The following is a 115,343-nucleotide window of genomic DNA, read 5'->3' as shown; positions in this document are numbered from 1 at the left end:
CTGCGGAGGCAGGAATCCAGCTGCGATGTTTGTCAGCGCCGCAATACTTGAATCTTTGTTGGCGCCTGCGGCGCGGTGTTTTAGATGTCGGGGGTTGCCCGACAGCAAGCGACGTAGGGTGGATTCGGAGCGAGAGCGACAATCCACCTGCTGCTGTCTTTAAAGCCTTGAACTGCTGTTAGCGCCTTGCGGCGCGGTGTTTTGATACCGGCGGTGGCCGGAGCACGGTACTTTTCTTTGGATCGCCAAAGAAAAGTACCCAAAAGAAAGGCGACCCCTGCGACGGCGCCCTTCGGGTTCCCTGCGCTTCTCGCGAAGTCCGGCTGGCTACGGGAACTCGCTTCGCTCAAACACCCCTCCGCCGAAACCCCGGACTTCGCTGCGATGCTCGGCGCAGTCAAGGGGCCCAACGTCAAAGGCAACGGCAACCCCGAAAATCAACGGCAACGGCAACGGCAACGGCAACGGCAACGGCAACGGCAACGGCAACGGCAACGGCAATGGCAATGGCAATGGCAACGGGTGTAGCTGCTGCCGCCACATCAAATCCAGCAAGCATCCCACCACCTCGTCATTCCGGCCTTGAGCCGGAATCCAGCTGCAATGCGGGCACGCTCTGCGGGATAAGCCCCGGGCAGCGCCTCGCGCTCTTCACATCGTCGCCAGCGCGTTGTCTCCCAGCATTTCTTCTACAGTCCCCCAGAACGCGGCAACCAGCGCGCTCGCCTTGCCCGGTGGCCGCATCAGCCCGATCAGCCAGCTTGCGGCGGGGTCGGTCAGTGGCATGATGCGCACGCCAGGGTCGTCGATGGAGGTGGATGAGGGCACGATGCCCCAGGCGATACCGGCGGCGGCCAGGGCGACGACGGAGACGAAATCCTGCACGGGCTGGATCTGGGCGACGCGCAGGTCTTGTCCGGCCAGGTAGTTCATCAGGTGCGCGTGAAAGGCGGGGGCGCGGTGGTGGTCGATGATGGAGACGGGCTGGCTGGCCAGTTCTGCCAGGGTGAGCGCGGGGGACCAGCTGGCGGGGATGATTGCGATGAAACGGGCGACGACGACGGGGATGTGTGGCCAGCCGGTCGGGGCGGGAAGGCGGCAGAAGGCGAGGTCCAGCCGGCCTTCGATCAAGGCCTGGATTTGATGCTGGCTGGAAAGATCATTCAGCTCAATCTGCACTTCTGGTCGGGCGGCCCGAAAGCGTGAAATCGCCGCGGGCACGAAGACTTTGGTGCCCACGCCAAAACCGATCCGCAATGTTCCGGCGTTGCCGCCCAGTGAGGCGCGCGCTTTCCAGGCCAGTGCGTCAGCGCCGTTGACGAGTTTATGCGCGTCGGTCAGCAGGTCGCGACCGAGCGGGGTCAGTTGCGTGCCGGCGTTACTGCGGCTGAACAACGCACCGCCCAGATCGCTCTCCAGCCGTTTGATCTGTTTGGATAGCGCCGATTGCGTGACATGCAGGCGGTCGGCTGCTTCGGTGAAGTGCAGCAAATCGGCTAGCGTGACAAAAGCGCGCAGGTCTCTGAGTTCCATGATTCCATTGTGGAATGAAGTTGCTGAAAATATATCATTGGCCGGAATCAAGTGGCAGCGCGCATGCTGTTCGGTAACTCGCAAACCGGAGGTCACCATGCATCACGCCAGACTCACACCATTCCCGCAGGGCTTTCTTTGGGGCGCAGCCTCGGCCGCTTACCAGGTCGAAGGCGCGCATGATGCAGACGGCAAAGGGCCATCGGTGTGGGATGTGTTCACCCATCTGCCGGGCAAGACGTTTCAGGGCAGCAATGGCGATGTCGCGGTCGATCACTATCACCGCATGGCAGAAGACGTGGCGCTGATGAAAGAAGCGGGGCTGACGGCGTACCGGTTTTCGGTGAGCTGGCCGCGTATTTTCCCGACCGGCCGGGGTGCGGTGAATGAGGCCGGCATGGCGTTTTACGAGCGGCTGATTGATACGCTGATTGCCGCTGGCATAGAGCCCGTGCTCACGCTGTATCACTGGGATTTGCCGCAAGCCTTGCAGGATGAATACGGTGGCTGGGAAGACCGTCGCATCATTGCAGACTTTGAACACTACTGCGTGGCGCTGTTCCAGCGTTTTGCCGGCAAGGTGAAATACTGGGTGTCGCTCAACGAGCAGAACTACAACACCACCAATGCCTACCAGTTGGGCACGCACCCGCCCGCCGTGCAGGATCGCAAGCGCTTTTTTGCCGCCAACCACCACGCCTTTCTGGCCAATGCCACGGTGATTGCGGCTTTTCGCCAGCATGTGCCCAATGGTTTGATCGGGCCGAGTTTTGCGTATTCGCCGGGCTACCCGGCTTCCAGCGCGCCGGCCGATATGCTGGCGTTTGAAAACGCCGAGGAATTCACCAACTGGTGGTGGCTGGATACCTACTGCTTTGGCCGCTACCCGCAAGCGGCGCTGGCGTGGCTGCAAAAAACCGGGGAGGCGCCGGATGTCCAGCCGGGCGATGCGGCCATTTTGCAGGCCGGCCTGCCAGACTTTGTCGGCGTGAATTACTACTACACCACCACGTTTACCGATAACCCGCGTGACGGCGTGACCATGCAGCGCATCAACACCACGGGCCAGAAGGGCACCACGCCCTCCAGCGGTGTGCCGGGTTTGTATCGCACCACGCCCAACCCGCATCTGCCGACCAGCAACTGGGACTGGGCGATCGACCCCACCGGCTTGCGCATTGCGCTGCGGCGGCTGGCGTCACGTTATGACTTGCCACTGATGGTGACCGAAAACGGTCTGGGCGAGTTCGACCAGTTGCAAGCCGGTGACGCGATCCACGACGATTACCGCATCGACTACCTGCGTGCCCATCTGCAAGCTTGCCAGGAGGCCATGAGCGATGGTGTGCAACTGCTGGGCTACTGCCCCTGGTCGTTCACCGATATTCTTAGCTGGCTTAACGGTTATCAGAAGCGCTACGGCTTTGTGTACGTCAACCGCGACGAGACCGATGCCAAAGACCTGCGCCGCATCCGCAAGGACAGTTTCTTCTGGTACCAGAAGGTGATTGCCAGCGGCGGCGAGACGCTGTGACCACTGCAGCAATAAAAAAAGCGCGACAGCCGTCGCGCTTTTTTTGTGGGTTGCTGATCGCGGCTTAACCCGTGATCTGGATCTGCATGCCGGTGCTGGTGTACACCGGTGTCGCCTTGAAGCCGGCAACGTTCACGGTGCTGAACTTGCCCTGCAGCTTGCCCGCTGTGATCACGGTCAGCGTGCTGCCCACGGTCGGGGTAAAGCCGCTGGCGAACTTCACGTTGAGCGTGCCGCCGACAATGCTCACCGTGCCGCTGGCCTTCAGCTGACCCTGGCCGTTGTTGCCCAGGTTGGCTTGCGTGGTGCCCGCTGCCAGTTGCGTGTAGTTAACCGTGGTGACCGGGCTGGTGGCGTTGAACACGGCGGTGCCGCCGGCCACGTAGATATCGCCATTGCCAAAACCGGTGGCCGAATCAGCCTGCAGCGTGCCGCTGTCAATCTCGGTGCCGCCGGTGTAACTGTTATTGCCGTTGAAAACCAGCGTGCCGCTGCCAGAGAGGCTGAACTTGCCCTTGCCGGCAATATCGTTCTGCCAGTAATCCTGCGCGTTAAAGCCGCCTTGCGTGGCATCCATGGCGACGCTCACGTCGCCGTTGAACGCGCCGTAACCATCGGCCGCAGCAAACAGGTTCAGGCGGCCCCAGCCCTCGGCGTCATCCATGACCGGATAACCGGAGGCCACGGCGGTGGTCTTGAGCACAATGCGGCGCTGATCGGCGGTCAGATACGGCAGGCGGGTTTCCAGCAGGATTTCCGCATCCTTGGGCACCTGCGCGGTTTTGGTGGTGTCGGCAATCTGCGGGAAACCATAGGTCAGGCGGCGCAGGTAGTTGGCCTTGTTGGCCGCGTGATCGGCAAAGCGGTCGGTGCTGGTGGTGCCCGAATGCGCGTACTGGTTGAACGCGGCCAGTGTGCTGGTGCCGGTGGCGGCCATCAACGCGGTATGCGCTTGCGTGACGGCGGCCTGGCGGGTGGCGGCGGTATTGGCGACCAGGTTGGCGGCGACGAGCGCCTCAGACTGGATACGCCCACCCATGACATCCAGCGGCGAGTGCATGCCGGCCAGAATACGGTTCTCGCCCAGTTCCAGCGCGCGGGTGGCCATTTCCTGGAAGCGTTCCGGCACCAGATATGCCATTGCCAGACCATCGCGGCCGGCCTCGGCGGCGTGGCCGCTGGGGAAGCCGCCATCCACGTTCGGCGTGCTGCTTTCTGCCGGCACCAGCGCCGGAACGACAATCACGCTGCTGCTCCAGCGCCACGGCCGCGCGTATTTGTAAAAGCGCTTGGCCGGTTCGGTCGAGGCATTGGTGCCCATGCTGCTGATCAGATCTACCGCCGCGCCAAAGGTGGTGTTGCCCGACGATGTACCCACGCCGATATTGTTGCCGGTGTCGTTGTACAGCACGGTGGTGGCGTCAGAAGCCACGCTGGTAATCGTCGTGGTTTGCTGGGCAGCCGTGCGCCAGGCGCCGGTCAGTGGGCCCATGCCATCGGTCACGCTGTAGCCTTTCTGGCGGCGGTCATCCAGATAGGCGGCGGTGGCCTGGTCGGCGGTACGGCTGGTGGTAGCGCTGATCACGTAATTGATATTGGCGTTCAGAATGGCGGCGTTGACGATGGTGCCGTCGGTCGAGTCGCCCGGGATACCGGTCCAGCTGGACGCGACCACTGCCGGGTAGCTGCCATTGGCAGCGGCAGTGACGCCGGCATCCACAATCAGCGTGCTCGGTGTCCACAGCGCCAGATAACCATCCAGCACGCGTACGCCAGCGTTGGTGGCATCGGTGGCGTAACGGGCATCGCCACGCTGGTTGGTATAGGCGTAGTCCACAAACGGCAGGATGCTGGCTTCGTCCTGCACGGGTGCGGTGTCTACCGTGCCCAGACCGGCGGGCGCGGCCGGCACGGAGAAGTTGTCCGGGCTGGAGGTACTGGTGGTGTCATCGCTCCCGCCGCAGGCCGCCAGGGCCAGGGTAACAGCAAGGGCAATGGGCAAAAGGGCGGCGGGCGGTGCGTATCGGCAGTTGTTCATGTTGTATACCAGGCGTGTGAGAAGAAAGGCCCGCGTCATGGCGCCGGCCGTAATAAAAACGCCTGATATATTAGAAAACCAATGTGATACATCAGTGACGGGAACTTGAAGATCAAATTGCAGGAATGTGGCGCGTTGTCACATTGTGCAAGCCGCATGAATACTGAAGGCAAACCGGTTTGAACGTGGCGGTCTGTCCTGTTTTGGCCACAGCGTAAGCCAGGGTATCCAGCTGTGATCGGGTCAGATCAAAGACAGTCATTATCCGGATTGAATGTAGGTCCATGCCTACGTCTGGCGGCCAGGCGGATTGTATCGGCTTGCAGTTATTGCAAGCTTGCTATAGTTGCCAGAGACAAATATCCGGGGTAGTGACGTGACGCCACTACAGCAGAGCTACTTTCGCAAGGCAGTCGAACATTTGTATGCCTGGCCGGAGGATTTTGACCGGCTTAATCCGGCCATGGTGGCGATTGCGCAGCTAAGCGGCTCGGGCGTGGGGCATTACGTGGCGATTGACCTTTTATCCCGCCAGGTGACCGAGTCGTGCATCACCATTGCTGCGCTGGTAAAGGCCGACACGGAATACCGTGAATACTTCGGCACCATCGATCCACGTGTGGCCTGGTATTTGACGGGTGAGCCTGCCCAATGGCGCTGCGATCAGGATCGCTATGGGTTGTCGTTTGTGCGCCAGAACGAGTTTTACAACGACTTCATGATGCGCCACGGTTTTTGCCGTACCACGGCGACGGTGATGCGGCGTACCGAAAAACTGGCGGAATGCATGGTGCTGGTCCGGGCCATGGATGCGCCGGACTATAACGCCACCAGTTTGCAGCTGCTTGGCTGTATTTCTTCCCACATGGTCCGCGCGGCCCATTTGCGGGCGCGCCTGCACGAGCTACACGCACAGCAGGCGGCCGCAGCGCAGACGATGGCCATCCTGCCCTTTGGTGCCCTCTGGCTGGATGAGCGCGGGCTGGTCTGCTGGATGAACGCCGCGGCGCGCTGTTGCCTGGCGCTGGCCGATGGCGTTGCGATCCGGCAGGACAAACTCTACGCGGTGAACCACAACGCAGACCGGCAACTGCAACTGGTGTTGCGCCGCAGCCTGTGGGCGACGCCGCGGACCGGGCAGGCGCTGCGCGTACCGCGCCAGCAGGGTCAGGGTACGTTGCTGCTGTCGGTTCTGCCCATGACGCGGCCGGCCGACGAGGCCCTGGGCGCTGTCGGTACTGGTCCCTGTGCGCTGGTCATCATTCAGGACACCGCCATGCGGGCGCAGCCCCAGCCGCAGATGCTGGGGCAGATGTTCGGGCTCACCCCGGCCGAGGCCCGACTGGCGCAAGCCTTGCTCGATAACACCACGGTCGAAGAGTTTGCCTCAGCGCATGAGGTGAGCCGCACCACCGTGCGCACGCATCTGGCGCACCTGTTTGCCAAAACCGGCACCTCACGCCAGGCCGAACTGGTACGCATGCTGGGTCTGGTCAGCAGCATTCTGCCGGCGGGGGAGAGCATGTCGCGCTGGTTGTCCTGAGGGGTGTGGCGTCTGCGCTGTTTACAACTATCCAGACAAAACGGGCCGCAGATGCGGCCCGTTGTGCAAGGCGTGCCTGACGGGTTATTGCACCGGGTTGGCCAGACTGCCCCAGAGCAGACCGTTGGCTACTTTGCCGGTCAGCGTTCTGGTCTTGGCATTGGCCCAGGTCACGTAGCCTGGATTGGCCGTGTCGGTCTTGTCGGTCTCATCCATGGTGGCGTAAACCACGCCCAGTTGCGGCACGCGGTGTTCCACATCGACTTCAGTCACGTTGTAGCTGTTGCCGGACTGTGTCTGCGTGAAGGTGGCGGCCAGCCGGCAGGTGGCAAATGTCCCCAGCGGTGTGGTGATGCTGCTGCGGCCGCTATAGGTGTACTGGCCGGTCAGGCTGGTCGTGCTGACCGAGCCGGGCGTGGTCCAGCTGTTCTGCTCGTACTGGTTGATGGTGGCAGAGACGGTTTCGCCCTTGCGCAAACCGTCGACCCACACCAGCGGCATGGTGGTCGGTTTGTCGTAGAACACGCGCTGATAGTATCCCGGTGCGGCTGGCGATGAGCCTGAATTGCTTGCGTCGGCATCTTGTTCCCAGCCTGCCGGCGCACCCCAGGCATCCTGCCAGGTATGCCCGTTCAGTATCCAGGCCACGCCATCGTTGCTGCCGCCAGGCCGTGTTGTCGGTGCCGGGCTGCTGCCATTCCAGCTGCCGTTCACGTAGTAGCGGTTGGTCACATCCCCACCGCCAGAGACCGTCGTGGCCGTGCCGGAGACATAGGCGTAGTAACTCTGGCCGGTTACCGGTGTGTCTTGCGTAACAAGGCCGCTGTTACGCCAGGACCAGCCCGTCGCGACCCCGGCGTTGTAGGTGGTGACCAGATCCTTGTCTTGCCGATACACGCTTTGCGCGGCATGGGTGGTGTCGGCCGAGCTTGCCAGGCTGGCCGGGAGCGTGGTGCTCTTGAGGCAACTGCCCAGCGTACTGTCATCAGGCAGCAGCGACTGGCCGTAACCGGTCTGGCCCACTACCGCACCGACCAGATCACGGTTGTTGACGGCTTTCCATGTGACAACGCCGTTGGCATTGGTGTCGGTCTCGCTGTACTCGCGGCGGACCACACCCAGCACAGGCACGGTATACATGGTCTGCTGGTACTCCGTTTTGGTGACATTGTCGGCGGCAAGGATCGTGCCGTTGGTGGTATAGCGGCACACATTGAGCGAGCCCAGCGGCGTAGAGATGGTCTGCTTGCCGGTGTAGGTAAGCGTGTAATGCTCTTGCGAGGGTGAATTGCTGGTATCGCCGACCATATAGCGGGTGCGCTCATAGTTCGCGCCGCTGCCCGTCAGTGCATCTAGCGGCTGCTCTGCGGCAACGTTTGCCGCGTAGTAAAAGCCGAAGCGGTAAGCGCCGCTGGCAAAGGCCGTTGCCGGGTTATCCGGGTTGCCCTGTTCCTGGTAGCCAAGGTAGGCGCCGCCCGTGGAGGCGGAGTAGTCGGTGGAGTCCAGATACCACGCCAGGGGCGTCTGGTTTGTACTGCGCACGATCATCCGGGTGGGGCTGGCAACCGCCGTGATGCCGCCGCCGCTGTTTTGCCAGTCCACGTTGAGCTGGCGGGGTTTAGTCTCCCAGAGGGTAGCGTTGTCGGTGCCCTCGGTGTCCACCCCGCGCGAGTTGCTCCGGGTCAGCGTGCCAGAGGCATTGAAGCTTTGCTGCAAATAGCTGGTGGAGATCCAGCGACCATTGATATCCGGCACGCTGCTCAGCGTGCTTTGCGTCACGCTGGCGGGCAACGGGCTATTGAGCGTCAGATCCGTCAGGCAGCCGCCATAAGTGGAGGTATCAATGTTGGCAGATGGCGGCGTCCCCCCCGAGGGCGGCGTGCCACCGTTATTTTGTGTGGTGGTTTGCGCCAGTTGGGCCATGAACGCCGTCAGGCTGGGAAGCGTGGCAGAGGTGGTTTCCAGCACCTGATCCGCCGCATTGCCCGCCACAATGGGGGTACTGAAGAAGTCCCCGATATTGGTCGGGTCGATACCGGCCGCCGTCAGCGCCGTTTGTACCTGCTGGCGGGCGCTGGCAATGCTGGTGGCATTGATCAGCGATGAAGCCTGACTGCTGGTGCCCACCAGGGCAAAGAAATCCGCAGGCATTTGCCCAGATAGCGCCGCCACCACCATGCTGGTCAGTGGTGTGACATTGGCGGTGCCCCCGCTGGCAGAAACGGAATACAGATCGCCACCCGGCTGCCCGTTGCTGGCCTTGATGATCAAAGGTGCAACGAGACCGGCCAGCGTGGATTGCGACAAGGTGTAATTGCCATTGGCATCGGCCGTGGTGGTCACGGTTTTGCCCGTGCTGTCCTTGACCAGCACCGTGGCGCCGGCCATGACCTGGCCGGTGGCCACGGTCCCGCTCATGGCCGAGGCCGAGGTGCCGGTGCTGCTTGTGCTATCACCACCGCCGCCACCGCAGCCCGTCACAAGGGCTGCGGCAATCAGACAGGACAGCAGCGAGGGTAGCGCCCGGCCGGTGGCGGGGCGTGTGCGCTTCAGTGTCATGGCTCATCTTCCCGATTCTGGAGTGTTATTGATTGATCAGCGGTGCCTCGCCCGCCTCCGGCCCGCGCCAGATTCATGTTGCGATGCACTGTGCGGCGATTTTAGGAGGCCACCTGGCCGCTCAGCCTCATCTGTATGAATGAGATCAACTGCGCGTTGGTCGGCCAGTGTCCGCAAGGGTTTGCCGGGCCAGGGCAGGCCGACCGGCGGCGGCGTTTCATCATGCAAATGAACGAGGCCGGCCCATGTTGGCGCTTTGCATACTTGCCAAAGACACACGTCGGTCACGGGCACACGCGGAGGGCATGATGACGAAGTGGCTGTTTTGCAGCGGCTTTTCTGCCACCTTGCTGCTGTTGGGATTGTCTTTGGGCCAGCACAGCACGGCTGGCGATGAGCCGGTTGTGTTTGAAGACAGTTTTGCCAACCCGCTTGATGCACGCTGGACCGGCAACAAGGCCGCATCACACGGTGGCAAGGTCGTGGCTGACCCGCTGGGCGCGGGCAAGGTGCTCACCTTCAAAAAACCGGTCTTTGGCGGAGACATGTTCAGCGCGCGCGCCATCGCGGCCGGGCACTATCACCTGAGCGTGGACTATCTGGTCACCCATTGCCCGGATGTGCGTTGTGGCGGCGTGGTTGGCCTTGTGGGTGACGATGGCAAAGAACTGATGTGGTTGTTCGGGCCCTTCAATGTCCAGAAGACAGACGACTATCCCGGTGTCACCTTCGGGCAGGAAGTGCCCGCACCGGCGCAGTGGACTGCGCTGGACGCAGACTTCACCTCGCCGCAACCCTTTCACCTGGTACTGGAGCACTGGAATGCAGACGGCGCGCGCGAAGGTCAGGTGTATTACCGCAACCTGAAGCTGGTGCAACGGTTGTAGCGCCCGCCCCAGGTGGTGCATTGCTACAAACAAAACGGGCCGCAAATGCGGCCCGTTGTTGATGGCTGGGAAAGATCAGCTTACTGCAATTGATTCAGCAGCTGGCTCCACAGCGTACCGCCTGCCAGCGACTCACCATAGTTGGTGTGGCCAATGATCACACCGGTCAGATCACGGTTGTTGGTCATGCTGAAGATCATGTGGCCGTTGGCATCAAGATCCGTTTCGCTATAGGTACGGCGCACGGCACCCAGGGTTGGCGTGACGTAGAGCATCGTCGAGTAGACGACAGAGGCGCGCGTGCCGATCGTAATGGTGCCATTTGCGGTGTAGCTGCACACATTGAGCGAACCCAGCGGGGTGGTGATGGTTTGCATGCCGTAGAAGGCGACCCTGTAGCTGTCTGTTGTCGCGGTTTTGGTCGCATCATCCAGTGTGTAGCGGGTACGGCTGTACCACTGACCCGAACTGGTCGCGGCATCCAGCGGCTGTTCTGCGGTCTGGCCGGCGGCAAAATAGAAGCCCCTCCGGTAATCTGCGCCCTCCTCAACACTTGCCGGATTGTCGGCGTTGCCGTTTTCCTGGTAACCCAGATACGCACCACCAATGGTGGCAAAGTAATCATTCAGGTTCAGATGGAACGCCAGGTGGTCGCCGTTGGTGCTGCGTACGATCAGCTGAGTGGGCTGAGCCTGTGCGGTGATCGGGCCATTGTTGTCCTGGAATGCCACGCCGGATTGTCGCGGCTGCATTTCCCAAACGGCGGCGTTGGCGCCTTCAGTATCCGCACCGCGCGTGACGCTCCAGGTGGGGTTCCCGTAGGCATCCACGTCGGCCATCTTGTAGCTGGTGGCAATCCAGCGTGCATTGATCGCCGGCAGCGTGGTCAGCGTGGTCCGGGCGATGCCGGACGGCAGCGTGTCGCTCAGTGCAAGGCTGGTCATGCAACCACCGAAGGTGGATGTGTCTGCATTGGCGGACGGCGCCGTGCCACCAGACGGTGGTGTGCCGCCGTTGTTTTGCGTGGTGGCCTGGGCCAGTTGCGCGGTAAACGCGGTGACGCTGGGCAGGGTGGCGGAGGTGCTTTCCAGGACCTTGTCGGCTGCGTTGCCGGCCACGATGGTGGCGCTGAAAAAGTCGCCGATATTGGCCGGATCAATACCGGCTGTGGTCAGCGCGGTTTGTACTTGCTGGCGGGCCGCGGCCACGTTGGCGGCGGTGATCAGCGCAGATGCCTTGCTGCTGGTGCCAAACAGGTTGAAGAAGTCGGCCGGCAACTGGCCGGACAGCGCCGCGACCACCATGCTGGTCAGCGGGGTCACGTTGGCGGCACCGGCAGTCCAGGAGACCGAATACAGATCGCCACCGGGCTGGCCGTTGCTGGCCTTGATCAGCAGCGGCGCGGTCAGGCCGGCATACACGGCTTGCGACACGCTGTAGTTGCCGTTGGCATCCGCGGTCGCCGTGACGGTTTTGCCGCTGCTGTCCTTGATGGTGATGGCCGCACCCGCCATCACCTGGCCCGTTGCGACGGTGCCGGTGACGGCCGCAGGCTGGCTGGTGGAGGGCGAACTGGTGCTGGCAGAACCTCCGTCACCGCCGCCACACGCGGACAGCACCGCAGCGGCCATGACGCAAGACAAAAGGGGAGGGAGTGCCCGGCGCAATGCGGGGCGTGCGCGTTGAGATTTCATGACTCATCTTCCTGGGTCTGAGGTTGTTATTTGTATGCGCGCGTATCGGGCCGGCCAGCGCCATGCCCAAGCCGATTGCCATGCCAGCAGGCGGTGATGGCAGTCTTTGATTGCAAGGTGGCGTGATGCAGCAGAAGGGGCGGCGGGATCGCGGGTCGCTTATGTAGGTTTATGTATCGAAAAACCGTTTTTTTGCGACCAGGTGACACTGTGTCATGTGCAGATTTTGGGTCAAGTCTGATTGACCTGGAATTGGCGGGTCGTCGTATTCCTGCAACATGGATGGTTACTCAACGCAAACTGGCGACGCGATGACGCCAATGGACTCAATCCGTATTGATGTGCAGGCGTAAATGCAGGCTGCGATACGCGCGTGGCGAGGTGCCGGTGGCGCGCTTGAACACCCGGCGAAAATATCCCGGATCATCAAACCCGCACTGCAGGGCGATCTCATCAATGGTGTGTTTGCCATCGGTGAGCAAATTGGTGGCGTGGCGCACGCGCCGGGTGTGGATGGCTTCGGTCAGCGTGCACTGGTAATGCTTGCGGAACACCCGGCCCAGATAGTCCGGGTTGCAGGCCAGTTGGGCCGCCAGGCTGGATGCGGTAATCGGCAGGTGAAAACTGGTGCGGATCAGTGCTTCAGCCCGGCCGGCCAGCACGGCAGACTGGCTGTCGAGCACACCGCCGACAGCGCGTGACGAGGTGACTTCCCACAGCATCTGCATGGCCATCAGGTTCATGGGCACGGCGCGTTCGCCCAGCAGGGCCTGTTCGTTGAGCAGCCGCCGGAACAGGCCGGTCATGTGTTCCGGCCGGCTGACATAGGCGTGCTGGGGTACTTGCAACTGGGTGGCATCGTCGCACTGTAGCGGCGCGGGCAGCGTGAAATGCACCCAGAAGAACTGCAAATCCGGCGGATAAGCCGCAGTGCCGCCGTGCTCCCGGTCTGGCCAGAGCAGCAGCGTTTCTTCTTCGCCCACCTCAAAACGGCGGCCATCTTCTTCAATACCCAGGATGCCGCGCTTGACGTAAATCAGCTCAAACGAGTCGATCACCCGGCGCGGATGCGTGCCTACCCCGCGGGAGATAAACAGCCCGCCGTTGGAGACATGCACTGGCATATGGACATTCAGGCTAAGTTGCGTATCCATGGTCGAAAAGTCGGAATTGTCCTATTGCGCAAGGTTTTCGTCATCTTGTCGGCCATTACAGCGGGCGTCAACATGCTCACACATCGCCGCCCCGGTTTGGGGCAGTCGGAATGGCAACAGACCATTCCCTGCGGTGTCCTGGTCGATAACATGGAGGAGACAGAAAATGACAATTTCTGCTTTTGTAAAACGACTTGCAGGTGTACTGGGCACTTCTGCCCTGGTGGTCAGCGCGAACGCGCACGCGGAAGAAATCAGCTTCTGGGTCCGCGCTGCCGATCAAGCTTTTGTAGAACCCATGGTCAAGGCGTGGAACGACAAACACCCCACGAAAGTGGCCCTGACCGTGATCCCCAGTGACGATTTTGTCACCAAGTTCGGCACTGCTGTTGCCGGTGGCGGCGCGCCGGATGTGGTCGCCATTGACCTCATTTTTGTGCCGGCATTTGCCCAGGCCGGCCAGTTGAGTGACCTCTCGGCAGAAGTCAAAACGCTGCCCTACGCCAAAGCGCTGTCGCCGTCCCATATGCGCCTTGGCGCCTATAACGGCAAGCAGTATTCCGTGCCCTTCAGCGCGGAAAGCTCCATCCTGTTGTACAACAAGCAACTGTTCAAACGCGCCGGCCTGAACCCGGATGCCCCGCCGAAAACCATGGCGGAAATCCAGGCTGCGGCCAAGAAGATCACCGCGCTGGGCGGCGGCGTGAAAGGGTTTTATTTCTCTGGCGCGTGCGGCGGTTGCAACGTGTTTACGCTAACGCCGTATGTATGGGCGTCAGGCGGGGATGTGCTCTCGGCCGATGGCAAGAAAGAAACGCTGGATAACCCCGCGCTGCGCAACACGCTGACCATGTACCGCCAGATGTGGACGGACGGAATGATCCCGGGCGGGGCCAAAACGGATAACGGCAGCAACTTCATCAATCCGTTCTTCACCGGCAAGATCGGCATGATGGGCTCGGGCGCGTTCTCTATCGGGCTGTTGAAAAAGGAACACCCGGAGATCGAGTTTGGCGTGGCGCCGTTGCCAGGCGCCAAGGGTGGTTCGGCCAGCTTTGCCGGTGGCGATTCCATTGCCATTCCGGCGACCTCAAAGAACAAGAAAGCGGCCTGGGAGTTCATCACCTGGTGTCTGTCGTCTGACGTGCAGATCGACCAGTTTGCCAAGGGCGGCAGTATTCCGGTGCGCGCCGACTTTGCCGACAACACCTACGCCAGACAAGACCCGCGTGTGGGTGTCGTGTCTGCCGCCATGCAATCGGGCAGAACGCCGTATTCGCCTTACTTCAACCAGCTCTTCAACGACCCCAATGGCCCCTGGCTGGCCATGATCCAGGAAGCCGTGTTCGGCAAGGGGGTTGATCCGGCGATCAAGGATGCGCAAGGGCGCTTCCAGCAGATCCTCGGTCACTGAGCGCACGTTGAACCCAAGTGCCTGGCGGTGGCTGGCTGGTGCCGCTGCCAGGCTGGAGGCGAGAACACATGACTGCGCTCATCCGCCGTGTGCCGGCAAGGCAGCTTGCCGGGTACTGGTTCATCCTGCCCTGTCTGACGGTGACCACGCTGTTTTTCATCGTGCCGCTGTTCATGACGATCTGGATGTCGTTCAACCAGTGGCCGCTGCTGGGCCACCCGACATTCAGTGGTTTTTCCAACTATGTTGATCTGCTCCAGGATTCCTCGTTCTGGGCCAGTTTGTGGTTCACGGTCAAGTACACGCTGGTGGTCACGCCGGCCATTTTCATCCTGGCGTTTGCGCTGGCCTTGCTGGTCCACCGCAGTGTCGGTTTTGTCGGGTTTTTCCGCACTGCGTATTTCTTGCCGGTGGTGATCGGCATGACCGCCGCCAGCCTGTTGTGGACCTGGATGTTCAACGATCAGGTGGGCATTTTCAGCGCCATCCTGATGGACCTGCATCTGATCGACGAACCCGTGCAGTGGCTGGCAGAAACCAACTCTGCACTTGGCTCCATCGTGGTCATGGTGCTGTGGAAAGCCGCCGGTTTCACCATGGTGATCCTGCTGGTGGGTATGCAGGCCATTCCGGAAGACCTCTATGAAGCCGCCAGGCTGGATGGCGCCGGGCGGGTGCAGCAGATCCGCTATATCACCATCCCGATGATGCGCCGCACCTTTGCGCTGGCGCTGGTCATGTCGGTGATCGGTTCTTTCCTGGCGTTCGAGCAGTTTTACGTGATGACCCGGGGTGGCCCGTTCAACAGCACCATCACCGTGGTGCACTGGATTTACCGCGCCTCGTTCACGTATTTCAAGCTCGGTTATGGCGCGGCCATGTCGGTCGTCCTGTTGTTGATCCTGCTGGCGCTGTCGGTGCTGCAGTTGTACTTGCTGAGAGACGACAATGACTAACTCCGTCCATATCGCGCTGGAGGCGCCGGCCTTGCCGGTCGACGTTGCACCCGCCAGCAAGCTCTTCAAGGAACGGCTGGTCAACACGGCGTATTACCTCATCGCCACCGTGCTGGCACTGATGTTCCTGTTCCCCATCTTCTGGTCGTGCATGACGGCGCTGGAGACCTCGTCAGAAGCCATGGCTTCGCCGCCGCATTACTGGCCCAGCCGGTTCTCGCTGGAGAACTTCATCAATCTGGCGCATTACGGCCAGGGCATTGGCCAGTATCTGTGGAACAGCACGTCCGTGGCGCTGATCACGGTAAGCGCCACGGCGGTGCTCTCTACGCTGGGCGGTTACGGGTTTTCCAGATTCCGTTTTCCAGGTCGCAATGTGTTTTTCATGCTGATCCTGGCCACGCTGATGATCCCGTTCCAGTCCATCCTCAACCCGCTGTTTATCTTGCTGCGCACCCTGCACTTGCAGGACACCCGGCTGGGGCTGGCGCTGGTGTACACCACGTTCCAGCTGCCGTTCTCGGTGTTCATGATGCGCAACGCCTTCGATGCCGTCCCGCGGGAGATCGAAGAAGCGGCGGTGCTGGATGGCTGCCGCCCGCTGACCATGCTGCGCCTTGTCATGTTGCCGCTGGTGGGGCCGGGCCTGGTGACGGTTTGCCTGTTTGCCTTTTTTGGTTCCTGGAACGAGCTGCTGGCCGCGCTGATCCTGATCTCTGACGCGCGCCAGTTCACCTTGCCGGTGATGCTGCTCAACGCCCAAAGCGGCCAGTTGGGCGCCGTGAACTGGGGCCTGATGCAGGCCGGGATCACGCTTTCCATCCTGCCGTGTGCCGCGCTCTTTTTGTTGCTGCAACGCTATTACATCCACGGTCTTGTGGCCGGTGCTGTCAAGTAATGATTGAAAAACAAGGGGTTGTGTATGAATTCGCCTGATCGGATCAGCAAATATGCCGTTGATTTCAGCCGTTCCTGCCATGTGCAACTGCGCCCGGTGCCCGTTGGCGCAGTCACGCTGGGCGGAGACTTCTGGCAGCCGCGCATGGCGCGCAATGTCGCCGTCACGCTGCCCTCGCAATATGCCCTGCTGGAGAGCACGGGCCGGCTGAATAATTTTCGCCGGCTGACGGGGGAGTGCACCGACCCGTACGCCGGTATTTTTTTTAACGATTCAGACGTCTACAAGTGGCTGGAAGCGGCCGCCTGGGCGCAGGTTCATGGCCCGGTGCCGGAACTGGAAAAACACGTTGATGAAGCCATCACGCTGATCGAAAACGCCCAGGAAGCGGATGGTTATATCAACACGTATTTCAGCCTGGAACGCAAACACCTGCGCTGGACTGATCTCAGAGACCTGCATGAAATGTACTGCGGCGGGCATTTGATCCAGGCGGCCGTGGCGCATCACCGCGTTACCGGCAGCGACCGGCTCTTGAATGTGGCCACCCGCTTTGCTGATCTCTTGTGCGAGTTGTTCGGCCCGGTTGAACAAGGCAAGCGCGTGGCGGTAGATGGCCATGAAGAAATCGAAATGGCGCTGATTGAACTGGCGCGGGAAACCGGTAACTCGCGCTATCTGCAGCAGGCCAGGTTCTTTATCGAGGCGCGCGGCCAGCGCACGCTCACGGGTGGGCGCTGGGGCGTGGACTACTTTCAGGATCACGTGCCCATCCGCGAAATGACCACGCTGTGCGGCCACGCGGTGCGCGCGCTGTACATGGCGTGCGGCGTGACTGATCTGGCACTGGAAACCGGCGACACCAGCTTGCTGGACGTGCTGGAAAAACAATGGACCAACCTTGTCACCCGCCGCATGTATATCTCTGGCGGGCTGGGTTCGCGCCATGATGGTGAAGCGCTGGGCAAGGATTTTGAACTGCCCAACGAGCGCGCCTACACCGAAACCTGCGCCGCCATCGGCAGCATGATGTGGAACCACCGCCTGCTGGCCGCCACCGGGCACGCCCGCTATGCCGATCTGATTGAATGGACGCTCTACAACGGCATGCTGCCAGGCTGGGGGCTGGACGGGAAACACTATTTCTACGTGAACCCGCTGGCCGACGATGGCGAACATCACCGTCAGCCGTGGTACGACGTGGCCTGCTGCCCGCCCAACGTCGCCCGCACCCTGGCCGAGCTGCCCGGTTACGTCTACAGCACCAGCGAAGACGAAATCTGGGTGAACCTGTACATGCACAGCGAAGCGCAGATCCCGCTGGGCGACCGCGTGGTGGCGCTGTCCCTGCGTTGCAACTATCCGTGGGATGGCCACATTGATCTGACCGTGGGCACGGCCGGCAGCTTTGCCATCAATGTGCGTATTCCCGGCTGGTGCCAGCAAGGCGCGACGGTGCGGGTCAACGGTGACGCCGTGGCCGGCCGCGTGGTGCCGGGCGAGTACCTGACCATTGAGCGGCTATGGAAACCGGGCGACGTGATCGCGCTGGATTTCCCCATGACCATCCAGATCTGGCAAAGCCATCCGCACCTGCACGACAACGCCGGACGCGTGGCGTTGTCACGCGGGCCGGTGCTGTATTGCCTGGAAGGCGTTGATCACCCGGGCGGCGATCTGCAAGACCTGGTGCTCAAGGGCGATGTGCCGCTTGAGGCGGTGTTTGAACCTGGCCTGCTGGGCGGGGTGATGGTGCTCAACGGCGCCGCCCACCGCCAGACGCCCGACGATGCCTGGCGCAATGCCCTGTACCGGCCGGTGACCACCGCCAGCCAGAGCGCCGGGCCCAGCCAGCCGCTGCGCGCCATCCCGTATTTTGTCTGGCAAAACCGCGGCGCTTCCAGAATGGCGGTCTGGCTGGCGCATGACGGCCAGTGCGGCTGCGGCGCCTGAGGAGCGGATCATGGCCAGCTTGCAACTCAGACACATCGTCAAACAGTACGACCCGGCCGGGCCGCAGATCATCAAGGATTTGTCGATGGACATCCACGACGGCGAGTTTGTCGTGTTTGTCGGCCCGTCCGGCTGCGGTAAATCGACCATGCTGCGCATGATTGCCGGGCTGGAAGACATCAGCAGCGGCAGCCTGATGATTGATGGCGTGCGCGCCAACGATATCGCCCCGTCCGAGCGCGGTGTGGCCATGGTGTTCCAGAGCTACGCGCTGTACCCGCACATGACGGTGGGCGAGAACATGGGCTTTGCGCTCAAGCTGGCCGGCCATGACCCGCGTGCAGTGCGCGAGACGGTCGGCAAGGCGGCAGAGATTTTGCAATTGTCGCACTTGCTGGAGCGCAAGCCGCGCGCCTTGTCGGGCGGGCAGCGGCAACGGGTGGCCATTGGCCGCGCCATTGTGCGCAAGCCCAAGGTGTTTTTGTTTGACGAGCCGCTCTCCAACCTGGATGCCGCCTTGCGCGTGAACATGCGGATCGAACTGGCCCGGCTGCATAAAGAACTGGGCACCACCATGATCTACGTGACGCACGACCAGGTGGAAGCCATGACGCTGGGCACGCGCATTGCGGTGTTCAACCAGGGCACGGTGGCGCAAATGGGGCCACCCGTGGCGCTGTACGAGCGCCCGGCCAACCAGTTTGTCGCCGGCTTTCTGGGCTCGCCCACCATGAACTTCATTGCGTGCGCGCCGGCCTCGGCCAGCCGCAGTGATGGCGTGGGGGTAGAGATCGGCGGCGGGCATCGCATTACCGTGCCCAATGTAACCATGGATCAACAGGGTCTGCCCGCCACGCTGGGTATCCGGCCGGAGCATGTGCACATTACGGCCGGGGGCGAGGGTCTGGCGGCACGCGTTGATTTTGTGGAACACCTTGGCGACCACCAGGTGGTGCATAGCAAGCTCTTGCACAGTGATCAGCGCGTGGTGGCCAAGGTGCCCATGAATATCCAGCTGGATGGCGACAACCCGCTGATCGGCCTGAGCTTTAACCCCGCCGCCTGCCGTTTGTTTGATCAGCAAGGCGTGGCGGTCAACTGATCTGCAACGGCCGGTTCTGTCAGACCGGCCGTTGTGGTGCCGCCGTTTTGCCGTTCTTCAATTTCGCAATTGCGGCTAAGTGCGCGGGCCATTCATGCGCAATACTGCGCAGCATGAACCCGCGACAATCCCAGGCGCTTTACCGTGAGCGCATCGCTCTGGCTGTGGCCGCCATCGTGCGTGAGCCGCTGGCCGATCACACGCTGCACAGTCTGGCAGCGCTGGCGCATTTTTCGCCGTTTCATTTTCACCGGGTTTATCTCAGCGTCACGGGTGAGACCGTGGCCGCCACCATCCGCCGGGTGCGGCTGGCACAGGCCACGCGGCAACTGGTCCGCACCGAACCCAGCGTTACCCGGATCGGCCAGGATGCCGGCTACGATAGCCCGCAAGCGTTTTCCCGCGCGTTCCGCCAGTTTGCGGGCGCCTCGCCGCTGGCATTTCGCCAGCGCTTGCAGGCCGGCCCGGTGGTCTCGCTGGAAACCCTGCCGGCGCTGCATATCCACGCCCTGCGCCACGTGGGCCCGCCGGCCACCATTGCGCATACCCAGCGCCGGCTGCGTCTGCTGCTGGGGCAAACGCCGGTGCGCGCCCGGCTGGGGCTGGCCTGGGGCGATCCGGAGCAAGGTGAAGACTTTGTCTATTACGCTGGCGCAGAACTGGCTACCCCGCTGCCGCCCACGCCAGACGTGCAGACCCTCAGTATTTTGCCTGGCCTGTACGCCGTGCATACGCTGACCGGCCCGTATACGCAGATCGGCGCGGCCATCAGTGCGCTGTATGCCACGTGGTTGCCCCAGAGCGGTTATGAGCCAGAGAACCGCCCTGTGCTGGAACACTATCTGAACTCGCCCAGAGACACCGCGCTTGCCGCGCTGCAAACCCGGTTGATGATTCCCGTGCGCGCGCTGGGCGCCCTTGAAGGAGCTGGTGCATGAAATCGGTTCGCCATGGGTTACTTGCCGGTCTGTTGGTCATCAGCAGCCTGTGTGCGCACGCTGCCGGTTTTGCCTGGATCAGCGTGCCGGCCGATGCCGAGGGCCCGGCGCTCAAGGGCGCGGTCTGGTATCCGAGCGCCACCGCGCCCACGGCGCTGGCACTGGGCCCGTTCACCCTGAATGTGGCCAAAGATGCGCCGGTGCAAGGCGATCAGCTGCCGCTGGTGGTGATGTCGCACGGCACTGGCGGCAGCGCCCTGGGACATCTGGATACCGCCATGACGCTGGCGGAGGCCGGCTTTGTGGTGGCCGCCATCAATCATCCCGGCGACAACTTTGAAGACCTGAGCCAGCAGATGCATGTCGCGCCGTTTTACGCGCGCCCTCGGGATATCTCGCGCCTGATTTCCTGGATGACCCGCAACTGGCCGCAGGCCAGCCATATCAACCCGCAAGCCATCGGTTTTTTCGGGTTTTCCCGCGGCGGGTATACCGGCCTTGTCAGTATTGGCGCGGTGCCGGATCTCAAACAGGGCGCAGCCTTTTGCGTGCATCAGCCTGACTTGCCGTTCTGCACGGAAATCAAAGGCCCGCTGCCGCCCTGGCCGCCAGCCGATACCCGGATCAAGGCCGCCGTGATTGTGGACCCGCTGTCCGTGTTTAACGCCGCCGGGCTGGCGCAGATCACGGTGCCGGTGCAGTTGTGGGCCTCCGCCTATGGTGGCGATGGCGTGACGCCAGAGAGTGTCGCCGCCATTCGCGCCGCGCTGCCCCATGCGCCGGAGTTCTACAGCGTGGCAGGGGCGGGCCACTTCAGTTTCCTGGCGCCATGCCCGGCGCAAATGGCCGCAGCCCGGCCCGGCCTGTGTAACGATCGGCCGGGGTTTGACCGCGTGGCGTTTCATCAGCACTTCAATGCGCAAGTGACGACGTTTTTCCAGTCACATCTGGCCGCGCCAGCAGCACATTAAGGTCAACCGCATCGGCCATGGCCTGGTTGCCGGCATCGCCCGGGTGCAGATGATCGCCCGAGTCATACGCGGCATTGAGCCGCAGCGGGTTGGCCGGGTCGCGCAGCTGCGCGTCAAAATCAATCACCCCGTCAAACGCCTGGCTGGTTCTGATCCACTGGTTAACCTGCTGGCGCAGCGTATCTTTGTCTGGCTGGTAGTAGTTATCCAGCGGTGTGCCCGGCAAGGCCCCCTGAAAAGGCGTGAGCGTGCCCCCGATCACCCGCAGGCCGTGCGCGTGGGCCTGGGCGATCAGCCTGGTGTAGCCCGCGGTCAGCATGGCCAGTGTCGGCCGCGCGGCGTGCGGGGCAAACGCGGTGCCGGGCCAGCTGATGTCGTTGATCCCCAGCAGCACAATCAGCGTATCGACGCCGGGCTGCGCCAGTACATCCCGCATCAGCCGCGCGCTGGCGTTCTCGCCCATGCCATCAGACAACAAACGCCCGCCGGAAATACCAGCATTGATGACCGCCACGCCCTGCGGCGCCAGCCGTTGCGCCAGCAGATCAGGCCAGCGCGTGTCGGCGTTGAGGCTGGCGGTGGCGCCATCGGTGATCGAATCACCCAGCACGGCCACCGTGCGTGTCTGTGCCGGGGCATCGACCAGAACGCCGCTGAGCAAAATGCGGGCGCTGGTGGTCTGCACCCCGGCCGCAGCGATGGCGACGGGCGCGGCGCTGCTCGTCTGGTCGCCCGGCATGATCCACGCGGTTTCCCGGCCGTCCCAGTGAAAGGTGGTCAGCGGCGTGGCCTGGGGCAGATACAGATTGACCACCAGCCGGGCCCGCGCGGGTAATGGCAGCGCCAACGGGTCGCTGATCAAGGTTGCGCCCGGGGCGATGCTGGCCGCGCGCTGGCCGGCAAACAGCAAGGCGCGCGGTGCGGCACCCGGCACCGCAATGCTGGCGCGGCCCAGCTGGACGGGCTGTGTGCCATAGGTATTGGACAGCACCACACGCAGTTGCGAGCCGCCAAGGCTGACGCGCAATGACTGGCGGACGGTCTGATCCGCCAGCGCATCGGGCACGCGGCTGGGCAGCACAAACCCGGCATCCCACACGCGCTGCGGGCTGGCGGTCCAGGTGGCAATCCAGTGCGCTTGTGTTGCATCGGCCCGGGCCAGCGTCATGACCATCATCAAGGCCAGTGCCAGCCAGCGCAGCGGGGCAGGGCGGATAAACAAATGGGTTTGCATCGTCTGTGACTTCATCGTTAAGTGGTGAGTCAATGATGAAATCAACGACATGAATGAACTAGACTGCAGCCAGGAACAACATTTGTGACCTCAATTCATGGCCAGACTGGATATCAACCGCGCCGGCGAGCTGGAAGTCTTTGTCCGCGTGATCGAACTGGGCGGGTTTTCTGCCGCTGCCCGCGCCTGCAACATGACGCCTTCTGCCGTCAGCAAACTGGTGTCGCGGCTGGAACAACGGCTGGGCGCGCGGCTGATCAACCGCTCTACCCGCCAGTTGAAACTGACGCCGGAAGGCTGCGTGTTTTACGAGCGCGGTATCCGCGTGCTGGCTGATCTGGATGAAGCCGAGCGCTGCGCCAGCATTCACAGCACGCCGCGCGGCCGGGTGCGCATCAACGCCAACGTGCCCTTTGGCCATCACTTTCTGTTGCCGCTGACGCCGCAGTTTCTGACGCAGTATCCGGATGTCACGCTGGATATCGTGCTGACGGATGAAGTGGTGGATATCCTGGAACAGCGCACCGATGTCGCCGTGCGCGCCGGGCCGCTCAAGTCATCCAGCCTGACCGCCCGCAAACTGGGCCAGACCCGCATGATAATCGTCGCCGCCCCCGCTTGCCTGGCGCGCCACGGCACGCCCGTAACGCCGGATGACCTGCTGGCGCACAACCGGCTGGGGGCAAACTATGCGCGCTCACAATCCGGCTGGCCGCTGCGCCACGAAGGCCAGGACATCACCGTGCCGGTGAGCGGCAACGCCCAAGCCAGCGATGGCGAAGCGCTGCGCCACCTGGCGCTGGCCGGGCTGGGGCTGGCACGGCTGGCCGCATTCCAGGTCAAGGACGACATCGCCGCCGGGCGCCTGGTGCCCGTGCTGGAACACGCCAACCCGGGCGACGAAGAAGAAGTGCACGCCGTGTTTGTCGGCCAGGGCAGTTACCTGCCGCTACGGGTGCGGGCGCTGCTGGATTTTCTGGTGGAGAGGGTGCGGATGTGAATCACCTGCCAGGCCATCCGGCCCGGCAGGCTTGCCCGGATCAGTTCGTCAGAAGGTCGTCGTCACGCTGCCGTACACGCTTCTGCGTGCGCCGTATTGCGGGGCGCCGACGCCTACGCCGGTGCCGTCGCGCAGCAGGTAAACGTGATCGAACACGTTAAGCAACGCCAGGCGGCCTTCAATCTGCAGGTTGCTGGCGGTTTTCCAGGTGTGCGTATACGCGGTGTTGAACACGGTGTACGACGGCAGCGAGGCGCTGTTGGGCGCGCCGCCGTCCGGGGTGCGTCTGAGGCCGCTGCCAAATAGCATGTCGCCGCTGACCAGATTCTGGCCGAAACGGTAGCTCACGCCTGACGACGCGGTCCAGGTCTGGTCGTGGTCCAGATAGATATCGTGGTTGGCGATATACGCCAGTTCATCCGGATCAAACAAAGACTGGCCAGAGACAATGTGCTTGCCTTGCGCCTTCTGGTACGCCACGTTCAGGTAGCCGTTCCACGGGCCGCTGCCCCAGGTGGCAGAAAACTCGACGCCGCGGGCGTAGCCTTGTTCGTAGTTGAAGGGCGAGAGGATCAGTGCCTGGCCAAACTGGCCTTCGTCCAGCAGGTTGCGGATGCGTTTGTAATAGGCGTCCAGGGCCAGTGTCAGCGCCGGGGTCAGTTTGTGGCTGGCGCCGATATCAAAGTAATGCGTGCGCTCGGCCTTGACGCTGTCAGAGGTCGATACCGCCGGCTGGTTGGTGGTGCCGCTGTACAGATCAATGCTCGATTGCGAGGCCAGTTCTTGCGGCGGCGGCGTGAAATAACGCGAATAGCCGGCGTGGATCAGCGTGTTGTCACTGGCTTGCCAGGCCAGGTTGATGCGCGGGCTGAACTGGTGTTCCTGGGTGAAGGCAGAGACCTCATCAAAACGCAGGCCGTAATTGAGGGTCAGTACCGGGCTGAGGCGCCATTCATCTTGCGCGTACACGCTGACGAGGGTGCCGGTTTTGCTGCTGTTATCAACGATGGTGAATGGCACATTGCTGGTCTGGGCGCCGGTGTCATCCACCGCAAATACCGACACCGCGTTGTTGCTGGCCGTGCCCTGGCGCTGCAACTGGCCGCCGGCCCGCAAGGTGTGCGCGGGGCTGACCCGCCAGGCGGCATCCAGCTGCAGGCCGTTGGCCGAGTTGGAACGGAAAGTGTCTGAAGCCACGCCGTTGTAGACCAGATCCCCCACCTGGTCGGGATAAAAATGCAGGTCTGAATACTGATGGAACACCGAGAGCTGGTAATCCACGGTATCCAGATTTTGCTGGAACGACACCGCGACAAAGCGATTGACCTCACGCTGGCGTTCATCCACCTGGCTGGACGGGTAGTTGTTCAGGCCGGTGGCCGGATCGCTCACGCCGGCCAGGGCATATGCCGGGGCCTGATCCGGATTGGCGGGGATTTCATAACGCCCGTTGTAGGTGCCAAACAAAAGGCCGACGCGGGTTTGTTCATCCACAAAGTATTGCAGGTTGCCAAAACTGCGCGATTGCCAGGTGTCGTCGTGCAGCGGGTTGCGCGTGGGTTGCGGGTTTTCCAGCCCGGCTGCGCTGCTGAGATAACTGCCGGACAAGTAATAGTTCAGCCGCCCGGCGCTGCCAAACAAGGCCGCACTGGGGGCAACGGTATCGTGGCTGCCGACTTCCACGCCCACGCGCCCGCCCGGTGCAACCGGGCCGGAACGCGTCTGGATATCCACCACGCCCGCCGTGCGCAGGCCGTACTGCGCAGGCAGCGCGCCGGTCAGGAAATCCAGGCTGTCCACATAGCGCGTATCAAACGCTGAGCCAAAGCCGGAGATCGCCTCGGGCAACTGCACGCCATCAACCCGGTATTGCACATTGCCGTGATCATCGCGCACGTGCAGCGAGCCAGAGCCTTTAGAGTCTGCATCCACGCCCGGCAGGCGCAGCAACACCTGGTCAAACGCGGCCGCATCGCCGCGGCCGAAGCTGTCTATGGTGCTGCGATCAATGTGATAGACCGTGGTGCCGACATCCGGCGACAGCTCAATGCGCGCATTTTTCAGGCGCTCTGCCGTGACGGTGATGACGGGAATTTCAGCCGCAGTGGCCGGGTTATCGGCCAGGGCAAGCTGGGGCAGTGAGCAGCCGGCCAGCAACAGGGCCAGGGGGCGCAAGGGGAAGGGGAACATGGATTTGCTCTCTCTTTGTGAATGCCGGGGATGGCGAAACGGGAATTTGCAACAATGTTGCATTTGTCGCGCATGCTACCGGAATAAACACAAAATGCAACATTGTTGCAAAATGAGAGGCAAAAAAAAACAGCCTTCAAACGAAGGCTGCCAAGTGCTCGGAGGCTGTTGTCATCAAACGCTATTTATATCGTGTCCACATCACGGTCGTGGTCGTCACCCCGGCCCCGCCGCTGCCGCTGTTGCAACCGGCCTGGGCTACGCAAGGGTTGAACGTGGGCGGGTAATTGGTCAGGTCGATGGTGGTCGAAGCCGCAAAACTTGAAGCATTACTCTGGCTTTGCTGAAAGGCATTCACATAACCGGCCACATAGGTGCTGCCACCAAAAGAGACAGTATCTGCACTGATGACATTACCGAAAATGGTCGTGCTGGCGCCCAGGGTGACCGTGCCACCGCTGAACGTGGTGCCGGGTGGCATGTAGCCGCCGGCGTACAGCGCGATATTGGCCATCGGGTTGGCAGCGCCCTTGTAGCCGCAATAATTGTTGCCCGCTGAGGGCACGCAGTTGGGCGCCGGTGGCGTGGGGCACAGGTTGGTGGGGTACAGATTCTGCGAAGGGTAATTGCTGGTCATGGCGGTGGCACTGTTGAACGGGTTGTTCACACAGATGCCGGCCGTGCCAATTTTGGCGTTCGGGTTGGGGTTGGCAACATTGCCATAACCAACGTAATTAGGGGCGTAGGTGACGTTGTTGGCGCTGGTGGTGATGTTGCCGGTTGCCATCACGGTATTGAACCAGGTGCCCAGACCCAGATTGACATTCCCGTTGAACCAGACAATGCCAGGTGGCAGCGGCTCGCTGCTGCCGACGCCATTGACGCTCCAGGTCGGGACGGCGCCGCTGACTGAAGGCGTACCAAAACAACTGTTGTACTGCGAGCCGGAATAGCACACGCGAATGGTGCAACTGCCGGCGCTGTAAGTACTGGTCGGGCACAGCATGTCCTGGTTGGCGCCGCTGCCCAGCACATACCAGGCCCCGGCCGGAATGGCGGTGCCGCTGACCGAGGTGGTCGCCGCCGCGCCCGAATTCACCGATACGCCGTTGACGTCGGCAATGTTGACGCGGATGAAGTTGTTGCTGTCGACATCAAACGCATAGTTGGCCAGATTGCGGTTGGCCCAGGCATCAATGGTGGGCGGCGGGGGCACGGTTACGCCTGGCACCGGTACGGTGTTGGCGGCATACGTGGGCATGAACCCCTGCAGGAAGGTCACATTGCTGCTGTTGGTTGTTCCCGTCTTGCCCGTGGGCAAAAAGCCGGTGCCAACAGTTCCCGCCTTGACGGCAGAGTAGTTGTCCTGGAAGTTGAGACTGCCCGCCGCAGCCAGGTTTTTTACCGTGGCGTTGTTCAGGTTCAGCGTGCCATTGGTGTTCACATTGGTAATGGTTTGCGCGCCGGCCGTGGTAACACCGCCGCTGCCCACGGTGGTGGTGGAGGGCTGGCCGTTGGCCGTGGCGCCGGCCAGCGCGTTGACGGTGCCGACCGTGGAGGAGTTCCTGAACGTGACCGAACCATTGGCGTTGATGGTGGTAATGGTCGCGTTGTTGGTGATGGTGACATTGCCTTGCGAGCTGACCGACTGGAAGCTGGCCGAGTTGCCAATGGTGACATCGCCCTGCGCCAGGATGTTCTGCACCGTGCCGGTGGAACTCAGATTGACCGAACCCGTGGTGTAAAGATTGTTGACGCCATCAAGCGTGCCGCTGTCGGTCAGGTTGCCGACCACGGTCATGTTGGCGCTGGCATCGCCGGCAAACTTGATATTGCCGGAGGTATTGAGGTTGCCGTAGATCACCATGCCGCCGCTGACGTTGCCGGGCGGGGTGGTGGTGCCGCTGCCGCTGGTGGTGACGCAATACACGGCCTCGACCGTGGCGGCGGCCTTGATATCGCTTGCGGCGGCGTTGTTGCCGGTAAAACTGGCCGTCACTTGTGTGCCGCTGCTGCAACTGGCTGCACCGGTGTTTACCGCCGTGACCACGCCACTGATCCCGCTGGCCACACTGCCGCCAGAAATACTCACTACATTGCCCGGCGCGCTGGTGGGCAGGGCTGCGGCCTGGGTTTGCCCCAGCGCGTTCAGATATTGGCGGAACGCCTCCACTCCATCCCAGGCTTTCATCTGCGCGGTGGTGACGGCGTGCGTGGTCAGCGCGCTGTCTTGTTCTGCGCGCACATAGTGCATGGTGCCCAGCACGGTGACGGTCAGCGACAAACCCACCAGCATGACCAGCAATATGGCGGCAAGACCACGCTGGCGTGATGGCAGGAACGGTTGGGTGGCGTGATGAATCATCATGAGAATGCCGCTTAACTGATGTTGGGCAGACAGCTCGACCAGGATTTGGCCGCGCTGGACAAGGCGCTGGTGCTGTTGGTGCTCCAGCTCAATTGCACATAAAGCCCGCTGGGCGCATTGGCGCCAACCAGCGTGCTGAAGGGCCAGCAGGTGGTTTCCTGGGCGGCAAACGTAACCGGGCTGAGCATCAGTCCGCTGCTGATCAGGGGCGTGACCGTCCAGTTGATGTTGTTCCAGTTGGCATTGACCGGTGAACAGCTACCGTTGGCCTGCAGCAGATACAAGGCGTTGGCGGCGTTGCCATTACTCAGGCTGCTGGTGTCAGACAACAGGCCGTAGCACTGGGCGCTGCTGGCGCTGGCCGGTACGGTGCTGCCGGCGGTTTCCCAGAACAGGGCGTTGACGGCATTGGCCAGCGGCGGCGTGACCGTGCCCGAAGCAATGCTTTGCACGGTGCCGCTGACGGTGATGGTCGAGGTCGCGGCCAGGGTGTTGCCGGTCAGCCCGGCCACCGGCGCACTCACCAGGGTTTTGCTGGCACCACTGACCAGCATGACGTTCACGTTGTGCGCGGCCTGCGGGTAATAGCCATAACCAGCGTTCTGCAACAACGTCTGCACAGACAACAGCGCCGTGGCAATCTGCCGGTCTTGCGATGCGGTCGGCTGCATGCCGGTCGTCGGGTGCACGACATTGGTCGAGACCACCCGGAACAGCGACAGCATCGACAAGATGACCAGCATCGATACCAGCATGCCCACCATCAGGCTGATGATGCTCCAGCCGGCTTGCCGGCGCGTCTGATTGCCAGGGGCGCGCATGTCAGTTGTTCACCGTCAACGTGCCGCCCAGCTTGCTGTCGTTCACGGCGTTGGAGATCTGCGGCAAGCGGCCGCTGCCGGTAACGCTGCCCCCCCCGATGGAGATACTCACGGTGTTCAGCGTGCAACTGGTCTGGTTGGTGACCGACGCCTGCGCGCCCAGCAGCATGGTGCTGGCCATGTTGATATTGCAGGTGGTCGATGCCGCCGTGGCCGAGGCAAAACTGTTGCTCACGCTGATACTTTGCAGGCCGGATCGCAATTGCGAGATCACGCTGTTCTGCGCATTGAGCGTGGTCTGCGCCAGCGCCACGCGAGACAGCGTAAAGGTGATGCCCATGCCGACAATCGCCAGCAACAGCACGGCAATGATGCCTTCCAGCAGTGTGGAGCCCGCTTGCTGACGGGCTGTCCGGAATAATCTAGTTGAGCGCACTGGGGCCTCCGCTGACGCCTTGAATGGTGGAAATGGCGTAGACGCCGGTGGCGCCGCAGGTGGTGCTGCCCAGCGTTGCCGAAGTGATCAGCCCGCCGGGTGTGAGCGCCAGACACTGCGCGTTGGCGCCATTGAAGGTGGCAGAGGTGCCATTGGGCAGCCGCGCCATCCAGACCGCGTTATCGCAATTGAGGCCGCCGACGGTGGTGGCGTCCTGCACGCACACCGTGCCGCCCGCCGTGGCGGTGGCGTTGCCATTGATCAGGATCAGATAGGCCGAGGGCGCGCTGAGGGCGACGCCGCCCGTATTGCGCAGCGCGCGCGAACGCACCATGGCCGCGCCCTGGGTGAAGCTCACCGTGGCGGAGTTGACGTTGGCGCTGCCGACCCAGCGGGCCGTAAGCGGCACCCCCAGCAGCAGGAACAAGGCCACGATGAGCACCACAATCATCATCTCGACCAGCGTGAACCCGCGCTGCAACCGGTCCGTTGCCCTTACCACGATGTCTGGTACCCGCACGCCCGCGTGCCGCTGCCGCTGGCAAACGTGCGGCTGCCGTTGCTGTCCAGGGTCAGCTTGCAGTTGGCCACCATGGTGCTGTTGTTGCCGGTTGCGGCCAGTTGGTAGGCCGGCGTGGCAGAGCCGTTGTTGGTCAGCGAATACGTAAACAGATTGCCCACCGTGGGGCCGAATGCGCCAAAACCGCTGGTGGCACTGGTGATGCCATTGGTGCTGGAGGCATAGCTGAAGGTCAGCTGATGGGCGTTTTCCACCACCAGTGCCAGCGCGACCAGATCGGCCCCGGCCGACTTGATATTGCTGCGGATGATGTAGTTCTGGTACGCCGGCAAGGCAACGGCAGTCAGGATGGCAATGATCGCCATGGTCACGATCAGTTCAATGAGCGTAAACCCGGCAGACGGTTTGCCCGCGCAGGGGCAGACCGCTCTGTGGTGATGAGCAGGCATGGTTTCGTTTTTCTGGTGTGGCCCGGCTTTTTGCCTGGACCGTGTTTTGATTGTTTTACCGCTGCGACACGCCCGTTTCCTCTGTAAACGGGGTCCATCCTTGCGGATAGACGGTATCAGGGTATTTACTTATGTTGATGACAAATGAGTTTGCCTGTCAAAAGAAATTTAAGTAATTACTAAAGTCTGACAAACGCGGCTGTCAGTTTGTGAGAAGGAAAGAAATGACAGAACGCAGCAATTTGGTGCATTCCAGCCTGATCCATCTGACCGGGATCAGCGGTGATATGTCAGGTACAAGTGGTGTGCCGGTTGTTGTTTTTTTGTATCGCGCCCGTTTCATGCCCCATTCTGGTACAGCCAGACACCATGGATGACCCGGCGCATTGATCCATATACTGCACGGATTTGCGCCAGGCTTTTTCAGGATGAAAGGATGGGCTGACAGATTCTGACCGCCCACCCCGGCCGGCCGGCGCCAGGGCGACACCGGCCAGGCCCGGTCACAGCGCGTACTTCAGTTGCGCATAGAAGGTGCGCTGCGGGAACGGGTGATACAGGAAATACTTGCGGTTATTCAGGTTGTCGATGCCCACCGCGCCTTGCCAGTGCGGGTCAATCTGCCAGCTCACGCGGGCGTCGAGCACCAGGAATTCGTCAAAGCCCTGATAGGCAGACGGATTGATATCGCTGTTATCAACCGTGGCATAAACCCGCGCGCTATAGCGCCCGGCCAGTGTCGCAGCCAGCCGTTCATCAAAGTGCCAGGTGCCCGCCAGCGTAGCGCGCCAGGTGGGGATATACGGCACCTGTTTGCCCACAGCGCTGCTGCCTGGCGTGGTCGGCACAAAGCTGTCATCAGCCACGATGCGGCTATCCACCCAGGTCACGCTGCCCGACAACGACAGTGGCTGCACCAGTACGTGATGCTGATCCAGCGCCAGTTCCACGCCGGTTTCACGCGTGCGCGTCACGTTCTGCGTAAAGGAAACCGGCGTGGCGTAACCGGCAATGCTGGCGGTTTGCGAGATCAGCGCGTCAGACACGGACTCGTCAAACACCGACAGGCGCAGCGGGCCGTTGCCGGTATCGCGCACCAGGGCCAGTTCGCCCGATAACACGCTTTCCGGTTTCAGGTAGGGGTTGGCCTGCACGTAGGTCGTGCCGGTCTGCACGCTCTGGTACAACTCGCCCACAGTGGGAAACCGCAGTGCCTTGCCAAACGAGCCCGTTACCGACCACGCCTCGGTCGCGGCCCAGGTCATCGACAACTTGGGCGAGAACCCGCTATCGCTCACGCCTGGCTGGTTGATCGCCACGCCGTTGCCTTTGCTGGTGGTGGCGTAGTTATAGCCGTCAAAGGCGCGCCATTGTTCGTAGCGCAAACCCAGCGTGGCCGAGAGGTCCGGCGCCAGCCGCCAGACATCTTGCGCCCACAGCGCGCTGGTGCGGGTTTTGCCCAGCGCGTTGCTGTACAGCGTGCCGTTGTCGCCAGATACCCAGTTGCTGGTGTTCCAGGTGGGGCTGGACAGTTTGAACTGGTCCAGATGCACGCCGGTGCTGAAAGCATGCGTGCCGCCGGGGCCATCGGGCCGCCATGTGCCCTGTACGTCAGCCGTGGCCCAGCCGGTGCCTTGCATATCGGTAATCCGGCCAGCACCGCCGCTCTGGGCCGCAGGGTAAAGGCCGGTAGAGAGGCGGCTTTCATCTTGCAGATACCGCACCTGGCTCAGCGCCACTTGCCAGTCGAACACACCCGGATGGCGCGTGCCGACAGTCAGGCCCTGCATCAGGTGTTGTTGTTCGATGTTGTTGCTGGAGAACTGGCCGGCGATGGTGCTGGCGGAATACGCATAGCCACCCAGATTGACGCTGCCGCTGCTGGCGCCGTAGTACGGCGCGCCGTCTGCCGTTTGCAGCCAGCTTTGGGCTGTGGCCTTGCTGCTGTTTTGCCAGTAACCCAGGCTGTACAGCGCGCGTACATCGGGAGAGAAGTCATACGCCAGTTTCAGGCTGGCGTTGTCTTGCAGCGTGTGAATCAGATTGCCCGCGCCAATCACCTGAATGGCGCCACCCGTGCGGTTGCGGTCGGCCCAGGCGCCGCTTACCACCGGCAGGCTGGCGCTGGCGGGCGTGGTGGACTGGCTGACCGTGGCAAAACTCAAGGGCTGGCTGAAGCTGTCCAGATGGCTGGCGCTGAGCCACCATGACCAGTCGCCGCTGCGGTTGCCGATATTGGCGCTGTATTGTTCGGCCGGCGCCTTGCTGCTGTAGCCGTATAGCTTGAAGGGCTGCGTGCTGACACTGACATCCACGCTGCCTTCCAGCTTTTGAGGCATGCGGGTAGTGATCTGCGTGACCGCACCCCAGGAATTGCCGGGAAACTGCGCTGCAAACGGGCCGTACATGACATCGATGCGGTCGATCTGGTCTGGCGTGACCATGAACCACTGCGGCGAACCATTACCGTTATTGTTGTTGATCAGGGTCGACAGCAAAATGCCGTCGGCGTAAATCAGGCTGCGCGCGCTGGCGTTGATACCCGTCGTGCGGGTGGCCATGGGTGCCTGGGTATCGCCAATAAACCGTTTGCGCACCAGCACCGATGGCATGTACTTGAGCGCGTCTTCGGTATCCATGGCGTTGATGGTGGTACTGATATCCTGGCGGGTAATGCTGGCCGTGGTTTGTGGTAACTGGTGCTGGTCGGCCCAGGATTGCTGGCCGGTGACATCAACCCGGTTCAGCGTGGCGGCCTCATCGGCGCGGGCATTGAGGGTAAGGCCGCTGAGCGCGAGCGCCAGCAGGGTCGGGGCGTGACGGGACGCACCCGCGCGGATGGATTGCGAAATAAACATGATGGGTTCTCTGCAAAATAAAACCGGCAGCCAGCAGCACGCCTGGTGCAGGCGGGCTCACTGGCCAAAAAAGGGTCAGATCAAGGCAGAGAACAACGGCGGCGCGCGCGGCCGCGCCAGCGGGAACACCGCCGGCGCAAACGCCCGTACCGGCAGATGCGGCAGGCGCAGTACCGCCACCAGCGGCACGATCGCGGGCGCCAGTTGCGGCAGGGTAGGCAACAACAGATGGGTGGCCTGCAAGGTGCAGTAGTCGCAGGCCGCCATGGTGTCCGCACTGGCGCCGTGTTCAAGCAGCTGGCCGGCGTGCGGATTACTCACCGAACACATTGCCACCACCACAGGCGTGCTGCGGCCAGCCATGATGAGCTGGCTGACCACAGGGGCCAGCACAAACAGGCTCATGGCGATCAGGCCAAGCCAGAGTGCCAGCAATCTACGGGTGCGAAAGTGCATGGTGCGGGCCGGGCGCGCAGGGCGCTCAGCAAGAAATGGATGAAAAACCCGCCCCGGTGCGGAGCGACGCCCGCAATATAAATGAGAATGACTCTCTTTTGAAACACCGTTGCGCAGGGTGTGGCGAAACTGCCGCGACCCCAGCCAGGCATCAGGGGCGCATCAGCGCGGGTCTGGCGCTGTTTCTGCCAGATACCGGCCCGGCGTTGTGCCCAGGGCGCGGCGGAACATCTCGATAAACGCGCTGACGTTGTCATAACCCAGTTCCAGCGCGATATTGGTGACCGGCACGCGGTCGGCAATCAGCTCCAGCGCCCGCAACAACCGCGCTTGTTGTCGCCACTCGCCAAAGGTCATGCCGGTGTCTGCCAGCCAGTGCCGGCTGAGCGTTCTGGGCGACAAGCCGGCCCACGACGCCCAGTCTTCCTGGTTGCGGCTGTCTGACAGATCTGCCGCCAGCGCGTCGGCAATGCGGATCAGGCGCGGGTCTGCCGGTTGCAGCAAACCCAGAGCCTCAGGCTGTGCCGCGGCCACTTCGTCCAGGATGATCCCGGCAATCCGTGTTTGCGCTGCATCCAGTGTCGTGCCGGGCCAGGTGGCCGCGCGCCGTGCGGCCTCACGCAGTAACGGCGTGGTTTTGATCGAACGCGGTGCCGCGGGCAGACCGGCGCAATGCGGCTGAGCAATAAACACACTCCAGCCGGCAAACGGGCCGAACGAGCGCAAGGAGTGCGTCCAGTGCGGCGGTATCCAGATGGCATGCACGGCGGGCACCACCCACTGCTGCCGGTCCAGCCCGATCGAGATCAAGCCATGCAGCGCGCCCACCAGTTGCCCGCGTTCATGGCTGTGCGCGGGCGTTACGCGGACCGCATCCCGCGTGAGTTCTGCCGCAGCCAGAAACGGGCCGGCGGAAGAGCGCACCAGATCAGGCCGGATAATCAGATCGTCCATGGCCGAAATACCGTATCGAATGGCCTCCATGCCGGAGACCGACCAGCCCAGTATGCCTAGACTGGATGTCATCTCACAACAGGAACACAGATCATGCGCGCTGAAGACTTGCTGCCCGATGACCAGAACCAGATTGAACTGGCCGGTACCCCCGTGCGCAAAGGCACGGTCGGCGCCTTCCTCTTCAATGCCGCCGTCTGGCTTGATCCCCACGCCGATGCCGCCAGCCACCAGCAAGCGGCGGCCGATATGACCGCCGCACTGCCAGCGCTGCGGGCGCTGGGCCTGTTTGACGTGCTGGAAGTGCGTGACGCCGCGCTGCGGCAGTGGCTGGCCACGCGCTGATCCCACCCCTGTTGACCCTGCTGATTTTGCTTTAAGGAGCCATCATGATGAAAGCTGCTGTCGTAACCCTGGCAGGCCAGCCGCCTGCTTTTGCTGACTTTGAAAAACCCGTTGCCGCGCCCGGCCAGCACCTTGTGCGCGTCGCCGCCGCGGCACTCAGTCAACTGGCGCGGGCCAAGGCCTCTGGCACGCATTATTCCTCGCACGGCGTGTTCCCGTTTGTCGCGGGTGTCGATGGCGTCGGGCAGCTGGAGAACGGCCAGCGCGTGTATTTTTTCTCGCCGCAGGCGCCGTTTGGCGCGCTGGCCGAATACACCGTGGTCGATGCAGCGCAATGCGTGCCGGTGCCCGCCGGGCTTGATGACGTAACCGCCGCTGCGGTGGCGATTCCGGGGATGTCGTGCTGGGCCGCGCTGGTGGAACGCGCCGGCTTTGTCCAGGGCGAAACCGTGCTGGTGAATGGCGCTACCGGCGCATCGGGCCGCCTTGCCGTGCAGATTGCCCGCTATCTGGGCGCGGGCAAGATCATTGCTACTGGCCGCAACCCGGCCGCGCTGGACTGGCTCCGCGCAGCGGGGGCGGATGTGGTGATTTCACTTGATCAGCCAGAAGACGCGCTCGCCGCTGCACTGGCGCCGCACCTGGCCGCCGGCGTCGATGTGGTGCTGGATTATCTGTGGGGCCCCAGCGCCCGCACGACATTGATCACGGCGGCCAAAACACTGCCGGAAGGCCATCAGTTGCGCTTTGTGCAGATCGGCTCGATCAGCGGCGCTGAAATCAGCTTGCCCGCCGCCGTGCTGCGCGCCACCGCCATCAACCTGATGGGCAGCGGCATTGGCAGTGTGCCGCTGCCGCGCTTGTTGCATGTGGTGGCACAAGTGCTGGCGGCGGTGATCCCCGCGCAATTGCAGGTCAAGGCGCAAGCCGTGCCGCTGTCCCGGCTGGCGGAGGTCTGGGGGCAGGCCGACAGCCAGTTGCGCACGGTGTTTACCATGGCGTGATGACGTGGCCGCCACCACGGTGGCCGCAAATTTCTGCTAGCCTCAGCAGGCATCCACCACGCCAGCAGAGACCACACATGAGCAGAACCGAGCCCGGCCCGGATGGGCAATTGCGCTGCCACTGGTGCGCCGCCACGCCGGATTATCTGGACTACCACGACCAGGAATGGGGCTACCCGGTCAGCAATGACCAGCGCCTGTTTGAAAAGCTCAGTCTGGAAGGATTCCAGTCCGGCCTGAGCTGGCGCACCATCCTGACCAAGCGGCCGGGTTTTCGGGCGGCGTTTGCCGGTTTTGATTTCAACCACATCGCCACCTTTACCGCGGCCGATGTCGAACGCCTTGTCCTGGATGCAGGCATTGTGCGACATCGCGGCAAGATCGAAGCGGTGATCAACAACGCACAACGCGCGCAGGAAATGGTGGCCAGAGAGGGCTCGCTGGCGGCGTTTTTCTGGCGGTATGAACCCGCCCAGGCGCGGATTCCGGACGGCCCGCCGATCGCCACCTCGGCCGAGTCTGAGGCGCTGTCCAAAGAGCTGAAAAAGCGCGGCTGGAAGTTTGTTGGCCCCACCACGGTGTACGCCTTCATGCAGGCCATGGGGCTGGTGAATGACCACGCGCCGGACTGCGTGATCCGGGCACAGGTGGCGCGGGCACGGGCGGCCTTCAGCAAACCGGCAGGGCAGACCTGACGCCCGTTGTGCCTGCCCGCACCTTGAAAGCCAGCGCCAATGCTGGCTTTTTTGTTGGCACCGCGCAGGCCGCTCTTTGCCACAAACCTGATACATACATCCCGTTGCATCGATTTGTTGATAACGATTATCATTATTAAAACAACGATACCGATGCTGCCGCACTCATGCTGGCCGGCACGCTCCCTGGATACCTATTCGCGCCCATGTCGGCCCTCATTGAAAACCAGCCCGCCGCCAGCCGGCAGCAGCGGGCGTTCTGGCTCAAGCATCTGCACCGCTGGCACTGGATCAGCTCGGCCCTGTGCCTGATCGGCATGCTGCTTTTCGCCATTACCGGCATCACGCTCAATCACGCGGCACAGATTGAAGCGCACCCCCATGTAGAAAAACGCGATGCCCGCGTACCGGCGCCGTTACTGCAAAACCTCAAGCAACTGCCGCACGCCGACAAAGGCCCGGTGCCGCCAGAACTGGCAACGTGGTTGCAGAACACCATGGGGATCGAAGCGGCCGGGCACGAGGCAGAGTTCTCTGCCGACGAGGTCTACATCGCGCTGCCCCGGCCGGGTGGCGATGCCTGGGTCAGCGTGCAACTGGCCGATGGTGCCGCGCATTACGAACTGACCACGCGCGGCTGGGTGTCGTATCTGAACGATCTGCACAAAGGGCGTAACACCGGCAAAGCCTGGAACTGGTTTCTGGACGGGTTTGCCGTGTCCTGTCTGGTGTTCTGCCTGACCGGGCTGTTTTTGCTGAAGCTGCATGCGGGCGGCCGCGTTGCCACCTGGCCGCTGGTGGGCCTGGGCGTGGTTTTGCCGCTGGTGCTGGCTTTGCTGTTCATTCATTGATCAACATTTCTTATCAAGGGTTTGATATGCGTCGTTTACTCACGGTCACGCTGACCGGTATGGCTGCTGCGCCGCTGGCGGGCACTGCAATGGCTGCGGACCTCTCGGTCAAGGTCGAACTGCCGCAACTGGCGGTGGCGGAATATCACCGCCCCTACGTGGCCATGTGGATCGAACACACCGATCAGACCCCGGTATCGACACTGGCGGTGTGGTACGACGGCAAGAAGCCCAATGCCGAAGGCACCAAGTGGCTGAAAGACCTGCGCCAGTGGTGGCGCAAGGCCGGGCGTGATCTGACCGTGCCGGCAGACGGCATTACCGGTGCGACCAAAGTGCCGGGTGAACAAGCCCTGACCTTTACCGATGGCAAGGCCCCGCTGGGCAAGCTGTCGGCGGGCGATTACCAGCTGGTGGTCGAAACCGCCCGCGAAGCCGGTGGCCATGAACTGGTGCGCGTGCCGTTTACCTGGCCGCCCAAAGCGCCCGCCACGGCCAGCGCCAAAGGCGAGCACGAACTGGGTAGCGTCACCGTCAACCTCAAGCCGTAATGCCCTCAGGAGCCGCCATGAAACTTGCCATGAAAAAGCTGCTGCCCGCGTCCTTCCTCGCCATTGCCGCCTTGTTGCCGCTGGAGGCCCAGGCCCACCGCCAGTGGCTGCTGCCGTCTGCCACCGTGCTTTCGGGTAGCGATACCTGGGTGACGGTCGATGCCGCAGTCTCGAACGACCTCTTTTACTTTGAAGATTTCCCGCTGCGCCTGGATGGCCTGCAAGTCACCGCGCCGGATGGCAGCCAGGTGAAGCCGGAGAACACCGGCACGGGCAAGCACCGCAGCGTGTTTGATCTCAACCTCACTCAGGAAGGCACGTACAAGATCGCCGTGGTCAGCGATGGCTTGTTCGCCAACTACAAGCTTAACGGCGCCAACAAGCGCTGGCGCGGTGATGCGCAGACCTTTGCCAAAGAAGTCCCGGCCGACGCGCAAGACCTGAAAGTGACGCAAACCCAGAACCGCGTTGAGTCTTTTGTGACCCGCGGCAAGCCTGGCACCGCTGCACTCAAGCCGACGGGGCAGGGCCTGGAACTGGCGCCGGTGACGCACCCCAATGATCTCCTGGCCGAGACTGCCGCCAGCTTCCGTCTGCTGCTTGACGGCAAGCCGGCCAGCAACGTCAAGGTCAGCATCCTGCCTGGTGGCAAACGCTATCGTGATCAGACTGGCGAATTCAATGTCACCACCGATGCCGACGGCAAATTCAGCGTGAAATGGCCGGCAGCCGGCATGTACTGGCTGGGTGCAGAAATCACTGACGCCAAGGCTTCGCTCAAGCCGGCCACGGAACGCCGTGCATCGTATATCGCCACCTTTGAAGTGATGCCGCAGTAACACCATGGTGACGTCCGCAGAACTGAACCCGCCCGCCGTGCGGGTGCTGATCCCGCCGGCATTGTTGCAAGAGGCCGTGCGGCCGGCGCCCGCGCATGCGCGCTTGCTGCGTTTTGCGGGCGACACCATGGGCACCACCTGGAGCGTGCTATGTCTGGATGCCGAAACCCGGCCGGAGCCAACGATCCACGCCGCCATCGTGGCGGTGCTCGACCAGGTGGTGCGGCAGATGAGCAACTGGCGCGGCGACTCGGACATCAGCCGTTTTAACCAGGCTGCGGCGGGTGAGTGGGTAACGCTGCCGGCAGATTGTTTTCATGTGGTCGATACCGCGCTGCGCATCGCCAGGTTGAGCGGTGGCGCCTACGACCCGACCGCTGCCGCACTGGTCAACCTTTGGGGATTTGGCCCGGCCCCGCGGCGGGATAGCGCGCCGGCGCTGACCGAAATCCTGCGCGTGCGCGCGTTTTGTGGCTGGGCCCGGATCGAACTGGACGCCGCCACCCGCCGTATCCGCCAACCCGGCGGCGTGGCGCTGGATCTGTGCGCCATTGCCAAGGGTTTTGCCGTGGACGCCGTGAGTGCCAGGTTGGGCGAATCCGGCCTGAGTCATCACCTGGTGGAAATCGGCGGCGAACTGCGTGGCGCGGGCATCAAGCCGGACGGCTTGCCCTGGTGGGTGGATCTGGAAGCGCCGCCGCTTGAGGACGACGCCAAGCCGCAGACCGCCCTGCAGCAGGATCGCATTGCACTGCATGAACTGGCCGTGGCCACCTCCGGCGACTATCGCCGCTATTTCATCGACCGCGTGCAACGCCAGCGTTACGCCCACACCATTGACCCGCGCACCGGTTACCCGGCCAGCCACGCCCTGGCCTCCGTGACCGTGATCCATGCCCAGTGCATGCTGGCCGATGCATGGTCCACCGCGCTGACCGTGCTGGGCCCGCAAGCCGGGCTGGCCGTGGCGGAGCGGCATCATCTGGCTGTACGTTTCATCCTGCGCACCCCGACGGGGTTTCGCGAAACATGCAGCGCAGCTTGGGCGGCGATGCTGGAATGAGCGCCGTCGCCCAGACTCGCCGGCCATTCAGTCCGGCCATGATGATTTGCGCCTTGCTGGCGCTGACCGGCTTGTTGCTTGGTTGCATGGCCAGCGCGCATCAGCTCAAGGCGCTGGGTGTGATCGTGCTGTATGCCGGTTGCTGCGGCCTGATTCTCAACCGCCACGCCCGGCGTAAACCGCCGCCGCCAGCGCGTGGCAGTGCGGCGGAAGTGACCCTGGTTGTCTGGGCCAGCCAGACCGGTTATGCCGAACAACTGGCCCGGCAAACCACCAGCGCGCTGGCGCAAGCCGGTGTCGCCACGCACAGCATGCCGCTGTCTGCGCTTGCGCCCGCACAACTGGCCGACTACCGCCGCGCGCTGTTCATTGTCAGCACCACGGGCGAGGGCGACGCGCCGGACGAAGCTGCCAGCTTCATGCGTCAGGCCGCGCATCTGCCCGCGGGCGCGCTGGCGCAACTTGAATATGGCCTGCTGGCGCTGGGCGATCGCAGTTACCGTCATTTCTGCGCGTTTGGGCATGAACTGGCCGCCTGGCTGGAACACCACGGCGCGCGCACGCAGTTTGATCTGATCGAAGTCGATAACGCCGACGCTGGTGCCTTGCGTCACTGGCAACAACAGTTATCAGCGCTGGCCGGCGGCAAGGCCATGGCAGATTGGGAAGCACCGCAATACGCAGACTGGCTTTTGCAGACGCGGCAATGGCTGAATGCCGGCTCTGCGGGTGATCCGGTATTTTTGCTCTCGCTGGCACCGGCGGCGGGCGTCTTGCCTGCCTGGCAAGCGGGCGATATCGCAGAGGTCGGCCCCTGTCATGCGCCAGAGTATGTCCAGCAGTGGCTGGCAGAGCTGGGTTACAGCGCAGACGAGCCGGTATTGCTGGACGGTCAAAGCGTTACACTGGCCGCCGCACTGGCAACCCGGATGAAACCGGATGCGCCATTGCAAGGCAGCGCCCAAGCCCAGATCGACGCGCTGCCACGGCTGGCGCATCGCGAGTATTCAATCGCCTCCATCCCCGCAGACGGCACGCTGGACCTGCTGGTGCGGCAGGCGCGTCATCCCGATCCGCACCATGCAGAAGGCTTTCGCCCGGGTCTTGCCTCCGGTTGGCTGACCCGATACGCCCCCGCAGGTGGGCCAATTGCCCTGCGCATCCGCAACAACCGCAGTTTTCATCCACCGGCAGATGACCGCCCCTTGATTTTGATCGGCAATGGCACCGGCCTTGCCGGGCTGCGCGCGCACCTGAAAACCCGCGCCGCCCGCGGGCATCACCGTAACTGGCTGATCTTTGGCGAACGCAATGTCGCCCATGACGCCCTGCTGCAAGCAGAACTGGCCGCCTGGCAAAACCAGGGCGTGATCGCACGGCTGGACCGCATCTGGTCACGCGACGGCGACGCCATCCGCTACGTGCAGGATCAGGTCAGCGCAGCTGGCGCGGATCTCATCCAGTGGGTGGAAGACGGCGCCGCAGTGTACGTATGCGGCAGCCAGCAAGGCATGGCCGCAGGCGTACACCGCGCATTGCTTGATCTTCTGGGTGAAGACTGGCTGCACCTGCTGGCCGGGGAAGCGCGTTACCAGCGGGATGTGTATTGAGGGTTGGAAGCGCGGCAGTGAAAAACAAAAAAGCCATCCTGGAGGATGGCTTTTTTGATGAAGCTGGAGGCGCGAGCCGGAGTCGAACCGACCTACACGGATTTGCAATCCGGTGCATAACCGCTTTGCTATCGCGCCAGGCTAACTGGCAAAAAAGGGAAAGTCATTGCTGCTTTCCCTTTTTTTGAATATGTGGAGCGGGAAACGAGGCTCGAACTCGCGACCTCAACCTTGGCAAGGTTGCGCTCTACCAACTGAGCTATTCCCGCATAGTTGTGGCACAAAAGAGAGACAGTGGAGCGGGAAACGAGGCTCGAACTCGCGACCTCAACCTTGGCAAGGTTGCGCTCTACCAACTGAGCTATTCCCGCACTGTTTCGCTGCTGTGCTGCAACGAGGAACGCATTATGGCTAGGGCTTTACGGGCTGTCAACACCTCTTTTTGCAGAAATCCGAAAAGCGGTGCTTTATCTGGCACATTCTTATGCTAATCTGGCTGACCCGGTATTGCATTGCGGGATTCGCAATGCGCAAAAAGTGCCGTGGTGACAGTGAGTTGCGTCAGTCTTGACGCGAAAGACCAACCGTTATGCCTGTTTGCGGGAAAGCCCGCAAATTTTTACATGGAGGAACGCCATGTCACGCCGCGTCGTCACGCTCGCGCATTACTACACCGAGCCCCACATCCAGCAAATGGCCGATAAAGTCGGCGACAGCCTGGAACTCTCTCTTTATGCCAAAGAATGTGAAGCCGACACCATTGTGTTTGCCGGCGTGCGTTTCATGGCAGAAACCGCCAAGATTCTGAACCCGCAAGCCGAAGTCATCCTGCCGGATCGCGGGTCGACCTGTTCTTTGGTGACGCAGACCGACGTCACCGCACTCAAAGCCTGGCGCGAAAGCTATCCTGATCACGTGCATGTGTCTTACATCAATTCGTCCGCAGAGCATAAAGCGCTGTCTGACTGGATTGTGACCAGCCGCAATGTCGATGACATCATTGCCCACCTGTATGCCGAGGGCAAAAAGGTGATTTTCTCGCCCGACCGCAATATGGGCGCGTATCTGAATTTCCAGTATGACTACGACATGCCGTTGTGGTCGGCCGTGTGCGAAGTGCACGACAAGTTCAACCAGGCCGCGCTGGATGAAGCCTTTGCCGCCATCGCCGGCGACAAATACCTGATCGCCCACCCGGAAAGCCCGCTGCCGGTGCTGCAAAAGGCCGATTACGTCGGTTCGACCTCGGGCATGCTGAACTGGATCAAGGCCTATAACCAGGCGCCGGATGCTGTCATTTTTGTGGCAACAGAAGATGGCATTCTCTACAACATGCGCAAGGCGCGGCCTGATCTGAAGATTGAACAGGCCCCGATCTACTCCGGTTGCCAGTGCAATCAGTGCCCGTACATGAAGCTCAACACGCAGCAGGCTGTTGAGCGCGCGCAGGCGGGCGAGGGTATCCGGATTGATTACCTGAGCGACGCCCAGATGGACGCTGCGCGCTTGCCGATTGAGCGCATGCTGGAATTCAGCCGCCGCTATTACCAGTAAAACGGCAGGTCAGAAGGGCTGTTGCGACAGCCCTTTTTCAATTCAGGCAGCCAGCCCACAGAGCGGGAGAGTGGCGATTCATGCGTTTTGACTATCTGGTTTTCATTGGCCGTTTCCAGCCGGTGCACCTTGGGCACATGAAGGTGATCGAGGCCGCCATGCAGCAGGCGGGCAAGCTCATCATCATCTGCGGTTCTGCCCGGCAGGCGCTCAGCCCGCGCAATCCGTTCACCCAGGATCAGCGTGAAGACATGCTGCGCGCCGCCTTGCCGCCCGAGTGGCAAGACCGCGTGTTCCTTGTCGGTTGTTCTGACCGCATGTACAACGACCAGCAATGGGTGACGGAAGTACAGAACCTGGTCGACAAGGTCATCGCCGTGGATACCGCCAATGTGGGCAGCCGCGAGGCGCAGTTCAATATTGGCGTGATCGGCAGCCCGTCGCGCCGGCATACCTGGTATCTGGACCTGTTTCCGCAGTGGGAACGGGTAGAAGTAGAAGACGAGCCGGATATTGATGCCTCCCATATCCGGCAGGGCCTGCTGTGCGAGGGCGGCAAGCACTTTGCCGATTACGCCCGCAAACTGCCGCCGGCCGTGTATGACTGGCTGAACGACTTTCGCGCCAGTGCCACCTGGCAAACGCTGGCCGATGAATACCGCTGGCTGCAGGACCACAAAAAAGCGTGGTCCGTGGCGCCGTATCCGCCAACCTTTGTGACCGTCGATGCGGTGGTGATCCACTCTGGCCATATCTTGCTGGTGCGCCGGCGCAACCTGCCCGGGCGCGGCTTGTGGGCGTTACCGGGCGGGTTTGTGGATGAGGATGAGCCCATCCGCGATGCGGCGATCCGTGAATTGCGCGAAGAAACCCGGCTGAAGGTGCCCGCGCCCGTGCTGGCCGGGTCTATCCGCGCCAACCGCGTGTTCGACCATCCGCGCCGCAGCTTGCGTGGCCGCACGATTACCCATGCGTTTCTGATTGAACTGACGCCCACCGGCGATGGCCTGCCCAAAGTGCGTGGCGGAGACGACGCTGACCGCGCGCGCTGGGTGCCGTTGTTTGAATTCACGCGGATGGAAGCGCAACTGTTTGAAGACCACTTCTATATCGTGAACTGGTTTTTGGGGCAGATTTGAGGGGCCGCCGAGGTCCGGAATGACAAGGTGGCGGGCGGAGGGCATTGTTCTGGCCGGGTATCACTACCCGGTACCCGACTTACCGCCGCATGGCACCGCCGCCGCTGGGCCATTGCACAAACTTCCAGTCCTGATAGCTGTTCTTGTTGGCAAACGTGGCGTAGCTGGCGGGGAAGTTGTCTTGTTTGAGCGGTTTGTCCGTGGCTTTGCTGTAAACGCCCATGATGCCGCCACCGGGCGCGGCGATGTACAGCCAGTCTTCCCCGGTGATGGGGTCTTTATAGGCTTTGCGCAAAAAGCGGCGGGGGAAGGGGACGCGCGGGTCTGAGACCAGATCGTCCAGCGTTTTGGGGTATTGCGCGGGCTGGCCGGTGGCGGTCTGGGCAATGTATCCGGCCAGGGCGTGGCCGATTTCGTCGCCTTCGACCAGCAACTCTTGTTCCTTGAGCCGGCGGATGCGGGTTTGCCAGACTTCAGCCACTTCAGCCAGATAAATGCCGGTGATCAGCACCATCATCAGCGCCCAGGCGTAGGCAAAGCCGCGCTGGCGTCGCATCTCACCAGTCCTTGTAGGCCGTGCCGTCGTGCGCGGTGCCGTCGGCGCCGCTTTTGACGTCGTACACGCCAGTGCCGTTTTCCGGGGCAACGATGACCCAGGTATCGCGCTGGCCGGTGATCGGGTCCAGCGGCACTTCGCGCAGGTATTTGCGTGTGACCAGTTCGTCCAGATTGGTCGGGTAGTGACCGGTGTCGGCATCGAACTTGTCGATGGCATCACGCATGGCGACCAGATTGTGCCGCAGCACTACTTCCTGGGCGCGGTCGGTCTGCTGGAAATACCGGGGCACCACCAGCGTCAGCAGGCTGGCCATGATGGCCAGCACCACCAGCAACTCGATCAGGGTGAAGCCGCGGCGCGCGGCGCGGGGAAATGAGCGGATCAGCATGAATCTGCAACTACCACTGGCGGTACGGCTGGCCATTCAGGCCCACCGCTTCTGATAAAGAATAGACGTCATACACGTCTTTGCCTTCTTCCGGCGAGTCGGGCGGACTGGCGTAGCTGCGCTTGCCCCAGGTTTCATCGTTTTTCTTGCTGGGACAATCACAGAACGGGTCACGCGGAATACGGCGCAGGAAATACATCTTGTTGCCGGCCGGGTCTTTCATGTCTTTCACCCCGTCCACCAGCACGTTCAGCGTCGGCGGAAAACCGGTGTCTTCGATTGATTTGGTGATGCGGCCATCATCCACCGCCTGTTTGTAGGCATCGATGGCGGCGCGCATCTGCCACAGATTGCGGTGCAACTCTTCTTCACGCGTGCGTTGCGCCGCAATCTGGGTGAGCGGCAGCGCCACCGTGGCCAGTACGGCCAGGATGGTCAGCGTCACCATCAGTTCAATCAGCGTAAAGCCGGCGTGCCGTTGCATGATGCGGCCCAGGCTTAGCGCCGCCCCATGCTGCTGCGTACTTGCGGTACCGGCGTGCCGCTGGGCACGACCACGGGCTGGCCGGAGGGCTGCGCTGGCGGTTGTTGCGGCAAGGGTTGCGGTTGCGGCACGCCCGGCAATTGCTGCTGCGGTACCGGCATGACCGGTTGCGGTGCCGGCGCCGGCATGCTGCCATCGCTGCCGTTGGTGATGTTCACGGTCGACTTGCTGCGCAGCAAGAGCGGTTCAGTGGTCATCTGGCCTTCGGTACCGCTATCAAAGGTGGTCACGTAGGAGCTGGGCAGCGGCAGGTTGCGCACAATATGCGGCGTGATCAGCAAGACGAGTTCGGTCTTGTTCTTCTGGGTGGATTTGGTGCCAAAGATGCGATCCAGAATGGGCACTTCACCCAGGCCCGGAATGGCCGAACCGGTAATCTGGTCGTTCCGCTGCAACAGGCCGCCCAGCACCTGGGTTTCGTTATCGCGCGAGGCCATCACGGTTTCGGCGTGGCGGGTGCCGATCTGGTACACGGTCAGGCCGGTTTGCGTGGTGATGGTGTTGGTGACGTTAGAGACTTCCATCACCACTTTCATGCTGATATCGCCTTCCACCGAGATGGTCGGCTCGACATTGAGCGTCAGGCCGACATCCTGGTAGTTCACGTTCTCGCTGGTGACGCCGTTGCTGGTGGTGTTGGTGATCACCGGCAGCCGGTCACCGATCAGGATCTTGGCCTTTTCCTTGTTTTTCACGCGGATATTGGGCGAGGCCAGTACGTTGGTGTTGCCCTTGTCATGGGTGAGGTTGGCCGTCACCGTGGGCGAGCCAAAATTCATCAGCACGTTGGAGCGGTTGATGTTGGCCAGCTGATCCAGGGTCAGCGAACCCGTATAGGTGCCGGCTGCGCTGGGGTTGGTGGTGCCATCTGCATTCAGCGCCGGTACGCCCAGCGTGGCGCTGACGCTCTTGGGGTACTGGATGCCCAGGTTCAACAGGTCCGAGCTGGAGACTTCCAGAATCTGCGCGCTGATATCGACTTCAGATTGCGGCAGGTCAATGGCGTGCACCAGGCGTTCTGCCACCTCAATGGCTTCCGGCGTGTCACGCATCACGATCATGTTCAGGCGGTCATCAATGTACACGTCCCGCGTTTTGACCATCTGTTTGATCATGGCCAGCACTTGCTTGGGATCGGCATTGCCCACGTAGAACGTGCGCATCACCAGGTCCTTGTAGTCACGGTCTTTGTCCGGGCGCTTGGGGTAGATCAGGATGGTGTTGTCGTTCAGGATCTTCTTGTCGAGCTGGTTGGTGGTCAGCAACAGGTTGATCACATCCTGCACCGTGGTATCGCGGGCAAAGATGGTGGTTTTCAGGTTGGGCGGCACGTCGCGGTCAAAAATGAAATTGACCTTGCCGATACGCGAAATGATATCGAACACGCTGGTCAGCGACTGATCACGAAACTGCAGCGAGATCGGGCTTCTGAGGGCGGCGGCCAGCGTGGGTTTGAGTGTGTTGTTGCGGGTGATCTTGCTCTGGATTTCATCCTTGAGGCGGATGGCCTGGAAATTGCGCGGGTCATCTGCCAGCACCTGATCAACCACCACCAGCGCGTTTTCCGGCTGATCGTTCTTGAGGGTCTGCGCGTACTTGAGCATGGAGTTGTGGCGCAGATCGCCCTCGATCATGCTCACGCCTTCTTTGGCCACGGCGTTGCCCGGCTCCCACTGCAGCACGTGCTGGAACGCGGCCAGTGCATTGGCGCTGTCGCCGGCGGCACGCGCGGCCTGGCCTTGCTGCACCAGCAATTGCACGTAGGTCTGCTTCTGGCGCTCGTAGGTGGCGCGCAGTTGCAGGTCATCCGGGTGTGCGGCCAGCTCGGTCTGCATGTACTGCATGGCCTGTTCCGGATTGCCCTGCAGGATCATCTGTTTGCCCATATCAGGCGCGCTGGGCGCGCAGGCAGCCAGCATCGCGGCGGTCAGACCGTTAGCCAGGGCACATCGCAGGCGGGATTTCGCAATCATGGTCATCTCTTGTCTGCGCCGGTCAGGGCGCTCCTCCTACGGGAAGTGTCTGCACTTCATTGAGCGGCAGATAGGTCAGCACGACGGCGTCGTGGCTGACTTTATCCACACGGTAAATGCCCAGCAGCACTTCTCCTTGTTGTACGCGTCCCAGCGCATCGCAGCGCTGGCAGATCACATATTGCTGGCCACCGGCCTCCACCACGATCTGATCCCCGGCCGGATCGCGCCAGGTGGCGACCACCCGCAGTGGCAATGGGGGTGCCACGGGCTTGGGGGTCGGTGTGGGTTTGGGCGTTGGCGTGGGCGGCGGTGGCAACGGTTGCCAGTTCTGCCTTGGAAACAAATCCACAAAGGCCACGGCAGAGGCGGCCGAAGCCATCGATGCATTCTTGCCTGCCGCAACACCGCTGGCCGCACTGGCATTGCTGGCCATGCTGGCGCTGGCTGCTGCCGCATCGTTGCTGGCGGCGGCGTCGCTGGCAATCTGGTTGATGCGCGCAGGCCGCGGGCGAGACTCCACTACGGCGCTGCTGGCCTTGTCGGCGTCATCCTGGCGGCCTTGCCACCAGGTATAACCGGTCAGGCACAGCGTAACGCCAAGCACAATCTGCAAAGGGCGCGACAACATCAGCGCACCTCCGTCAGGTAACTCAGCTGCAATTGCATCGACAGCAGATCGTCGTCGATCCGGCCGCGGGTCATGACCAGGGTTTCTACCCGCACGCCAGGCAGCGCCTGTAAATCCTGCACCAGGCCACGGATATCCAGATACTTGCCCTGCGCCGGAAACTGCACGCCGTAACGCACCAGATGCCCGTCAGCCTCCGCCGTCGATTTGTAATCGCTCTGGCTGATCATGATGTGGTGCTTGTCGCCCAGTGTGCTTATCTGGCGCAGAAAACCGGTAAATGTATCTGGCGTTTTCAGTGGTTGCAGGCCAGCAGTGGCCGAGGCCGCGCCGGCGTTGCTGCGCAGGCGGTGCGCCAGGTCTTCTACATCGGCCTCGCGCCGGTCCAGGTCACGGTTGAACGGCACCACCGTTTGTCGGTAAACCAGAATGCCGGCCACCACCAGCGCCACGCCAACCCAGCCCAGCAGGCCGGCGTACTTGGGCCACTGCCGCAGTGTCCAGATCACTTGTGCCTGCTTCATGGCTGCGGCTCCCGCCAGACCACTTCCAGCACCGATTGCGTCGGCTTGAACGGGTCGGTGATCTTGATGCCCTGGTGCGCCATGGTCACGCGGGTGACGCCGGGCGTTTTTTGCAGGGTGTCGACCAGGGCCAGGGCGTCATTGAGCGTGCGCGATTCCATTTCCAGCTTCAGATCGTGATCGGCCGTGTTGACCTCGATCCTGGTGTAGGCAATGTTGGGGTTCCAGGTTTTTTCCAGCAGGGTCAGGCCGGTTTCCGGGCTGATCATCTGGCCACGGCGGATGGTGGCAATCTTGGCATTGGCCGGGATTTCCTTGCGCGCGGCCTGCTGTTGTTGCTCCAGATGTTTCTTCTGCCAGGAGACCTGGTCTTCCCGCTCGGCAATCTGGTCGCGGCGCTGCTTGGCAATGTCTTGCTGGGTGAGCGCCCACAGCAGCACCACCACGCCAAGGGTGGTCATCACCAGACCGATCCACGGTGTGTGTGTGGGTTTGCGATGGAAATCAAGCTGGATGGGCTGCATCAGGCTGGCCCCGCCAGAACGGGTTCAGCGGCCTCACGCCAGTCGGCCGGCCAGGCAAAGCGCGGGTGCACGCCGCCCAGTGTATGCAAGGTCATGCCTTCGGCGGAAAGCCCGGAAAGCTGGATGTCCGAGGACACCACGTACACCTGGCGCGGCATGAAATCAGAGACCAGCATGCTGGCGTCGCGCACCAGCGCGGCCAGGGCTTCCCCATCCGGGCGCGGGTTGAGCGCAAACGGCAGCGTCACGCTGGCACGCCAGCCGCTGCGCCAGAACACACAGGTGGTGTGTTCGGCTTCGATCAGCAAGAGGGCAAACTCTTTGCCCTTGAGCGATTTGTGATGCCGGTTGATGGCCGCAGTCAGCAGCGGCTCGCATTGGGTCAGTCGCAGTTTCTGGTTTTTGGCCATGTCCACCAGCGTCTGATACAGACCCTGATCCATGGCCGCTGCCAGCCGCGGCCGGCCATAAACGCCCTCGGCCACCTGCACGCGCCAGGTTTCCGTGCCCACGCCATATTGCTGGCCCAGCAGCACGCGGGCATAGCCTTGCCAGTCGGCATCACGCTTGAGGTTGTCTTGCCACGGCAACACCGTGTAACGCACCCACGGCGCGCCAATCATCAATTGCAGGGTGTCGATGCCAAAGCGCCCGCGCGGGCTTTGTGCCAGCAGTTGCTGCAGCCGGGTCATGGCGCTTTCGGTTGATTGTTCTATCGGCGCCCGGCGGCGTTGCGGCAGGGCTTTGCCAAAGGCCGGGCCGCTGGCCAGCAGCACATGCCGGCGCGAGAACCAAGCGTGGTGGTTAATCCAGGAATGTGACACGGTTCACCTCCTGCAATGTGGTTTCCCCGCGAGACACCGCCGCGATCGCGGCCTTGCGCATGCTGATGAATCCTTTGCTGGCTGCCATATGTTTGACTTCGACCGCCGGCGCGCGGCTGGCAATGGCTTGCTTGAGTGCGTCGTCCATGCGCAGCACCTCGGCAATCGCCTTGCGGCCCAGATACCCCGTGCCGCGACAAGCCTGGCAACCGGCGCCTTTCTTGAAGCGCCAGCCCGCCGTTTGCACACGGGTAACGCCAGAAACGGCCAGCAGCTCATCGTCCGGGTTGTCATCGGTAATACAGTGCGGGCAGATCTTGCGGATCAGCCGCTGTGCCACCACGCCAATCAGCGCATCGACAAAACTGTGTGTTTCCACGCCCATGTGCAAAAAGCGGTCGAGCACGCTGAATACGTTGTTGGCGTGCACGCTGGTCAGCACCAGGTGCCCCGTCAGCGCGGCTTGCACCGCAATGTTGGCGGTTTCGCCGTCACGGATTTCGCCGACCAGGATCTTGTCCGGATCGTGCCGCAAAATAGAGCGCAAACCGCGCGCAAAAGACAGACCCTTCTTGTCATTGACCGGAATCTGCAAAATGCCCTGGAGCTGGTATTCCACCGGGTCTTCAATGGTGATGATCTTTTCTTCGCCGGTATTGATCTCGGAGAGCGTGGCGTACAGCGTGGTCGACTTGCCCGAACCGGTCGGGCCGGTCACCAGCAGCAAGCCGTAGGGCTCGGTCGCCAGGCTGCGGATATTGCTCATGGTGGTGTCGTCAAACCCCAGGATATCCAGCCGTAGTTGCTTGAAGGCATCGCCAGCGTTTTGTTTATCCAGCACCCGCAATACGGCGTCTTCGCCCCAGATCGAGGGCATGATCGACACGCGAAAATCCACCTCGCGGCCATTGGCCAGCACCTTGAAGCGGCCATCTTGCGGAATACGCCGTTCAGAGATATCCAGTTCGGCCAGCACCTTGAGACGGGAGATCACCTGTTCGGCGGTCTCCACCCCGGCCGCGCCGCCAATGTGCAAGAGCACGCCGTCGATCCGGTATTTGATCGCCAGGCCCGTGGCGGTGCTTTCCAGGTGGATGTCGGACGCTTTGGCCTTGAGCGCATCGTACAAGGTGGAGTTGACCAGCTTGACCACCGGGTTGCTGTCTTGCGCCAGCGTGGCCAGCGAGATTTCCGGCACGCCGACATGCCCATTCTCGCCCTCGGTGCCCACGGCCAGTTGATCCATGGCGCGGTGAGAGGTCTCAAAGCTTTCCAGCCAGGTGCGCACGTCGTCGTAATGCGCCAGCACGGTGGTATACGGCACGGATACGCGTTGCTGCACCCAGTTGCGGGTGACACGGTTGAACGGGTCGCCCAGCACCAGCCGCAGCGTGCCATCCACGTCTTCCACCATCAGGCACTGGTGGCCGACGGCATCGCCATACGGCAACAGGTCATAACGCGGGAACTGCGCGGTCAGGTCTTCGCGGCCCAGCGCGGGCAGGCCCAGATAGCGGCTGACTTCCTGGCGATAACCGTCGTTATCCAGCCCCAGCGTTTGCTGCAACAACAGCGGCACGCCGGCCTCACCCGCGCTCTGGCGCAGATGGCTGATGAGTTCCAGATTGAGCGTGCTCATTGCATGCTCCCGGCCAGCTGGAAGATCGGCATATATAACAAGAACACGATGGAGCCGATCAACACGCCGATCAGCAACATCAAAATGGGTTCAAACAAACGCGTGAACATTTCAATGGCGCGGTCCAGTTCTTCATCACAGAACTGCGCGGCGCGTTCGCTCATGGTGGCCAGCTCGCCGCTTTGCTCGCCCACGCGCAACAGACGCTCGGCCACAGGCGTGGTCAGGCCGTAACGCGGCAGGGTAGAAGAGAGCGACTGGCCGGATTTGATATCCACAATGGCCTGGCCCAGCGCCAGACGCATCGGGGTGGGCAACAGTTGGGCCGACATCTCCATGGCGGCCACCAGCGATACGCCGCCCGACAGCAGCAGGCCCACCGTGCGGAAAAACCGCGTCAGCGAAAACAGCCGCCGGTATTCATTCATGCGCGGCAAGCGCCAGAAGGCCTCTGCCAGTGCCAGTTGCACTGCGGGCGTGCGCAGCAACACCACCGCCAGGATGATGGTGCCGATAATGCCGCCAAACAGGATGTCGCCGTGCTGATGCACCAGCTCGCCCCACCACAGCAAGACCTCGGCCGCAAACGGCAGGTTCTTCATGCTGGCGTAGATCTGGCTGAATTTGGGGATCACATAGAACAACAGAAACAGCATGATGCCGCCGCCAATGGTGATGATCACCATGGGGTAGATCAGTGCCGAGATAATCTTTTTCTTCACCGCCGCCAGGCGTGATTCGTAATGGTGATAGCGCTTGAGCGCGTTGGCCAGGTGGCCGGTTTTCTCGGCCGAGCCCACTGTGGCGATATACAGCGGCGGAAAATGTTCCGGCATTTGCGAGAGCACGCGGGAGAACGTCAGGCCCTGGTACAGGCCATCAATCATCAGGCCCAGCACCACGCGGTTGCCGTCGGCGGCGCTTTTTTCCTTGAGTGTTTCTACGGCCTCGACCAGCGTCAGGCCGGCTTCCAGCAGGGCAATCAGCTCTTGCGTGAACAAAGAGAGCGCGAACTCGCTCTTGCCCATGCTGAGCCGTTGCACAGGACGTGCCGAAACCAGAGCCGCACCCTGCGAGGCGAGGCGCTCTTTGAGCTCGGCCTCGTTGGCAGCGTCCAGCTCCAGTTCCTGCAGATTACCGGCAGAAAGGGCAGTGACCTTGTAGCGCATGGCGCAAAACCGGGGCGCGCTTACTGGAAGTAAGAGATGTCGGCGTCCTCATCCGTACCGCCCGGCTTGCCGTCGGCACCATAAGAGATGAGGTCGAAATCGTGGCCGTTCTCGCCGGGGCGGCGATAGACATAGGGCCGATCCCATGGGTCATTAGGCACGTCCTTGGTCAGGTACGGGCCTTGCCACTTGGGCTCGTCATTGGGCTTGGTATTGAGCGCAGTCAGACCTTGCTCGGTGGTGGGGTAGTGGCCCACATCCAGCCGATAATGGTCCAGCGCATCCGCCAGGGATTTCATCTGGCTGGCTGCAGTCTTGATCTTCGCCTTGCCGACTTCACCAAACAGCTTGGGGCCGACATAGCCGGCCAGAAGGGCAATGATCAACAACACGACCAGCAATTCAAGCAGCGTAAAGCCGCTGTTACGCATACGACGAAATTGCATTGCTTGTATCTCTACTTGTTTTTACCTTCTTCGGCTGCGCCTGTTTGATCTGGCACAACTCCATCCTCGAATCGCATCGTATACGGCGGGCTAACCAGCGGCAAGCGAGAGGGAGTACAGCAGGGAGAAGGTATGCTTAAAGAGTCAGTACCCACCACGAAGCTCACGGGGAGCTGACGGGCAGCAAACAGAATCTACAATGACTTGGCAAAAAAGGGTCAGAAAATCAGACCTTTGTCAGTTAGAGGCAACAATCTGCTTGAACTGTTACAGATTATCGGAAAAACAACGCCGTTGGGCCGACGCAACAGCGTGAAAGCATTGTCAGCCGTTGTTGGGGTCAGGTTGATGACAATGGCGTGCCTTGATGGAAAATCATCTGCCAGCGCTCATCCCGCCATTGCCAGATTGAACTGCGTAACGAACTGGCACCCGGCCGCCGGGGCGTGGGCAGCCGTTCTGCGGCATAGGTGACCAGCGCCGTATCGGGTGCCAGCCGGGTCAGCGCAAAGCGGCTGATGCGCCGTTGTGAAAACTGTTCGTCTGCCAGCGCCGCAATCACCGCCGTCTTGTGCCACAACGTACCGTTGATGCCCTGTTCAAAATAATCATCAGCCAGCAAGCGGCCCAGCGCCGTGGCGTCGGCGCGGATGTGTTGCTGGTGCAGTTGTTGTTCCAGCTGCAATAAATGGCCGGCCAGTTGCTCGTCAGTCATGGCTTTTGCCCGGATCAGGGTGTATGGATATATAGCCCGGCGCGCCCGTTCAGGCGAACCGGCCAGCGCCTTTTTTCACCTATCGCCACCGTTTCACGCCAGGAGAACCCATGTCCGCTGCTGTCATCGCCCCGGATTTCACCGCTGTTCGCACTGCGCTGTGGCGCGCACTGCATCTGGAAGTCGATGCGGCGCCGCCCGTGCTGCAGGACGAGGTTGGCCTGCAACTGGCCGCTCCGGATAACGGCTGGCGCGAGCGGCCGGACATGCACCCGCAACGCACTGCGCCGTTCCGCGCCTCGATCATCGCCCGCGCGCGGTATATCGAGGATCAAGTGATCGACGGGATCAAGGAAGGCGTGGCCCGTCAGTATGTATTGCTGGGCGCGGGGCTGGATTCATTTGCCTTGCGCCGGCCGGATATCGCCGCGCAGATGAATATCTTTGAAGTGGATCAGCCCGGGCACCAGACATGGAAAAAAGCCCGGCTGGCAGAACTGGACATGACGCCGCCCGCGTCGGTGCACTTTGTGCCGGTGGATTTTGAAGCGGGCGATGACTGGCTCAAGCATCTGGGTAAAGCCGGTTTTCGCACTGATGAACCGGCGATCGTGACCTCGACCGGCGTCAGCATGTACCTGACGCATGAGGCCATTGTTGCCATGCTGCGGCAGGTGGCCGCGCTGGCCAAAGGCTCCCGGTTTGTCATGACTTTCCTGTGCCCGATTGATATGGCCGATGCCGACCTGCAACCCGTTTTGCGCATGGGCGAGGCGGGGGCGGCCGCCAGCGGCACGCCCTTTATCAGTTACTTTGCCCCGCAAGAGATCGTTGATCTGGCGCTGGCTGCGGGTTTCAGCGCGGTCGCGCATGTGTCGGCTGATGATCTGGCCGCCAGCTACTTTGCCGGGCGCAGCGACGGCCTGCGCCCGCCAGCGCGCTGTGAAGAGCTGATCGTGGCGACGGTGTAAGCCTTGCGTGCGGCGTGATAGATTGGCCGGCATCCGCACCTACACAACAAGATACCGCCATGAGCCTCTCGCTCAAGAATGTCCGCTATTTCATTGCCGTGGCCGAGGCCGAATCCATTACCGGCGCCACGCAATCCTTGAATATTTCCCAGTCGGTGGTGACTGAAGCCATCAAGGCGCTGGAGGCTGACCTGGGCGCGCAATTGTTCCAGCGCCACGCGCGCGGCATGGTGCTGACCCACGCCGGGCACCAGTTCCTGCGCCACGCCCACCAGATTCTGGCCACAGTGCGTAACGCGCAGGAAGCGCTCTCCGCCCGCCCTGACACCATGACCGGGCGGCTCAATGTCGGCGTCACTGCCATGATGACGGGCTATTTTTTGCCCTATCTGCTGGACCGCTATCGCCGCGTGTTCCCCAAAGTGGAAGTGCGGGTGATTGAAGACCAGCGCGATTACATTGAGCACTTGCTGGTCAATGGCGAACTGGATGTGGCAGTGCTGCTGGTTTCCAATATCGAGAACAAGCAGGCCATTGAATCTGAAGCGCTGATGAAGGCATCCTGGCGCTTGTGGCTGCCGGCCAATCACTCTTTGCTGCAGCTTTCCAGTATCTCGATCAAAGAGATCGCCAACGAGGCCATGATCATGCTCAAGGTGGATGAGCTGGAAGACAACACCACCGCCTACTGGCGTGCGGCCGGTCTGCGGCCCAATACAGTCATGCGGACTTCATCGGTGGAGGCTGTACGCAGCCTTGTCGCCACCGGCGCCGGTTTGTCGATTCTGCCCGACATGCTGTACCGGCCGTGGTCGCTGGATGGCGACCGGCTGGAAGTGCGCAACATCATGGAAGAACTGCCCACCGTGGATATCGGTATTGCCTGGCGGCGTGGCCTGCGTATGTCTGAAGCCACGCAGAATTTCCTGGTAGTGGCGCGCGAACACAGCCGCGCACACGCAAAATAACCATCTTTTTTGCCGATATATCGGCATATCTGTTCTGTTTTTCCGATTTTATTGCTGTTTGATTTACAACAGTAAATGCCACGCCAAACCGGCCGTTTGGGCCTGCACCAGCTTAATGCAGCGCAACAATGCGCAAAAAAATGTAGTGCATGGTGAATGAGTTACGTGCAAAACATGGGTTTTCTGGCCCATGCAAGTTGTATTTCGGGCTGGCGACTACGCGCTGTTTTGGCGCACTGCAATCTCTTGCGGGGCTGAAAGGTATCGGAAAAACAGATTGGCTTTATCTGCAAAGCCAGCTTTCGGCCCAAAGCTCGCCCTTCCAGAATGGTTCTCAGCAAGGCACATAGAACCGGAACATTCCTGGAGAGGACCATGAAGCAGATGAAGATCACCGCATGGGCAGTAGGTTGTGCATTTCTCAATAGCGCGGTGTTCGCCGCGCCCGTCAGTTCACTGGGCAAGCCCGAAGGGCAGGTGAACATCATTGCCTGGCCAGGTTATCTGGAGCGGGGCGAGTCGGACAAGAAATACGACTGGGTGACCGGTTTCGAAAAGGCCACCAGTTGCAAGGTCAACGTCAAGACCGCCGCGACGTCTGACGAAATGGTCTCGCTGATGAACCAGGGCGGTTATGACCTCGTGACCGCATCGGGCGACGCCAGCCTGCGTCTGGTGTACGGCAAGAAAGTGCAAGAGATCAACACCGCGCTGATTCCGTCCTGGAATACCGTCGAAAAACGCCTGCAAGACGCACCCTGGCACACCGTAGACGGCAAGCACTACGGCGTGCCGTATCAGTGGGGCGCCAACTTCCTGGCGTACAACACCAAGGTTTTCCCGAAAGCGCCGGACTCCTGGTCGGTGGTGTTTGAAGAACAGAAGCTGCCGGATGGCAAATCCAACAAGGGCCGGGTTCAGGCTTATGACGGCGCGATCTACATCGCCGATGCCGCCATGTACCTGATGGTGAAAAACCCCGCGCTGGGCATCAAGGACCCGTACGAACTCAACGAGAAACAGTACGCCGAAGTGCTCAAACTCTTGCGCGGCCAGAAACAACTGACCCACCGTTACTGGCACGACGTGACCGTGCAGATGAATGACTTCAAGAACGAAGGCATTGCCGCATCGTCCGGCTGGGGCTACCTGATCAACGCCCTGCAGGCCGAGAAGTTCCCGATCGCCGGCACCATCCCCAAGGAAGGCGCAACCGGCTGGGCCGATACCACCATGATGCACGTGAACGCCCCGCATCCGACGTGTGCGTACAAGTGGATGGACTGGTCGCTGAACAAGAAACTGCAATCTGACCTGGCCGAGTGGTTTGGTTCTAACCCGGTGATTACCGACGGCTGCAAGAACAAGCCGGTGGGTGGCTCTGATGTGTGTGCCAGCAATGGGTATGCGCGGTTTGAGCAGATTCACTTCTGGAAGACGCCGGTGGCCAAGTGCAAGACGCAGGGGACTTGTGTGCCTTATAGCCGGTGGACGCAGGATTTTATTGCTGTGATGGGTGGGCGCTGATTGGTTGTTGCAGGCGGGTTTTAGCGCCTTCGGCGCGGGTGTTTTGGGTGTCGGGGGTTGCCCGACGGCAAGGTACTTTCTTTTGGGTCACCAAAAGAAAGTACCCAAAGAAAAGGCGACCCCTGCGACTGCGCCCTTCGGGTTCCCTGTGCTTCTCGCGAAGTCCGGCTGGCTACGGGAACTCGCTTCGCTCAAACACCCCTCCGCCGAAACCCCGGACTTCGCTGCGATGCTCGGCGCAGTCAAGGGGAGGCAGATCAAAAGCAACGGCAACCTCAGAACCAACAGCAACAGCATAGATCGGGACTACTGGCGCACAGAGGGTTTGGCCGTTGTCCCCCCGACACCTGAACAACCGCGCCGTCAGGCGCTAACAAAACAACAACTGCCAGCAAATAAACCGCGCAGCAAAAACAGAACCACGCACCAGGCAAGCTTGAGGTACACAGCAAATGACCACCGCAGTCCAGTTCACCAACGTCTCCCGCCATTACGGCACCGTCAAAGCGGTCGATGACGTCTCCATCACCATTGCCGACGGCGAGTTTTTCTCCATGCTCGGCCCGTCTGGTTCCGGCAAGACCACCTGCCTTAGACTCGTCGCCGGGTTCGAGCAGCCAACGGCGGGCAGCATTCTCATCCATGGCAAAGAAGCCGCCGGCCTGCCGCCGTATGAGCGCGATGTGAACACGGTCTTCCAGGATTACGCGCTGTTCCCGCATATGAACATTCTGGATAACGTCGCCTACGGCTTGATGGTGAAGGGCGTGGGCAAGAAAGAGCGCTACAAAGAGGCAGAAGCGGCGCTGGCCATGGTGGCGCTGGGTGATTTTGGCGGGCGCACGCCGGGGCAGATGTCGGGTGGGCAGCGGCAACGGGTGGCGCTGGCGCGGGCGCTGGTGAACCGGCCGCGCGTGTTGTTGCTGGATGAACCGCTGGGCGCGCTGGATCTGAAACTGCGTGAGCAGATGCAGACCGAACTCAAGACACTGCAACGCAAGCTGGGCATTACGTTTATCTACGTCACGCATGATCAGGGCGAGGCGTTGTCGATGTCGGATCGCGTAGCGGTGTTCAACAAGGGCAAGATCGAACAGGTGGATAGCCCGCGCAATCTGTATACGCGCCCGCAAACACCATTTGTGGCGGATTTTGTCGGTACCTCCAACGTGATCGAGGGCGATCTGGCCCAGGCCATTACCGGCGCTGCGCAGGCGTTTTCGGTACGGCCGGAGCATATTCATTTCGCGCCGGCCAGTGCTGACCAACTGGGTACGCAAGGCACGCTGATCGACGTGCATTACCACGGCGCGACCAGCCGGTTCGAGGTCAAGTCGACCACTGGGCAGTTGCTGGCGGTCACCATTGCCAACCGTGACGCAGAAGACCCGGCGCTGCCGCGGCCTGGTGATGCGGTGTCGTTGTCCTGGGCGCGGCACGCCATGGTGCAACTGGGCAGTGCGCAAGGAACACGGTGATGACCATGGCTGCCACCTTGCCTGTTTCCGCGCCACTGCCTGTCGCCCGCAAGGGTGGGCCGTTGCGCGTGGTTTCAAATTTTCTGTACCGGCGCAGCACGCTGTATCTCTTGTTGCTGCTCACGCCGCCGCTGCTGTGGTTTGGCGTGGTGTATCTGGGGTCGTTGCTGGCGCTGTTGTCGCAAAGTGTTTACACCTTTGATGACTTCACCATGGGCGTCACGCCGGATTTCACGCTGGCCAATTACAAAGCGCTGTTTGTTGATGGCGCCAATTACGACATCGTCTTGCGCACGCTGGGCATGGCGGCGTGTGTGTCGATCGCCAGCGCCATTCTGGCGTTCCCCATCGCCTATTACATGGCGCGGTATGCCACGGGCTGGCGCAAGGGATTTTTCTATGTGGCGGTGATGCTGCCGATGTGGGCGAGCTACATCGTCAAGGTGTATTCCTGGACCGTGATCCTGGCCAAGGGCGGCATTTTGTACTGGGCCATAGGCAAGCTGGGTCTGACCCACGCGCTGGAAGCCGTGCTGGCGCTGCCGGTGATTGGCGGCAATTCGCTCTCGACCTCCAATCTGGGGCGCTTTCTGGTGTTCACCTATATCTGGCTGCCGTTCATGATCCTGCCCATCCAGGCGTCGATCGAACGGATTCCGGCCAACTTGCTGCAAGCCTCGGCCGACCTTGGCGCGCGGCCGGGCCAGACGTTCCGCACGGTGATCCTGCCGCTGGCGATTCCGGGCGTGGTGGCGGGGTCCATCTTTACCTTCTCGCTCACCCTGGGTGATTTCATCATCCCGCAACTGGTCGGGCCCAGCGGTTTGTTCATTGGCAACATGGTTTACACCATGCAAGGCTCGATCGGGAACATCCCCATGGCGGCGGCATTTACCGTCGTGCCGGTGGTGATCATCGGGGTTTACCTGGCCATTGCCAAACGCCTGGGAGCGTTCGATGCACTCTGAACAAAAACCATCGTTGCTGCTGAAACTGGCAGCGTGGGGCGGGCTGGTGTTCCTGCATTTCCCCATCATTGTCGTGGTGCTGTACGCCTTCAACACCGAAGAATCGGCGTTCAGTTTCCCGCTGCAGGGCTTTACGCTGCACTGGTTTACCGACGCGCTGGCCCGCCAGGACATGCTCTCGGCCGTGTGGTTGTCGATCAAGGTCGCCACGCTGGCCACCGTGCTGGCCATGGTGCTGGGCACGCTGGCCGCCGGCGCCTTGTACCGCAAGGATTTCTTCGGCAAAGAAGCCATCACGCTGATGCTGATCCTGCCGATTGCCTTGCCCGGCATCATCACCGGTATTGCGTTGTTGTCGGCCATCAAGATGGCGCATGTGGACCCGAACTTCTGGACCATTGCCATTGGCCACGCCACGTTCTGTGTGGTCATTGTTTACAACAACGTCATTGCCCGGTTCCGCCGGACCTCGTTCAGTCTGATTGAAGCCTCCATGGACCTGGGCGCCGACGGCTGGCAAACCTTCCGCTACGTGGTGCTGCCGCAAATTGCCACCGCCTTGCTGGCCGGCGCCATCCTGGCCTTCGCGCTGAGTTTTGACGAAATCATCGTCACCACCTTTACCGCCGGGCAGGAACGCACGCTGCCAATCTGGCTGTTGAACCAGCTGGGCCGCCCGCGTGATGTGCCGATCACCAACGTGGTCGCCATGATGATCATGCTGATTACCGCGATACCGATTTTTGGCGCCTGGTATCTCACCCGTGGCACCGAGAACACCGCTGGCAGCAGCAAATAACCCGATACGAACAACCCGAACACACAAGCAACACGGCCGCTGCGTGCGGCCGGAGCAACCCCGGAGACACAAGAATGGACAAGACCATGCACACCAAACTGTTGATCGGCGGCGAATTTGTGGCCGGTCAGGGCGATATCGAGGACATCCTCAACCCTGCAACGGGTGACATCGTGGTCAAAGTGGCGGAAGCCTCGCTCGATCAAGTGCAAGCCGCGGTCGCCGCCGCGCAAAATGCCTTCTCTGGCTGGGGCAAAACCACGCCGCGTGATCGCGCCACCTTGCTGCTGCGCCTGGCGGACGCCATCGAATCACGTGCGACTGAATTTGCCCGGCTGGAATCGCTCAATTGTGGCAAGCCGTATCTGGCCGCGCTCAATGATGAAATCCCCGCCGTGGCCGACGTGTTCCGCTTCTTTGCCGGCGCCTGCCGCACCCAGCACGGCCAGCTGGCCGGTGAATATTTGCCGGGCTTTACCAGCATGGTGCGCCGTGACCCGCTGGGCGTGGTGGCCTCGATCGCGCCGTGGAATTACCCCTTGATGATGGCCGCCTGGAAAATCGCCCCGGCCATTGCCGCCGGCAACACCGTGGTGATCAAGCCTTCTGAACAAACCCCGCTGACCACGCTGAAACTGGGCGAACTGATTGCCGATATTTTCCCCGCGGGCGTGGTGAACATTGTCACCGGCCGGGGCGAAACCGTCGGCTCGCCGCTGATCTCGCAGCCGGCAGTGCGCATGATCTCGATTACCGGTGATGTCTCCACTGGCCAGAAAATCCTGGAAACCGCGTCCAGATCACTCAAGCGCACGCACCTGGAACTGGGCGGCAAGGCGCCGGTGATCGTGTTTGACGACGCCGACATAGACGCCGTGGTGGAGGGCATCCGCACCTTTGGGTACTACAACGCCGGCCAGGACTGCACCGCCGCCTGCCGCATCTACGCCGGCCCGAAAGTCTACGAAAAACTGGTGGCGGATCTCTCCAGCGCCGTCAGCAGCATCAAGATGGGCGAGCAGCATCTGGACGGCGTGGAAATGGGCCCGCTGATCTCTGAACGCCAGCGCAGCCGCGTCGCCAGCTTTGTCGAGCGCGCCGCCAGCCAGAACCACATTGAAATCACCGCCGGCGGCAAGCTGGGTAACGGCAAGGGCTTTTTCTTTGAGCCGACCGTGATTGCCGGCGCGCGCCAGGAAGACGAAATCGTCCGCCGCGAAGTGTTCGGGCCGGTGGTGTCGGTGACACGCTTTGATGCTGCGACGGATGCCATCAGCTGGGCCAACGATTCTGAATACGGCCTTGCTAGCTCGGTCTGGACGCGTGATGTGAACAAGGCCATGAAGGTGGCGGCCGAGTTGCAGTATGGCTGCACGTGGATCAACACCCACTTCATGCTGGTGAGCGAAATGCCGCATGGCGGGATGAAGCGGTCTGGCTACGGCAAGGATATGTCGGTATATGCGCTGGAGGATTACACCTGCGTGCGGCATGTGATGGCGAAATTTGAGTAAGGGGGTTTGCTGCGCGGGGAGGGGGTAGTGGTTTTTTTAGCCGCTGCCTCGTCATTCCGGCGCAGGCCGGAATCCAGCGGGGCGCCAGAAGTGGCCCTCGCTGGCAAGGGCGCTGTGGCCGCCTGTAGGGTGGATTTGGAGCGATAGCGACAAGCCACGGGTTGCTGGCTGCTTGTGAAACCTTAACCCCTGTTAGCGCCTGGCGGCGCGGTTGTTTAGGTGTCGGGGGTTGCCCGACAGCAAGTGCCTTTCTTTTGGGTCGCCAAAAGAAAGGCACCAAAGAAAAGGCGACCCCTGCGACTGCGTTCGCTACGCGAATTCCCTGCGCTTCTCGCAAGTCGCGGCTGGCTCGCGAGTTCGGCCTGCGGCCTACCGCTTCGCCTTTGTCGCCGCGCCTTGTTGCGATGCTCGGCGCAGTCAAGGGGAGGTACGTCAAAGGCAACGGCAACCCCGAAAATCAAAGGCAAGGGCAACAGGCACAGTAGGGTGGATTCGAATCGACAGCGACATTCCACCACCGCAACGGCGGATCGAAACCCGAATCCGCCCATGCAACAAAGCAACAACGAGTTCCACCAAACCAAGGCTCACATCGATGGGCCATCAGAAAAAGCAGTGCGAGAGATACATCCACATCAACCGGAGTCGATGAACATGCAATCCCCTCTGAAGTCTCTCTTTACCCTGCTGGCGCTGCTGGCCACGTTCTGTTTTGCCCCCACCGCGCAGGCGGCAGCCAAGGCTGATCCACTCTCCATCGTCCACGCCTACATGGACGGCTGGAACAAGCACGACCCCAATCTGGCCGCCATGAATCTGGATTTCGATGTCGAGTACTACGACGCCACGGTCGGTGAGTCGCAGTTTGGTGTGGTGCCGGCGCGCGATAACGTGATCAAGTTCTTTATCGCCGCACTGCCAGACCTGAAATGGAAAATGGTGGGCGAGCCGGTGGTCAGCAAGGATTCAATTGCGTTCCGCTGGGTGTTTACCGGCACCAATACCGGCATTCCGTTTGAAGGCACCAAGCCCACGGGCAAGGCGATTTCGCTCAACGGGCTGTCGCTGATCCGCGTGAAAAACGGCCATATCGTGTATCAGGGCGATTTTTACGATGCGCTCACCCTCAAAAAGCAGCTGGGCCTGATCAAGTAAGACGTCCGGTTGATTGCTCTCTCGCACGCCTGGCGTTTCAGGCTGCTTCAGGTGGCGTGTTTTCCGCCACCTTTTTTTCGTCCTGCGCCCGGGGCATTTTCGATTGCAGCAGCCGCTGCGCCAGTTGGTGGATTTCGTCTATCAGTTGCGGTGGCGAGATCACGGTAAAGGCGTAGGGCATCTGCGCCAGTTGCCGGGCCATCCATGAAAGGGTGTCTACCTGGCTGCGCAGCCGCGTGCCTTCTGGTGTGCTTTCCAGAATGCCCAGGTCGGCATAAATATATTTGCGGGTGTCTTCCAGCGGGGCGTGCAGGATGACTTCCACTTCAAAGTCACGCGGGATGATGGCCATGGTGTGATTCAGGAAGGCGAGCACGTCAAAGCCTTCCGGGCGCAAGAAACTGGCCGGCACGGGGCGCACGGCCAGCATGCGGTCCAGCCGGAACGAACGCATTTCCTTGCGCAGATGACAATAGCCCACCACGTACCAGTGCCCGTCGCGCCAGGCCAGGCTGTACGGGTCAAACTGGCGCTCGGTCTGCACGCCGCCAGTCTGGTATTTGATCTGTACACGCTGCTGCAATTGCGCGGCGGTAGACAGTGCCATCAGCGCGGCGTTGTCTTGCACGGCCGGGGTGCGGCTGAGGTCCAGCGTAACGGTCTCTGCCACCGCGCGTAGCTGGTGGCGCAGCATGTCGGGCAAGACGCGTTCCAGCTTGGCCTGGGCGCTGCTCACGGCTGGTGCGGCTTGTGCCAGACCCAGGCTGCGCGCGGCTTGCAGGCCCAGTGACAGGGCCAGCGCTTCTTCGTTGGTAAACATCATGGGCGGCAGCTTGAAGCCGTGCATCAAGCGGTAGCCGCCATCACGCCCGCGTTCTGACGTGATGGGGATGCCCATTTCTTCCAGCCGCGCGATATCACGCCGCAAGGTGCGAACGTCAATGTCCAGCCTTCGTGCCAGTTCACTGCCGCTGACCAGCCCCTGGGTCTGCAGCACTTCCAGCATGGCCAGCAAGCGTTGGGATGAATGTGCCATGGGCTGAATCATAAACACGAATCAGGGCAAATTTTGTCCTCTTTCGCGCATAGAGTTTGTGCACGGCAAAGATCTGACAACAACAGCTTTTGACACTGGACCAGGAACGCAGGAGCAAATCATGGATGGCTTGGCAGGACTCTGGATTATTTTCGGGCAGGCAATTGCTGCGCAGTTGCGTGGCTGGCTGGCGCACCGCATGCAGGCGCGCTGGTGGTTGCCAAGGCTGGCGGTGGCGTTGCTGCTGGCGCTGGCGCTGTGGGTGATATGGCTCAACTTGCCGGCGTGGCGGCCGGCACCGTTGCATTTTTCCATGGCAATCGACATTGACCTCTTTGAGAGCTGATCTGCAACCCGTCCGGCGCAACGGCAGACAAACCGCTAAAATTGCGGTTTTACCGCTGTGTGCCGGATTAAACCCATGTCTTTTGACACGCTTGGCCTGATCGCCCCCCTGCTGCGCAACCTGCAGGCGCTCAATTACCAGAAACCCACGCCGGTCCAGGCCAAGGCCATTCCGGCTGTGCTCAGTGGCAAAGACGTCATGGCAGCGGCACAGACCGGCACCGGCAAGACCGCCGGCTTTGCGCTGCCGCTGTTGCAACGGCTGGTGCAGAACGGCCCGGCGGTGTCCAGCAACCGTGCACGCGTGCTGGTGCTGGTGCCCACGCGGGAGCTGGCCGAACAAGTGCTGCAAAGCTTTATCGATTACGGCCAGGGGCTGGACTTGCGCCTGCTGGCGGCCTACGGCGGCGTCAGCATCAACCCGCAAATGATGAAGTTGCGCAAAGGCGTAGACGTGCTGGTGGCAACGCCCGGCCGGTTGCTGGATCTGCACCGCCAGAACGCAGTGCAGTTTGATCAGGTGCAAACCCTGGTACTCGATGAAGCCGACCGCATGCTGGATCTGGGCTTTGCGCGGGAGCTGAACGCCGTGTTTGCCGCCTTGCCCAAAGCGCGCCAGACGCTGTTGTTCTCGGCCACGTTTACGCCGGATATCAAGGCCATGGCCGCTGGCATCTTGCGCAATCCGCTCGATATCAGCGTCAGCCCGCCCAATGTGACGGCCAGCAAGATCAAGCAATGGGTGATCCCGGTCGACAAGAAAAACAAGCCGGATTTGTTCATGCATCTGGTGGCAGAGAACAAGTGGGAGACCGCGCTGGTGTTCGTCAAAACCCGCAAGGGCGTGGATTACCTGGCTGAACTGCTGCAACAAGCCGGCTATGCCGTTGACACTATTCATGGCGACAAACCGCAGCCGGCGCGTTTGCGGGCGCTGGAGCACTTCAAGACGGGCGAGGTACAAATGCTGGTGGCGACCGACGTCGCCGCGCGCGGGCTGGATATTGATGACCTGCCGCTGGTGATCAACGTCGATCTGCCCATTGTGGCCCAGGATTATGTGCACCGCATTGGCCGTACCGGCCGCGCTGGCGCCAGCGGGGTGGCGGTGTCGCTGGTCTGCGCGGATGAAGCCCCGCAACTGGCCGCCATTGAAGCGCTGATCAAGCAAACCTTGCCACGGGAAGAAGAACCGGGTTTCGAGGCCGAACACCGCGTGCCGGAAACCAGCAGCACCGGCCAGATCATCAAAAAACCCAAGAAGCCGAAGAAACCCAAAGTGCCGCAAGGCGCGCCGCTGGGTGGAGCCGATCAGGTCTTGCGCAAACAGCCCAGACCGCAGGGCAGGGCGCAAGATGGCGGCGGGCGCGGTGCAACCAGCGACAGTGCCAACCCGTTCAGTCGCCTCAAGCCTGGCAGCAAACCAGCCGGCAAGCCTGCTGGTGGCAAGCCGGCCGCGGGCAAACCGCGCGCTGGTGGCGGCAAGCCCCAGGGCAAACCGGCGGGGGCACGGCGCAAGCCTTGATTGATCCGGCTGCGGTTCAGAACAGGCTGGCGGTGTGCGGGCCGTTGGTCGGGATTGGCGCGGCCTCGGCCATCATCAACTCTGCCGGGAAAGGGCGCAGGAAGCGCTGCGCCAGTTCCGGGTCTTTGCAGGCCAGCCAGGCGTCGTATTCAGCGGGCGGCACAATCACCAGCGAGCGCTTTTCATCCTCCGGTTTGTGAAACCGGCGCATCAACGGGTGCTGGTCGGCATTGATGGTGATCTGGGTAAACGAATAACTCACCGTCTCATCCGCCTCGCGCCAGGCGCGGATCAGCCCGGCCACCGCAAAGGGCTCGCCGCTTTGCATGCCAATGCGCCAGCGCACCGGCCGGCCAGATTCATAACTGGGCTCGAAAAAACCGGTCATGGGCACAAGGCACAATTGCCCGCGCACCCAGGGCTGGCGAAAACTGCGGGTCTCGCCCAGCGTTTCTGCGCGTGCATTCATGGTGCTGTAGCGCACGCCTGGCGGCAGGCGCCGTTTGGGGATCATGCCGTAGCTGCCCACCAGCGCCCGCCGCGTGGTCTCGCCGGCGGCGATCACCGGGGCGGCGTAATCCTGCCAGGTTTCTGCCGGCCACGCGGCATGCGGCATAGCCAGTTCAGTGCTGAAGTATTCCTTGAGTTGCTGGCGCTGGGGCGGGACGAAATTGACACACATAATCAGGGCGGGCGAGTTGATCGGCTTATTGTAACTGCAGCCTGCCCAGGCCGTTGATCACCAGGCTGCATGATGATGTTGACATGAGCACGGATGCGCAGTTTAATTTCTCTTAATACAGAAACAAGAGAATGAATCGCCATGAAACTGAGTCCGACGACAGAAAAATACATTCTGCACTGGGGTGAGATGGGCACCCGCTGGGGCGTGAACCGCACCGTGGCGCAGATTCATGCCTTGTTGTTCCTCAGCAATACGCCGCTGAACGCTGAAGAAATCTGCGAGACGCTGAACGTGGCGCGCTCCAATGTCAGCAACAGCCTTAAAGAGCTGCAAAGCTGGGGGCTGATCCGCACCGTGCGGGTGCTGACCGACCGGCGCGATCACTTTGAAGCAGAACAAGAAGTCTCCGAGATTTTCCGGCTGGTGGTAGAGGGCCGCAAAACCCGCGAGCTTGATCCCACGCTGACCGTATTGCGCCAGTGTTCCATGGAGGCCGAAAGCGATGCCATGCTGGACGCCGCCAGCCGCAAGCGCATGGATGAAGTGCTGGCGTTTCTGGAGTTGCTGATGGGCGCGTATGACGATTTTCGCCATCTTTCGCCCGCCACCATGCAGCGCGTATTGAAGATGGGCGGCAAGATCGCCCGTTTCCTGGGGCCGGATGACAAGGAGGAATGATGAACTCGCTCACTTTGTTTTATGACAGCCGCTGCCCGTTATGCGCAGCGGAAATGCAGCGGCTGGCGGGCTGGAATCGCCGGGGTATCCTGCAGTTTGCCGACATGCGCGCAGAGGGTTTTGACGCACAGCGCTGGGGTGTGACCCTGGCGCAGATGGATGCCCAGTTGCACGCCGCGACGGATGACGGGCGCGTACTGGTGGGCATCGACGCCATCGCGGCGGCGTATCAGGCGGTCGGGTTGGGCTGGCTGGTATGGCCGCTGACCTGGCACTTTGCCCGTGCGTTCTGGCAGCGCAACTACCGCTGGTTTGCCCGTAACCGCTACCGTGCCAGCAAGTGGCTGGGGTACGGCTGTGTCGATGGCGTTTGCGATACCCGGTTTCGTTGAGTTTTTTTGCCTGTTTATTTCTGTCTTTACAGAAATTAATAACCAACCATCAGGGGATGACCATGCAAACACTGGATGAATTGTTCAACGCCCTTTCGCCCCAACGGGTGTTGATGACGGGCGGCACGGGCTTTATTGGCCGCATGCTGGCACAGCAACTGGTGCAGACCGGCCACAGCGTCACCGTGCTGGCGCGCGACCCGTTCCGGGCCGGCAAAAACGGGATCAGTGGGGTGAATTATGTCGGCTCACTGGCGCAGTTGGACACGGATAGCGCGTTTGATGCGGTCATCAGTCTGGCCGGGGCGCCGGTGGCAGGGCCGCGCTGGACAGCGGCGCGCAAGGCGGTATTGCTGGGCAGCCGCATCAACACCGCCAGGGCCGTACTGGAGTGGCTTGAGCGCGCGCCAGCCCGGCCGGCGGTATGGATTCAGGCCTCGGCCATCGGCTTTTATGGTGTGCAGGAGGCCAGTCAACGCCTGGCTGAACACAGTGCGGCAGGGCACGATTTTGCCAGCCAGTTATGTGCGCAAGTCGAAGCGGCTGCTGCCGCCGCATCTGCGCTGGGGATGCGGGTGGTGAGCCTGCGTTTTGGCATTGTGCTGGGGCACGGCGGAGCCTTGCCGGCGCTGACCCTGCCGATCCGCTGGTTTGTCGGGGGCCGCATGGGCGATGGCCGGCAGATGATCAGCTGGATTCATCAGCACGATGTCATGGCGTTGTTTGCCCGCGTGCTGGCAGACCCTGGTTTGCAGGGTCCGATCAACGCCGTGGCACCGCAAGCCATGGATCAGGCCGGCTTTGTGCGCGCAGCCGCCGGCGTGCTGCGGCGGCCGTTGTGGTTGCATCTGCCAGCGTCGTTATTGCGGGTCATGCTGGGGGAAATGGCGCAGTTGTTCGTCGGTGGCCAGCATGTGGTGCCGGAGAAACTTACCCAGGCCGGGTTTGTGTTCCGGTACCCCACCTTGCAGCAGGCGCTGGCTGATTTACTTTGATCGGGCCGGGGCGTTATCGAGTTCATGCGCTACGTAGCTGGCCCAGTCAAAGCGGGTATCCGGAAAACTGAGGCCGGCGGCGTGGCTGCGCTCCAGGATGTAGCCGCTGTTCACCATCTGCTGCATGGCTTCATCCATGCGCGCCAGCAGGGCAGAGCCGCGCCATTTGCCCGACAGCGCAAAGTAGCCGGCCGAATTCTGGATGCGGGGCTGCACCGGTTTGATGGCGGAAAATTCTGGCCGGGCAATGCGCGGCGCGAAGTCCCGCTCGTTGCCGGCTACCAGCGTGATCCGCCCGGTCAGCAACAGGCGCAAGGCCTGGTCGGATGAATCAACTTCAACCAGGTTGAGCTGGTTGCGAAACGCCTCAAAGCGCTCACCCAGCGTCCAGCCGCGTACCACGGCCACTTGCTGGCGTGGCAGGCTGGCAATCTGGCCGTCCCATCTGAACGGCACTTTGTCCAGGCCATAGAACAACGCGTCGTCAAAATAAAAGGGGCGGCTCAGGTAGACCATGTCGTGCTCGCGCAGCCGGGTGCGATACGGGCCGATCAGCAGGTCGGCCTCATTGCGGGCGACCAGGGCTTGCGCGCGCTTCCAGGGCAACAGGTCCACATTGCAATGAAAACCGGCGCGCTTGCCCAGTTCATCCAGGATATCCAGGGCAAAGCCGCGCGGGCCATCCGGGGTATTGCGGGTCAGGGTGGTGAATTCGGTGCCAACGCAACGCAGTTCAGTCACCGCCGCCATGACCGGCAGGGCCAGCAGCAGGCTGATGACGTACAGCATGCGCACGACATGGATCGCGCTCATGACACCTGCCTGTCCGGGGGCAGGGTGCCGTTCCGGTAACGCATGACGATCTCCCCCTCTTGTTTGATACAAGTATAGAACGCGGCTCAGTCTGGCCGCGCTGCGCAGAAAAAATCACCGCTTACGGGTATGCCGGATTCATTGCGGATGGCACCGCTGGCATGGTGGACGACGTGGAATCCATTTTGTTCCAGCAGGCTGATGACCCAGCGTGTCTGGTGGCTGTAACGGCCGCTGGTGTTCAATTGCCATGGCTGGGGTTCTTCTGCCGCCAGCGTTTCTGTGGTGAAGATCAGGCGGCCGCCAGGTTTGAGTGCGCAGCGCGCTTGCTCGAAAAAGGGGGCCAGCGCGCCGACGTAAATCAGGGTATCAAGGCATACCAGCAGGTCAAATGCATTGCCATGGCTGGCCAGAAAGGCGTGGATATCGGCTTGCTGCAGGTCGGTATAAACGCCTTTGGCCGCGGCTTTTTCCAGCATGCCGGCGCTCAGGTCAACCCCGGTTAGCGTTTGCGCCCAGGGCGCGAGGATGCTGGCGGCCAGACCGGTGCCGCAACCCAGGTCGGCCACCGCCAGCACGGGCGCTGCGGCGGCTTGCGTGGCCAGATAATCGGCCAGCCATTGCGGCGCGGCGTAACGCAGGCGGCCAAGAATGTGCTCGAAATTGGCAGAGAAACCGTCGAACGTGTTCTGCACGTAATCGGGCGTGCAACATGCCGGTGACTGTTGCCGGTAAGCCGCCTGCAAATGCAGGGCCTGTGGGTGACCAGGCTCGGCGGCCAGCCAGCGCTCGAACACGGCGAGCGCTTCGTCGGTATGGCCCAGCGCGTGCCAGGCCTGCGCCAGCATGACTCTGGAGGTCACCTGGTCTGGCGCGGCGACCAGCCCACGGTGATTGAGGGTGCGGGCCTCGGCATAACGCCCCTGGCGCAAACACAGGGCGGCGTGCTGATACCAGGCATCCGGGCAGGCCGGGTTGATGTGCTGGGCCCGGACAAAACAGGGCTCGGCGCGGGTGTCATCGCCCACGCTTTCCCAGGTGCTGCCCAGATTGGTCCAGTAAAAATAGTGTTCAGGTGCCAGCGTGCAGGCCTGTTGCAGCGCGTTGATGGCGGCCTGCGGCTCTCCCAGGCGGGCCAGGGTGATGCCCAGATTAAAGTGCCACTCGCTGTGCGTGTGATCCAGCTCGACGGCGGTTTGCAGATGGGTTCTGGCCTCAGGCAGGCGCTCTTGTTGTTGCAGCAAAAAGCCCAGCCAGTGGTGGATATCGGCGCGCTCTGGCGCCAGGGTCAGCAATTCGCGATAACCCTGTTCGGCCTCGGCCAACTGGCCGGCCAGGTGCTGTTTCAGCGCGCTGTTCAAGCGCGCTGCCAAGGCGGTGTGATCAGGCATGCCGGTTCCGTGGGCGGGCCCGGGGCGGGCCAGCGCTGTGACTGGCCGCATATTCCCATAAATCGGCCGGGCGGGGCAGGGCGCGCGGGTGGCTGTTGCGACTTTTGTATCAAGCCCGGATCAGCCGTGGCGCGCTGATGTTGTGGCTGGCAAATTCCGGAAAAAGCAGCGCCAGTCGTTGATCTGGCAACAACAGGTGACGCTCTGCCACTTGCGCCAGCACGCTGCGAAAATCGGTGGTAATGGCCAGATCACGCCCGTCGTGCAAGTTGCCATCAGACAAACCCGGCCACTGGCCATGGACTTTGCCGCCGGCCACATCACCACCCAGCACCCACATCACATTGCCATGGCCGTGATCCGTGCCGCCATTGCCGTTCTGGCGCACGGTCCGGCCAAACTCAGACATGACCACCACCACGGTGTCATTCATGGCCGGCCCCATTTGCCGTGTGAACGCCGCCAGCCCCTGGCCCAGCGGGCGCAGGCGGTTTGCCAGCTGGCCGGTGGCGTTGCCCTGGTTGGCGTGCGTATCCCAGCCGCCCAGCGCCATAAAGGCCAACTGAATACGGTCATCGTGGCGCAGCAGCGTGGCCAGGCGGGCCGCGTCATTGGGGAACCCGTCCGGCAACGGCGCGCCATTGTTGGCAGCCTGCATTTCTTTTTCCAGATCGGCGCTGCCGGCGGCCATGGAGTTCATCATTTGTTCGTGCGCCTGCCGGCCTTCTTGCCAGGTGCTGCCGAGCTTGTCGTCGCTGGCATACAGGCGGCTGAAGGCGTCGCCCACCGCCGGTTTGTCCAGCAGGGTCGGTTTGGTGGCCGCCGCGCCGGCGGGCATGTTGGCAACGGGATTGGTGCCGGCATAAATGCGGGGCAAGACCGGGCCGACGCTGACTGCCCGCATGCCGCCGCTTTGGGCTGCTGGCGGTAACTGGCCCAGCAGCCGGTTCATCCAGCCATCTTGCGTGGCTTTGCGGCCTGGTGTGCCGGACTCCATATAGTCTTGCGCGTCAAAGTGCGAACGCGTGCTGTCAGGCGAGCCAGAGGCCTGGACAAACCCCAGTTGCCCGCCTTGCCACAGCGGGAGCAGGGGCGCCAATGCCGGGTGCAAGCCAAAGTAGCCATCCAGATCCAGCACGCCGTTGTCAGTGCCAGGTTTGCCCAGGGCAATGCTCGAACGCGCGGCGTAATAGCCCGGATCACCCCAGGGCGTGACGACGTTCAGGCCGTCCACCGCCCCGCGCAGCATGATGACCACCAGCCGTTTGCCCGCGGGCGAGCCCGGCGCGGTCGTAGCACCCCAGGCATTGCCACCCAAAGGCAGCAAGACAGACCCGCTCAGTGCGGCCAGTTTCAGAAAATCACGACGATGCATGTGCGCGCTCCTGGGCGAGTGAGACGTTGAGGGTGAGGTGTCGGGAGAAAAAAGCGAACCGGTAACATGCAGGCCATTGCCCCTGGTTCCGGATTGCCCCCTCTCACCTCAAGCCTCACTCCTCACGCTCTAATACTTCATGAAATCCGGGCTACCCAGGACCAGCGCGGCTTGCAGCCGGGCCGGGCTCTGGGCAATGGCGGTACGGGTCTTGCCGGAAATACTGCTGCCCAGCGTGGCGTACAGCGCGTCGGCCTCCAGCGGGGCATAGCCACCGCGACCTTGCGCCACTGCGGAGGCGTCATCCATATCGTCCGGCGCTTTGGCCAAAGGCAACTTGCCGGAGGCCAGCGCCGTGGCAAAGGTGGCCCGCTTGGCCAGCGCATCCTGATTCAGCCAGGCGGCATCAGTCACTTTGTAGCCATCCGGCGTCTGCCAGCCGTACAGCGGCATGCCCATCTGGGCCAGCGTGCGCAAGACCGGGCGCGGGTTGGTTAGCGGCACAGCGCTGGCGCGCAGGCTGGAAATCACATAACGGTACGGGGTCTTGAAGCGTGTACCGGCGTTGCTACCGCTCAGGAACTCCGGGCTGGTCAGCAGCGTGCGCATGACCTCACGCAGATCGCCATCGGTGCGGGTAAAGGTCTGCGCCATGCGCTCGACCAGCGCGGGCGGCGGGTTGTCGGCCACAAAGTATTGCGCCAGTTGCGCACTGATGTGATGTGCGGTGGCAGGGGCGCGGGCGAGTTCATCCAGCGCCATCTCGCCTTCGCGCTGGCCCTGGTTGCTGACGGCATGCCCCAGCCATTGTTTGGTGCCGGTGTCATGCCGGCGCAGGTCAAAATAGAACGCGCTGTCGTCGCTGCCCTGACGCGGATTGATGGTCCAGCCGGTCAGCATGCGCGCCAGTTCGGTGACGTCGGTTTGCGTATAGCCACCATCGACGCCCAGCGTGTGCAGTTCCATCAACTCACGGGCGTAGTTTTCATTCAGGCCGCTGGCTTTGGCTTGCTGCCCGGCGCCAGCGCCACGGCGGGGCGGCTGGTAACCGGGGGCGACCGATAACCAGTTATCCAGATAGAACAGCATGGCCGGGTGATGCGCTGTGGCACCCAACAGATCGCGAAAGCGCCCCAGCACAAACGGGCGGATGGCTTCACGCTCGTAACTGGCCATCAAGGCGCGATCCAGCCCTTTGCCCTGAAACACATTGAAATGATTGAACCAGAACTCCACCAGCGCTTCTTGCAACTGGTTGGGGCTGTTCACCGCTTGCAACAAGCGGGCTTGCCCGGCTTCTTCGGTGATCTGGCGATAAAGGTCCTGGCGGTCTTGCTTGCCGGTGTCCGGGTCTTTTTTTGCTGCTTGTGCCGCTTGCCGGAACTGGCGGATCAACGCGTCTTGCGAGAGCCGGGTGGTTTGCAAACCGGCCAGTTGTTGCTGCAAGGCGGCCGGCAACGGGGTGCGTTCCGGATGCAGTTGATCGTCAATATAGCGATCCACCCCGCTGGCCATGACCCGCGCCACATCGCCCGGGGCCGGGCCGTATGCCACGCGGTTCAGTACATACAGCGCCTGGGCTTCGGTGGCTGGGGCGGCCTGGCTCACGCCGGGCAGCCCCCACAGACACGACACCGCCAGCCAGGCGGGCAACACAGCATGCAATGCAGCCTGACGGCGGGTCATGATCCGGTCTCCGGTGGTTTGCCGATTACTTGCCGATTTCGTGGCTGACCGCGTTTTCCTGCTGGTTCAGGCTGTGCTGGTCGGCCTTGGTGATGTGGCCGTTATCGTGCGAGGCCATATCACGCTCTTCCTGACGGATCTGGTGATCTTGCTGATGCATCGACTTGGCCTGCGCCTTGGTGATCTGGCCGTCTTTCACTTCATTGTGGATGCGTTTGTCCTGGTTGTTCAGGCGGCTGTTCACCTGATCACGGCGCGGGTGATCTTTCTGCCACTGGGTTTCTGCCATGACGTGACCGGCCAGCAAGGTGGTGACTGTAGCGACGGTAATAAGGATCTTGTTCATGTGTGTGCTCCCTGAAGTCTGAAAAGAAACGTGCGCAAAGTGCTGCGACTACAGGGGCAATAACGGCAAGGCTTACAACGCCGTGTACAGGATGTACGTGATGACACATCTCGTTGCAGCGCTTTAGTGAAGCGGCTCACCCATCCAGCGCCACACGGGTGCTGGCGCTGGATGGGTGTCAACGAAAATGCCGCTGGCGGGTTCGCGCTGGCTTACCAGCCGATCGCCACGATCAGATGCGACGGGTTGTTGCAACCGACATCCGAAGAATGACTGCCGACGTCATCGTACGAGAACCCGTACGCCAGGCCGGCGATGCCGTGGGTATGCCAGAACTTTGCATACTGGTTGGCGGGCTCGGCCGGGTAGAAGGCGCTTTGCGGCACGGTGCTCCAGAAATTGGGGTTGGTGAGCGTGCCGTCGGCCTTGAACGTGCCGGGTTTCTCTGCCACATGCCGTTCTACCGCCGCGATCAGATCAGGGCGCGAGCCATCGGCAAAGCGCAAGAACGGCGTGGGCTTGGGCACGATGTTTTCGTCAATGCCGTTGGCGGCCCATACCTGATCGATATACGCGTTGTAATACGCCGCGTTGGCCCCGTTTGCCGCGAAGTTGCTGGCGCTGCCAGGCTCGACAATCCGGTACGGCGCGTACTGGGTTGCGGTGCTGGCAAAGGTGGCGGAGACCTCGCCCAGGTATTTCTGGAACGTCACCGAACGGTCTTCCAGGAAGGTGCCGTAGTCTTCACCGCGCTGTACATCGGTGCCGTCTGCGCACTGCAGGCGGATCGCCAGTTTCAGGCCAAACGCATCAACCCGCGTGGTGTCGCCGTTGAAGTTCCAGGGTTGCGAGCTATTGCTGCGGCCGACATTGAACTCGATGAAATCGTAGTAACTGGTGTTGCTGGTGGTCGCCGCGGCCTGGTTGGGGGCGATGAAGAAATACATGCGGGCGGAATTGATGCCCGGCATGTCATACACCGGCTGATCTGCGACGGAGTGAAATTCATTCACGTGGCCGCCGCTGGCGTTGGTGGCAGAGATCTTCCAGAACAACTGGGCATCCGGATACTTGCCGCCGGTCTGGTTCACAAACGACACCGTCATGACGTTGGTCGCCGCGGGCAGCGCCGCTACATTGCCCCAGAACGCCGCAGGCGGCGAGCCATCTGCATTGGGATTGATGTGCGCTCTGGCCAGGGTCGATGTGGTCACGCCGGCGCTGCTGGCCACAGCCACGCCAAAGGTGGCGCCATCGTCACTGCTGGCCGCGCCACCGGCAAAGTAGCTTGATGCGGTGGCGCCAGGAATGGCCACGCCGTTTTTGTACCACTGCCAGGCCGTGGCGCCCGGCGCGGTGACAAAGAAAAACGCGCGCTGGCCGGCAGACACGGTCTGGTCTGCCGGTTGCACCGTAATTTGCGGCCCGTTGCCACTGTTGGCAAAGGGAATGGCCGGCGCGCTGGTGGTGGTACTGCTGTTGGTGTCGCTGCTGTTACTGCCCCCACCGCCGCCGCAGGCGGCCAGAAGGGAGAGCAGGGCAAGACTGGTCAGGCCGGGCGCAAGGCGCCGGTTTGTTGTTGCTGAGCGGAGCATGATTCGCCTTTTTTTATCCGGGGTGATGACGTTGTTGTTGTGATCTGATGCGCGGGCGCAACAGTGGCACGCGGCGTCGGGGCGGGCACACATGGATGCCGCTATTGAACGCGCATTGCCGGTGTTTTTTTCCTGTCTGTGGCGTAGACGGTGGGTGCAGAGCGACAGCCGTTGGCGGGCCTTTTTATCAAAACGGTTTGACGCTTTGCGGGCCGTTGTTTTGCATACCGTGCGGTATGTTTTTCTGAAACCGTTTTCAACAATGTTGACCAATTCTTGATAACGCTAACAGTGCCGCTCGTGGTTTGAGGCAAGCCTCCCGTCAGAAAAAACAATCCAGATGAACGTTTTTTGACCACTTTTTTGCAGTTTCATGGTTTAGAATCACCAAAATATTGCGGCACGCCCGATTTATGCACCACATTTGTGCATCTTGATTTTTCGGGATATCGCAGGGAAGAGCTTGCTTTGGCGATTTTGGTGTAGCCAGATTTGAAATCGATTTCAAATTTTGCCAGGTCGTCAGAACAAAAAAGGGTATGCAGGCCAAGGACTTACCGGTTTGTCATGCCAATAAGTGCGCAACAGCGCATGGTGGAGATGAAATCAATTTCAGTGATCCGCATCTGCCGCGGCGGTGTACAGGCGGCGGACGAGATCATGCAGAGATGAGCAAGGCGCGCACATTGCCCGGATGCCCGCATGGGGCGGGACGCAGGGTGATGGCGCGGTATTCGTGTGGTCGTGGCGTCAGCGGTTCTTGCTGACGTTGTTCCTGTTCGTGTTGTGCGCTGTGCAAAAAGATCGTCAACGTGGCTGACCGCCTTCAAGGGGCGGCGTACGCCCGTTGTCGCACCATCAAGCAGTATGCGAGGGGTCGTCCATGAAACTTTACGAAACAAGGGCGTTCAGGCGGTTGGCAGGCTGCCTTGTCGCCGTTTCGGCGCTCACAGGGCTCTGTGCGCCCACCGCGGACGCGGTGACGCTAGCGCCCTCTGAGCGCCAGAAAATCAATCTCGGTGAAACGCCGTGGAAATACATCAAGGATCAAGACCCGGCCACGGCCATGCAGGTCGGGTTTGATGATTCGTCCTGGCTGTCAGTCGGGATTCCGTATTCGGCCAACCAGCTCGATACCTTCATCAACACCGAATCCGGTGGCGGCGAGGGTGACCTGGATGGCACCAAGAACTGGTACCGCAAACATTTCACGCTCGATGCCTCCAACAGCGCACGCAAAGTGCTGGTGGAGTTTGAAGGCGCGCACACGGGCGTGCAGGTGTATGTGAATGGCACGTTCATTCCCGGCACCAGCGCCATCAATCCGCAAGCGACGCACGTGGTCGGGTTTATCCCCTTCATGGTGGATATCACCCCCTATGTGAAGTTTGACGGGTCAGACAACGTGCTGGCTGTGAAAGTGGCCAAGGGCGATACGTTCTTCGAGTCGCCCGGGTTCTCGCAGGCTTTCCGTTTTGGCCAGTCTGATGCGGGCCTGTTCCGGCCGGTGTACATGTACATCACCGACAAGGTGCACATTCCGCTTAACGTTTACGCCGGGCAGAACACCTGGGGGACGTATGTGGCGACGGTGAGCGCCAGTGATACCCAGGCCACCATCGACGTGCAGACCAATGTGCTTAACGAGGGCACGACGGCGCAGCCGGTCACGCTGACCACGCAGATTGTCGATGCCGCCGGTAACGTGGTGGCCAGTGCGCAAGCGCAAAAGACCATCAGCCCCAACGGCGCTGGCGCGCTCAATCCGACGCTGTTCGACCAGACCCTGACGGTGAACAACCCCACGCTCTGGTATCCGAACAACAGCCCTTACGGCAAGCCGTACATGTACAAGGTGTTCCACACCGTCAGCATCAATGGCGTGGTGGTGGACTCGGTACAAAGCCCGCTGGGTATCCGGACGATTACCTGGGACAAGGATCTGCCCAGTATCAACGGTCACCGCATGTTCCTGTGGGGTGGCTCCAGCCGCTATGACTATCCGGCGCTGGGTACATCCGTGCCGGAAGAGCAGCAGTGGCGTGATCTGAAGCTGATGGCCGATGCCGGCGGCAACTTGTGGCGCCCGGGGCATTCGACCTCCAGCCCCGAGTTTGTCGATGCAGCTGACGCGCTGGGCATTTTCATCATCCAGCCTTCTGGTGATGGCGAAAACGGCTTTGCCGACGCCTGCACCACACCGCCGTGCGACAAGCAGACGCTCAAGACCGAACTGCACCGCGACATGATCATTCGCGACCGCAGCCATCCGTCCATTCTGGCGTGGGAAGCCGACAACGGCGCCACCGACACCACCTTTGCGCAAAGCCTGAAAGCGCTCTCCAAAGTGTGGGACCCGATCAATACCCGCGCGCAGTCTGACCGCACGCCCAACCCGGCCAATGGCGACATTCTGGGTTGCACCATGGAAGGCTGCGAAGTCCTGACCAAGCAAACCTATCCGGGCAGCCCGGCCTGGGGCGCGGAATACTGGGGTGCCGGTACGGCCCGCCAGGCGTGGGACTACGAACTGGCCTTTGCCGCGCCGTTCCTGGATAACTGGCGCAAGGGCGTGGCCATCAATGCCTTTGGTATGGCGCAGTGGTATTTCGCTGATTCTCCGGGGGAGAGCAGCACCTATGTGGAAGGCACCACCGGCCCGGGCGTACGCTCGCTGGGCGCTTCCATGGTGGATATGAACCGCTTCCCCAAGCTGTTGTACTACGTGTATCAGGCCGCATGGACGCCGTATTCCATCAAGCCCGTGGTCAAACTGGCGCACCACTGGAATCGCTCCGGCAATATCCAGGTGAACGCCTTCAGTAACTGTCCGTCGGTGCGTTTGCTGATCAATGGCACAGCGCAAGGCTCGGATCAGACCCCGAACCCGTGGAACTCTGATTCCAGCGCCAACCTGACCCAAAGCACTACCAAGATGCCGTTCCAGGTGCACTGGAACGTCAACTGGGTAGCCGGTACGGCCACTGCGCAGTGTCTGGACCAGTTTGGTGCCGTGCAAGCCACGGACACCCTGACGACCGCCGGTGCTGAAAACCGCATCGTGCTGTCCATGGTGCCGGCGCTGACCAAGCCCGATGGCACGACCTTTGCGGTCACCGCCAACGGTTCTGACGCGGCATTTGTAGTCGCCAAAGTGGTTGATGCCCAAGGCAATCTGGTGCCGACCGCCGCCGACAACGTCAACTTTACGGTGAGTGGCCCGGCCACCTACATGGGTGGTTCCGAGCAATATGTGACTGCCGGCCAGCCATTGACCTACCACTCGCCAGGTGATCCGCAACTGCAGGTGGAAGGCGGCATGACCAAGATCGCGCTGCGTTCGCAATTTACCGCGGGCTCGGTCACGGTTACGGCCACGGCGCCGGGTCTGCAAAGCGGCACGGTCAGCTACACCATCCAGGCCGTCTCGCACCCGACGCCGCCGGCCAGCGCACCGTCCATCATTGCGCAACCGGTGTCGACGTCGGTCACCTCTGGCCAGCCGGCGCAGTTCTCGGTAACGGCTTCGGGCGCAGCGCCGCTGACGTTCCAGTGGTACAAGAATGGCGCGGCGATCTCCGGCGCGAACGGGGCCAGCTACACCACCCCGGCCACGGGCTCGGGTGACAACGGCGCCAGCTACACCGTGACAGTGACCAACAGCCTTGGCAACGTGACGTCCAGCGCGGCCACGGTGACGGTGGTGGCCGCCGCCGCCCCGGTGATCCAGACCGCCCCGACCGCGCAGAATGTTGATGCCGGCCAGACCGCTACCTTTACCGTCGCGGCCACGGGTTCACCGACGCTGCAATACCAGTGGCTCAAGAACGGCACGGCCATCAACGGCGCGACCAACACCAGCTACACCACGCCGGTGCTGACCACGGCCAATAACGGCGAGCAGTATTCGGTCAAGGTGACCAACCCGGTCAACACGGTGACTTCCGCTGCCGTGAGCCTGACCGTGAATGCCGCCCGCGTACCGGCCATTACCACGCAGCCGAACAACATCACCGGTATTCCGGGCCAGCCGGTCACGTTTACCGTGGCGGTGTCCGGTTCGTCGCCGTTCCATTATCAGTGGCAAAAGAACGGCACCAACGTCGGTACTGATTCGGCGACCTTCACCATCCCGACCGTGCAGAACACCGACGCCGGGAACTACACGGTGACGGTGACCAACGTCGCCGGCTCGGTGACCAGCAATGTCGCCACGCTGACCATGGCACCACCCGGGGTGAACCTGGCGCTGGGCAAGGTGACAGCCGCCAGCAGTTATGAGAACCAGCAAGGCAACCCGGCTTCCAACGTGGTGGATGGCAGCACGACCACCAAGTGGGGCTCGGCCTTTGTTGATCCGTCGTGGATTTCGATCGACTTCGGTGCCGTGACGGCGTTCAACCGCATCATCCTGCGCTGGGAAGCCGCTTATGCCGTGGCCTACCAGATTCAGGTTTCCAACGACAACGCCAACTGGACGACGGTCTATACCCAGACTGCCGGCACCGGCGGCAACGAAGACTTCAGCTTCCCGACCGCCCGCGCCCGTTATGTGCGTATGTACGGCACGCAGCGTGGCACGCAGTACGGGTATTCGCTGTATGAGTTTGAAGTCTACAACGTGGCCAATTGCGGCGATGCCAACGAGCGCTACACCGTCGTTGATACCGCCAATGTGCATGACAACCTGACCGGCCTGACCTGGCGCCGTGCCCAGTACACCTACACCACGCAAGGGGCGCAATTCACCCAGTCCGTGGCGGCCGGTTACTGCGCCAGCCAGAACATGCGTCTGCCGACCAAGGACGAAGCACTGGCCATCAGCGGTGCAAGCGCGGCTTCTTGCGCGTTCCCGTCGCCGTGGAATACCTGGACGTCGACCAACCAGGACAGCACGTATTCATACTGGGTATCGTCGGCAGGTAACGCCAGCGTGGCCGTAGCCAACAACTTCCCGGGCTGGGCCCTGTGCACTTCCGGGACGTCTGCACCGGCACCGACCATTACCACCCAACCGGCCAACCAGAGTGTCACAGCCGGCCAGACCGCGACGTTTACCGTCGTGGCCAACGGCAGCGGTACGCTGAGCTATCAGTGGATGAAGAACGGTTCTGCGGTCGCCACGACAACCACCGGCTCTTACACCACACCGGCAACCACCTCGGCCGATAACGGCGCGGTGTATTCGGTGGTGATTACCAGCTCGCAAGGCGGCAGCGTGACCAGCGCCAACGCAACCCTGACCGTCAATGGCGGCTCGGGCGGCGGCGGCACCACCATCAACCTGGCCCTCAACAAACCAGCCACGGCCAGCGGTTACGAGAACCAGACCGTAGAACCGGCTTCGGCCGCGTTTGATGGCAGCACCACCACCCGCTGGTCCTCGGCCTTTGTTGATCCGGGCTGGATTGCGGTTGATCTGGGCTCGGCCAAAACCTTTGACCACGTGATCCTGCGCTGGGAAACCGCCTACGCGACGGCCTACCAGATCCAGGTCTCCAACGACAACACCAACTGGACTACGGTTTATACCCAGTCGGCCGGTGTCGGCGGGGTAGAGGACTTCCGCTTCACCGCAGCCACCGCGCGCTATGTGCGCATGTACGGCACTGCGCGTGCTACCGGCTATGGTTACTCGCTGTGGGAATTCGAGATCTACTCGACCGCCGCGCCGACCATTACCACGCAACCGGCTAACCAGAGCGTCAGCGCTGGTCAGACGGCCACCTTCAGCGTGGCGGCCACCGGCAGCAGCCTGAGCTATCAGTGGCAAAAGAACGGCAGCAACATTGCCGGTGCAACCGCAGCCAGCTACACCACGCCAGCCACGACCACCGCAGACAGTGGCGCCGTGTTTACAGTGGTCATCTCTGACACCAACGGCAACAGCCTGACCAGCAGTGCGGCCACGCTGACCGTGGGTTCGTCGGGCACCGGTGGCGGTGGCGGTGGCGGTGGCGGTGGCGGAACGGGCGGCACGGGGGGTAATCCGGGCACCAACCTGGCGCTGGGCAAGACGGCCACCATCAGCAGTAATGAAAACCCGGCGTTCTCTCAAGCCGCGTACGTGACGGATGGCGATCTGACCACCCGCTGGTCTTCGGCTGCGGCTGATCCGCAGTGGGTACAGATCGATCTGGGCTCCACCCAGAGCATTGGCCGCGTGATCCTGTACTGGGAAGCTGCCTTTGCCAAAGTCCACCAGATACAGGTGTCCAACGACGCCCAGAACTGGACCACCGCCTATACCCAGAGCAACGGGCAGGGCGGCACGGAAGACATCTCGTTCGCTACCGTGAGCGGTCGTTACATCCGCATGTATGGCACGCAACGCGCCACGCAATACGGGTACTCGCTGTATGAGTTCCAGGTGTATGCCACCCAGGCCGCTGGCGGTAACACGCCGGCCATTACCACCCAGCCGGCCAGCCAGGCCGTGACCGTGGGCGCCACTGCGCAGTTCTCTGTGGTTGCCACCGGTACCGCGCCGCTGACCTACAAGTGGTACAAGAACGGTGCGGTGATCGCCGGCGCGACCAGTGCCAGCTACACCACCCCGGCCACCGTGGCGGCAGACAATGGCGCGACGTTTGATGTGGTGGTGACCAACGGCAGCGGCTCTGCGACATCGGCCAATGCAGTACTGACCGTGAACAGCGCGGCAGGCGCGGCCAATACAGCGGCCGTGGCCAGCAACAACAGCAGCGCCGCAACACCGTCGTACACCGTGTATCCGGGTTTTGTGGGGATCGATCTGCAAAACAACACCCGTGGCGCCTGGGCCGATAACCAGATCTACGTCGCTGTTATCGGGCGTGATCCGGCCACCGGCCAGTTTGCCTGGGTCAGCCCGGATGGCACGATCACCGACGCCAAAGTGGCAGACAACAACGCCGCCAACCACCTGACCAAAAACGGCCAGAACTACTCGAACTACTTCTTTACGCTGGCGCAAGCCAAACTCTTGAAGTTGCCCAAGATGGATTCGGGTCGGGTGTTCGTGTCGCTGGGCGGGCCGATGTACATCACCATCCTGTCTGACGTGAACGGCAACGTCGGTTTTGCCGGGCCCAACCCGCTGAACCCGACCGACCCCAACATCAGCGTGTATTACGACTGGTATGAGTTCACCTACAACGACACCGGCCTGTGGATCAACACCACACAAGTCGATGAGTTCGGTATTCCGTTGATGGTGGATGTGTGGGGCGCCAATGGCAGTTTCCACATGCAAACGGGTACGGGTGAACCGGTGGCATCCATTTACAACGAGTTTGTGAATGAAACCCCGGCCGCCTTCCACCTTACGCAGCCTGCCTTGCCGCGCATCCTGGCACCGGGCAAGAGCACGTTTGATGTGGGCCAGCCCAACGCCAACTACTTTGATGCGTACGTCACGCAGATCTGGAACCAGTACACCACCAGCACCCTGACCATCGACATGTGGGGCGGCAGCCGTCGCTTTGCCGGTCAGGTGCAAGGCAACACCATGGTGTTTACTGAGGTCAATCTGAACAACGGCGCCTATGTGGGCGGCACCTACAACGTCAGCAAACCCACCACCCAGGACATCCTGGAAGGCAAGGGCACGCTGGCGACCGGCAACAGCACTGAACTGGCGCTGGAGGCGCAGATTTGCGCCGCCTTCAACCGCCACATCATGGAAGACGTGACCAAGTGGTCGACGCCGTCTGCGTGGTATCTGACTGCACCGGCCAACTACTACGCGCAGTTCTGGCACAACCACAGCGTCGGCGGCCTGGCTTACGGCTTTGCCTATGACGACGTGTCCAACCAGAGCTCCACCATCATGTCGCCCACGCCAGAACACGCCGCATTTGGCATCTACTGGTAACAGAGCCGGTCTGTTAACCGCAACAAAAAACCCCGCGCAAGCGGGGTTTTTCTTTTTTCTTTTTTCTATTTCTGGCGGGCGGCTCAGTCCGTCAGATGTATCCCCAGCTTTTCACAATCCGCGCTGCTCACGCCAATGTTGTAGCGCGTGTGTTCCAGCGCGTCGTTCAGTGCTGCGCTGGCTTTGTCCTGTTCATCCAGTGATGCGCCCAGATGCAGGCGGTAGGCTTTGCCTTCAGCGGCGCCGGCGGCGTCGTGGGCGGCCAGGTCGGCGTCCAGCAGGGCAGAGAACACCGGGTCTTTGGCGTTGGGGATGGCTTTGATGGCTTGCGCGGCGACGTAATACACGTTGCACGACTGGCGGATGCGCTCATCCGCGGCGCCTGTCGGTGCGCCGCCCAGCAGCGCGGTGGCTTTTTGCAGCCCGGCCTTGGCGCGTTCGATCTGCGCCAGTGCCGGCGCATCTGCGGCGACCGCCGTTGCGGCCAGCATGGCCAGTGTCAGGGTCAGGGTGAGGCGGGTCAGCATGTTCTTCATCGGTCTCTTTGGCAGGCAGGACAAAGGTGGTTGGCGCTTGTGGCTTTGAGGCAAATCACTGCAGATGAACGGCGTGATCGGCCCGGGAAGGCGCTGGCCGCTTGTTGAAGTGTCTACAAGCGGCTACAAGAAAAGGAGTTCCCTTTGTGCGTCAAGGGTTTGGATGGCATCGTTGAACTGCTTTGGCATGGTTCGGGGCGATCAGCCGGCCGGGTGGGCCGCTGCGGGCTGGCTCTTGATGATGGCCAGTTCCATGATCGAATCCACAAACAGGCTCAGGATGGTTTCGGCGTCATCCATGCTCATGTCTTTGGGGCTGGAGAGCATGAACAGTTTCACGCCTTCCACCAGGCTCATGAAGCCCATGGCCATGACTTCGGGCGAGGTCGGCGGGGTGGCGCCGGCCAGTTGATAGAAGTGCGCAATGATGGCGCTGACCTGGCCGCGTTTTTCGACCAGCAGCGCCGACAGTTTGGTCTGGAAGCTGGCGTCGCGCGTGGCCAGCATGCGGGCTTCGGTCCAGTTCATGAAGCATTCGTTGTCGCGGTACAGGCCGGTGTACATCTCGCGGATGCGGTGGCGCAGTTCTTCCGGCGGCAAGGGCTGGCTCATCAGGGCCGACATTTCGTCGACGGCTTTCTGGTGATCGGCCCGAAGAAGTTCGATAAACAAATCGTTCTTGCTATCGAAATTTGAATAAAACGCGCCGCGCGTATAACCGGCGGCTTCCGTAATGTCCTCAACGCTGGCGGCGGCAAGCCCTTTGCCGGCAATGAGTTTTTGCGCGGACTGCAGCAGACGCTGGCGTGTCTGGTCGCGGCTTTCTTCTCGGGTGAGGCGTTTACGGGTCATGGGTCGATGTTATCACACGCTCAGAATACGCTGACAGGCGGGGCAGGCCGCTGTGGCAAAGGCCTGCAATGGCACCGGGTAATCCGAGTATTGCAGCCGTCATGAGAAATTCAAGAATTCATTGTTGTATTCAGATACAACTGTGTATTAGGATGCAATGACAAATGAGTAGCTGATGTAGATATCCGACTTCAGGAGTGGCAGTGACCATGAAAGACCCGTTGTCCCACGCCGTCCCCTTGCGCGCATCCACGCTGGCGCTGGCTTTGCTTGTGGCGGGTGCGTTGAGCGCCTGCAAAGAGGCCGAACCGCCGCCGGCGCCCCTGGCGGTGGTGGTGGCTGGTGCGGTTCATGCGCAGACCGCGCCTGATAGCGACAGTGCGCTGCATTACCCGGTTGAGGTCGCGGCCCGTTACAGCAACGTGATGTCGTTCCGGATTGATGGCCAGATCGTCAGCCGCGCCGTGCGGCTGGGCGATGCGGTAAAGCAGGGCCAGATTGTGGCGCGGCAAGACCCGACCGATGCCCAGAAACAAGTGGCCAGCGCGCAGGCGCAACTGGAAGGCGCAGAACACAAGCTGGTGTTTGCCAAACAGCAACTGGACCGCGACCACGCCCAGGCCAGACGCAACCTGATCGCCACCAACCAGCTGGAACAAACCCAGGACAACTTCACTGCCGCGCAAGCCGCGCGTGATCAAGCCGCCGCGCAATTGAAGCTGGCGCAAAACAATCTGCAATACACGTCGCTGGCGGCGGATCACGATGGCGTGATCACTAGCGAAAACGCCCAGACGGGCGAGGTGGTCAAAGCCGGTCAGGCGGTGTACGGCCTGGCCTGGAATGGTGATACCGATATCAATCTGGATGCTGCCGAACGTGATCTGGGCAAGATGGCCGTCGGCCAGGCGGCCTCGGTTACCTTTGCCGCCTTGCCGGACAAACACTACGACGCCAAAGTGCGCGAGATCTCGCCCGCGGCGGACCCGCAAAGCCGCACTTACCGCGTGAAACTGACCTTGCTGCACCCCGGCCCGGAAGTGCGTCTGGGCATGACCGGTGATGCCATGCTGCAACCGGCGGGCAGCAAGAGTTCTGCGGTGGCACATATTCCGGATGCCACTTTCCGCGTGCCGGCCACGGCGATTTTCCACCAGGGCAAAGATCCGGCCGTATGGGTGGTCAAACCTGGCAATACGTTGGAATTGCGCCCGGTCAGCGTGGCCGATTACGGCGAGCGCACTGCCACCGTATCGGCCGGCCTGCGCGACGGTGAACAGATTGTGCTGGCCGGTGTACACACCGTGTTTGCCGGCGAGAAAGTCAAACCGGTCAAGCCCTTGTTTGAGGGCGAGGGCGACAACAGCCAGGCCAGCCAGCCCGCCCGGGCGGTGACGGCGGAGGCTGCGCAATGAGTGAGCAGCAACCGGACCCGCATGCGCCGCAACCGCCCGCGCCTGTAGAGCCCCCGCATGATGAGCACGCCAATCTTCAGGATGAGCCGCCCATCACGCCGGCCGAAGCCAGCCACCGTTTCAATCTGTCTGCCTGGACACTTCATCACCAGCCGCTGGTGATTTTTTTGCTGGCGCTGATCACGCTGTTTGGCGTGCTCAGCTACGGCAAGCTGGCGCAGTCAGAAGACCCGCCGTTTACCTTCAAGGTCATGGTCATCCAGACCAACTGGCCGGGCGCCACCGCACGCCAGATGCAAGAAGAAGTCACCGACCGCATCGTGCGCAAGCTGCAAGAAACCCCCAATGTGGATTTCATGAGCAGCTATTCGCGCCCGGGCGTGTCCATGGTCTTCTTCAACATCAAAGACTCGGCCCCCGCCAAAGACGTGCCTGATACCTGGTATCAGGTGCGCAAAAAGGTGGGCGATATCGGCTACACCTTGCCGCCTGGCGTGCAGGGGCCGTTTTTCAATGACGAGTTTGGCGACGTCTACACCAATATCTACGCACTGCAAGGCGATGGCTTCAGCTTTGCCCAGATGCACGACTACGCCGAACGCCTGCGCTCCGAGTTGCTGCGCGTGCCCGGCGTGGCCAAGGTCGATTTCATCGCCGACCAGGAACAGCGCATTTACGTCGAGATTTCCAACACGCAGATGGCCAAGCTGGGCCTGACGCCGCAGCAGATTGCCGACGCCGTCAACGCACAGAACGCCGTGGCCGCCGCCGGGACATTCTTCACCGCCGACGATCGCGTCTTCGTGCGTCCCAGCGGGCAGTACAAGGATGTCGAAACCCTGGCCGATACGTTGATCCGCGTGAACAACCGCACCATCCGGCTGGGGGATATCGCCACCATCAAGCGCGGCTATACCGACCCGCCATCGCAGTACATGCGCTTTAACCAGCAAAACGTGCTGGGCATTGGCGTGACCATGCAATCAACCGGCGACGTGATCGCGCTGGGCAAGGCGCTGGATGGCGAAATGAGCCACCTGCAGGCGCAATTGCCGGCCGGCCTCAAGCTGGTGGAAGTCTCCAGCATGCCGCACGCGGTATCGCACTCGATTGATGACTTTGTCGAAGCGGTGGCCGAGGCGATCGGCATTGTGCTGGTGGTCAGCCTGATCAGCCTGGGCCTGCGCACCGGCATGGTGGTGGTGATCTCCATCCCGCTGGTGCTGGCGGCCACTGCGCTGGGCATGCATCTGTTCGGCATCGGCCTGCACAAGGTCTCGCTGGGCACACTGATTCTGGCGCTGGGTTTGCTGGTGGACGACGCCATCATTGCGGTCGAAATGATGGCGGTGAAGCTGGAACAAGGTTACGACCGCCTGCGCGCCGCCGCCTTTGCCTACAGCAGCACGGCGTTTCCGATGCTGACCGGCACGCTGGTGACGGTATCCGGTTTCTTGCCGATTGCGCTGGCGGAATCGGCCACCGGCGAATACACGCGCTCGATCTTTGAGGTCTCCGCCATTGCGCTGATTCTGTCGTGGCTGGCCGCGGTGATTGTCATTCCGCTGCTGGGTTACCGCATCCTCTCGGAACACCCCACGCGCCGCGCTTTCGGTCATCATGAAGACGGCCCCAACGCCGAGCATCATGATATCTACGACACGCGCTTTTACCGCCGGCTGCGCCATGTGATTGGCTGGTGCGTAAAGCAGCGGATCATCGTGCTGTTGATCACGCTGGTGATGTTCATCATCGCCATGGCCGCGTTTACCCAGGTGCCGCAGCAGTTCTTCCCCAGTTCAGACCGCACCGAATTGCTGGTTGATCTGCGCCTGCCGGAAGGGGCGTCGTTTGCCGCATCCCTGCGTGAGGCGCAACGGCTGGAGTCCATCATTGCCAAGCGGCCGGAGATTGACCATTACGTCGATTTTGTCGGGGCCGGTGCACCGCGCTTTTATCTGCCACTGGATCAACAACTTGATTCGCCCAATTTCTCGCAATTTGTCATCACGGCCAAAACCATTGCAGACCGCGAAAAGCTGGCGCATGACCTGACCGACATCCTGCATAACCAGTTTGCCGCTGTGCGGACGCGGATCAGCCGGCTGGAAAACGGCCCGCCGATTGGTTACCCGGTGCAGTTCCGCGTCACCGGGCCGGAAATCGGTACCGTGCGCCAGTATGCAGAGAAAGTCGCGCAGATCATGCGGGCCAATCCGGACACCACCAACGTCCAGTTTGACTGGGACGAACCCGGCGAGCGCTCGGTGCATTTTGAAGTCGACCAGACCAAGGCGCGCGCGCTCAATGTGTCGTCGCAAGACATTGCCAATTATCTGCAGATGTCGCTCTCGGGTTACACCGTCACGCAGTTCCGCGAGCGCGACAAGCTGATCGCGGTGGATCTGCGCGCACCAGAGCGCGACCGCATTGATCCATCCCGCATCGAACGCCTGGCCATGCCGACGCAAGACGGCACCGCCGTACCGCTGGCTGCGCTGGGGCATTTCAGCTACGGCGTGGAATACGGCGTGGTGTGGGAGCGCGACCGGCAGCCCAATATCACCGTGCAATCAGACGTACAGCACGGCGCGCAGGGCATTGATGTCACCAATGCCATTGATCCCAAACTCGACAGCCTGCGCCAGCAATTGCCGATTGGTTATCGCATCGAGATCGGTGGCGCGGTAGAAGAAAACGGCAAGGCGCAAGGTTCCATCAACGTGCAGATGCCCATTCTGGTGATCGCCGTGCTGGTGCTGCTGATGGTGCAACTGCAAAGCTTCAGCCGCGTGCTGATGGTGGTGCTGACCGCGCCGCTGGGCCTGATCGGCGTGGTGATTGCGCTGCTGCTGTTCCACATGCCATTTGGCTTTGTGGCGATGCTGGGCACCATTGCCATGTTCGGCATCATCATGCGCAACTCGGTGATTCTGGTGGACCAGATCGAGCAAGACATCAAAAGTGGTCACCCGCGCTTTGACGCCATCATCGGCGCCACGGTGCGGCGATTCCGCCCGATTACGCTGACCGCTGCCGCCGCCGTGCTGGCGCTGATTCCGCTCTTGCGGTCCAACTTCTTCGGCCCCATGGCCACGGCGCTGATGGGCGGCATTACCGTCGCCACGGTGCTGACCCTGTTCTATCTGCCGGCGTTGTACGCCTTGTGGTTCCGTGTGAAACGCACGGAAACGGCAGAGAAGGACGCATCATGATCCGTGCTACTTCATTCATGACTTCCACTTTCAAGCCGCTGGCGTTGACCAGCCTGACCCTGGCACTGACTGCGTGTGGCGCATTCGGCCCGGAGCGTAATCCGCCCGCCATGCCGCAACCGGCGCATTACGCCATTGCCTCGCAACCTGCTGCGTTTGACGCCGATGGCGCCGCGCAGACGCTGGATGTGGGCGCAGCGCCCGTGCCGCAATGGTGGACGGTTTACAACAGCCCGGAACTCAACGCACTGGTGGAAGAGGGGCTGAACAACAGCCCGTCGCTCAAATCTGCCCAGCGGACCCTGCAAGCCGCACGCGATGGCTTGCGCTCGCAGATTGGCGAGTCGTTGTTCCCCAGCGTGGATGCCGGTTTCGCGCCGCAGCGTGAGCGCGGGCTGGGTTTGCCCGGGCTGAGCCAGGAGACTTTCCTCTATAACGTGTTCGAAGCGCAGATCCAGGCCAGCTATACGTTCGATTTCTTTGGCGCCTCCGTGCTGGCAGACCGCGCGCTGGCAGAACAGGTAGACCAGCAGGCTTTCCAGTTTGCCGCCACCCGGCGCGGGCTGGCGACCAATATCGTGGTGGCCACGATCAATGTCTCGGCGTTGCAGGAGCAACTGAACAATACGGCGCAGATGGTGGCGCTGGGCGAAGAGCGCGCGCAGCAGATGAAAGACCGCTACGAGCTGGGCAGCGCCTCACACGATGACGCACTCACTGCCGAGCAAGATGCCGCCAACCTGGCCGCGACGCTGCCGTCCCTGCGCGCCCAACTGCTGGCAGCGCGCCACGCCCAGGCCGTGCTGCTGGGACGCGCGCCAGACCAGGCGCCCCCGGTGTTGCCATTGTCCAGCTTCAACTTGCCGCATAACGTGCCGGTCGCCATTCCCAGTGATCTGATCCACCAGCGCCCGGATATCCTGGCCGCTGAAGCTGCGGTACGCGCCACGGCGGATGAAGCCGGCGCAGCCACGGCGTCGATGTTCCCGACACTGACGCTGTCAGCCAACTATGGCCGGGGCGGTTTTGACTGGACCACGTTTACCTCGCCCGCCGGTTTGATCTGGGGCATTGGTGCGCGGCTGACGCAGCCGATCTTCCACGGCGGCGCGCTGGTGGCCCGCAAGCATCAATACGAGAACCTGCACGAAGCAGCGGTTGCCGAGTATCAGCAGACCGTGCTGTCAGCGTTCCAGAGTGTGGCCAACAGCCTTGTTTCGCTGGAAGAGGACGCCAATACCCTCAAACAAACCTTGCGTGCAGAAGACGCCGCGGCCGGTATGGCTGGCGATACCCAGGCGCGTTACCGCCTTGGCGCGACGCCGTACTACGCCACGCTGACGGCTAGCCAGCAGATGTACCAGGCGCGGAACCAGTCTGTGCGGGCGCGGGCTTCGCGATTGAATGACACGGCGGCATTGTTTGATGCCATGGGGGATCCGCCGGTGAAGATGGAACCGCATGGGTTGTTTGGCATACGGATGCCGGAGCCGTATGGGGCGTCTGAGGTGGCTGGAGGGAAGTGAGGGTTTTGTGGTTTTGGGGTGGATTTGGGGTGTTGGCGGTGATCTGCCTTGGCTGTGGCTTAAAACCTTGAAATGCTGTTGTTAGCGCCTGGCGGCGCGGTGGTTTTGATACCGGGGGTGCCCGGAGCACGGTACTTTTCTTTGGCTCGCCAAAGAAAAGTACCCAAAAGAAAGGCGACCCCGGCGACTGCGCTCGCTGCGCGAATTCCCTGCGCTTCTCGCAAGGCGCGGCTGGCTCGCGAGTTCGGCCTTTGGCCTACCGCTTCGCCTTGATCGCCGCGCCTTGCTGCGATGCTCGGCGCAGTCAAGGGGACTCAACGTCAAAGGCAACAGCAACTGCAACTGCAACGGCAACTTCAACCGCAACTTCAACCGCAACTTCAACCGCAACTGCGGCGGCCTGTTCAGCGCTCACAACGCAAGCGTGATCCTGCTGGCCACGACCAACCCAGCCCGCGCCCCACAGACTCGTCATTCCGGCCTTGAGCCGGAATCCAGTTGCGACGTATGCGCATCGTTGAGGCTGAATCCGCAATCGCGGTGGTAATCCACCAAAGGCAGCCCGCAGGGCTGCTGGCTGGATTCCCGTCCACGCTGTTGTGACGAAGTGGTCGCCAAGGGTTTGCCAGCCAGACTAAGGCAGGCGCGGCCCTTATGGCGCGACAAACATCCGTGTTTCGCCCACTCGCACAAACTCGGACCCCGCTGGCGAATCCAGCAGGTTCACGATCGAGTCATCCACATTCAGCAATGCCCCCAGCGTGACATAAGAGACATTCGCCGGGCTGTTCATGTATTCCTCGGACTCGTCGCCGGCTGTCATGCACCAGCCGCTGTCTTCCTTGGTGTCGGCTTCTTCCCGGTACAAAAAGCCCACCGGGCGGCCTTGTTTCATGATCTGGTTAGAGACAAGGCAATACGTCTGGTATTTCGCCAGCGGGTTGGGGGTGGTGTCGTTTTCGATACGCAGGATATGACCATGCGCGAAGGCGACTGAATCGCCCGTGTTGATGCCAGCCTCAACCACGGGGCTGTCGAACGTGCCGCCAAACTGGCCTGCGCCGGACACCAGTTTGATGGTCACGGCAGCGGGCAAGGGTTGTGTGCCGCCGGCGACTTTGACACCCAGTTGCACGCGCTGGCCGGGGACGAGCGCTTGCAGCGCGGGTTCGGACGGCGCGTTGAAGGTGTAGGGGAATTGCGTGGCGACGGCAGCAGCACCATCCAGAGACCAGTTAGCCATGGCGGATCATCCGTTGTTCAGTGAATGGGCTGGATGATACGGTGCCGCGCGGCCAGACAAAAGCCCGGGCTGCATGGCAGGGCCGGGCTTTGGGGGATCGGGGCCGGGTTATTGGGGCGGATCGCGAAAGCGCGTGTTGCGTACCGCGCCGACAATGCCAAGGCCAATGGCAATGATCAGGCCGGCCAGCAGCCAGTGATCCGGCACGTGCGCCAGGTGGGCGGCATAGGCCAGGCCGGCAATGGCGATCACCACGCCGATCAGATACAGCGCAAAAGAAGACATGCGGCCTCCGGTTTCGGGCTTCGGTGGCCTTATCGTGCCTCTGTGCAACAGCTTGCGCCGTCGGTGAGGGCAGGGGCTTTTTGTGGGATATGGCTGACGGGCAAGCCAATAAACAATAAAAAACCCCGCGGCAAGGCCAGCGGGGTTTTTGTCTGCTGCCGCACAGGGGCGGCAATCAGCGCAATCAGGCAGCAAAGCGCTGGGACACGACGTCCCAGTTCACCAGCTTCCAGAAACCACCCAGGTAGTTCGGGCGGCTGTTGCGGTAGTCGATGTAGTAAGCGTGTTCCCAGACGTCACAGGTCAGCAGCGCCACGTCAGCAGTGGTCAGCGGGGTAGCGGCGTTGGAGGTGTTCACCAGGTCAACGGAACCGTCGGCCTTCTTCACCAGCCAGGTCCAGCCGGAACCGAAGTTGCCAGCGGCCGAAGCGTTGAAGGCTTCCTTGAACTTGTCAAAAGAACCCCACTTGGCGTCGATGGCGGCAGCCAGGGCGCCGGTCGGTGCGCGGTCTTCGCCGGCAGCGTTCGGGGTGAAGCCCAGCCAGAAGAAGGTGTGGTTCCAGATTTGCGCAGCGTTGTTGAACAGACCGCCGGCCGGAGCCTTCTTGACGGTTTCTTCCAGGCTGGCGTTTTCGAACTCGGTACCCTTGATCAGGTTGTTCAGGTTCGTGACGTACGTCTGATGATGCTTGCCGTAGTGGTATTCCAGGGTTTCTTTGGACATGTACGGGGCAAGAGCGTCGAGTGCGTACGGCAGTTCAGGCAGTTGATGCGCCATGGGATTCTCCTCGGTTTGGCTGGGAATGCGGACCCGGTTCTCATGCCGTTGCGGCAGCCGGTATCCACACCGTTAAAACTTGGACAACGTGATCTGTGGAAACGCGATCTTATAACAAGTTGGGTGACAGCCAGATGTTTTCAAGTATCCGTATGCTGTTTGCAAGCTGACACGGCCGCCACGTTTGGGCGTCATGGGCGGGTGTGGTATCTTTGCGGGCCGAAGTACCGTGTGTTGCACGTACTGTCTATCCTGTCATCATACGAAAAATCCGGAGCGATACCGTGCGTGACGGGCTGATCCACCGGTCGGCCCCTGTCTGACAGTGTATGTTCCGCTGGATGGAATAGGTTCTTATGACTTTTCTGGCATTGATTCTTGCGCTGGCACTGGAGCAGTTGCGCCCCATCAGCAGCCGCAACCCTGCGTACCTGGCCTTTATCCGCATGGCCAACAATCTGGAACGCAGCCTGGATGCAGGCGAGTTCCGCAATGGCGTGTACGGCTGGCTGCTGGCAATGATCCCGCCGCTGGCCGTGTCCTTGATCGTGTATTTCGTGCTGGCACACCATAGCCAGCCGCTGGCCGTGGCCTGGACCGTGGCCGTGCTGTATTTCACCATGGGCTTTCGCCAGTTCAGCCACGCGTTCTCGGGTATTTCCCGCGCGCTGCAAGCCGGCGAGACCGATGTCGCCCGCTTGTTGCTGGCCGACTGGACCGGGCAGCACACCTCTGAAATGAGCGAAGACGAAATCTCGCGCGTGGCCATTGAACAAGGCCTTGTGGATTCGTTCCGCTACGTGTTCGGCACGGTGTTCTGGTTTGTGGTGCTGTGCTGGTTTGCCGGCCCGGCCGGGGCGGTGCTGTACCGTACCTCCAGCCTGCTGGCGCAAAAGTGGGGCGCGTTTGATAACCCCAATGCCTTTGGCCGTTTTGCCCGCTGGGTGCAAGACCTGCTCGATTACATTCCGGTGCGCCTGACCGCCGTGAGCTTCGCCATCATGGGTGACTTCCAGGACGCCGTGGATTGCTGGAGTGCGCAGGCCCGTACCTGGGCTGATTACACCAGCGGTATTTTGCTGGCGGCGGGCGCGGGTGCCATCGGCATCAAGCTTGGTGACGTGCTGCACCAGGATCATACCGTCAAGTTCCGTCCGGAACTGGGCCTTGGCGATGCAGCCAACCCGGATTACCTTGCCAGCGCGGTGGGGTTGATCTGGCGTTCGGTGTTGCTGTGGCTGGCGTTGATCTTGCTGATATCCGTCGCTCACTGGGTCAGTTGAACCCCGTTCGCATTCGTTTGTCATCCAGACCTGACAATGTCTCGTTAGTCTGAACTGAGTGTGGAGCTAACCTTGCCGCAAATCCGGATCGCAGATCAAACCCTGAATGTGGCCAACATTTTCTGTGTTGGCCGCAATTTTGCCGCGCACGCAGCGGAAATGGGCTCGACCATTGGTGAAGAACCAATGGTGTTCATCAAGCCCACCTCGGCCATCCTGCCGGCCGGCGAGGCGATTCCGTTGCCCGCCTGGTCAAAAGAAATCCATCACGAAACCGAACTGGTGGTGGCGATTGGCAAAGGCGGCCGCAATATCGACCCCCAAGACGCCATGAGCCATGTCGCCGGCTACGCGCTGGGGCTGGATCTGACCGCGCGTGATGTCCAGGCCGAGGCCAAGAAAAAGGGCCAGCCGTGGACGCTCTCCAAAGGCTATTACGGCGCTGCCGTGCTGACGGATTTTGTGCCAGCCAGTGCCATTGCTGATCCCGCCCGGACTACCTTTACCCTGCATATTGATGGCGAACTGCGCCAGGAAGCCGACACGCGCCAGATGGTGTTTACGGTGCCCACGCTGATTGCGTGGATTTCCTCGCGCTTTGGTTTGACCGAGGGCGATCTGATCTACACCGGTACGCCAGAAGGTGTCGGCCCGATTCACGCCGGCCAGACCCTGCAACTGACCCTGCCGGGGGTCATTGATCAACGCTTTGTGGTGGCCAAATGAAGCTGCTGCGGACCGGGGTGGATGATCTGCCTGCACTGCAAGCGTGTTTCTTTGCCTCCGTGTCCGTGTTGACCGCCAAAGACTACACGCCAGAGCAGCGCCGCGCCTGGGTAAGCCGGGGGCTGGATCACGCAGAGACCTGGCGCAGCAAACTGGGTAGCCAGTTTGGCTGGAAAGCAATCGAGAACGAAACCGTGCAGGGGTTCATCCTGCTGGTGCCGCAAGACAATCTGATCGACTGGTTGTATGTCTCGCCCGCGGCGGCCAACAGCGGCGTCGCCACCCATCTGCTGTGGGAGTTGGAGCGTACCGCCCGCACGCTGGGCATGCCGCATCTGGAAACGCACGCCAGCATCACCGCGCAGCCCTTTTTTGAGCGGCGCGGTTATGCACTTGTGGAAAAAGAAGAAGTGGATACCGGCAGTTGCGTGTTGCCCAGAGCCTTGATGCGCAAGAGCCTCCAGGCGTAACCGCAAGCGGCTCAGCCGACGGCCGGCAAGCTGGACAGATCCCAGCGCGGACGGCAGTTATAGCTGTAATCGGGCTCGGCAAACTTCAGCCGCATGGCCCCGGCAAACGCAATCATCGCGCCATTGTCGGTACACAGGGCCAAGGGCGGGTAGAACACCTCAAACTTGCGGCGTCTGGCCGCTTCATCCAGCGCGTTGCGCAACTGCTTGTTGGCACCTACGCCGCCGGCAATCACCAGCCGCTTCATCCCGGTTTCTTTCAGCGCAGCCAGACATTTCTTCAGCAGCACTTCCACAATGGCTTCCTGGAAAGCGGCACAGATATCGGCCACGGTTTTTTCATCCAGTTCAGCTTGTTGTTTCACCAGGTTAAGCACGGCGGTTTTCAGGCCGGAGAAGCTGAAATCCAGATCGCCTGAATGCAGCATCGGGCGCGGCAGCTTGAAGCGGGTGGCATCGCCCTGATCGGCCAGTCTGGACAGCGCCGGGCCGCCCGGATAACCCAGACCCAGCAACTTGGCGGACTTATCAAACGCTTCGCCGGCGGCATCGTCCACCGTCTCGCCCAGCAATTCGTACTGGCCAATCCCGCGGACCGCCATCAGTTGCGTATGGCCGCCAGACACCAGCAAAGCCACAAACGGAAACCCGGGGCGCGGATCGGCCAGCAGGGGAGAGAGCAAATGGCCTTCCAGGTGATGCACATCGACCACCGGCTTTTGCAGCGCAAACCCCAGTGCATTGGCGACGCTGGCGCCTACCAGCAAGGCACCGGCAAGACCAGGACCTGCGGTGTAGGCAATCGCGTCAATATCAGCAAGGCTCAGCCCTGCCTCGGCCATGCACGATTCAGTCAGTGGCAGCACCCGGCGAATGTGATCGCGTGAGGCCAGTTCAGGCACCACGCCGCCGTATTCGGTATGCATGGCAATTTGCGAATGGATGCGATGCGCACGCAAACCGCGCTCCGTATCATAGAGCGCAACCCCGGTTTCATCGCACGAAGATTCAATACCCAGCACCAGCATGACTTGGACTTTTTCCTAACATCTTGTATCAAGGGCGTTATCGTACCCGTTCACGCCACACCCGCAAAGCACAGGGTTTTGACATTTGCTTTTCAGTGGTGGATAATCGCCAGCTTTCTTCCGGGCAATAGCCCTAAACAAACAGGATTTCTGCTCGATGCCTTCTGTACGCGTTAAAGAGAACGAGCCGTTTGAAGTCGCAATGCGTCGCTTCAAGCGCTCTGTCGAAAAGACCGGTCTGCTGACCGAACTGCGCTCCCGTGAATTTTACGAGAAGCCGACTGCTGAGCGTAAGCGCAAGCTTGCCGCTGCTGTGAAGCGCCACTACAAGCGCCTGCGCAGCCAGCAACTGCCCCCGAAGCTGTACTAAGCCGGGTCGCAATCGAATATTGAGAGGCCGCACACGTGCGGCCTTTCCGTCTTTGTGTCGTTCGCGGCGACATCTGTCAGTCCGACACCTTCAGTTCATAAAGGAAACACCATGAGCCTCAAGGCACGTATTACCGAAGACATGAAGACGGCGATGAAAGAGAAGCAGACGGAGCGTCTTGGCACGATCCGCCTGTTGCTGGCTGCCATGAAGCAGCGCGAAGTGGATGAGCGCATCGAACTGGATGACGCCGCCATTGCCGCTATCATCGAAAAGATGCTCAAGCAGCGCAAAGACAGCATCTCACAATACGAAGCCGCCCAGCGCCAGGATCTGGCCGACAAGGAAAAAGCCGAAGTCGTCGTGCTGACCGAATATCTGCCTGCACGCATGTCGGATGAAGAAGTCGCCGCCGTCGTGAACGCCGCGATTGCCACCCATGGCAAAACCCCGGCGTCCATGGGCAAGATCATGGCAGACCTGAAGGCACAGCTTGCCGGCAAGGCCGATATGGCCGAGGTCAGCAAGCTCGTCAAGGCTGGCATGCAATAAGGCAAGGCAGGGCACCGGCGTCGATCAAATTCCGCTTTTGATGGCGCTTCAGTGCCCTTGTCTGGCACGCCGATGGCCCGTATTCCAGAGTCGTTCATTCAGGATCTGCTCAACCGCGTTGACGTTGTCGACGTGGTCGAGCGCTATCTGCCGCTGAAAAAAGCCGGCCAGAATTACTCTGCCTGCTGCCCGTTCCATAAAGAAAAATCGCCCTCGTTCACGGTGAGCCCGACCAAGCAGTTTTATCACTGCTTTGGCTGTGGTGCGCACGGTTCGGCGGTGAACTTTGTCATGGAATACGAAGGGCTGTCGTTTCCGGAGGCCGTACGCAAGCTGGCCGAATCGGTCGGCCTGCAAGTGCCGCAGGAAGCGGCGGCCATCGAGCCCAAGGGTGAGCCTGGTATTTATGACGTGCTCAAGACGGCGAGTGATTATTACCGCCAGCAACTCAAGAGCGCGCCCCAGGCCATTGCGTATCTGAAAGGACGCGGGCTGGATGGCAAGACAGCGGCGCATTTCGGCCTGGGTTACGCCCCGGCCGGGCAGGCGCTCAAGCAGGTTTTTGAAGACTACGACTGGAACAAGTTGCTGGCCGACGCCGGTTTGATCGGTGAGGACGAAGAGAATCATCGCCGTTACGACCGCTTTCGCGACCGGGTGATGTTTCCCATCCTGAACCAGCGTGGCTCCGTGATCGGCTTTGGTGGCCGGGTGATGGGTGATGCCAAGCCCAAGTACCTCAATAGTCCGGAAACGCCGGTTTTTGAGAAAGGCCGCGAGCTTTACGGGCTGACGCAGGCGCGCGCCGCCATCCGGGCCAATGGCCGGGTGCTGGTGGTTGAAGGTTACATGGACGTCGTGATGCTGGCGCAACACGGCGTGGAGTATGCGGTGGCGACACTGGGTACGGCGTGTACGCCGCATCACGTGCAAAAGCTGCTCAAGCTGGCTGACGAAGTGGTGTTCTGTTTTGACGGTGACAAAGCCGGCCGCAATGCGGCATGGCGGGCGCTGGAAAACAGTCTGGAATATCTGGTGGACGGCAAGCGCCTGGCGTTTCTGTTTTTGCCGGAAGAACACGATCCGGACAGCTATGTGCAGGAATTCGGACGCGAGCGTTTTGAAGAAGTTGTGACCCAGGATGCTGTACCGCTGGCGCAATTTCTGCTTCGTGAACTTTCCGCACAAGTAGAACTGGACACTGAAGAAGGGCGTGCCAAACTGGTTCATCTGGCCAAGCCTTTGCTGGCCAAAGTGCACGCGCCGGCCTATGCGCTCATGGTGAAAAAACGCCTTGCGCAATTATGCCAACTGGAACTCTCGGAACTTGAACCCATATTGAGTACAGGGCAGGGTGGTAGCGGTGGTGCGCAGCAACAGCAGCACGACCACCATTATCCGCCGCAGTCCGGTTACGCACCCATGCCGCAAGATGAGGGCTGGCAGCCGGTGCAAAGCTATGAAAATGCGGGCGATGCCCCGCAGTATGGTGGCGGGCAACCGCGTTTCAAGCGGCGCCAGGATGGGGCCTGGAAGGGTAAGCGTAAAGGCTCGAAATGGCGCAATGATGACGATGAGCGCCCGTTCTTGCCGCCACGCGTGCAGCCGGACATGGTGCAAGGGTTGTTGCAGCTGGTGTTGTACGAGCCGGCCCTGGCAACGGGTGTCGAGCCGGTATGGCTGGGCTGGCCGGACAATGGTGACGATCTGTTGCTTGATGTCCTCAAGTCGGCCCGCCAGCATGGCGCCCGCATGAACTCCTCGCAATTGCTGGAGTTGTGGCGGGAATCAGAGCACTACACGCGGCTGGCCGGGCTGGCCGCAAAAGGCACTGAAAAGTTTGACCGCTGGCCGCCGGAAGAACGCCAGTCGGAGTTTGTGAATTCGCTGGCAGCGGCCGGGCAAAGTCTGGTGCGCGCGGCTACACTGAACCGAAAGGCAGAACTGGAACACAGGCAGGCCCATGGCGGGCTCTCCGATGCTGAAAGGCAGGAATACATGATGCTGTTGATCCAGTCTCGCTCCTCGGCTAACTGACATGTTGTGCATATACCATTGCGCAATAAGCCCAGTCTGAAATGTTCAGATTGGAACAATTGGAAAATGAATCTTCTGAACCCATGTGGATCAGAGGGTTATCTGATATAATCCTCGGTTTTTCCGAATCTTTCTGAGTCTCACGAGTCATGGCGGCAGAACACGAATTCGATAAAGAAGACACCGAACGCACCGATTTCCGCGCAAACGGACGGGAAAGCGACGATGAACCCCTTGATCCTGAAGCCCGAAAGGCCAAGTTCAAGTCCCTGATCGTGCTCGGTAAAGAGCGCGGTTATCTTACATACGCTGAAATTAACGACCACTTGCCTGAAGACATGCTCGATGCCGAGCAGATCGAGGGCGTGATCAGCATGATCAGCAACATGGGCATTCAGGTCTATGACGAGGCACCCGATGCCGAAGACCTGCTGATGTCCGATGCCACGCCGGCCGTTGCGGACGACGACGCAGTGGAAGAAGCCGAAGCGGCACTTTCCTCCGTCGACTCCGAATTCGGTCGCACTACCGACCCCGTGCGGATGTACATGCGCGAAATGGGGACGGTGGAACTTCTGACCCGCGAAGGCGAAATTGAAATCGCCAAGCGGATCGAAGATGGCCTCAAGCACATGATCCAGGCGATTTCGGCCTGCCCGACCACCATCACCCAGATTCTGGAGCTGGTGGACAAGGGCCTGAACGACGAAATCCGCATCGACGACATCATCGACGGCTTTATCGACCCCAACGCGGTTGAGGAAGAAGAGCAGCCGCCGGTTGAAGTGGCCGAAGAAGAAGAGCTGGAAGACGACGAAGAGACCGAGGAAGGCGAAGAAGGTGAAGATGGCGCAGCCATCTCCAGCGCCAACCTGGAACTCCTCAAGGAACAAGCGCGCGAGCGCTTTGAGCTGGTGCGTGCTGCTTATGCCCGCATGGTGGCGTCCTTGCAGAAAGACGGCGTGCAAAGCAAGGGTTACCTGGAAGCGCAACAAGTCATCTCTGATGAATTCCAGAACATCCGCTTCTCTGCCCGTCAGGTCGAAGCCCTCTGTGACCATCTGCGGACCATGGTTGATGAAATTCGCGGTTTCGAGCGCGAAATCATGGACCTGTGTACCCAGAAGGTGCGCATGCCGCGCGAGCACTTCATCAAGACATTCCCGGGTCGCGAAACCGATCTGGAATGGGTGATTGAAGAGCTGTCTTCCGGCCAGGCATATGCCGAAGTGCTGGAGCGCTATCAGCACGCCATCATGGAAAAGCAGGGCAAGCTCAAGGAATTGCAAGAACTGGCCATGCTGCCGATCAAGGAGCTCAAGGAAATCAACCGTCAGATGTCGACGGGTGAAGCCAAGGCTCGCCGCGCCAAGCGCGAAATGATCGAAGCCAACCTGCGTCTGGTGATCTCGATTGCCAAGAAGTACACCAACCGTGGCCTGCAGTTCCTCGATCTGATCCAGGAAGGCAACATCGGCCTGATGAAGGCCGTGGACAAGTTCGAATACCGTCGCGGTTACAAGTTCTCCACGTATGCAACGTGGTGGATCCGTCAGGCCATTACGCGTTCTATCGCGGATCAGGCGCGCACCATCCGGATTCCGGTTCACATGATCGAAACGATCAACAAGATGAACCGTATCCAGCGCCAGATCCTGCAGGAAACCGGTCTGGAGCCGACGCCGGAAGAACTGGCCGGCCGCATGGAAATGCCGGAAGACAAGATTCGCAAGATTCTGAAGATCGCCAAAGAGCCGATCTCCATGGAAACCCCGATCGGTGATGATGATGATTCGCACCTCGGTGATTTCATTGAAGACTCGGTAACCGTGGCGCCGGCAGAAGCTGCGGTCTACGCCGGCCTGCGTGAAGCCACGCGTGAAGTGCTCGACACCCTGACCCCGCGTGAAGCCAAAGTGCTGCGCATGCGTTTCGGTATCGACATGAGCACGGACCACACGCTGGAAGAAGTGGGCAAGCAGTTCGACGTGACCCGTGAACGGATTCGTCAGATCGAAGCCAAGGCACTCAGAAAGCTGCGTCACCCGACCCGTTCGGAACGCCTGAAGAGTTTCCTTGAAAGTGTGAGCAACGAGCCGTAATATCACGCCTCCCGGTCGGGTCACTGACCGGGAGTTTGTTTGATAGAGGGCCTCTAGCTCATGCCTGGTTAGAGCAGCGGACTTGAAGGATGGCGCTCCTGCGGCCCACAAGGTACGGAGCGCATCGCATGGGTTGCCTTGGGGCAAGTTAACTCTGCCCCCTGGTAGAACTGCTCAAATTCGGGGAAGCCTCTGGTGTTGCCGGATCGCACCGTGGTAATCCCGAGCGAAGCCTGTCGCGATGCAAGCGGCGGGAACGTGTAGAGACTGTACGGGCAGGTCGTAAAGACAAGAGACAGTCCAGACCACAAACCCGAAAGGGGCGGCGAAAGCCGTAGCTGGTAAGCATAATCCGTTGGTGCCGGGTTCGACTCCCGGGGGGCCCACCAGAATCTTCGTCATGTCACGCATGACCACAAAAACCCCGCACAGGTGCAGACCTGGCGGGGTTTTTTCATACGCGCCGCGCCCTGGCGGCGAGTTGCCTTTTTGTTGCCTGGCTGGAAAGCGCGGCCAGCCCGGTCGCGGTCAGGAGGCCGGTTTCCGCTGCCACACAAGCGCAGTTGATCTTTGCCGTGTGATCGGCCGGTTTTGTGTTGCACCGCACACATGCATTGCCTGTACTAAATTCTGACTGTATCTTTCTATTTGTATTCATTTATAGAAAGCGTTGAGACCGATTCTGAATAGCGAATCAGTATTGCGCCTACAGACAGGAAAGCCCCTCAGTGACCGTCCCGGATCTTGTCCGCCACGATGGCGCCCCTTTGGCCGTGCTGGTGTGCGAAGCCTTGCCCCGCTCTGGCGAAAACGGCCCCGGCAGCTACAACATGACCGTCTTGCGGGCGGTGGCCGCGCTGGGCTACCGGCTGCATCTCATCGTGACCGGCCTGAACGTGGCGGGGGAGCGGGTGGAGCCTGAGCTGCCTTGCACCGTGAGCTATCTGCACGCTCGCCCGGTGGGGCGCTGGCTGTTGCCATTGTCGCTGAGTGCCGCAGCGCGCTGGCTCAAGAACCGGCTGGGCTTGAAGGTGCGCAAGGGGGCGGCAGACAAGGTGGCGTGGATTGGCCGCTTTTTGTCAGAGGCTGAAGTGGTACGCATTGGTCAGAGCTTGCCGCCAGTGCCGGTGGATTTGCTGCTGATCGATACCATTTTCCGGGCCGACGCGCTGCGCGCCATTCCGCAAGCGCGCAACAAGGTGCTGATTGCCCACGATGTCTTTCATCAGCGGTGCGCGTCGTTCCGGGCCAATGGCTTTATGCCGCGCCCGGCGGTCGAGGCCGACCTGGAGGCGCAACGGGTTGCCACGTTTGATGCCATCATCGCCATCAACCCGCACGATGCGACGGAGCTGGCCGCCATGGCGCCCGCTGCCGGTGTGCGCACCATTTTGCCGGTCGTGGCCAATGCCGGGCGGGTGCAGTTGCAATCGGGCGCGCATGAGCGCGAGCCGCACCGTATTTTCTATCTGGGTTCAAAGGCATATCACAACGTCGATGGCCTGCGCTGGTTTCTGGAGCACGTCTGGCCAGTGGTGCGCGCCAATGTGCCTGATGCGCACATGGACGTCGCCGGTGGTGTATGTGGCGAGTTCAGCGGTGATCAACCCGGGGTGACCCTGCATGGCCGCGTGGAGGACCTGTCTGTGATCACCCGGCACTGCAGCTTTGCCGTGAACCCGGTGCTGATGGGGAGCGGCATCAAGATCAAGATGGTCGATTACTTCTGTCTGGGGCTGGGCTGCATCACCACAGGAAATGGCGCTGCCGGCTTTCCGGAGCAACCCCCGCCACCGTTTGACGTGGCCGAAGGCAAGGCCGATTTCGCCGCATCCGTGGTCGGTGCCATGCAACAGCCGGACCATGCCGCTTTGCTGCGCGAGCGGACCATTGCCTACACCCCGCATTTTTCTCACGAAGCTGCGGTAGCCAGACTGCGTGAACTGCTGGTGTCAGCTGTCGCCACGCCCGCACCGGCACCCGCCACGGCGGCTGCCCGTCCCTAGCGTATTTCCTGCTCCATTTTGCCGCTGCAGTGTGCTCTGTTCACGCTGCATGCGCCTGCCAGTCAGAAAGATTAAGGCTTGCCTGGGCTTTCTCTTGTTTGTGTGCTGTGGGATACACCCAAGAGGTGAGTTGCGCTCGTGTTTTTTTGGGTGGCCATACAAGTGACTGAAATCACGATATTTTCTGCTGAAACTGTACCGGTTTTTCATAAAACGATCAGATTTCATGGTTATCTTTTTCAGCAAGCACCCAGCCCGGTTTAAATAATCAATAATTATTTGAAAGGTTGTGGTAAAAAATTATAAAGAAGCAAAGTTGTGCCCGGCGCACCCGGACAGGTGGGTGTGCGCCGGTTGGGGAGGTAAGGCTGCACCCGCAGGAGCACGGCTGCAGACCACATACAAGCTGCCAGGAGATCTGAAATGAAAACAAGACTGAAGTTGCTGCCGCTGGGTTCTGTACTGGCCTCGGCTCTGTGCGCGGCTGCTTATGATCCCACTGACTCGCTCAGCACGTATGCGCAGCTGGGCTACATGTACGACAGCAACGTTTTTCGCCTGAGCGACTCGCAGGACCCCGAGCAGGCGGTGGGCAAGGATCACCGCGGCGATTCCATCATTACCCCGCAAGTGGGCGGTCATATTGCTGCCAACGTATCACGCCAGCAGTTCACGCTGGACGCCAACGTTTATGCCCCGCGCTATATGTCGTTCAGTGATCTGAACTACGTCGGCTGGAACAACAACTTGGGCTGGAACGGCGATATTGGTCATAGCTGGTTTGGCTCAGCCAGTTTCAATGACCAGAAGGTGCTGTCGGACTTTGGCGATGTGCTGCTGAACCAGGAAGACCTGATGCGCACGCTTACCGGCAGCGCAGAGGCTGGCTACAAGATCAACAGTAGTGTCGCGCTGGTGGTGGATGCCAGCCGGGCCCGGGTTCGCCATAGCGAGGAAACCTCGCTGGATCTGTACAACACGCAGTACGGTGGCAAGGTGCAATACACCACAGACCGCGGCGGTGTGTTCTCGATCGGCGAGACCTATCAAACGGTGGATTACTCAGACCAGACCTTCAACGGCTTCACCGTGAACCAGGACTATACCCAACGGATCACGCAGCTGACCGCGTTTTATCCGTTTGATCCCCGTTTTGACATTGGCGGCAGTTACGGTTACGTGAAGATCCACACGGATACCACAGATCAGTCTGACTGGCAGGCCAACGCCAAGCTGAACTGGCATGCCACTGATCGCACCAAGATTTCTTTCAGCTATTCGCATGCACTTAATGCACCGGGCAGTACTTACGGTGAGTCGATCAAATCGCACTACCAGCTGGGCGGCGAGTGGAAGGCCACAGAAAAGATCGTGACCAATGCCTCCCTGACGTATGACAAGTACCACTATCCAGCCGCTTTGAACGTTGCGGAGTACAACGACAACGTCAAAACCGTCTATCTCGGGGCTACCTGGAAGCCTCGTTCCTCCGTGAATACCACCTTCTACGCCACCTGGGCCAACCGTGATTCCAACGTCGAAGTACGCACTTACGACGACTGGCAACTTGGCGCAACAGTCCAGATACTTTTTTAAGTTAGCTTAAGTCACCTTTAAGGTTGTAAGAAATAAACTAACAGCCGTGGAAAGTAAATCACTTGTTTTTTGACTGAAGCAGATGTAAAAAGCTTTCTGGAAGTTTCTTGTTGCGTCGCACAACGGATGGTCCTGAATGAAAGGCGTGCCTATGAAAGCCTTATTCCTTCAGGGTTGTAGGACTAACAATGACAACGACCCGCTTGCATGGTGACGGTTTGACCACCGTAGCGATGGATGCGCCGTGACAGGCTCCTGATGGGGGCCTGTTCACACTGGTATTCGGGATCTATCAGCATTTGCTGACATTGCTTCGATTGTGTGTAAGCAATGTGGATTGGTTCAAACCCCCTGGACACGGAGTTGAAGCCATGGAACGACTTGTCAATCGCACGCCCAACGTAGAGCAAATGGCGCAACCGCTAACCCATGGCGGCGGTGGCAACCTGCTGCATTTTTCCGCCCGGGAGATCGACGCCCCGGCGGTCGGCATGCTGAATGACCGGTTTGAAGAGTTTTCCAAGGCGGCGCCGATTGCCAGCCTGTTCAAGCTGGTGATCGACCCGGTCATGGTGGTGGCCACCTTGCTGGTGCTGGCCCGTGCTTTTGATCTGGCTTATGACGGCTACGTCATCATCCTGGCGGTCATCGCCTTTTTGCTGTCGGCGCTGATTCTGGAAGGCACCTTCCTGTTTGTGCCGGGTTACTCCCGGCCGTTGCTGGGCATGGCGCGCTTTACCACGGGCTGGGCACTGATTTGCGCGCTGGTAATCATGATTGGCTGGGCGACCCACTGGTCGGTGTATTACGACCAGAACTTTGTGCTGGCGTGGATGCTGCTGGCGCCGGTCAGCCTCGTGGCAACGCACTGGCTGATCCGGGTGGGCTTCTTGTTCAAGGAAGGCCGCGCCCAGGCCAATGCCGCAACCCGCAAGGTAGTGGTGATCGGCGCCAACAAGATGGGCCGGGCACTGGCCCGCCGTATCCAGCACAGCGCGCTGCAGAACATGACCTTTCTGGGGTTTTTTGATGATCGCGGGCTGGATCGGCTGGAAGGTGTGAAAGAAGAGGAAATGCTGGGCGGGCTGGATCAGTTGCCGGCGTTCATCCGCAACAATGATGTGCACGAGTTGTATATCTCTTTGCCCATGACCAAGCAGCCGCGCGTCATGCAGATGCTGGACGAAATGCACGACAGCACGGTGTCGATCTTCTTTGTGCTGGATTTCTCTGTCTTTGACCTGATCCAGGCGCGTTTTGAACTGGCTGCCGGCATGCCGGTGGTGGCGGTGTGCGAAAGCCCGTTCCTGGGGCTGCGTGGTCTGGCCAAACGTTTTTCGGACATCGTGCTGGCCACGTTGATCCTGTTGTTGATCTGGCCGGTGATGCTGGCCGTGGCGATCGCCGTCAAGCTCACTTCCAAGGGTCCGGTGTTCTTTACCCAGCAACGTTACGGCGCGGATGGCGAGCGCATTACCGTCTACAAATTCCGTTCCATGAAAGTGCATTCGGAAAATGCCGGCACGGTCACGCAGGCCACCCGCAATGATCCGCGCCTGACACCTATTGGCGGTTTTTTGCGCCGCACCTCGCTGGATGAATTGCCGCAATTCATTAATGTGCTGGAAGGAAAAATGAGTATTGTCGGGCCGCGTCCGCACGCCAATGCGCATAACGAGATGTATCGCAAGCTGATCAAGGGTTACATGATGCGTTACAAGGTCAAGCCGGGTATTACCGGCTGGGCCCAGGTGAATGGCTATCGTGGTGAGACCGAAACACTGGAAAAAATGCAGAAGCGTATTGAATACGATCTGGATTATTTGCGTAACTGGTCATTGTGGCTGGATATAAAAATCATTCTGGCTACGGTCATGATGATTATCCGCGACAAAAACGCGTATTAGAAAAATACGCACTTGATGAGGGGTCTGGGGGATATATGAACAAGCGGTTTGGTTTCAGTTTTATGCTGGCAATGGCGGCTGCTGCTGCCTTGTCGGGATGTAAAAATGATACGCAGGCGCCACCCAGCCAGGTGCTCGCCCGGGTCAATGGGGATGAAATTACCGTTAACCAGCTCAATTACGTGCTGGCCTCACAAAAATCGGTCGATGACCAGACCAAGCAACGCGCGCTGGACAGCCTTGTGACCCAGGACGTGCTGGTGCAAAAAGCGGTGGAAGCCAAGCTTGATCGCGATCCGCGCGTGCTCTCCAGCATCGAGTTCTCCCGCCGGCAGATTCTGGCCCAGGCCATGCTGGCCAAAGAAGTGGGTGCTGCCCCGCAGATTACCGATGACGATGTGCAGAAATTCTATTCGCAGCGGCCGGAGCTGTTTGAAAAACGCAATGTTTACAAGCTGGTTTCTTATCTGGTTCCTTCTGCGGCAGTGACCGATGCGCTGAAAAAACAGCTTGATGCTGTTCATTCTGTCGCGGACATGCATGCACTCCTGGGGGGGGCGGGGGTGACGTTCAAGGAATCGCAAGAACGCGCGGCGCCGGAAAAGATGCCGGAACAATTGCTGAAGATGATCTCGCCACTCAAAACGGGTGATGTGGCGGTGATGGTGCAGAACGATCAGGCCATATTGTTGCTGGTCGATAGCGTCGAGCCGGCCCCGATTTCGCTGAAAGACGCTACCCCTGCCATTGAGGCTTATTTGCGTCAGGAACGCGCTGCAAAAATGGCGCAGCAGAAAATTGAATCTTTAAAGAAAGCGGCAAAGGTGGAATACGTGCAGCAATTTGCAGCTGCAACGCCGCAGGCCGCCCCGGCTGCCGAAAAAGAAACACCGGCAAATGACAATGACCATATCAAATCAGGGATGGGTCTTAAATGAAAAAACTGATTACATTTTTCGCACTCTGCATGCTGGCTGTTGCAATGCAGGTTAAAGCCGCTGATGCCGGCGAATATCGCCTGGGCACGGGTGATGTATTGAAGATTTCGGTTTATGACCACCCTGAGCTGGAAAAAGAAATCCAGGTCAGTCAGGAAGGCACCATTACCTATCCCATGATTGGTACGGTATCGGTCAAGGGTAAAACCTTTTCTGAAGCCGAAGCGCTGATTGCCAAAAAACTGGTGGATGGCGATTTCATCAAGAAGCCCAACGTCAATATTCTGGTTTCGCAATACAAGAGCCAGATGGTTTCGGTGGTTGGTGAAGTCAATCACCCGGGACGTTTCCCGCTGGATTCTTCCATCAATGTGGTGGATCTGCTGGCCCTGGCCGGCGGGATTTCCCCCAATGGTGGCGACAAGGTGTTCCTGGTGCGTGACAACCAGCGCACCGAAATCATGCTGCCGCGCCTTGTGACCGGCGGGGATGGCGCAACGGCGCTGGAAACCCGGCTCAAGAACGGCGACGTGATCTACGTGCCGCGCATGGCCATGGTGTACGTCTACGGCGACGTCAATCGCGCTGGTGGTTTCCGTCTTGAGCAGAACATGTCGGTGATGCAGGCCTTGTCGCTGGCCGGTGGTTATACCACGCGCGCCTCGCACTCCAGCCTGGTGCTGACACGCACCACTGCAGACGGCAAGGTCACCCGCAAAGATGCCAAGCCTGATGATCTCTTGCAGGAAAACGACGTCGTTTTCGTGCCTGAAAGCATTTTCTGAGTGTCATTGAAGGGAGAGAGCGATGACGATCGGACAACTTTTACAGATTCTCAAAGCGCGCAAGCGGCTGGTCTTGCTGGTGCTCTTTGTGATGGTCGCAATGATGGTGGCCATTGTGATGTTCTTCCCGCCGCGCTACGCAGCGGAAGCCATCCTGACCATTGACGTGGGGTCGATCGACCCGGTCAGCGGCCAGGTCGATGCCCAGACCAGCGCGCCGGGTTATCTGTCCACGCAGGCCAAGATCATTGAAAGCCACAACACGGCGATCAAGGTGGTCCATGCCCTCAAGCTGGGTGAGGACAGAGAGGTGCAACAGTCGTACATGGATGCCACGCAAGGCAAGGGCACGCTGGATGACTGGCTGGCCGACCAGCTGCTGCAACACGTCAAGGCGACGGTAGCGCGTGACGGCAACATCATCACCATCAAGTACACCTCGCCAGATCCGCGTTTCTCCTCCCTGGTGGCCAACGGCTTTGCAGCGGCGTACGTGCAAATGGTGACCGATCTGCATTCGGGCACGGAACAACAGAACAATGCGTTCTTCCAGTCGCAGCTCAAGACCTTGCAGGCCAATCTGGCGACGGCGCAGCAAAAACTGGCGTTGTTCCAGCAAAAGAACGGGATTATCGCCACTGACGAAAAGCTGGATGTGGAATCGCAACGCCTGACCGAGTTGTCTGCGCAGATGGTAGCGGCCCAGGCCCAGGCGCTGGACGCCCAGGCCAAAGCCCGTGGTCACAACAACCAGCCGGACGTGATCAATAATCCGCTGGTGCAGAACCTGAGAGGGCAGGTGGCCCAACTGGAGGCCAAGTTCAAGGAGCTGGCCGCCAAGGAAGGCAGCAACAACCCGGCTTATCAGCAGTCTCTGGCTGAATTGAACGAAGCCAAGGCGCAACTGGCCCAGGCCATGGCCACCTATAGCCAGGGCTTGTCGAACAGTGCCAGCAACGCCAGTTCGCGCTTTGCCAACCAGCAAAAGGAAATGGAAACACAGCGGGACAAACTGCTGCAGATGAAGACGCAGCGCGCCCAGTCGCAAATTCTGGAGCGTGAAGTGGAAAGCGCACAGAACGCCTTTGACACTGCCCTGCGTCGTCAGACCGAGACCTCGCTGCAATCGCGTGTCACCCGTGGCGATACCGGCATGCTCAAGTCTGCGCCAGAACCGCTGGGCCCGTCGTTCCCGCGTCCGGAACTTCTGATTCCGCTGGGTGTGATCCTGGGCTTGCTGTTCGGCGGCGCGCTGGCGGTGATCGTCGAGCTGTCCAACCGTCGCCTGCGCTCTGTGGTGGATGTCGAGCTGCTGCTCAATCTGCCGGTGCTGGCCACCATCAATCCCAAGCACGGCAAGGTCGCACTCTTGCCGCAGCGCAGTACAGCCAAACTCACGCTCAATCACGGAGCAGGCTCATGAAAAACGAACTTATCGTCGCCGAAGCCGCGGATCAGTCTGCGCGCATTGGCCAGATTCTTCTCAGTGACGGCAAGCTGACCCAGGCCCAGGTTGACCAGATTACCGAAGTGCAGATGGAGACCGGCATGCGCTTTGGCGAAGCCGCCATCAAGCTGGGCCATGTGACCGATGAAGACATCCGCCGTGCCGTGGCCCGCCAGTTTGATTATTCCTGGCTGGATGCGCGTGACGGTGCCTATGACGCGTCGCTGGTAGCTGCCTACAAGCCGTTCTCCCGCGAGGTGGAGCAGCTGCGTAACTTGCGCAGCCAGTTGGTGTTGCGTGAAGACGCCGTGGCAGAGCGCTGTTTTGTCGTGGCCAGCGTGGATGACGAATCGGCCTCCAGCTGGGTGGCTGCCAACCTGGCTGTGGTGTTTGCCCAGTTGGGCGAGCGCACCTTGCTGATCGACGCCAATCTGCGTACGCCGCACCTGCAAAAACTGTTCCGTTTGGGGACGGGCCATGGTCTGGCCGACATCCTGGCGGGGCGCTCGGGTAACGAGTGCATCCAGCATCTGGGGCAACTGGGCGATTTGTCGGTGCTGACTTCTGGCACCGTGCCGCCCAACCCGCAGGAGCTTTTGAGCCGGCAAGCGTTTCGTGGTCTGTTGCAAGAGGCCCGTCCACACAATGACGTGATCATCATCGACAGCCCGCCGCTGACCGATGGTGCGGATGTGCAGCTGCTGGCGGCCCGCGCCGGCGCGGCAGTGCTGGTTGCGCGCCGGCACAAGTCGTCCGTGCGCACCATGTTGCAACTGCGCGATGAGTTGCTGGTGACCGGTGCCACGGTCCTCGGCGTGGTCATGCTCAATTGAGCACCTTGCGAGACACCAGCGAAACCCCGCACAAGGCCAGCCTTATGGATCGCATTCCGGTTACTCCGCAATTTGCCCTGCCGGGTCTGTTCAACGGACGCCGACTGGCTGTGCTGGCATTTACCAGTGCACTGCTGCCTACGCTCTACACGCTGATGAACACCCTGTGGGCCACGCCGGATCAGGAACATGGTCCGATCATCTTGTTGCTGGTGCTGTGGTTGTTCTGGCGCAAGCGTGGCGCGCTGGCGGCCCTGCCAGACCGGACTGTCGGGCTGGGCTGGGTGGCGGTGGCGGGGTTTGCGCTCTGTTACGGGCTTGGGCGTTCGCAAGGGATCTACTTCCTGGAAACCGGCTCGTTCATCTTGCTGGTGGCCGGCTGGCTGTTGCTGGAAAAAGGCTGGGCGAGCCTGCGGCTGATGTGGTTTCCGCTGTTTTTCATGCTCTACCTGTTGCCGTTGCCGGGCCCGGTGGTCGATGCCATCACCAGCGGGCTGAAAGAGTCGGTGTCGCACGTGGCCGAGGCCGTGTTGTATTGGGCCGGTTACCCGATCGCCCGCAACGGCGTGGTGCTCAACATCGGCCAGTACCAGTTGCTGGTGGCTGACGCGTGTTCGGGTCTGAACTCCATGTTCAGCCTGTCGGCGCTGGGCTTTCTGTTTGTGCATATCACGCAGCCGCCGCACTGGTGGCAGCGGGTGATCATCATTCTTGCACTGTTGCCGATTGCGTTCGTGGCCAACGTGGTCCGGGTCATGGCGCTGGTATTGCTGACTTACTACCGCGGTGACGCGGCCGGGCAAGGTTTCATGCATACCGCCGCCGGGCTGACCGTGTTTGTGGTGGCGCTGGTGCTGGTGGGCATTCTGGGTGAAATCCTGATGCGTCTGGGACGTCACTCGCCCAAAAGGAGTCTGCAATGACGCTGGCTTTGCCCACATTGCAATGGCGCCCGGTGGTGCTGGCTGTGCTGATCGCCGCCGGCCCGGTGCTGGCCTTTACCTTCACGCCGCATCATCTGATGGCGGACAGCCGCCAGAACGTTGATCTGGAAAGCGCCTTGCCCAAGCGCATTGGCGAATGGCAACTGACGCCCGGCGGCGACAAGGCAGTGATTTCGCCCGACGTGCAGGCCGTGCTGGACAAGTTTTATTCGCAGACGCTGTCGCGGATTTACGTGAACCCGCAAGGCTATGCGCTGATGTTGTCGATTGCCTATGGCAAGCAGCAAACCGACTCTTTGCGTCTGCATAACCCGGAAGTCTGCTACTCGGCGCAGGGCTTTGCGCTGTCCGACCGGGCCAATGCCACCGTGCTTAATCCGTCCGGGCCGTTGCCGGTCAAGCGCGTGCTGGCCCAGGCCGGCCCGCGGATCGAGCCGATCACCTACTGGATCACGGTGGGCGATATCGTCGCCAATGAAACCACGCATCGCAAATGGCTGCAGATTGAATACGGCCTGCAAGGCCAGATTCCGGATGGCGTGCTGGTGCGTGTCTCCAGCATTGATGCCGATAGCGGCCGCGCCTATGCCATGCAGGATTCGTTTATCCACGCCATGAACCAGTCGCTGACGCCGGACGCACTGCGCATGATGATGGGGCAACGGTCATGAGCGCCATCCGGCAAATGCGCCCGCAGCCTTCGCTGGCGTTCCGTGAGGAACAGGCCAGACCCAAGCCGGACAGGGCCTGGAAGCGGTTTCGCAATTACTGGTTGCTGGCCAACGGCTTCATGATGGTCAACCTCAGTACCTTGCTGGGCATCGGCGGGTTGAACTCGATCGAGCGTTTCCTGTTCTTGCTGGCCGGCATTGCCTATTTGCGTACCCGCAAAGTGGACTGGATCAATCTGTCGCTGTTCGGCGGCATTGTCGGTGTGACCTGGGTATTTGGCCTGTTTACCGACTTTCCGGACTTCTCCTGGTTCCGTTACGCCCAGGCCATCATCTCGTTCTTCGCCGTGATGTCCTTCATGTGCGCCTGGCCAACCCAGCGCGAGCGCAAGCTGATGCTGTGGACGCTGACCGTATTGCCGATCGGCATGGTGGTTCTCGGCGGCGTGTACCAACTGGGCGGGATTGGCTCGGTGCTGGCGCACGACTACACCGGCGTAACCCGCTTGCAGGGGAACTCGATTCCGGCGTTTCTGGCCGCCGCCGGGTTTGCCGGCAGTGTGGCCGCGGCGTTCCTGACCACCGGGTTTGATCGCCGCTGCATTGTGCTTACCGGGATCAACCTGGCGATCACCATTCTGACCGCCACCCGCATGCCTTCGGCGGCTGCCCTGATTGCAGTCAGCGTCATTCTGTTTACCGGCCTGCGTTCCGGTGTGTGGCGGCTGATTCTGGTGGTCTACGGCGTCGCCGTGCTGGCTGGCTTCTTTGCCTTGTTTGGCCAGCAATTGATTACCCGGCTTGAGGATGGGGGCACCAGCGGGCGCGAACTGATGTGGAACGCATTGCTGGCGGCGCTGGATCACTACTCCTGGACAGGCGTGGGCTTTGGTCACCATGGCTTGTTGATCCCGGAGCGGGTGTCGCACTTTACCGGCACGGTGGCGGCCCACAACGAATATCTGCGCATGGCGGTTGAGCTGGGTTATGTCGGCGCCGGGCTGTTCCTGGCGCTGTTCCTGGCCATCTTCGGCCGCCTGCTGCTGGACCCGCGCAATGGCAACCGGCTGGCGTTCTTCGTCACCGTGGCCATGTACATGATGGATTCGTATTCCGACAACACGATCACGGCCACAAGCTGCTTCATGATCCTGGTTGCCGGTCTGTGCGGGGTGGCGCTGGCCGACCCGATCCGCAAGAAAAAACACGACACCCCCGTTGCCATGACCGGCTGGGCCGGACCACATGCCTTGAACGGCAACCCGCGAGTGCGTGCTGCGCGCCGGGTTCCGGGCTGAGTACGTACGGGTGGAGTAGTTCCTGGCCCGCCGGGAGGCGGGGCCAGCACAAAAAACAACGAGGACAAATCAGGCCACGAGCCCGGTTTGTCCGGATCGACTGACTGAACCTGGGAGAACCCTGACCATGCAACCGTCCAGCTACGTTTGCGCTTTGGCCACCGGAGGCATGCATGAGTGCCTTTGACAGCCAGTTGATGCCTGCATCGACCGGCCAGAGCCAGCAGGCAGCCAGCGCCGCCGCGACGCCGGTCCCTGCCGATATCTCGGTGCGTTTTGCCCTGTTGCGCTTTCCGCTCATCGTGGCCGTGGTGTACATCCACAGCTTTGTCACCACGGTCGGTTTGTCGTCGTTT

At 61.2% G+C, this 115,343-nt stretch carries 98 protein-coding genes and 3 tRNA genes (1 of these 101 running past the window's edge); 56 read left to right on the top strand and 45 right to left on the bottom strand.

All coding sequences use genetic code 11. The annotated features are described in order from the left end of the window. Nucleotides 1–412: 412 nt before the first annotated feature. Together IEX57_RS09405 and IEX57_RS09400 are read right to left on the bottom strand one after the other, a co-directional pair. Nucleotides 413–559 (bottom strand): hypothetical protein, encoded by a 147-nt coding sequence (locus tag IEX57_RS09405; RefSeq protein ID WP_188704067.1) that lies wholly within the window; start codon nucleotides 557–559, stop codon nucleotides 413–415. A gap of 92 nt (nucleotides 560–651) precedes the next feature. Continuing rightward, nucleotides 652–1,632: a LysR family transcriptional regulator gene (locus IEX57_RS09400; RefSeq protein WP_229708938.1), complete on the bottom strand. Its 981-nt coding sequence runs from the start codon at nucleotides 1,630–1,632 to the stop codon at nucleotides 652–654. On the opposite strand from IEX57_RS09400, the gene IEX57_RS09395 reads away from it, so the two are divergent. Then, complete coding sequence (locus IEX57_RS09395; protein ID WP_188704065.1) at nucleotides 1,631–3,067, top strand: glycoside hydrolase family 1 protein; 1,437 nt, start codon at nucleotides 1,631–1,633, stop codon at nucleotides 3,065–3,067. The genes IEX57_RS09400 and IEX57_RS09395 overlap by 2 nt on opposite strands. A 64-nt stretch (nucleotides 3,068–3,131) precedes the next feature. Here the strand turns inward: IEX57_RS09395 and IEX57_RS09390 are convergent, their stop codons facing one another. Further along, on the bottom strand, nucleotides 3,132–5,105 hold the full coding sequence (locus tag IEX57_RS09390) for an acid phosphatase (protein ID WP_188704063.1): 1,974 nt from the start codon (nucleotides 5,103–5,105) through the stop codon (nucleotides 3,132–3,134). A gap of 376 nt (nucleotides 5,106–5,481) precedes the next feature. Here IEX57_RS09390 and IEX57_RS09385 point away from each other — a divergent pair, with 376 nt between their 5' ends. Continuing rightward, nucleotides 5,482–6,648 carry a helix-turn-helix transcriptional regulator gene (locus IEX57_RS09385; RefSeq protein WP_188704061.1) on the top strand — a complete coding sequence of 389 codons (1,167 nt, stop codon included), beginning with the start codon at nucleotides 5,482–5,484 and terminating at the stop codon, nucleotides 6,646–6,648. 84 nt (nucleotides 6,649–6,732) lie between these two features. Here the strand turns inward: IEX57_RS09385 and IEX57_RS09380 are convergent, their stop codons facing one another. After that, nucleotides 6,733–9,207 (bottom strand): hypothetical protein, encoded by a 2,475-nt coding sequence (locus tag IEX57_RS09380; RefSeq protein ID WP_188704059.1) that lies wholly within the window; start codon nucleotides 9,205–9,207, stop codon nucleotides 6,733–6,735. Between the two features lie 308 nt (nucleotides 9,208–9,515). Between IEX57_RS09380 and IEX57_RS09375 the strand changes: the two genes are divergently transcribed. Continuing rightward, a complete protein-coding gene (locus IEX57_RS09375; protein ID WP_188704058.1) occupies nucleotides 9,516–10,094 on the top strand; it encodes a hypothetical protein in 579 nt (192 codons plus the stop codon). An 80-nt stretch (nucleotides 10,095–10,174) separates the two neighbouring features. Here IEX57_RS09375 and IEX57_RS09370 read toward each other — a convergent pair whose 3' ends face one another. Both IEX57_RS09370 and IEX57_RS09365 read right to left on the bottom strand, forming a co-directional pair. Next, on the bottom strand, nucleotides 10,175–11,788 hold the full coding sequence (locus IEX57_RS09370; protein WP_188704056.1) for a hypothetical protein: 1,614 nt from the start codon (nucleotides 11,786–11,788) through the stop codon (nucleotides 10,175–10,177). Between the two features lie 326 nt (nucleotides 11,789–12,114). After that, on the bottom strand, nucleotides 12,115–12,942 hold the full coding sequence (locus IEX57_RS09365; protein ID WP_229708937.1) for a helix-turn-helix transcriptional regulator: 828 nt from the start codon (nucleotides 12,940–12,942) through the stop codon (nucleotides 12,115–12,117). Nucleotides 12,943–13,108: 166 nt separating this feature from the next. Here IEX57_RS09365 and IEX57_RS09360 point away from each other — a divergent pair, with 166 nt between their 5' ends. The 7 genes from IEX57_RS09360 (at nucleotide 13,109) to IEX57_RS09330 (ending at nucleotide 21,174) form a co-directional block, all read left to right on the top strand. Continuing rightward, the gene (locus tag IEX57_RS09360) at nucleotides 13,109–14,356 is read left to right on the top strand and encodes an ABC transporter substrate-binding protein (protein ID WP_188704054.1); all 1,248 of its coding nucleotides are present in this window, start codon (nucleotides 13,109–13,111) and stop codon (nucleotides 14,354–14,356) included. A 68-nt stretch (nucleotides 14,357–14,424) separates the two neighbouring features. Next, nucleotides 14,425–15,312, top strand: coding sequence for a carbohydrate ABC transporter permease (locus tag IEX57_RS09355; protein ID WP_188704052.1), 888 nt, complete (start codon nucleotides 14,425–14,427; stop codon nucleotides 15,310–15,312). Further along, nucleotides 15,305–16,210, top strand: coding sequence for a carbohydrate ABC transporter permease (locus tag IEX57_RS09350; RefSeq protein WP_188704050.1), 906 nt, complete (start codon nucleotides 15,305–15,307; stop codon nucleotides 16,208–16,210). Before IEX57_RS09355 ends, IEX57_RS09350 begins: the two co-directional genes overlap by 8 nt. A gap of 24 nt (nucleotides 16,211–16,234) precedes the next feature. Next, complete coding sequence (locus IEX57_RS09345; protein WP_188704048.1) at nucleotides 16,235–18,163, top strand: glycoside hydrolase family 127 protein; 1,929 nt, start codon at nucleotides 16,235–16,237, stop codon at nucleotides 18,161–18,163. Between the two features lie 10 nt (nucleotides 18,164–18,173). Continuing rightward, a complete protein-coding gene (locus IEX57_RS09340) occupies nucleotides 18,174–19,265 on the top strand; it encodes an ABC transporter ATP-binding protein (RefSeq protein WP_188704046.1) in 1,092 nt (363 codons plus the stop codon). 113 nt (nucleotides 19,266–19,378) lie between these two features. After that, nucleotides 19,379–20,203, top strand: a complete 825-nt coding sequence (locus tag IEX57_RS09335; RefSeq protein ID WP_188704044.1) for an AraC family transcriptional regulator — start codon at nucleotides 19,379–19,381, stop codon at nucleotides 20,201–20,203. Next, nucleotides 20,200–21,174, top strand: a complete 975-nt coding sequence (locus IEX57_RS09330; protein ID WP_188704042.1) for an alpha/beta hydrolase family protein — start codon at nucleotides 20,200–20,202, stop codon at nucleotides 21,172–21,174. Before IEX57_RS09335 ends, IEX57_RS09330 begins: the two co-directional genes overlap by 4 nt. On the opposite strand, the gene IEX57_RS09325 is transcribed toward IEX57_RS09330, so the two are convergent. Beyond that, nucleotides 21,116–22,408 carry an SGNH/GDSL hydrolase family protein gene (locus IEX57_RS09325; RefSeq protein ID WP_188704041.1) on the bottom strand — a complete coding sequence of 431 codons (1,293 nt, stop codon included), beginning with the start codon at nucleotides 22,406–22,408 and terminating at the stop codon, nucleotides 21,116–21,118. The genes IEX57_RS09330 and IEX57_RS09325 overlap by 59 nt on opposite strands. A gap of 97 nt (nucleotides 22,409–22,505) precedes the next feature. Here IEX57_RS09325 and IEX57_RS09320 point away from each other — a divergent pair, with 97 nt between their 5' ends. Further along, nucleotides 22,506–23,408, top strand: a complete 903-nt coding sequence (locus tag IEX57_RS09320; RefSeq protein WP_188704039.1) for a LysR family transcriptional regulator — start codon at nucleotides 22,506–22,508, stop codon at nucleotides 23,406–23,408. Between the two features lie 48 nt (nucleotides 23,409–23,456). Here IEX57_RS09320 and IEX57_RS09315 read toward each other — a convergent pair whose 3' ends face one another. The 9 genes from IEX57_RS09315 to IEX57_RS09275 form a co-directional block, all read right to left on the bottom strand. Continuing rightward, on the bottom strand, nucleotides 23,457–25,598 hold the full coding sequence (locus IEX57_RS09315) for a TonB-dependent receptor (RefSeq protein WP_188704037.1): 2,142 nt from the start codon (nucleotides 25,596–25,598) through the stop codon (nucleotides 23,457–23,459). A gap of 181 nt (nucleotides 25,599–25,779) precedes the next feature. After that, nucleotides 25,780–27,966 (bottom strand): hypothetical protein, encoded by a 2,187-nt coding sequence (locus IEX57_RS09310; protein WP_188704035.1) that lies wholly within the window; start codon nucleotides 27,964–27,966, stop codon nucleotides 25,780–25,782. Nucleotides 27,967–27,977: 11 nt separating this feature from the next. Next, a complete protein-coding gene (locus IEX57_RS09305; RefSeq protein WP_188704033.1) occupies nucleotides 27,978–28,787 on the bottom strand; it encodes a PilW family protein in 810 nt (269 codons plus the stop codon). 1 nt (nucleotide 28,788) lies between these two features. Next, nucleotides 28,789–29,223: a PulJ/GspJ family protein gene (locus IEX57_RS09300; protein ID WP_188704031.1), complete on the bottom strand. Its 435-nt coding sequence runs from the start codon at nucleotides 29,221–29,223 to the stop codon at nucleotides 28,789–28,791. Further along, the gene (locus IEX57_RS09295; RefSeq protein WP_188704030.1) at nucleotides 29,210–29,725 is read right to left on the bottom strand and encodes a pilus assembly FimT family protein; all 516 of its coding nucleotides are present in this window, start codon (nucleotides 29,723–29,725) and stop codon (nucleotides 29,210–29,212) included. The genes IEX57_RS09300 and IEX57_RS09295 overlap by 14 nt, the downstream gene beginning before the upstream one ends. Beyond that, nucleotides 29,719–30,192 carry a type IV pilin protein gene (locus IEX57_RS21130; RefSeq protein ID WP_188704028.1) on the bottom strand — a complete coding sequence of 158 codons (474 nt, stop codon included), beginning with the start codon at nucleotides 30,190–30,192 and terminating at the stop codon, nucleotides 29,719–29,721. Before IEX57_RS21130 ends, IEX57_RS09295 begins: the two co-directional genes overlap by 7 nt. 503 nt (nucleotides 30,193–30,695) lie before the next feature. Beyond that, nucleotides 30,696–33,050, bottom strand: a complete 2,355-nt coding sequence (locus IEX57_RS09285) for a TonB-dependent receptor (RefSeq protein ID WP_188704025.1) — start codon at nucleotides 33,048–33,050, stop codon at nucleotides 30,696–30,698. A gap of 75 nt (nucleotides 33,051–33,125) precedes the next feature. After that, on the bottom strand, nucleotides 33,126–33,506 hold the full coding sequence (locus IEX57_RS09280) for a DUF2946 domain-containing protein (RefSeq protein WP_188704023.1): 381 nt from the start codon (nucleotides 33,504–33,506) through the stop codon (nucleotides 33,126–33,128). Nucleotides 33,507–33,668: 162 nt separating this feature from the next. Next, the gene (locus IEX57_RS09275) at nucleotides 33,669–34,532 is read right to left on the bottom strand and encodes an AraC family transcriptional regulator (protein ID WP_229708936.1); all 864 of its coding nucleotides are present in this window, start codon (nucleotides 34,530–34,532) and stop codon (nucleotides 33,669–33,671) included. A gap of 21 nt (nucleotides 34,533–34,553) precedes the next feature. Here IEX57_RS09275 and IEX57_RS09270 point away from each other — a divergent pair, with 21 nt between their 5' ends. The 8 genes from IEX57_RS09270 (at nucleotide 34,554) to IEX57_RS09235 (ending at nucleotide 41,418) form a co-directional block, all read left to right on the top strand. Next, nucleotides 34,554–34,805: a hypothetical protein gene (locus IEX57_RS09270; protein ID WP_188704022.1), complete on the top strand. Its 252-nt coding sequence runs from the start codon at nucleotides 34,554–34,556 to the stop codon at nucleotides 34,803–34,805. A 44-nt stretch (nucleotides 34,806–34,849) separates the two neighbouring features. After that, the gene (locus tag IEX57_RS09265; RefSeq protein ID WP_229708935.1) at nucleotides 34,850–35,809 is read left to right on the top strand and encodes a quinone oxidoreductase family protein; all 960 of its coding nucleotides are present in this window, start codon (nucleotides 34,850–34,852) and stop codon (nucleotides 35,807–35,809) included. A 77-nt stretch (nucleotides 35,810–35,886) separates the two neighbouring features. Next, nucleotides 35,887–36,504, top strand: a complete 618-nt coding sequence (locus tag IEX57_RS09260; RefSeq protein ID WP_188704020.1) for a DNA-3-methyladenine glycosylase I — start codon at nucleotides 35,887–35,889, stop codon at nucleotides 36,502–36,504. Nucleotides 36,505–36,710: 206 nt separating this feature from the next. Then, on the top strand, nucleotides 36,711–37,355 hold the full coding sequence (locus IEX57_RS09255) for a PepSY-associated TM helix domain-containing protein (protein WP_188704018.1): 645 nt from the start codon (nucleotides 36,711–36,713) through the stop codon (nucleotides 37,353–37,355). A 26-nt stretch (nucleotides 37,356–37,381) separates the two neighbouring features. After that, nucleotides 37,382–37,906 (top strand): DUF2271 domain-containing protein, encoded by a 525-nt coding sequence (locus IEX57_RS09250; RefSeq protein WP_188704015.1) that lies wholly within the window; start codon nucleotides 37,382–37,384, stop codon nucleotides 37,904–37,906. A gap of 17 nt (nucleotides 37,907–37,923) precedes the next feature. Further along, nucleotides 37,924–38,745, top strand: a complete 822-nt coding sequence (locus tag IEX57_RS09245; protein ID WP_188704014.1) for a DUF4198 domain-containing protein — start codon at nucleotides 37,924–37,926, stop codon at nucleotides 38,743–38,745. A gap of 4 nt (nucleotides 38,746–38,749) precedes the next feature. Beyond that, nucleotides 38,750–39,808: an FAD:protein FMN transferase gene (locus IEX57_RS09240; protein WP_188704012.1), complete on the top strand. Its 1,059-nt coding sequence runs from the start codon at nucleotides 38,750–38,752 to the stop codon at nucleotides 39,806–39,808. Continuing rightward, nucleotides 39,805–41,418 (top strand): flavodoxin domain-containing protein, encoded by a 1,614-nt coding sequence (locus tag IEX57_RS09235; protein WP_229708934.1) that lies wholly within the window; start codon nucleotides 39,805–39,807, stop codon nucleotides 41,416–41,418. Before IEX57_RS09240 ends, IEX57_RS09235 begins: the two co-directional genes overlap by 4 nt. A gap of 64 nt (nucleotides 41,419–41,482) precedes the next feature. On the opposite strand, the gene IEX57_RS09230 is transcribed toward IEX57_RS09235, so the two are convergent. From IEX57_RS09230 to IEX57_RS09220, 3 genes are all read right to left on the bottom strand, one after another. After that, nucleotides 41,483–41,556, bottom strand: a tRNA-Cys gene (locus tag IEX57_RS09230). A gap of 55 nt (nucleotides 41,557–41,611) precedes the next feature. After that, a tRNA-Gly gene (locus IEX57_RS09225) sits at nucleotides 41,612–41,687 on the bottom strand. Nucleotides 41,688–41,713: 26 nt separating this feature from the next. Continuing rightward, nucleotides 41,714–41,789: transfer RNA gene (locus IEX57_RS09220), tRNA-Gly, on the bottom strand. 265 nt (nucleotides 41,790–42,054) lie between these two features. Here IEX57_RS09220 and nadA point away from each other — a divergent pair. Both nadA and IEX57_RS09210 read left to right on the top strand, forming a co-directional pair. Next, nucleotides 42,055–42,972: a quinolinate synthase NadA gene (nadA, locus tag IEX57_RS09215; protein WP_188704011.1), complete on the top strand. Its 918-nt coding sequence runs from the start codon at nucleotides 42,055–42,057 to the stop codon at nucleotides 42,970–42,972. An 80-nt stretch (nucleotides 42,973–43,052) separates the two neighbouring features. Continuing rightward, complete coding sequence (locus tag IEX57_RS09210) at nucleotides 43,053–44,111, top strand: bifunctional nicotinamide-nucleotide adenylyltransferase/Nudix hydroxylase (protein ID WP_188704009.1); 1,059 nt, start codon at nucleotides 43,053–43,055, stop codon at nucleotides 44,109–44,111. Nucleotides 44,112–44,190: 79 nt separating this feature from the next. On the opposite strand, the gene IEX57_RS09205 is transcribed toward IEX57_RS09210, so the two are convergent. From IEX57_RS09205 to IEX57_RS09150, 12 genes are all read right to left on the bottom strand, one after another. Next, entirely contained in the window at nucleotides 44,191–44,667 is a 477-nt protein-coding gene (locus IEX57_RS09205; RefSeq protein WP_188704007.1) for a type II secretion system protein, read from the bottom strand. A gap of 1 nt (nucleotide 44,668) precedes the next feature. Further along, nucleotides 44,669–45,058, bottom strand: a complete 390-nt coding sequence (locus tag IEX57_RS09200; RefSeq protein WP_188704006.1) for a type II secretion system protein — start codon at nucleotides 45,056–45,058, stop codon at nucleotides 44,669–44,671. A 10-nt stretch (nucleotides 45,059–45,068) separates the two neighbouring features. Then, on the bottom strand, nucleotides 45,069–45,542 hold the full coding sequence (locus IEX57_RS09195; protein WP_188704004.1) for a type II secretion system protein: 474 nt from the start codon (nucleotides 45,540–45,542) through the stop codon (nucleotides 45,069–45,071). 14 nt (nucleotides 45,543–45,556) lie between these two features. Then, nucleotides 45,557–47,575, bottom strand: coding sequence for a secretin GspD/PilQ domain-containing protein (locus tag IEX57_RS09190; protein ID WP_188704002.1), 2,019 nt, complete (start codon nucleotides 47,573–47,575; stop codon nucleotides 45,557–45,559). A gap of 22 nt (nucleotides 47,576–47,597) precedes the next feature. Then, nucleotides 47,598–48,206, bottom strand: a complete 609-nt coding sequence (locus IEX57_RS09185) for a hypothetical protein (protein WP_188704001.1) — start codon at nucleotides 48,204–48,206, stop codon at nucleotides 47,598–47,600. After that, nucleotides 48,206–48,730 carry a hypothetical protein gene (locus tag IEX57_RS09180; RefSeq protein ID WP_188703999.1) on the bottom strand — a complete coding sequence of 175 codons (525 nt, stop codon included), beginning with the start codon at nucleotides 48,728–48,730 and terminating at the stop codon, nucleotides 48,206–48,208. The genes IEX57_RS09185 and IEX57_RS09180 overlap by 1 nt, the downstream gene beginning before the upstream one ends. Next, the gene (locus IEX57_RS09175; protein WP_188703997.1) at nucleotides 48,727–49,254 is read right to left on the bottom strand and encodes a hypothetical protein; all 528 of its coding nucleotides are present in this window, start codon (nucleotides 49,252–49,254) and stop codon (nucleotides 48,727–48,729) included. The genes IEX57_RS09180 and IEX57_RS09175 overlap by 4 nt, the downstream gene beginning before the upstream one ends. Beyond that, nucleotides 49,254–50,078 (bottom strand): hypothetical protein, encoded by an 825-nt coding sequence (locus tag IEX57_RS09170; protein ID WP_188703995.1) that lies wholly within the window; start codon nucleotides 50,076–50,078, stop codon nucleotides 49,254–49,256. Before IEX57_RS09170 ends, IEX57_RS09175 begins: the two co-directional genes overlap by 1 nt. Continuing rightward, nucleotides 50,059–51,717 carry a GspE/PulE family protein gene (locus IEX57_RS09165; RefSeq protein WP_188703994.1) on the bottom strand — a complete coding sequence of 553 codons (1,659 nt, stop codon included), beginning with the start codon at nucleotides 51,715–51,717 and terminating at the stop codon, nucleotides 50,059–50,061. The genes IEX57_RS09170 and IEX57_RS09165 overlap by 20 nt, the downstream gene beginning before the upstream one ends. After that, nucleotides 51,714–52,886: a type II secretion system F family protein gene (locus IEX57_RS09160; RefSeq protein WP_188703993.1), complete on the bottom strand. Its 1,173-nt coding sequence runs from the start codon at nucleotides 52,884–52,886 to the stop codon at nucleotides 51,714–51,716. Before IEX57_RS09160 ends, IEX57_RS09165 begins: the two co-directional genes overlap by 4 nt. 20 nt (nucleotides 52,887–52,906) lie before the next feature. After that, on the bottom strand, nucleotides 52,907–53,332 hold the full coding sequence (gspG, locus tag IEX57_RS09155; RefSeq protein WP_229708933.1) for a type II secretion system major pseudopilin GspG: 426 nt from the start codon (nucleotides 53,330–53,332) through the stop codon (nucleotides 52,907–52,909). Nucleotides 53,333–53,672: 340 nt separating this feature from the next. After that, entirely contained in the window at nucleotides 53,673–54,047 is a 375-nt protein-coding gene (locus IEX57_RS09150; protein ID WP_188703991.1) for a nuclear transport factor 2 family protein, read from the bottom strand. Between the two features lie 110 nt (nucleotides 54,048–54,157). Between IEX57_RS09150 and IEX57_RS09145 the strand changes: the two genes are divergently transcribed. The 8 genes from IEX57_RS09145 (at nucleotide 54,158) to IEX57_RS09110 (ending at nucleotide 63,427) form a co-directional block, all read left to right on the top strand. Next, on the top strand, nucleotides 54,158–55,018 hold the full coding sequence (locus IEX57_RS09145) for a class I SAM-dependent methyltransferase (protein ID WP_188703989.1): 861 nt from the start codon (nucleotides 54,158–54,160) through the stop codon (nucleotides 55,016–55,018). 59 nt (nucleotides 55,019–55,077) lie between these two features. Then, on the top strand, nucleotides 55,078–55,986 hold the full coding sequence (locus IEX57_RS09140; RefSeq protein ID WP_188703987.1) for a LysR family transcriptional regulator: 909 nt from the start codon (nucleotides 55,078–55,080) through the stop codon (nucleotides 55,984–55,986). A gap of 375 nt (nucleotides 55,987–56,361) precedes the next feature. Beyond that, a complete protein-coding gene (locus IEX57_RS09135; RefSeq protein ID WP_229708932.1) occupies nucleotides 56,362–57,513 on the top strand; it encodes an ABC transporter substrate-binding protein in 1,152 nt (383 codons plus the stop codon). A 452-nt stretch (nucleotides 57,514–57,965) separates the two neighbouring features. Continuing rightward, a complete protein-coding gene (locus tag IEX57_RS09130; RefSeq protein ID WP_188703986.1) occupies nucleotides 57,966–58,991 on the top strand; it encodes an ABC transporter ATP-binding protein in 1,026 nt (341 codons plus the stop codon). Next, on the top strand, nucleotides 58,991–59,959 hold the full coding sequence (locus IEX57_RS09125) for an ABC transporter permease (protein ID WP_188703984.1): 969 nt from the start codon (nucleotides 58,991–58,993) through the stop codon (nucleotides 59,957–59,959). The genes IEX57_RS09130 and IEX57_RS09125 overlap by 1 nt, the downstream gene beginning before the upstream one ends. Beyond that, the gene (locus tag IEX57_RS09120) at nucleotides 59,949–60,758 is read left to right on the top strand and encodes an ABC transporter permease (protein ID WP_188703982.1); all 810 of its coding nucleotides are present in this window, start codon (nucleotides 59,949–59,951) and stop codon (nucleotides 60,756–60,758) included. The genes IEX57_RS09125 and IEX57_RS09120 overlap by 11 nt, the downstream gene beginning before the upstream one ends. A gap of 74 nt (nucleotides 60,759–60,832) precedes the next feature. Then, nucleotides 60,833–62,272, top strand: coding sequence for a gamma-aminobutyraldehyde dehydrogenase (locus tag IEX57_RS09115; RefSeq protein ID WP_229708931.1), 1,440 nt, complete (start codon nucleotides 60,833–60,835; stop codon nucleotides 62,270–62,272). Between the two features lie 654 nt (nucleotides 62,273–62,926). Beyond that, nucleotides 62,927–63,427 (top strand): ester cyclase, encoded by a 501-nt coding sequence (locus IEX57_RS09110; RefSeq protein WP_188703981.1) that lies wholly within the window; start codon nucleotides 62,927–62,929, stop codon nucleotides 63,425–63,427. Nucleotides 63,428–63,464: 37 nt separating this feature from the next. Here the strand turns inward: IEX57_RS09110 and IEX57_RS09105 are convergent, their stop codons facing one another. Next, a complete protein-coding gene (locus tag IEX57_RS09105; protein WP_188703979.1) occupies nucleotides 63,465–64,463 on the bottom strand; it encodes a helix-turn-helix transcriptional regulator in 999 nt (332 codons plus the stop codon). 58 nt (nucleotides 64,464–64,521) lie between these two features. On the opposite strand from IEX57_RS09105, the gene IEX57_RS09100 reads away from it, so the two are divergent. Both IEX57_RS09100 and IEX57_RS09095 read left to right on the top strand, forming a co-directional pair. Then, entirely contained in the window at nucleotides 64,522–64,809 is a 288-nt protein-coding gene (locus IEX57_RS09100) for a hypothetical protein (protein ID WP_188703978.1), read from the top strand. Nucleotides 64,810–64,884: 75 nt separating this feature from the next. Then, a complete protein-coding gene (locus IEX57_RS09095) occupies nucleotides 64,885–66,333 on the top strand; it encodes a DEAD/DEAH box helicase (protein ID WP_188703975.1) in 1,449 nt (482 codons plus the stop codon). Between the two features lie 16 nt (nucleotides 66,334–66,349). On the opposite strand, the gene IEX57_RS09090 is transcribed toward IEX57_RS09095, so the two are convergent. Next, nucleotides 66,350–67,015 (bottom strand): SOS response-associated peptidase, encoded by a 666-nt coding sequence (locus IEX57_RS09090; protein WP_188703973.1) that lies wholly within the window; start codon nucleotides 67,013–67,015, stop codon nucleotides 66,350–66,352. Between the two features lie 141 nt (nucleotides 67,016–67,156). Here IEX57_RS09090 and IEX57_RS09085 point away from each other — a divergent pair, with 141 nt between their 5' ends. The 3 genes from IEX57_RS09085 (at nucleotide 67,157) to IEX57_RS09075 (ending at nucleotide 69,083) form a co-directional block, all read left to right on the top strand. Then, nucleotides 67,157–67,696 (top strand): GbsR/MarR family transcriptional regulator, encoded by a 540-nt coding sequence (locus tag IEX57_RS09085; protein ID WP_188703971.1) that lies wholly within the window; start codon nucleotides 67,157–67,159, stop codon nucleotides 67,694–67,696. Further along, nucleotides 67,696–68,088, top strand: coding sequence for a thiol-disulfide oxidoreductase DCC family protein (locus tag IEX57_RS09080; protein ID WP_188703970.1), 393 nt, complete (start codon nucleotides 67,696–67,698; stop codon nucleotides 68,086–68,088). The genes IEX57_RS09085 and IEX57_RS09080 overlap by 1 nt, the downstream gene beginning before the upstream one ends. A gap of 62 nt (nucleotides 68,089–68,150) precedes the next feature. Beyond that, nucleotides 68,151–69,083: a TIGR01777 family oxidoreductase gene (locus IEX57_RS09075; protein WP_188703968.1), complete on the top strand. Its 933-nt coding sequence runs from the start codon at nucleotides 68,151–68,153 to the stop codon at nucleotides 69,081–69,083. Here the strand turns inward: IEX57_RS09075 and IEX57_RS09070 are convergent. From IEX57_RS09070 to IEX57_RS09045, 6 genes are all read right to left on the bottom strand, one after another. Beyond that, nucleotides 69,075–69,896, bottom strand: coding sequence for a substrate-binding periplasmic protein (locus IEX57_RS09070; protein ID WP_188703966.1), 822 nt, complete (start codon nucleotides 69,894–69,896; stop codon nucleotides 69,075–69,077). The genes IEX57_RS09075 and IEX57_RS09070 overlap by 9 nt on opposite strands. A gap of 86 nt (nucleotides 69,897–69,982) precedes the next feature. After that, nucleotides 69,983–71,287 carry a tetratricopeptide repeat protein gene (locus IEX57_RS09065; protein WP_188703965.1) on the bottom strand — a complete coding sequence of 435 codons (1,305 nt, stop codon included), beginning with the start codon at nucleotides 71,285–71,287 and terminating at the stop codon, nucleotides 69,983–69,985. Between the two features lie 109 nt (nucleotides 71,288–71,396). After that, the gene (locus IEX57_RS09060; RefSeq protein ID WP_188703963.1) at nucleotides 71,397–72,662 is read right to left on the bottom strand and encodes a DUF1501 domain-containing protein; all 1,266 of its coding nucleotides are present in this window, start codon (nucleotides 72,660–72,662) and stop codon (nucleotides 71,397–71,399) included. A gap of 129 nt (nucleotides 72,663–72,791) precedes the next feature. Then, entirely contained in the window at nucleotides 72,792–74,348 is a 1,557-nt protein-coding gene (locus tag IEX57_RS09055) for a DUF1800 domain-containing protein (protein WP_188703961.1), read from the bottom strand. A gap of 25 nt (nucleotides 74,349–74,373) precedes the next feature. Then, nucleotides 74,374–74,694 (bottom strand): hypothetical protein, encoded by a 321-nt coding sequence (locus IEX57_RS09050; RefSeq protein WP_188703960.1) that lies wholly within the window; start codon nucleotides 74,692–74,694, stop codon nucleotides 74,374–74,376. A gap of 212 nt (nucleotides 74,695–74,906) precedes the next feature. Further along, nucleotides 74,907–76,289, bottom strand: a complete 1,383-nt coding sequence (locus IEX57_RS09045) for a beta-1,3-glucanase family protein (RefSeq protein ID WP_188703958.1) — start codon at nucleotides 76,287–76,289, stop codon at nucleotides 74,907–74,909. Nucleotides 76,290–77,268: 979 nt separating this feature from the next. Between IEX57_RS09045 and IEX57_RS09040 the strand changes: the two genes are divergently transcribed. Beyond that, nucleotides 77,269–84,144, top strand: a complete 6,876-nt coding sequence (locus IEX57_RS09040; RefSeq protein ID WP_229708930.1) for a beta-1,3-glucanase family protein — start codon at nucleotides 77,269–77,271, stop codon at nucleotides 84,142–84,144. A gap of 83 nt (nucleotides 84,145–84,227) precedes the next feature. Here the strand turns inward: IEX57_RS09040 and IEX57_RS09035 are convergent, their stop codons facing one another. Then, nucleotides 84,228–84,671 (bottom strand): hypothetical protein, encoded by a 444-nt coding sequence (locus IEX57_RS09035; RefSeq protein WP_188703954.1) that lies wholly within the window; start codon nucleotides 84,669–84,671, stop codon nucleotides 84,228–84,230. Between the two features lie 210 nt (nucleotides 84,672–84,881). Then, a complete protein-coding gene (locus tag IEX57_RS09030) occupies nucleotides 84,882–85,532 on the bottom strand; it encodes a TetR/AcrR family transcriptional regulator (RefSeq protein ID WP_188703952.1) in 651 nt (216 codons plus the stop codon). A 209-nt stretch (nucleotides 85,533–85,741) separates the two neighbouring features. Between IEX57_RS09030 and IEX57_RS09025 the strand changes: the two genes are divergently transcribed. The 3 genes from IEX57_RS09025 to IEX57_RS09015 are packed head-to-tail and all read left to right on the top strand — an operon-like array spanning nucleotide 85,742 to nucleotide 91,688. Further along, nucleotides 85,742–86,947 (top strand): efflux RND transporter periplasmic adaptor subunit, encoded by a 1,206-nt coding sequence (locus IEX57_RS09025; RefSeq protein WP_188703950.1) that lies wholly within the window; start codon nucleotides 85,742–85,744, stop codon nucleotides 86,945–86,947. Beyond that, nucleotides 86,944–90,162: an efflux RND transporter permease subunit gene (locus IEX57_RS09020; protein ID WP_188703948.1), complete on the top strand. Its 3,219-nt coding sequence runs from the start codon at nucleotides 86,944–86,946 to the stop codon at nucleotides 90,160–90,162. Before IEX57_RS09025 ends, IEX57_RS09020 begins: the two co-directional genes overlap by 4 nt. Continuing rightward, nucleotides 90,159–91,688 carry an efflux transporter outer membrane subunit gene (locus IEX57_RS09015; protein WP_229708929.1) on the top strand — a complete coding sequence of 510 codons (1,530 nt, stop codon included), beginning with the start codon at nucleotides 90,159–90,161 and terminating at the stop codon, nucleotides 91,686–91,688. The genes IEX57_RS09020 and IEX57_RS09015 overlap by 4 nt, the downstream gene beginning before the upstream one ends. 652 nt (nucleotides 91,689–92,340) lie before the next feature. On the opposite strand, the gene IEX57_RS09010 is transcribed toward IEX57_RS09015, so the two are convergent. From IEX57_RS09010 to IEX57_RS09000, 3 genes are all read right to left on the bottom strand, one after another. After that, a complete protein-coding gene (locus tag IEX57_RS09010; protein ID WP_188703946.1) occupies nucleotides 92,341–92,931 on the bottom strand; it encodes a DUF2185 domain-containing protein in 591 nt (196 codons plus the stop codon). Between the two features lie 108 nt (nucleotides 92,932–93,039). Then, the gene (locus IEX57_RS09005) at nucleotides 93,040–93,216 is read right to left on the bottom strand and encodes a hypothetical protein (RefSeq protein ID WP_188703944.1); all 177 of its coding nucleotides are present in this window, start codon (nucleotides 93,214–93,216) and stop codon (nucleotides 93,040–93,042) included. 184 nt (nucleotides 93,217–93,400) lie between these two features. Next, complete coding sequence (locus IEX57_RS09000; protein WP_188703942.1) at nucleotides 93,401–93,994, bottom strand: superoxide dismutase; 594 nt, start codon at nucleotides 93,992–93,994, stop codon at nucleotides 93,401–93,403. Nucleotides 93,995–94,350: 356 nt separating this feature from the next. Here IEX57_RS09000 and IEX57_RS08995 point away from each other — a divergent pair, with 356 nt between their 5' ends. The 3 genes from IEX57_RS08995 to IEX57_RS08985 all read left to right on the top strand — a co-directional run bounded on the left by IEX57_RS08995 (nucleotide 94,351) and on the right by IEX57_RS08985 (nucleotide 96,473). Beyond that, the gene (locus IEX57_RS08995) at nucleotides 94,351–95,277 is read left to right on the top strand and encodes a CobD/CbiB family protein (protein ID WP_188703941.1); all 927 of its coding nucleotides are present in this window, start codon (nucleotides 94,351–94,353) and stop codon (nucleotides 95,275–95,277) included. Nucleotides 95,278–95,349: 72 nt separating this feature from the next. Beyond that, a complete protein-coding gene (locus tag IEX57_RS08990) occupies nucleotides 95,350–96,003 on the top strand; it encodes a fumarylacetoacetate hydrolase family protein (protein ID WP_188703940.1) in 654 nt (217 codons plus the stop codon). Next, nucleotides 96,000–96,473 (top strand): GNAT family N-acetyltransferase, encoded by a 474-nt coding sequence (locus IEX57_RS08985; protein WP_188703939.1) that lies wholly within the window; start codon nucleotides 96,000–96,002, stop codon nucleotides 96,471–96,473. Before IEX57_RS08990 ends, IEX57_RS08985 begins: the two co-directional genes overlap by 4 nt. Nucleotides 96,474–96,484: 11 nt before the next feature. Here IEX57_RS08985 and tsaD read toward each other — a convergent pair whose 3' ends face one another. Next, complete coding sequence (gene tsaD, locus IEX57_RS08980; RefSeq protein WP_188703938.1) at nucleotides 96,485–97,501, bottom strand: tRNA (adenosine(37)-N6)-threonylcarbamoyltransferase complex transferase subunit TsaD; 1,017 nt, start codon at nucleotides 97,499–97,501, stop codon at nucleotides 96,485–96,487. 157 nt (nucleotides 97,502–97,658) lie between these two features. Between tsaD and rpsU the strand changes: the two genes are divergently transcribed. From rpsU to IEX57_RS08905, 15 genes are all read left to right on the top strand, one after another. Then, nucleotides 97,659–97,871, top strand: coding sequence for a 30S ribosomal protein S21 (rpsU, locus tag IEX57_RS08975; RefSeq protein WP_053936257.1), 213 nt, complete (start codon nucleotides 97,659–97,661; stop codon nucleotides 97,869–97,871). 111 nt (nucleotides 97,872–97,982) lie between these two features. Then, nucleotides 97,983–98,423 carry a GatB/YqeY domain-containing protein gene (locus IEX57_RS08970; RefSeq protein WP_188703937.1) on the top strand — a complete coding sequence of 147 codons (441 nt, stop codon included), beginning with the start codon at nucleotides 97,983–97,985 and terminating at the stop codon, nucleotides 98,421–98,423. Nucleotides 98,424–98,495: 72 nt separating this feature from the next. Further along, nucleotides 98,496–100,460 (top strand): DNA primase, encoded by a 1,965-nt coding sequence (gene dnaG, locus IEX57_RS08965; protein WP_188703936.1) that lies wholly within the window; start codon nucleotides 98,496–98,498, stop codon nucleotides 100,458–100,460. A 149-nt stretch (nucleotides 100,461–100,609) separates the two neighbouring features. Beyond that, nucleotides 100,610–102,562, top strand: a complete 1,953-nt coding sequence (gene rpoD, locus IEX57_RS08960) for an RNA polymerase sigma factor RpoD (RefSeq protein WP_188703934.1) — start codon at nucleotides 100,610–100,612, stop codon at nucleotides 102,560–102,562. A 728-nt stretch (nucleotides 102,563–103,290) separates the two neighbouring features. Next, nucleotides 103,291–104,568, top strand: coding sequence for a glycosyltransferase (locus IEX57_RS08955; protein WP_188703933.1), 1,278 nt, complete (start codon nucleotides 103,291–103,293; stop codon nucleotides 104,566–104,568). Between the two features lie 423 nt (nucleotides 104,569–104,991). Further along, complete coding sequence (locus IEX57_RS08950) at nucleotides 104,992–106,164, top strand: outer membrane beta-barrel protein (RefSeq protein WP_188703931.1); 1,173 nt, start codon at nucleotides 104,992–104,994, stop codon at nucleotides 106,162–106,164. 371 nt (nucleotides 106,165–106,535) lie between these two features. Then, nucleotides 106,536–108,071, top strand: a complete 1,536-nt coding sequence (locus IEX57_RS08945; protein WP_229708928.1) for an undecaprenyl-phosphate glucose phosphotransferase — start codon at nucleotides 106,536–106,538, stop codon at nucleotides 108,069–108,071. Continuing rightward, a complete protein-coding gene (locus IEX57_RS08940; protein WP_188703928.1) occupies nucleotides 108,005–109,009 on the top strand; it encodes an EpsD family peptidyl-prolyl cis-trans isomerase in 1,005 nt (334 codons plus the stop codon). The genes IEX57_RS08945 and IEX57_RS08940 overlap by 67 nt, the downstream gene beginning before the upstream one ends. 44 nt (nucleotides 109,010–109,053) lie before the next feature. Next, nucleotides 109,054–109,794: a polysaccharide biosynthesis/export family protein gene (locus IEX57_RS08935; protein ID WP_188703926.1), complete on the top strand. Its 741-nt coding sequence runs from the start codon at nucleotides 109,054–109,056 to the stop codon at nucleotides 109,792–109,794. 22 nt (nucleotides 109,795–109,816) lie between these two features. After that, nucleotides 109,817–111,217: a chain length determinant protein EpsF gene (gene epsF / locus IEX57_RS08930; RefSeq protein ID WP_188703925.1), complete on the top strand. Its 1,401-nt coding sequence runs from the start codon at nucleotides 109,817–109,819 to the stop codon at nucleotides 111,215–111,217. After that, on the top strand, nucleotides 111,214–112,074 hold the full coding sequence (gene epsG / locus IEX57_RS08925; RefSeq protein ID WP_188703924.1) for a chain length determinant protein tyrosine kinase EpsG: 861 nt from the start codon (nucleotides 111,214–111,216) through the stop codon (nucleotides 112,072–112,074). The genes epsF and epsG overlap by 4 nt, the downstream gene beginning before the upstream one ends. Then, entirely contained in the window at nucleotides 112,071–112,997 is a 927-nt protein-coding gene (gene xrtB, locus IEX57_RS08920; RefSeq protein WP_188703923.1) for an exosortase B, read from the top strand. Before epsG ends, xrtB begins: the two co-directional genes overlap by 4 nt. Continuing rightward, on the top strand, nucleotides 112,994–113,689 hold the full coding sequence (gene epsI, locus IEX57_RS08915) for an exosortase-associated protein EpsI, B-type (RefSeq protein WP_188703922.1): 696 nt from the start codon (nucleotides 112,994–112,996) through the stop codon (nucleotides 113,687–113,689). The genes xrtB and epsI overlap by 4 nt, the downstream gene beginning before the upstream one ends. After that, nucleotides 113,686–114,987 (top strand): O-antigen ligase family protein, encoded by a 1,302-nt coding sequence (locus IEX57_RS08910; protein ID WP_188703921.1) that lies wholly within the window; start codon nucleotides 113,686–113,688, stop codon nucleotides 114,985–114,987. Before epsI ends, IEX57_RS08910 begins: the two co-directional genes overlap by 4 nt. Before the next feature lie 173 nt (nucleotides 114,988–115,160). Next, nucleotides 115,161–115,343: the beginning of an acyltransferase family protein gene (locus IEX57_RS08905; RefSeq protein ID WP_188703920.1), read on the top strand. The gene runs 972 nt beyond the window's last position; the window shows 183 of its 1,155 coding nt (coding positions 1–183); the start codon lies at nucleotides 115,161–115,163; its stop codon lies off the right edge, out of view.

The organism is Silvimonas iriomotensis (assembly GCF_014645535.1).
Classification (GTDB): domain Bacteria; phylum Pseudomonadota; class Gammaproteobacteria; order Burkholderiales; family Chitinibacteraceae; genus Silvimonas; species Silvimonas iriomotensis.
Note: the sequence above shows the minus strand (reverse complement) of the source record. Positions and strands in the feature narration are given on the sequence as shown.

Coding starts and splice junctions, on each gene's coding strand:
- IEX57_RS09310 (WP_188704035.1), bottom strand. CDS start 27,966: ATGATGATTCATCACGCCACCCAACCGTTCCTGCCATCACGCCAGCGT.
- IEX57_RS09130 (WP_188703986.1), top strand. CDS start 57,966: ATGACCACCGCAGTCCAGTTCACCAACGTCTCCCGCCATTACGGCACC.
- gspG (WP_229708933.1), bottom strand. CDS start 53,332: ATGCAATTTCGTCGTATGCGTAACAGCGGCTTTACGCTGCTTGAATTG.
- IEX57_RS09095 (WP_188703975.1), top strand. CDS start 64,885: ATGTCTTTTGACACGCTTGGCCTGATCGCCCCCCTGCTGCGCAACCTG.
- IEX57_RS09035 (WP_188703954.1), bottom strand. CDS start 84,671: ATGCTGACCCGCCTCACCCTGACCCTGACACTGGCCATGCTGGCCGCA.
- IEX57_RS09135 (WP_229708932.1), top strand. CDS start 56,362: ATGAAGCAGATGAAGATCACCGCATGGGCAGTAGGTTGTGCATTTCTC.
- IEX57_RS09180 (WP_188703999.1), bottom strand. CDS start 48,730: ATGAAGCAGGCACAAGTGATCTGGACACTGCGGCAGTGGCCCAAGTAC.
- epsI (WP_188703922.1), top strand. CDS start 112,994: ATGACGCTGGCTTTGCCCACATTGCAATGGCGCCCGGTGGTGCTGGCT.
- IEX57_RS08970 (WP_188703937.1), top strand. CDS start 97,983: ATGAGCCTCAAGGCACGTATTACCGAAGACATGAAGACGGCGATGAAA.
- IEX57_RS08995 (WP_188703941.1), top strand. CDS start 94,351: ATGACTTTTCTGGCATTGATTCTTGCGCTGGCACTGGAGCAGTTGCGC.
- epsG (WP_188703924.1), top strand. CDS start 111,214: ATGAAAAACGAACTTATCGTCGCCGAAGCCGCGGATCAGTCTGCGCGC.
- IEX57_RS09140 (WP_188703987.1), top strand. CDS start 55,078: ATGAGCCTCTCGCTCAAGAATGTCCGCTATTTCATTGCCGTGGCCGAG.
- nadA (WP_188704011.1), top strand. CDS start 42,055: ATGTCACGCCGCGTCGTCACGCTCGCGCATTACTACACCGAGCCCCAC.
- IEX57_RS09185 (WP_188704001.1), bottom strand. CDS start 48,206: ATGTTGTCGCGCCCTTTGCAGATTGTGCTTGGCGTTACGCTGTGCCTG.
- IEX57_RS09110 (WP_188703981.1), top strand. CDS start 62,927: ATGCAATCCCCTCTGAAGTCTCTCTTTACCCTGCTGGCGCTGCTGGCC.
- IEX57_RS09050 (WP_188703960.1), bottom strand. CDS start 74,694: ATGAACAAGATCCTTATTACCGTCGCTACAGTCACCACCTTGCTGGCC.
- IEX57_RS09145 (WP_188703989.1), top strand. CDS start 54,158: ATGTCCGCTGCTGTCATCGCCCCGGATTTCACCGCTGTTCGCACTGCG.
- IEX57_RS09080 (WP_188703970.1), top strand. CDS start 67,696: ATGAACTCGCTCACTTTGTTTTATGACAGCCGCTGCCCGTTATGCGCA.
- IEX57_RS09270 (WP_188704022.1), top strand. CDS start 34,554: ATGCGCGCTGAAGACTTGCTGCCCGATGACCAGAACCAGATTGAACTG.
- IEX57_RS09260 (WP_188704020.1), top strand. CDS start 35,887: ATGAGCAGAACCGAGCCCGGCCCGGATGGGCAATTGCGCTGCCACTGG.
- IEX57_RS09175 (WP_188703997.1), bottom strand. CDS start 49,254: ATGCAGCCCATCCAGCTTGATTTCCATCGCAAACCCACACACACACCG.
- IEX57_RS21130 (WP_188704028.1), bottom strand. CDS start 30,192: ATGCCTGCTCATCACCACAGAGCGGTCTGCCCCTGCGCGGGCAAACCG.
- IEX57_RS09285 (WP_188704025.1), bottom strand. CDS start 33,050: ATGTTTATTTCGCAATCCATCCGCGCGGGTGCGTCCCGTCACGCCCCG.
- IEX57_RS09350 (WP_188704050.1), top strand. CDS start 15,305: ATGACTAACTCCGTCCATATCGCGCTGGAGGCGCCGGCCTTGCCGGTC.
- IEX57_RS09210 (WP_188704009.1), top strand. CDS start 43,053: ATGCGTTTTGACTATCTGGTTTTCATTGGCCGTTTCCAGCCGGTGCAC.
- IEX57_RS09365 (WP_229708937.1), bottom strand. CDS start 12,942: ATGGATACGCAACTTAGCCTGAATGTCCATATGCCAGTGCATGTCTCC.
- IEX57_RS09245 (WP_188704014.1), top strand. CDS start 37,924: ATGAAACTTGCCATGAAAAAGCTGCTGCCCGCGTCCTTCCTCGCCATT.
- IEX57_RS09305 (WP_188704033.1), bottom strand. CDS start 28,787: ATGCGCGCCCCTGGCAATCAGACGCGCCGGCAAGCCGGCTGGAGCATC.
- IEX57_RS08985 (WP_188703939.1), top strand. CDS start 96,000: ATGAAGCTGCTGCGGACCGGGGTGGATGATCTGCCTGCACTGCAAGCG.
- IEX57_RS09105 (WP_188703979.1), bottom strand. CDS start 64,463: ATGGCACATTCATCCCAACGCTTGCTGGCCATGCTGGAAGTGCTGCAG.
- IEX57_RS09335 (WP_188704044.1), top strand. CDS start 19,379: ATGAACCCGCGACAATCCCAGGCGCTTTACCGTGAGCGCATCGCTCTG.
- IEX57_RS09235 (WP_229708934.1), top strand. CDS start 39,805: ATGAGCGCCGTCGCCCAGACTCGCCGGCCATTCAGTCCGGCCATGATG.
- IEX57_RS09055 (WP_188703961.1), bottom strand. CDS start 74,348: ATGACCCGCCGTCAGGCTGCATTGCATGCTGTGTTGCCCGCCTGGCTG.
- IEX57_RS08935 (WP_188703926.1), top strand. CDS start 109,054: ATGCAGGTTAAAGCCGCTGATGCCGGCGAATATCGCCTGGGCACGGGT.
- IEX57_RS09160 (WP_188703993.1), bottom strand. CDS start 52,886: ATGCGCTACAAGGTCACTGCCCTTTCTGCCGGTAATCTGCAGGAACTG.
- IEX57_RS09090 (WP_188703973.1), bottom strand. CDS start 67,015: ATGTGTGTCAATTTCGTCCCGCCCCAGCGCCAGCAACTCAAGGAATAC.
- IEX57_RS09205 (WP_188704007.1), bottom strand. CDS start 44,667: ATGCGACGCCAGCGCGGCTTTGCCTACGCCTGGGCGCTGATGATGGTG.
- IEX57_RS09115 (WP_229708931.1), top strand. CDS start 60,833: ATGGACAAGACCATGCACACCAAACTGTTGATCGGCGGCGAATTTGTG.
- IEX57_RS09340 (WP_188704046.1), top strand. CDS start 18,174: ATGGCCAGCTTGCAACTCAGACACATCGTCAAACAGTACGACCCGGCC.
- IEX57_RS09250 (WP_188704015.1), top strand. CDS start 37,382: ATGCGTCGTTTACTCACGGTCACGCTGACCGGTATGGCTGCTGCGCCG.
- IEX57_RS09280 (WP_188704023.1), bottom strand. CDS start 33,506: ATGCACTTTCGCACCCGTAGATTGCTGGCACTCTGGCTTGGCCTGATC.
- IEX57_RS09380 (WP_188704059.1), bottom strand. CDS start 9,207: ATGACACTGAAGCGCACACGCCCCGCCACCGGCCGGGCGCTACCCTCG.
- IEX57_RS09405 (WP_188704067.1), bottom strand. CDS start 559: ATGCTTGCTGGATTTGATGTGGCGGCAGCAGCTACACCCGTTGCCATT.
- IEX57_RS09030 (WP_188703952.1), bottom strand. CDS start 85,532: ATGACCCGTAAACGCCTCACCCGAGAAGAAAGCCGCGACCAGACACGC.
- IEX57_RS09075 (WP_188703968.1), top strand. CDS start 68,151: ATGCAAACACTGGATGAATTGTTCAACGCCCTTTCGCCCCAACGGGTG.
- IEX57_RS09085 (WP_188703971.1), top strand. CDS start 67,157: ATGAAACTGAGTCCGACGACAGAAAAATACATTCTGCACTGGGGTGAG.
- epsF (WP_188703925.1), top strand. CDS start 109,817: ATGACGATCGGACAACTTTTACAGATTCTCAAAGCGCGCAAGCGGCTG.
- IEX57_RS09200 (WP_188704006.1), bottom strand. CDS start 45,058: ATGCTGATCCGCTCATTTCCCCGCGCCGCGCGCCGCGGCTTCACCCTG.
- IEX57_RS09025 (WP_188703950.1), top strand. CDS start 85,742: ATGAAAGACCCGTTGTCCCACGCCGTCCCCTTGCGCGCATCCACGCTG.
- IEX57_RS09375 (WP_188704058.1), top strand. CDS start 9,516: ATGACGAAGTGGCTGTTTTGCAGCGGCTTTTCTGCCACCTTGCTGCTG.
- IEX57_RS09315 (WP_188704037.1), bottom strand. CDS start 25,598: ATGTTCCCCTTCCCCTTGCGCCCCCTGGCCCTGTTGCTGGCCGGCTGC.
- IEX57_RS09275 (WP_229708936.1), bottom strand. CDS start 34,532: ATGACATCCAGTCTAGGCATACTGGGCTGGTCGGTCTCCGGCATGGAG.
- IEX57_RS08945 (WP_229708928.1), top strand. CDS start 106,536: ATGGAACGACTTGTCAATCGCACGCCCAACGTAGAGCAAATGGCGCAA.
- IEX57_RS09015 (WP_229708929.1), top strand. CDS start 90,159: ATGATCCGTGCTACTTCATTCATGACTTCCACTTTCAAGCCGCTGGCG.
- rpsU (WP_053936257.1), top strand. CDS start 97,659: ATGCCTTCTGTACGCGTTAAAGAGAACGAGCCGTTTGAAGTCGCAATG.
- IEX57_RS09255 (WP_188704018.1), top strand. CDS start 36,711: ATGTCGGCCCTCATTGAAAACCAGCCCGCCGCCAGCCGGCAGCAGCGG.
- IEX57_RS09060 (WP_188703963.1), bottom strand. CDS start 72,662: ATGCATCGTCGTGATTTTCTGAAACTGGCCGCACTGAGCGGGTCTGTC.
- IEX57_RS09325 (WP_188704041.1), bottom strand. CDS start 22,408: ATGCAAACCCATTTGTTTATCCGCCCTGCCCCGCTGCGCTGGCTGGCA.
- IEX57_RS09065 (WP_188703965.1), bottom strand. CDS start 71,287: ATGCCTGATCACACCGCCTTGGCAGCGCGCTTGAACAGCGCGCTGAAA.
- IEX57_RS09150 (WP_188703991.1), bottom strand. CDS start 54,047: ATGACTGACGAGCAACTGGCCGGCCATTTATTGCAGCTGGAACAACAA.
- IEX57_RS09045 (WP_188703958.1), bottom strand. CDS start 76,289: ATGCTCCGCTCAGCAACAACAAACCGGCGCCTTGCGCCCGGCCTGACC.
- IEX57_RS09020 (WP_188703948.1), top strand. CDS start 86,944: ATGAGTGAGCAGCAACCGGACCCGCATGCGCCGCAACCGCCCGCGCCT.
- IEX57_RS09400 (WP_229708938.1), bottom strand. CDS start 1,632: ATGGTGACCTCCGGTTTGCGAGTTACCGAACAGCATGCGCGCTGCCAC.
- IEX57_RS09010 (WP_188703946.1), bottom strand. CDS start 92,931: ATGGCTAACTGGTCTCTGGATGGTGCTGCTGCCGTCGCCACGCAATTC.
- IEX57_RS09395 (WP_188704065.1), top strand. CDS start 1,631: ATGCATCACGCCAGACTCACACCATTCCCGCAGGGCTTTCTTTGGGGC.
- IEX57_RS09195 (WP_188704004.1), bottom strand. CDS start 45,542: ATGCAACGGCACGCCGGCTTTACGCTGATTGAACTGATGGTGACGCTG.
- IEX57_RS09070 (WP_188703966.1), bottom strand. CDS start 69,896: ATGAGCGCGATCCATGTCGTGCGCATGCTGTACGTCATCAGCCTGCTG.
- IEX57_RS09320 (WP_188704039.1), top strand. CDS start 22,506: ATGGCCAGACTGGATATCAACCGCGCCGGCGAGCTGGAAGTCTTTGTC.
- IEX57_RS09390 (WP_188704063.1), bottom strand. CDS start 5,105: ATGAACAACTGCCGATACGCACCGCCCGCCGCCCTTTTGCCCATTGCC.
- IEX57_RS09345 (WP_188704048.1), top strand. CDS start 16,235: ATGAATTCGCCTGATCGGATCAGCAAATATGCCGTTGATTTCAGCCGT.
- IEX57_RS09000 (WP_188703942.1), bottom strand. CDS start 93,994: ATGGCGCATCAACTGCCTGAACTGCCGTACGCACTCGACGCTCTTGCC.
- IEX57_RS08910 (WP_188703921.1), top strand. CDS start 113,686: ATGAGCGCCATCCGGCAAATGCGCCCGCAGCCTTCGCTGGCGTTCCGT.
- IEX57_RS09120 (WP_188703982.1), top strand. CDS start 59,949: ATGCACTCTGAACAAAAACCATCGTTGCTGCTGAAACTGGCAGCGTGG.
- tsaD (WP_188703938.1), bottom strand. CDS start 97,501: ATGCTGGTGCTGGGTATTGAATCTTCGTGCGATGAAACCGGGGTTGCG.
- IEX57_RS09360 (WP_188704054.1), top strand. CDS start 13,109: ATGACAATTTCTGCTTTTGTAAAACGACTTGCAGGTGTACTGGGCACT.
- IEX57_RS09240 (WP_188704012.1), top strand. CDS start 38,750: ATGGTGACGTCCGCAGAACTGAACCCGCCCGCCGTGCGGGTGCTGATC.
- IEX57_RS09125 (WP_188703984.1), top strand. CDS start 58,991: ATGACCATGGCTGCCACCTTGCCTGTTTCCGCGCCACTGCCTGTCGCC.
- IEX57_RS09330 (WP_188704042.1), top strand. CDS start 20,200: ATGAAATCGGTTCGCCATGGGTTACTTGCCGGTCTGTTGGTCATCAGC.
- IEX57_RS09190 (WP_188704002.1), bottom strand. CDS start 47,575: ATGATTGCGAAATCCCGCCTGCGATGTGCCCTGGCTAACGGTCTGACC.
- IEX57_RS09355 (WP_188704052.1), top strand. CDS start 14,425: ATGACTGCGCTCATCCGCCGTGTGCCGGCAAGGCAGCTTGCCGGGTAC.
- IEX57_RS09265 (WP_229708935.1), top strand. CDS start 34,850: ATGATGAAAGCTGCTGTCGTAACCCTGGCAGGCCAGCCGCCTGCTTTT.
- dnaG (WP_188703936.1), top strand. CDS start 98,496: ATGGCCCGTATTCCAGAGTCGTTCATTCAGGATCTGCTCAACCGCGTT.
- rpoD (WP_188703934.1), top strand. CDS start 100,610: ATGGCGGCAGAACACGAATTCGATAAAGAAGACACCGAACGCACCGAT.
- IEX57_RS09165 (WP_188703994.1), bottom strand. CDS start 51,717: ATGAGCACGCTCAATCTGGAACTCATCAGCCATCTGCGCCAGAGCGCG.
- IEX57_RS08950 (WP_188703931.1), top strand. CDS start 104,992: ATGAAAACAAGACTGAAGTTGCTGCCGCTGGGTTCTGTACTGGCCTCG.
- IEX57_RS09005 (WP_188703944.1), bottom strand. CDS start 93,216: ATGTCTTCTTTTGCGCTGTATCTGATCGGCGTGGTGATCGCCATTGCC.
- IEX57_RS09370 (WP_188704056.1), bottom strand. CDS start 11,788: ATGAAATCTCAACGCGCACGCCCCGCATTGCGCCGGGCACTCCCTCCC.